This window comes from Psychromonas sp. 14N.309.X.WAT.B.A12, from assembly GCF_030397575.1.
GTDB lineage: Bacteria > Pseudomonadota > Gammaproteobacteria > Enterobacterales > Psychromonadaceae > Psychromonas.
Genome location: NZ_JAPNXS010000011.1, coordinates 1 through 114,072 on the forward strand (window position 1 = coordinate 1; position 114,072 = coordinate 114,072).

102 protein-coding genes and 1 pseudogene are annotated in these 114,072 nt (G+C 37.6%); 36 read left to right on the plus strand and 67 right to left on the minus strand.

Going from position 1 to position 114,072, the window contains the following annotated elements:
• The 3 genes from OW492_RS13755 to metA all read right to left on the minus strand — a co-directional run.
• A partial coding sequence (locus OW492_RS13755; RefSeq protein ID WP_290040769.1) for a hypothetical protein occupies positions 1–1,093 on the minus strand: 1,093 nt, incomplete at its 3' end.
• Between the two features lie 390 nt (positions 1,094–1,483).
• Entirely contained in the window at positions 1,484–5,167 is a 3,684-nt protein-coding gene (gene metH / locus OW492_RS13760) for a methionine synthase (RefSeq protein WP_290040771.1), read from the minus strand.
• Positions 5,168–6,142: 975 nt separating this feature from the next.
• Positions 6,143–7,060 carry a homoserine O-succinyltransferase gene (gene metA / locus OW492_RS13765; protein WP_290040773.1) on the minus strand — a complete coding sequence of 306 codons (918 nt, stop codon included), beginning with the start codon at positions 7,058–7,060 and terminating at the stop codon, positions 6,143–6,145.
• A 264-nt stretch (positions 7,061–7,324) separates the two neighbouring features.
• Here metA and OW492_RS13770 point away from each other — a divergent pair, with 264 nt between their 5' ends.
• Positions 7,325–7,810 carry a GNAT family N-acetyltransferase gene (locus tag OW492_RS13770; RefSeq protein ID WP_290040774.1) on the plus strand — a complete coding sequence of 162 codons (486 nt, stop codon included), beginning with the start codon at positions 7,325–7,327 and terminating at the stop codon, positions 7,808–7,810.
• A 52-nt stretch (positions 7,811–7,862) separates the two neighbouring features.
• Here OW492_RS13770 and OW492_RS13775 read toward each other — a convergent pair whose 3' ends face one another.
• The 14 genes from OW492_RS13775 to gspC all read right to left on the minus strand — a co-directional run bounded on the left by OW492_RS13775 (position 7,863) and on the right by gspC (position 20,570).
• Positions 7,863–8,543, minus strand: a complete 681-nt coding sequence (locus OW492_RS13775) for an SCO family protein (RefSeq protein ID WP_290040775.1) — start codon at positions 8,541–8,543, stop codon at positions 7,863–7,865.
• Between the two features lie 57 nt (positions 8,544–8,600).
• A complete protein-coding gene (lexA, locus tag OW492_RS13780) occupies positions 8,601–9,227 on the minus strand; it encodes a transcriptional repressor LexA (protein WP_290040777.1) in 627 nt (208 codons plus the stop codon).
• A gap of 106 nt (positions 9,228–9,333) precedes the next feature.
• Complete coding sequence (locus OW492_RS13785; protein ID WP_290040779.1) at positions 9,334–10,083, minus strand: type II secretion system protein N; 750 nt, start codon at positions 10,081–10,083, stop codon at positions 9,334–9,336.
• A gap of 17 nt (positions 10,084–10,100) precedes the next feature.
• The gene (locus OW492_RS13790; RefSeq protein WP_290040780.1) at positions 10,101–10,580 is read right to left on the minus strand and encodes a type II secretion system protein M; all 480 of its coding nucleotides are present in this window, start codon (positions 10,578–10,580) and stop codon (positions 10,101–10,103) included.
• Positions 10,580–11,779 carry a type II secretion system protein GspL gene (gspL, locus tag OW492_RS13795; RefSeq protein ID WP_290040781.1) on the minus strand — a complete coding sequence of 400 codons (1,200 nt, stop codon included), beginning with the start codon at positions 11,777–11,779 and terminating at the stop codon, positions 10,580–10,582. Before gspL ends, OW492_RS13790 begins: the two co-directional genes overlap by 1 nt.
• Complete coding sequence (gene gspK / locus OW492_RS13800) at positions 11,776–12,786, minus strand: type II secretion system minor pseudopilin GspK (RefSeq protein WP_290040782.1); 1,011 nt, start codon at positions 12,784–12,786, stop codon at positions 11,776–11,778. Before gspK ends, gspL begins: the two co-directional genes overlap by 4 nt.
• On the minus strand, positions 12,786–13,424 hold the full coding sequence (gene gspJ / locus OW492_RS13805) for a type II secretion system minor pseudopilin GspJ (protein WP_290040783.1): 639 nt from the start codon (positions 13,422–13,424) through the stop codon (positions 12,786–12,788). Before gspJ ends, gspK begins: the two co-directional genes overlap by 1 nt.
• Positions 13,411–13,797 carry a type II secretion system minor pseudopilin GspI gene (gene gspI / locus OW492_RS13810; protein WP_290040784.1) on the minus strand — a complete coding sequence of 129 codons (387 nt, stop codon included), beginning with the start codon at positions 13,795–13,797 and terminating at the stop codon, positions 13,411–13,413. Before gspI ends, gspJ begins: the two co-directional genes overlap by 14 nt.
• Before the next feature lie 5 nt (positions 13,798–13,802).
• Complete coding sequence (gene gspH, locus OW492_RS13815) at positions 13,803–14,390, minus strand: type II secretion system minor pseudopilin GspH (protein WP_290040786.1); 588 nt, start codon at positions 14,388–14,390, stop codon at positions 13,803–13,805.
• A gap of 13 nt (positions 14,391–14,403) precedes the next feature.
• On the minus strand, positions 14,404–14,823 hold the full coding sequence (gene gspG / locus OW492_RS13820) for a type II secretion system major pseudopilin GspG (protein ID WP_290040933.1): 420 nt from the start codon (positions 14,821–14,823) through the stop codon (positions 14,404–14,406).
• A 51-nt stretch (positions 14,824–14,874) separates the two neighbouring features.
• Positions 14,875–16,089 carry a type II secretion system inner membrane protein GspF gene (gene gspF / locus OW492_RS13825; RefSeq protein WP_290040788.1) on the minus strand — a complete coding sequence of 405 codons (1,215 nt, stop codon included), beginning with the start codon at positions 16,087–16,089 and terminating at the stop codon, positions 14,875–14,877.
• 1 nt (position 16,090) lies between these two features.
• Positions 16,091–17,611: a type II secretion system ATPase GspE gene (gene gspE / locus OW492_RS13830; RefSeq protein ID WP_290040790.1), complete on the minus strand. Its 1,521-nt coding sequence runs from the start codon at positions 17,609–17,611 to the stop codon at positions 16,091–16,093.
• Complete coding sequence (gspD, locus tag OW492_RS13835) at positions 17,608–19,614, minus strand: type II secretion system secretin GspD (RefSeq protein ID WP_290040792.1); 2,007 nt, start codon at positions 19,612–19,614, stop codon at positions 17,608–17,610. Before gspD ends, gspE begins: the two co-directional genes overlap by 4 nt.
• A gap of 92 nt (positions 19,615–19,706) precedes the next feature.
• On the minus strand, positions 19,707–20,570 hold the full coding sequence (gene gspC, locus OW492_RS13840; RefSeq protein ID WP_290040794.1) for a type II secretion system protein GspC: 864 nt from the start codon (positions 20,568–20,570) through the stop codon (positions 19,707–19,709).
• A 492-nt stretch (positions 20,571–21,062) separates the two neighbouring features.
• On the opposite strand from gspC, the gene hslR reads away from it, so the two are divergent.
• The 4 genes from hslR to OW492_RS13860 all read left to right on the plus strand — a co-directional run bounded on the left by hslR (position 21,063) and on the right by OW492_RS13860 (position 24,931).
• Positions 21,063–21,467, plus strand: coding sequence for a ribosome-associated heat shock protein Hsp15 (gene hslR, locus OW492_RS13845; RefSeq protein ID WP_290040795.1), 405 nt, complete (start codon positions 21,063–21,065; stop codon positions 21,465–21,467).
• Between the two features lie 30 nt (positions 21,468–21,497).
• Positions 21,498–22,358 (plus strand): Hsp33 family molecular chaperone HslO, encoded by an 861-nt coding sequence (gene hslO / locus OW492_RS13850; RefSeq protein ID WP_290040797.1) that lies wholly within the window; start codon positions 21,498–21,500, stop codon positions 22,356–22,358.
• Between the two features lie 175 nt (positions 22,359–22,533).
• Complete coding sequence (gene pckA / locus OW492_RS13855) at positions 22,534–24,153, plus strand: phosphoenolpyruvate carboxykinase (ATP) (RefSeq protein ID WP_290040799.1); 1,620 nt, start codon at positions 22,534–22,536, stop codon at positions 24,151–24,153.
• A 160-nt stretch (positions 24,154–24,313) separates the two neighbouring features.
• On the plus strand, positions 24,314–24,931 hold the full coding sequence (locus OW492_RS13860) for a CAP domain-containing protein (RefSeq protein WP_290040800.1): 618 nt from the start codon (positions 24,314–24,316) through the stop codon (positions 24,929–24,931).
• A gap of 71 nt (positions 24,932–25,002) precedes the next feature.
• On the opposite strand, the gene OW492_RS13865 is transcribed toward OW492_RS13860, so the two are convergent.
• Positions 25,003–25,515: a protein disulfide oxidoreductase gene (locus OW492_RS13865; RefSeq protein ID WP_290040802.1), complete on the minus strand. Its 513-nt coding sequence runs from the start codon at positions 25,513–25,515 to the stop codon at positions 25,003–25,005.
• Between the two features lies 1 nt (position 25,516).
• On the minus strand, positions 25,517–27,625 hold the full coding sequence (locus OW492_RS13870; RefSeq protein ID WP_290040804.1) for a protein-disulfide reductase DsbD domain-containing protein: 2,109 nt from the start codon (positions 27,623–27,625) through the stop codon (positions 25,517–25,519).
• A gap of 309 nt (positions 27,626–27,934) precedes the next feature.
• On the opposite strand from OW492_RS13870, the gene OW492_RS13875 reads away from it, so the two are divergent.
• Complete coding sequence (locus OW492_RS13875) at positions 27,935–28,924, plus strand: 2-hydroxyacid dehydrogenase (RefSeq protein ID WP_290040806.1); 990 nt, start codon at positions 27,935–27,937, stop codon at positions 28,922–28,924.
• Positions 28,925–28,994: 70 nt separating this feature from the next.
• On the opposite strand, the gene OW492_RS13880 is transcribed toward OW492_RS13875, so the two are convergent.
• Positions 28,995–29,450 (minus strand): isoprenylcysteine carboxylmethyltransferase family protein, encoded by a 456-nt coding sequence (locus OW492_RS13880; RefSeq protein ID WP_290040808.1) that lies wholly within the window; start codon positions 29,448–29,450, stop codon positions 28,995–28,997.
• 212 nt (positions 29,451–29,662) lie between these two features.
• Between OW492_RS13880 and OW492_RS13885 the strand changes: the two genes are divergently transcribed.
• Positions 29,663–30,232 carry a phosphoribosyltransferase family protein gene (locus OW492_RS13885; protein ID WP_113820450.1) on the plus strand — a complete coding sequence of 190 codons (570 nt, stop codon included), beginning with the start codon at positions 29,663–29,665 and terminating at the stop codon, positions 30,230–30,232.
• 54 nt (positions 30,233–30,286) lie between these two features.
• Here the strand turns inward: OW492_RS13885 and OW492_RS13890 are convergent, their stop codons facing one another.
• The 5 genes from OW492_RS13890 to OW492_RS13910 all read right to left on the minus strand — a co-directional run bounded on the left by OW492_RS13890 (position 30,287) and on the right by OW492_RS13910 (position 33,904).
• Complete coding sequence (locus OW492_RS13890) at positions 30,287–30,880, minus strand: ACP phosphodiesterase (protein ID WP_290040809.1); 594 nt, start codon at positions 30,878–30,880, stop codon at positions 30,287–30,289.
• Between the two features lie 71 nt (positions 30,881–30,951).
• A complete protein-coding gene (locus OW492_RS13895; protein WP_290040812.1) occupies positions 30,952–31,839 on the minus strand; it encodes a DMT family transporter in 888 nt (295 codons plus the stop codon).
• Between the two features lie 81 nt (positions 31,840–31,920).
• The gene (locus OW492_RS13900; RefSeq protein WP_290040814.1) at positions 31,921–32,415 is read right to left on the minus strand and encodes a GNAT family N-acetyltransferase; all 495 of its coding nucleotides are present in this window, start codon (positions 32,413–32,415) and stop codon (positions 31,921–31,923) included.
• A gap of 27 nt (positions 32,416–32,442) precedes the next feature.
• Positions 32,443–33,225 (minus strand): hypothetical protein, encoded by a 783-nt coding sequence (locus OW492_RS13905; RefSeq protein ID WP_290040816.1) that lies wholly within the window; start codon positions 33,223–33,225, stop codon positions 32,443–32,445.
• 142 nt (positions 33,226–33,367) lie between these two features.
• Positions 33,368–33,904 (minus strand): XRE family transcriptional regulator, encoded by a 537-nt coding sequence (locus OW492_RS13910; protein ID WP_290040818.1) that lies wholly within the window; start codon positions 33,902–33,904, stop codon positions 33,368–33,370.
• Positions 33,905–33,975: 71 nt separating this feature from the next.
• Between OW492_RS13910 and OW492_RS13915 the strand changes: the two genes are divergently transcribed.
• A complete protein-coding gene (locus tag OW492_RS13915) occupies positions 33,976–35,166 on the plus strand; it encodes a benzoate/H(+) symporter BenE family transporter (protein ID WP_290040820.1) in 1,191 nt (396 codons plus the stop codon).
• Here the strand turns inward: OW492_RS13915 and OW492_RS13920 are convergent.
• Positions 35,163–36,365, minus strand: coding sequence for a methyltransferase (locus OW492_RS13920; RefSeq protein ID WP_290040822.1), 1,203 nt, complete (start codon positions 36,363–36,365; stop codon positions 35,163–35,165). The two genes, OW492_RS13915 and OW492_RS13920, sit on opposite strands and share 4 nt — an antisense overlap.
• Positions 36,366–36,847: 482 nt before the next feature.
• Between OW492_RS13920 and OW492_RS13925 the strand changes: the two genes are divergently transcribed.
• Complete coding sequence (locus OW492_RS13925) at positions 36,848–37,399, plus strand: hypothetical protein (protein WP_290040823.1); 552 nt, start codon at positions 36,848–36,850, stop codon at positions 37,397–37,399.
• Between the two features lie 94 nt (positions 37,400–37,493).
• Here the strand turns inward: OW492_RS13925 and OW492_RS13930 are convergent, their stop codons facing one another.
• Both OW492_RS13930 and OW492_RS13935 read right to left on the minus strand, forming a co-directional pair.
• Positions 37,494–37,676, minus strand: coding sequence for a hypothetical protein (locus OW492_RS13930; protein WP_290040824.1), 183 nt, complete (start codon positions 37,674–37,676; stop codon positions 37,494–37,496).
• Positions 37,677–37,780: 104 nt separating this feature from the next.
• Complete coding sequence (locus OW492_RS13935) at positions 37,781–38,434, minus strand: hypothetical protein (protein WP_290040825.1); 654 nt, start codon at positions 38,432–38,434, stop codon at positions 37,781–37,783.
• Positions 38,435–39,427: 993 nt separating this feature from the next.
• On the opposite strand from OW492_RS13935, the gene OW492_RS13940 reads away from it, so the two are divergent.
• From OW492_RS13940 to OW492_RS13965, 6 genes are all read left to right on the plus strand, one after another.
• Entirely contained in the window at positions 39,428–40,708 is a 1,281-nt protein-coding gene (locus tag OW492_RS13940) for a sodium:proton antiporter (RefSeq protein ID WP_290040826.1), read from the plus strand.
• A gap of 250 nt (positions 40,709–40,958) precedes the next feature.
• Entirely contained in the window at positions 40,959–43,295 is a 2,337-nt protein-coding gene (locus tag OW492_RS13945; RefSeq protein WP_290040828.1) for a hypothetical protein, read from the plus strand.
• A gap of 141 nt (positions 43,296–43,436) precedes the next feature.
• Entirely contained in the window at positions 43,437–43,910 is a 474-nt protein-coding gene (locus OW492_RS13950; RefSeq protein ID WP_290040829.1) for a transcription elongation factor, read from the plus strand.
• Between the two features lie 183 nt (positions 43,911–44,093).
• Positions 44,094–45,488 (plus strand): aminotransferase class V-fold PLP-dependent enzyme, encoded by a 1,395-nt coding sequence (locus tag OW492_RS13955; protein ID WP_290040830.1) that lies wholly within the window; start codon positions 44,094–44,096, stop codon positions 45,486–45,488.
• Between the two features lie 97 nt (positions 45,489–45,585).
• The gene (locus tag OW492_RS13960) at positions 45,586–46,506 is read left to right on the plus strand and encodes a transporter substrate-binding domain-containing protein (RefSeq protein ID WP_290040831.1); all 921 of its coding nucleotides are present in this window, start codon (positions 45,586–45,588) and stop codon (positions 46,504–46,506) included.
• A gap of 8 nt (positions 46,507–46,514) precedes the next feature.
• Positions 46,515–48,845, plus strand: a complete 2,331-nt coding sequence (locus tag OW492_RS13965; protein ID WP_290040832.1) for an EAL domain-containing protein — start codon at positions 46,515–46,517, stop codon at positions 48,843–48,845.
• A 49-nt stretch (positions 48,846–48,894) separates the two neighbouring features.
• Here OW492_RS13965 and OW492_RS13970 read toward each other — a convergent pair whose 3' ends face one another.
• Entirely contained in the window at positions 48,895–49,575 is a 681-nt protein-coding gene (locus OW492_RS13970; RefSeq protein WP_290040834.1) for a DsbA family oxidoreductase, read from the minus strand.
• A 494-nt stretch (positions 49,576–50,069) separates the two neighbouring features.
• Between OW492_RS13970 and OW492_RS13975 the strand changes: the two genes are divergently transcribed.
• Complete coding sequence (locus OW492_RS13975) at positions 50,070–51,443, plus strand: MATE family efflux transporter (protein WP_290040835.1); 1,374 nt, start codon at positions 50,070–50,072, stop codon at positions 51,441–51,443.
• Positions 51,444–51,801: 358 nt separating this feature from the next.
• Positions 51,802–52,848 carry a polysaccharide lyase family 7 protein gene (locus tag OW492_RS13980; RefSeq protein ID WP_290040836.1) on the plus strand — a complete coding sequence of 349 codons (1,047 nt, stop codon included), beginning with the start codon at positions 51,802–51,804 and terminating at the stop codon, positions 52,846–52,848.
• A gap of 97 nt (positions 52,849–52,945) precedes the next feature.
• Here the strand turns inward: OW492_RS13980 and OW492_RS13985 are convergent, their stop codons facing one another.
• The gene (locus OW492_RS13985; RefSeq protein WP_290040837.1) at positions 52,946–55,096 is read right to left on the minus strand and encodes an MFS transporter; all 2,151 of its coding nucleotides are present in this window, start codon (positions 55,094–55,096) and stop codon (positions 52,946–52,948) included.
• 463 nt (positions 55,097–55,559) lie between these two features.
• Between OW492_RS13985 and poxB the strand changes: the two genes are divergently transcribed.
• From poxB to OW492_RS14015, 6 genes are all read left to right on the plus strand, one after another.
• Entirely contained in the window at positions 55,560–57,284 is a 1,725-nt protein-coding gene (gene poxB / locus OW492_RS13990) for a ubiquinone-dependent pyruvate dehydrogenase (protein WP_290040838.1), read from the plus strand.
• A 361-nt stretch (positions 57,285–57,645) separates the two neighbouring features.
• Entirely contained in the window at positions 57,646–58,650 is a 1,005-nt protein-coding gene (locus OW492_RS13995) for a sulfotransferase (RefSeq protein ID WP_290040839.1), read from the plus strand.
• Positions 58,651–58,923: 273 nt separating this feature from the next.
• Positions 58,924–60,183 carry a cytosine permease gene (codB, locus tag OW492_RS14000; RefSeq protein ID WP_290040841.1) on the plus strand — a complete coding sequence of 420 codons (1,260 nt, stop codon included), beginning with the start codon at positions 58,924–58,926 and terminating at the stop codon, positions 60,181–60,183.
• Entirely contained in the window at positions 60,184–61,347 is a 1,164-nt protein-coding gene (locus OW492_RS14005; protein ID WP_290040843.1) for a PucR family transcriptional regulator, read from the plus strand.
• Positions 61,348–61,378: 31 nt separating this feature from the next.
• Complete coding sequence (codA, locus tag OW492_RS14010) at positions 61,379–62,626, plus strand: cytosine deaminase (protein ID WP_290040845.1); 1,248 nt, start codon at positions 61,379–61,381, stop codon at positions 62,624–62,626.
• A 175-nt stretch (positions 62,627–62,801) separates the two neighbouring features.
• A complete protein-coding gene (locus OW492_RS14015; RefSeq protein WP_290040846.1) occupies positions 62,802–63,800 on the plus strand; it encodes a LacI family DNA-binding transcriptional regulator in 999 nt (332 codons plus the stop codon).
• A gap of 66 nt (positions 63,801–63,866) precedes the next feature.
• On the opposite strand, the gene OW492_RS14020 is transcribed toward OW492_RS14015, so the two are convergent.
• From OW492_RS14020 to OW492_RS14040, 5 genes are all read right to left on the minus strand, one after another.
• A complete protein-coding gene (locus tag OW492_RS14020; RefSeq protein ID WP_290040847.1) occupies positions 63,867–65,276 on the minus strand; it encodes a glycoside hydrolase family 1 protein in 1,410 nt (469 codons plus the stop codon).
• Between the two features lie 178 nt (positions 65,277–65,454).
• A complete protein-coding gene (locus tag OW492_RS14025; protein ID WP_290040849.1) occupies positions 65,455–66,858 on the minus strand; it encodes a glycoside hydrolase family 1 protein in 1,404 nt (467 codons plus the stop codon).
• 68 nt (positions 66,859–66,926) lie between these two features.
• Entirely contained in the window at positions 66,927–67,235 is a 309-nt protein-coding gene (locus tag OW492_RS14030) for a PTS lactose/cellobiose transporter subunit IIA (protein ID WP_290040851.1), read from the minus strand.
• 76 nt (positions 67,236–67,311) lie between these two features.
• The gene (locus OW492_RS14035; protein WP_290040853.1) at positions 67,312–68,604 is read right to left on the minus strand and encodes a PTS sugar transporter subunit IIC; all 1,293 of its coding nucleotides are present in this window, start codon (positions 68,602–68,604) and stop codon (positions 67,312–67,314) included.
• A 13-nt stretch (positions 68,605–68,617) separates the two neighbouring features.
• Positions 68,618–68,923 (minus strand): PTS sugar transporter subunit IIB, encoded by a 306-nt coding sequence (locus tag OW492_RS14040; RefSeq protein ID WP_290040854.1) that lies wholly within the window; start codon positions 68,921–68,923, stop codon positions 68,618–68,620.
• Between the two features lie 401 nt (positions 68,924–69,324).
• Here OW492_RS14040 and OW492_RS17060 point away from each other — a divergent pair, with 401 nt between their 5' ends.
• On the plus strand, positions 69,325–69,486 hold the full coding sequence (locus OW492_RS17060) for a hypothetical protein (RefSeq protein WP_354669235.1): 162 nt from the start codon (positions 69,325–69,327) through the stop codon (positions 69,484–69,486).
• A 98-nt stretch (positions 69,487–69,584) separates the two neighbouring features.
• On the opposite strand, the gene OW492_RS14050 is transcribed toward OW492_RS17060, so the two are convergent.
• The 13 genes from OW492_RS14050 to OW492_RS14110 form a co-directional block, all read right to left on the minus strand.
• A complete protein-coding gene (locus tag OW492_RS14050) occupies positions 69,585–69,878 on the minus strand; it encodes a putative quinol monooxygenase (RefSeq protein WP_290040856.1) in 294 nt (97 codons plus the stop codon).
• 229 nt (positions 69,879–70,107) lie between these two features.
• Positions 70,108–71,457 carry an FAD-binding oxidoreductase gene (locus OW492_RS14055; RefSeq protein ID WP_290040858.1) on the minus strand — a complete coding sequence of 450 codons (1,350 nt, stop codon included), beginning with the start codon at positions 71,455–71,457 and terminating at the stop codon, positions 70,108–70,110.
• Positions 71,458–71,488: 31 nt separating this feature from the next.
• Positions 71,489–72,295, minus strand: coding sequence for an ABC transporter permease (locus OW492_RS14060; protein ID WP_290040860.1), 807 nt, complete (start codon positions 72,293–72,295; stop codon positions 71,489–71,491).
• The gene (locus OW492_RS14065) at positions 72,292–73,125 is read right to left on the minus strand and encodes an ABC transporter ATP-binding protein (protein ID WP_290040861.1); all 834 of its coding nucleotides are present in this window, start codon (positions 73,123–73,125) and stop codon (positions 72,292–72,294) included. Before OW492_RS14065 ends, OW492_RS14060 begins: the two co-directional genes overlap by 4 nt.
• Positions 73,122–74,126: an ABC transporter substrate-binding protein gene (locus OW492_RS14070; protein WP_290040863.1), complete on the minus strand. Its 1,005-nt coding sequence runs from the start codon at positions 74,124–74,126 to the stop codon at positions 73,122–73,124. The genes OW492_RS14065 and OW492_RS14070 overlap by 4 nt, the downstream gene beginning before the upstream one ends.
• 67 nt (positions 74,127–74,193) lie before the next feature.
• Positions 74,194–75,042 carry a creatininase family protein gene (locus tag OW492_RS14075; RefSeq protein ID WP_290040865.1) on the minus strand — a complete coding sequence of 283 codons (849 nt, stop codon included), beginning with the start codon at positions 75,040–75,042 and terminating at the stop codon, positions 74,194–74,196.
• Between the two features lie 10 nt (positions 75,043–75,052).
• Complete coding sequence (locus OW492_RS14080) at positions 75,053–75,532, minus strand: RidA family protein (RefSeq protein ID WP_290040867.1); 480 nt, start codon at positions 75,530–75,532, stop codon at positions 75,053–75,055.
• The gene (locus OW492_RS14085) at positions 75,529–76,824 is read right to left on the minus strand and encodes a hypothetical protein (RefSeq protein WP_290040869.1); all 1,296 of its coding nucleotides are present in this window, start codon (positions 76,822–76,824) and stop codon (positions 75,529–75,531) included. The genes OW492_RS14080 and OW492_RS14085 overlap by 4 nt, the downstream gene beginning before the upstream one ends.
• Before the next feature lie 2 nt (positions 76,825–76,826).
• Positions 76,827–77,783 carry a PDR/VanB family oxidoreductase gene (locus tag OW492_RS14090; RefSeq protein ID WP_290040871.1) on the minus strand — a complete coding sequence of 319 codons (957 nt, stop codon included), beginning with the start codon at positions 77,781–77,783 and terminating at the stop codon, positions 76,827–76,829.
• Between the two features lie 173 nt (positions 77,784–77,956).
• A complete protein-coding gene (locus OW492_RS14095) occupies positions 77,957–78,574 on the minus strand; it encodes a TetR family transcriptional regulator C-terminal domain-containing protein (protein WP_290040873.1) in 618 nt (205 codons plus the stop codon).
• 415 nt (positions 78,575–78,989) lie between these two features.
• Positions 78,990–79,853: a YicC/YloC family endoribonuclease gene (locus tag OW492_RS14100; RefSeq protein ID WP_290040875.1), complete on the minus strand. Its 864-nt coding sequence runs from the start codon at positions 79,851–79,853 to the stop codon at positions 78,990–78,992.
• Positions 79,854–80,341: 488 nt separating this feature from the next.
• The gene (locus OW492_RS14105) at positions 80,342–81,172 is read right to left on the minus strand and encodes an HDOD domain-containing protein (RefSeq protein WP_290040877.1); all 831 of its coding nucleotides are present in this window, start codon (positions 81,170–81,172) and stop codon (positions 80,342–80,344) included.
• A gap of 151 nt (positions 81,173–81,323) precedes the next feature.
• Positions 81,324–83,666: a fatty acid cis/trans isomerase gene (locus tag OW492_RS14110; RefSeq protein ID WP_290040879.1), complete on the minus strand. Its 2,343-nt coding sequence runs from the start codon at positions 83,664–83,666 to the stop codon at positions 81,324–81,326.
• Positions 83,667–83,865: 199 nt separating this feature from the next.
• Between OW492_RS14110 and OW492_RS14115 the strand changes: the two genes are divergently transcribed.
• From OW492_RS14115 to dapB, 3 genes are all read left to right on the plus strand, one after another.
• Positions 83,866–84,078 (plus strand): DUF1289 domain-containing protein, encoded by a 213-nt coding sequence (locus OW492_RS14115; RefSeq protein WP_290040881.1) that lies wholly within the window; start codon positions 83,866–83,868, stop codon positions 84,076–84,078.
• 142 nt (positions 84,079–84,220) lie between these two features.
• Positions 84,221–84,544, plus strand: coding sequence for a DUF2956 domain-containing protein (locus tag OW492_RS14120; protein WP_290040883.1), 324 nt, complete (start codon positions 84,221–84,223; stop codon positions 84,542–84,544).
• Between the two features lie 8 nt (positions 84,545–84,552).
• A complete protein-coding gene (dapB, locus tag OW492_RS14125) occupies positions 84,553–85,284 on the plus strand; it encodes a 4-hydroxy-tetrahydrodipicolinate reductase (RefSeq protein ID WP_290040885.1) in 732 nt (243 codons plus the stop codon).
• A 53-nt stretch (positions 85,285–85,337) separates the two neighbouring features.
• On the opposite strand, the gene OW492_RS14130 is transcribed toward dapB, so the two are convergent.
• From OW492_RS14130 to OW492_RS14170, 9 genes are all read right to left on the minus strand, one after another.
• Positions 85,338–86,447, minus strand: coding sequence for an MFS transporter (locus OW492_RS14130; protein WP_290040887.1), 1,110 nt, complete (start codon positions 86,445–86,447; stop codon positions 85,338–85,340).
• Between the two features lie 63 nt (positions 86,448–86,510).
• Positions 86,511–87,416, minus strand: a complete 906-nt coding sequence (locus OW492_RS14135) for a cyanophycin synthetase (RefSeq protein WP_290040889.1) — start codon at positions 87,414–87,416, stop codon at positions 86,511–86,513.
• Positions 87,416–88,264, minus strand: a complete 849-nt coding sequence (locus tag OW492_RS14140; protein ID WP_290040891.1) for a hypothetical protein — start codon at positions 88,262–88,264, stop codon at positions 87,416–87,418. The genes OW492_RS14135 and OW492_RS14140 overlap by 1 nt, the downstream gene beginning before the upstream one ends.
• A 9-nt stretch (positions 88,265–88,273) precedes the next feature.
• Complete coding sequence (locus OW492_RS14145) at positions 88,274–88,774, minus strand: hypothetical protein (RefSeq protein WP_290040892.1); 501 nt, start codon at positions 88,772–88,774, stop codon at positions 88,274–88,276.
• A gap of 1 nt (position 88,775) precedes the next feature.
• Positions 88,776–89,231 (minus strand): YHS domain-containing (seleno)protein, encoded by a 456-nt coding sequence (locus OW492_RS14150; RefSeq protein WP_290040894.1) that lies wholly within the window; start codon positions 89,229–89,231, stop codon positions 88,776–88,778.
• A 247-nt stretch (positions 89,232–89,478) separates the two neighbouring features.
• Positions 89,479–90,972, minus strand: coding sequence for a sodium/proline symporter PutP (gene putP / locus OW492_RS14155; RefSeq protein ID WP_290040895.1), 1,494 nt, complete (start codon positions 90,970–90,972; stop codon positions 89,479–89,481).
• A 245-nt stretch (positions 90,973–91,217) separates the two neighbouring features.
• Positions 91,218–92,213, minus strand: a complete 996-nt coding sequence (locus tag OW492_RS14160; RefSeq protein ID WP_290040897.1) for a DUF2860 domain-containing protein — start codon at positions 92,211–92,213, stop codon at positions 91,218–91,220.
• Positions 92,214–92,243: 30 nt separating this feature from the next.
• Complete coding sequence (locus OW492_RS14165) at positions 92,244–92,459, minus strand: DUF3820 family protein (protein WP_290040899.1); 216 nt, start codon at positions 92,457–92,459, stop codon at positions 92,244–92,246.
• A 2-nt stretch (positions 92,460–92,461) separates the two neighbouring features.
• Positions 92,462–93,862, minus strand: coding sequence for a PLP-dependent aminotransferase family protein (locus OW492_RS14170; RefSeq protein ID WP_290040902.1), 1,401 nt, complete (start codon positions 93,860–93,862; stop codon positions 92,462–92,464).
• 113 nt (positions 93,863–93,975) lie between these two features.
• Between OW492_RS14170 and OW492_RS14175 the strand changes: the two genes are divergently transcribed.
• Both OW492_RS14175 and OW492_RS14180 read left to right on the plus strand, forming a co-directional pair.
• Positions 93,976–94,848 (plus strand): EamA family transporter, encoded by an 873-nt coding sequence (locus OW492_RS14175; RefSeq protein ID WP_290040904.1) that lies wholly within the window; start codon positions 93,976–93,978, stop codon positions 94,846–94,848.
• 76 nt (positions 94,849–94,924) lie between these two features.
• Complete coding sequence (locus tag OW492_RS14180) at positions 94,925–95,581, plus strand: HAD family phosphatase (protein ID WP_290040906.1); 657 nt, start codon at positions 94,925–94,927, stop codon at positions 95,579–95,581.
• A 5-nt stretch (positions 95,582–95,586) separates the two neighbouring features.
• On the opposite strand, the gene OW492_RS14185 is transcribed toward OW492_RS14180, so the two are convergent.
• Positions 95,587–96,111, minus strand: a complete 525-nt coding sequence (locus OW492_RS14185; protein ID WP_290040908.1) for a lipocalin family protein — start codon at positions 96,109–96,111, stop codon at positions 95,587–95,589.
• A 140-nt stretch (positions 96,112–96,251) separates the two neighbouring features.
• Positions 96,252–97,265, minus strand: coding sequence for an AraC family transcriptional regulator (locus OW492_RS14190; RefSeq protein WP_290040910.1), 1,014 nt, complete (start codon positions 97,263–97,265; stop codon positions 96,252–96,254).
• Positions 97,266–97,598: 333 nt separating this feature from the next.
• Between OW492_RS14190 and OW492_RS14195 the strand changes: the two genes are divergently transcribed.
• The 6 genes from OW492_RS14195 (at position 97,599) to OW492_RS14220 (ending at position 105,795) form a co-directional block, all read left to right on the plus strand.
• Complete coding sequence (locus tag OW492_RS14195) at positions 97,599–98,579, plus strand: rhodanese-related sulfurtransferase (protein WP_290040912.1); 981 nt, start codon at positions 97,599–97,601, stop codon at positions 98,577–98,579.
• 515 nt (positions 98,580–99,094) lie between these two features.
• Positions 99,095–102,424, plus strand: coding sequence for an MHYT domain-containing protein (locus OW492_RS14200; protein ID WP_290040914.1), 3,330 nt, complete (start codon positions 99,095–99,097; stop codon positions 102,422–102,424).
• Positions 102,425–102,447: 23 nt separating this feature from the next.
• Positions 102,448–103,431: a two-component system response regulator gene (locus OW492_RS14205; RefSeq protein WP_290040915.1), complete on the plus strand. Its 984-nt coding sequence runs from the start codon at positions 102,448–102,450 to the stop codon at positions 103,429–103,431.
• Between the two features lie 162 nt (positions 103,432–103,593).
• The gene (gene gmk, locus OW492_RS14210; RefSeq protein ID WP_290040916.1) at positions 103,594–104,220 is read left to right on the plus strand and encodes a guanylate kinase; all 627 of its coding nucleotides are present in this window, start codon (positions 103,594–103,596) and stop codon (positions 104,218–104,220) included.
• 87 nt (positions 104,221–104,307) lie between these two features.
• On the plus strand, positions 104,308–104,583 hold the full coding sequence (rpoZ, locus tag OW492_RS14215) for a DNA-directed RNA polymerase subunit omega (protein WP_113819230.1): 276 nt from the start codon (positions 104,308–104,310) through the stop codon (positions 104,581–104,583).
• Between the two features lie 231 nt (positions 104,584–104,814).
• A complete protein-coding gene (locus OW492_RS14220) occupies positions 104,815–105,795 on the plus strand; it encodes a calcium/sodium antiporter (RefSeq protein ID WP_290040918.1) in 981 nt (326 codons plus the stop codon).
• Between the two features lie 51 nt (positions 105,796–105,846).
• Here OW492_RS14220 and OW492_RS14225 read toward each other — a convergent pair whose 3' ends face one another.
• The 4 genes and pseudogenes from OW492_RS14225 to OW492_RS14240 form a co-directional block, all read right to left on the minus strand.
• On the minus strand, positions 105,847–106,467 hold the full coding sequence (locus OW492_RS14225; RefSeq protein WP_354669236.1) for a formate/nitrite transporter family protein: 621 nt from the start codon (positions 106,465–106,467) through the stop codon (positions 105,847–105,849).
• Positions 106,406–107,431 (minus strand): annotated as a pseudogene (locus OW492_RS14230) (FAD-dependent oxidoreductase); the annotation flags it as partial. The gene OW492_RS14225 and the pseudogene OW492_RS14230, both read right to left, overlap by 62 nt.
• A gap of 200 nt (positions 107,432–107,631) precedes the next feature.
• Complete coding sequence (locus tag OW492_RS14235) at positions 107,632–108,414, minus strand: NAD(P)-binding domain-containing protein (protein WP_290040920.1); 783 nt, start codon at positions 108,412–108,414, stop codon at positions 107,632–107,634.
• A gap of 36 nt (positions 108,415–108,450) precedes the next feature.
• Entirely contained in the window at positions 108,451–108,630 is a 180-nt protein-coding gene (locus OW492_RS14240; protein ID WP_290040922.1) for a DUF1289 domain-containing protein, read from the minus strand.
• A 175-nt stretch (positions 108,631–108,805) separates the two neighbouring features.
• Between OW492_RS14240 and OW492_RS14245 the strand changes: the two genes are divergently transcribed.
• A complete protein-coding gene (locus tag OW492_RS14245) occupies positions 108,806–109,162 on the plus strand; it encodes a glutathione S-transferase N-terminal domain-containing protein (protein ID WP_290040924.1) in 357 nt (118 codons plus the stop codon).
• Between the two features lie 121 nt (positions 109,163–109,283).
• On the opposite strand, the gene OW492_RS14250 is transcribed toward OW492_RS14245, so the two are convergent.
• The 4 genes from OW492_RS14250 to hemC are packed head-to-tail and all read right to left on the minus strand — an operon-like array spanning position 109,284 to position 113,311.
• Positions 109,284–110,477, minus strand: a complete 1,194-nt coding sequence (locus OW492_RS14250; RefSeq protein WP_290040926.1) for a heme biosynthesis HemY N-terminal domain-containing protein — start codon at positions 110,475–110,477, stop codon at positions 109,284–109,286.
• A 5-nt stretch (positions 110,478–110,482) separates the two neighbouring features.
• Complete coding sequence (locus tag OW492_RS14255) at positions 110,483–111,610, minus strand: uroporphyrinogen-III C-methyltransferase (protein ID WP_290040927.1); 1,128 nt, start codon at positions 111,608–111,610, stop codon at positions 110,483–110,485.
• 40 nt (positions 111,611–111,650) lie between these two features.
• The gene (locus OW492_RS14260) at positions 111,651–112,388 is read right to left on the minus strand and encodes a uroporphyrinogen-III synthase (protein ID WP_290040929.1); all 738 of its coding nucleotides are present in this window, start codon (positions 112,386–112,388) and stop codon (positions 111,651–111,653) included.
• Positions 112,385–113,311: a hydroxymethylbilane synthase gene (gene hemC / locus OW492_RS14265; RefSeq protein ID WP_290040931.1), complete on the minus strand. Its 927-nt coding sequence runs from the start codon at positions 113,309–113,311 to the stop codon at positions 112,385–112,387. Before hemC ends, OW492_RS14260 begins: the two co-directional genes overlap by 4 nt.
• Positions 113,312–114,072: the final 761 nt, after the last annotated feature.

The following is a 114,072-nucleotide window of genomic DNA, read 5'->3' on the forward strand; positions in this document are numbered from 1 at the left end:
CCGCACTACCATCATCTTCGGTAAAGTCATTGCTGGTTAAGATGGTAATTTCTGGAGCATCATTCACGGTGGTCACACTTGGATCAACGCTTACTGCGTCGCCATCAACCGTGCCGTCGTTTGGCGTTAAGGTGAACGCTGGTAACTCTTGACCACTGTTGACTAAGTCAGCGCCGGCTTCAGTTAGGACAACCGTACCATCTACGATTTCGTAGTTAACGGTATCGCTTAAGGTTACCGTAACCTCATCGCCTTCTTCATCACTGGTTTCAAAAGTTGAAACCACAGCGCCTTCTACAGCACTACCGTCATCTTCAGTAAAATCATTTAAATTGGTAATTATTAAGCTAGGGGCATCGTTGACAGTGATTACGTTTGGAGCAACAGATACTGGATCACCATCGGTTAAACCATCACTTGGCGTTAAAGTGTAAGCAGGCAACTCTTCACCGCTGTTGACCAGTGCTGCACCAGCTTCAGTTAAAACAACGGTATTATCAACAATCTCATAATTAACCGTATCGCTTAATATAATTGTAACTTCGTCGCCATCATCATCTGCTGTATCAAAAGTTGAAACAACAGCACCTTCTACAGCACTACCGTCATCTTCAGTAAAATCATTAGTATTAGTTATTGTTAAAGTAGGAGGTGTATTGATCGTCTCTGCATTGGAGTTTTCATCGGTATAAATTGTTGATTCTATATCATCATCAAAGCCTGCAGTTTCAAAATCAGTTGTTGCAATAGTTTCTTCACCGTCTCGATCAAAATCCACCAATGTAAAACCACCATCAGACTCTTCACCAGCTGCCGTTTCAATATCTAAATCTAAGACTTCTTCACCAAGTGCAAGTATCGCCTCAAGGTCATTGATGTCAATTTCAGTTTGCTGATTAGACTCAAGCGTATTAGTATTTTCTACTTCAGCTTGTAATATCTCATTGCCGTCTAACTCAGGTAGTAACAGTTCAGATACATCTAATGGCTCCCCAGTCGAATTTAACTGCTCTTCAGTTTGAACTAGCTTCTCCTCAGTTAACGCAACTTCAGAGGCATTATTTATATTTTCTGGACTGTTTTGTTCGGCCATGATGATTTTCCCACTTTAAATTTAATAATTATGTACGGCATGCTGGGCAATAGGATCAATAATAAAACTAAAAATTTACACCTCAAAAGTAATAACAATAGTTAAATATTGGGAAATAGTAAATTTGATTATTAGTTAATCTTTAACTCGAACACAAAAATAGCGTCATTTAGGGTTCTGAGTTTGCTATAGCTATAAGTAGAGCTAATTGGCCTTTGTAAAGAAGCAAAGTAGATTGATATAAATTAGATGAATTACACAACAGTAAATAAGTAATACTTTTTACTGTTGTGTAAACTATTTTTGATTTGTAAGAAAATTTTAAGCCTAAGGCCTTAATTTAATAAAAAGCGATTGAAAAGAAGTTTATTAATATCAAATCACATACTTTTAAGCAATATTAGGACCTAACCAACGCTCTGCAGTTTGCATATCCCAGCCTTTACGTTGAGCATAATCTTCTACTTGATCTGCTTGAATACCCGCAATGGCAAAGTAACGACTTTCAGGGTGAGAGAAAATCCAACCCGATACAGCAGCACCTGGATACATGGCATAGCTTGATGTTAATTGCATGCCAATCTCTTGTTCTACATTCATCAAGTCCCAAATAACCGCTTTTTCACTATGTTCAGGACAAGCTGGATAGCCAGGAGCTGGACGAATTCCTTGATATTTCTCACGAATTAAATCGTCATTATCTAAGGTTTCATCTGCTGCAAAGCCCCAGTACTCTTTACGTGTTTTTTGATGTAAATACTCGGCAAAGGCTTCCGCTAAACGATCACATACTGCTTGTACTAAAATCGCATTATAATCATCATTCTCTGCTTTGTAACGATCCGCAACTTCTCGCTCACCAATTCCTCCCGTTACAGCAAAAGCAGCAATATAATCAGCTACCCCCGTTGATTTAGGTGCAACGTAATCCGCTAATGAATGGTTAACAAAAGGTGCTTTTTTCTCTGTTTGTTGGCGTAATTGATTACTAACTTGCAACACCTTTGAACGTGTTTCATCACTGTAGATTTCAATATCATCACCAACACTGTTAGCCGGAAAAATCCCTACTATGCCTGATGCACTGATCTCGCCAGCCGCTTCTACTGTATCTAACATTTTCAATGCATCAGCAAATAAACGAGTTGCCTCTTCACCAACAACTTCATCCTTAAGGATACGAGGATATTTACCTGCTAATCCCCAAGTCATAAAAAATGGTGTCCAATCTATATATTCACGTAACACATTAATCGACATATTTTTTATAACTTGTACACCTAACTGATTAGGTACTTTTGGTTGGTAATTATCCCAATCTAATTTCGCCGCATTAGCACGTGCTTGTGCCAATCCGATAGGCGCACTGCGCGGACGTTTATTAGCATGTTGCTCACGTACACGTTGATAGTCTTGATTCAATTTCTCAACGAACTCTGGTTTATGTTTTGGGTTTAATAATTTCTGGCAAACTCCCACTGCACGGGAAGCATTAGACACATAAACAACAGGCTCATCGTAGTTTTGTTCTATTTTTACAGCAGTGTGTGCTTTAGAAGTTGTTGCACCACCAATCAATAATGGTAATTTCAGGCCTTGACGTTGCATCTCTTTAGCAACATACACCATCTCATCTAATGAGGGAGTGATAAGGCCTGACAAACCAATTAGATCAGCCTTTTCAGCAATGGCGGTTTTAATGATTTTTTCTGTAGGCACCATTACACCGAGGTCAATGATTTCATAGTTATTACATTGTAAAATAACCCCTACAATATTTTTACCAATATCGTGAACATCGCCTTTTACCGTCGCCATCACCACCTTACCATTGGTCGCTCCAACAGCTTTAGTGGCTTCAATAAATGGATTCAAATAAGCAACAGCTTGTTTCATTACCCGTGCTGATTTAACCACTTGTGGTAAGAACATTTTACCTTCACCGAATAAATCACCTACGATATTCATGCCGTCCATTAACGGCCCTTCAATCACTTCAATGGGCATATCAAAGCCTTGACGAGCTAATTCGGTGTCTTCTTCAATAAATTCAGTAATACCTTTAACAAGAGCATGAGCAATACGTTCATTCACAGGTAGGTTACGCCACTCAAGAGCTTTACTATCATCAACTTTTGCTGCGCCATCACCACGGTATTTTTCAGCAATATCGAGTAGTGCATCAGTGGCATTAGGATTACGATTTAATACGACGTCCTCTACTGCATCTTTTAATTCTTTTGGAATATCATCATAAATTGCTAGTTGAGCTGCGTTAACAATCCCCATGTCCATACCATTTTGGAAACAGTAATATAAGAACACGGCATGAATCGCTTCACGTACTGGATTATTACCGCGGAACGAGAAAGATACATTAGAAACACCACCAGAGATCATCGCATGAGGCAGATTATCTTTAATGTCTTTTACCGCATCGATAAAATCAACTGCGTAATTGTTATGCTCTTCAATACCTGTTGCAACCGCAAAAATATTAGGGTCAAAGATGATATCTTCAGGTGGGAAGCCCACTTGATTAACAAGGATATCGTATGAACGTTTACATATTTCATACTTACGTTCACGCGTATCTGCTTGACCAACTTCGTCAAAAGCCATAACAATCACAGCAAAGCCGTAACGACGAATTAGTTTTGCTTGATGAATAAAGTTATCAACCCCTTCTTTCATACTGATAGAGTTAACAATACCTTTACCTTGTACACACTTAAGCCCCTCTTCTAAAATTTCCCATTTAGAAGAATCGACCATGATTGGTACACGCGAAATATCTGGTTCAGAGGCACATAAATTCAAGAAGCGTTTCATAGCAAATAGGGAATCAAGCATCGCTTCATCCATATTGATATCGATAATATCAGCACCAGCTTCAACTTGATGCAATGCTACCTCAAGGGCCTCATCGTATAATTCATCTTTAATTAAACGCTTAAAACGTGCCGAACCAGTAACGTTGGTTCGTTCACCAACATTTTGGAAAAGAGAGTCAGCGCGAATCGTTAAGGCTTCTAAACCGCTTAAACGACAAGCGACTTCTATCTCAGGTAACTCGCGTGGTTTAACACCGGCAACAGCATCAGCCATCGCTTTGATATGTGCAGGAGTAGTACCACAACAACCACCTACTAAATTAAGGAACCCACTTTCAGCCCACTCTTTTATGTGAGTAGCCATTTCATCCGCTTCTAAATCATATTCACCAAAAGCATTAGGTAAACCGGCATTAGGGTGGGCAGACACATACGTTTCTGATATGCGTGACATCTCTTGTACATATTGACGAAGTTCATCAGGACCTAATGCACAGTTCAAACCAAAAGTCAGTGGTTCTGCATGGCGTAATGAGTTGTAAAAAGCTTCTGTTGTCTGCCCTGATAAGGTACGACCTGATGCATCGGTAATTGTCCCTGAAATCATAACAGGGAGTTTATACCCCAATTCTTCAAATACCGTCTCCACCGCAAAAACCGCTGCTTTAGCATTTAACGTATCAAAGATAGTTTCAATCAAAATTAAGTCACTTCCACCCTTAATCAATGCTTTTGTTGACTCAATATAAGCAATGACTAACTCATCAAAGGTAACATTACGAAAAGCAGGATCATTTACATCAGGAGAGATAGAACAAGTACGATTAGTTGGGCCTAAAACACCTGCAACAAAACGAGGGCGATCAGGAGTCTCATCGGTTTTCTCATCGGCAACGCGACGAGCAATACGGGCAGCTTCATAGTTGATTTCAGCAGAGATAGATTCCATTTCATAATCGGCCATGGCGATGGTCGTTGCATTAAAGGTATTGGTTTCAAGAATATCCGCACCAGCATCTAAATATTCACGATGAATATTAGCAATCACTTCAGGCTGAGTAAGCACTAATAAATCATTATTACCTTTTAAATCGCAACTCCATTGTTTAAAGCGTTCGCCACGAAAATCAGACTCTTCAAATTTCTGATCCTGGATCATGGTGCCCATACCACCATCTATCAGAAGAATATGCTTTTCTAATTGCGCTTTTATTATCGCACTACGATCACTTACCGACATAAAGTTCCCTGCTGCTTAACTTAGAATAAAAAAATGAGAGCAAATAATAGCATAAAAGTTAAGCTCATAATCTTTCAAAGACATTTCTATCTTGAAATATTCTGTTATAAATTATGAATTTTTTGATAGTTGTTGACTGAAAAAAACAAAGAAAATCAATATTAATGAATATTTTTCATGTTGTGGCAGGTATTAATCGATAAATCATAACGAGTAATAAGTAAGGCACATTAATATCCCCCTCACTAATTAACTGAGCAATTTTACTTATCAAAATAACTTATTTAATACGATTGATATAGCTCAGCATCGAAGCAAGGCGGTAAACTTTCTGGAGAAAAATGAAATATAAAATGAATAAAAAAGCGAGCCATTAAGTAGCTCGCTTTTGTGTAATAAAGAACGGTTTAATTGTGACTGTTTAACAATTATGTAGTTAATTGTATTTAAACTAAAGCTCACAATCTATATGTTAAAAGCAAATATTAGTAACGCCCGTTGGCAATGCGCTTAAAAATTAATGAAGCGCCTAACACTGATACCCGCTTTTAAGTAAACTATAAAAACTAATAATAACCAAACCTCCAGTGTTAATGAGTACAACCGGCATCAATCAAGTCAAATCCAACTTAGTAGCTCTGCGAGCATGTGAGTATTTATATTAATAACTCAATAATAGTTGTCTGTTCATGCACCGGTACGAGTAATAAGAATAAATAGCTGTACCTCCATAATATCTTGATTAATTTATAAAACTTATTTACTAAAAACATTTAGAAAGCCCGTTGTAATAAACAAACCTTCTATATAAAACTATTTTTGCGAACTAATTTTGTAACAACCATTGTTGCTACAGAGTAATTTATCCCTTAATTACCTTACTCATAAATAAGTATAGGAAAGGTTTTCAATTTCGCTAGTTTTTAATAAAAAATTTAAAAAACTCTCTTTGATGTTAATTTTATAGCACTATCACTAGGTTAAATCAGTAAGATCATAAGGTGTTACCTGATAAACACAATAATTTAACCAATTGCTATATAACAAGTTACCATGACTGCGCCAAATAGCACGAGGAGCTAAACTCGCATCATCCTTAGGATAGTAATTAATTGGTAATTCAGGCTCTAAATCTTCTTCTAAGTCTCTCAAGTACTCGTTATGTAAAGTCGTCGCATCATATTCAGGGTGGCCTGTGATATAGACTTGACGGCAATCCGGACTAGCAGCTAAATACACCCCAGCTTCTTTTTCATCTGCAAATACGGTGAGATCGGTTTTCTCTTGAATTTCGACACTATCAAACTCAGCATAACGTGATAAAGGAGCCCAAAACTCATCATCAAAGCCGCGTACTAAAGGGTGTTGATGGTGATGTGTTTTATGCGGATAAATGCCTGATAACTTATCATCACGTGTTACTTTATCTAGACCATAAAATATTTTTAAAGCTGCTTGTGCTGCCCAACATAAAAACAATGTTGAAGTAACATGATGACGAGACCACTCGACGATTTCAGTGAATTTTTCCCAATAGTAAACATTTTCAAAAGGAATTGTGCCTAGCGGTGCACCAGTGATAATAAAGCCATCCCACTTTTGTTCTTTAATACGTTCAAAGTCACCATAGAACTTATCTAAATGTTTTTGTGGCGTATTACGGCTTGCTCGTGCATCCACACGTAATAACTCAATATCAACTTGCAAAGGAGTATTCGACAGTAAGCGCATCAACTGTGTTTCTGTTTCAATTTTTTTCGGCATTAAATTTAAAATTAATACACGTAGTGGACGGATATTTTGATGACTTGCGCGTGTCTCAGACATCGTAAAGATGTTCTCAGATTTTAAAATGCTCGATGCGGGCAAATCATCTGGAATACGAATTGGCATAATAGCTTCCTCTACAAATAAACGTTTAGATGTCTAGAAGTCTAACACTATAATAAAATTTAGACACCATTAATTCTAATTTCTACTAATCACGTAGAAAGTCTTTCCCTCTTTGGTCATAGAAAACAATAGGTTTAAATAAAAACCAATACCATGCTAAGCAAATCCAGTGAATCAACTCCCTTTATTGAGCGACTATTCTAGTATCTACTTAATGCTTTCGTTAGACTGCTCACATCAATCAATAATATGAAAGGAATGACTATGCTAGAAACTAAAACGCTTATTGCAGATTTAAACAACCCTCAACATGCTAAAGCATACCTTAGTTTGATGTCTCACTATGCTAGCGATCCTATGGGTGGCGGTAAAGATATTAGTGACTATGCTAAACAAAATTTAGTACCTAGCTTAATGAAGCGAACGGATGTGTATATTGTATTGATTTTTGATGGGGATACACCTGCTGCTTTATTAACAGCCATTGAAGGTTTTTCTACTTTTGCTTGTAAACCGTTGTTTAACATACATGATGTAGTAGTTCATTCTGACTACAGAGGCAATGGATTAACTAAGCACTTATTTGAAAGAATTGAAGAGTTAGCTAAATTTCGAGAGTGTTGTAAAATAACGCTAGAGGTATTGAGTGGCAATGAAGTCGCTTGTAAAGCCTATGAAGCATTAGGATTTTCGGATTATCAATTAGACCCAGAATTTGGCAGTGCTTTATTTTGGACAAAGACACTATAAATTTCGATCAGTAACCATTAGTGAATGTTAATGGTTACTGGCTATATAGCAGTTATTTAATCGTTTGATCTTGCTTATAGCTAGCTTGAATGTTTTTAATATCTTCAACCATTAAATCCATATTAACGTGATTAATACCTTGTTCATTACGGGATGCTTTGAAGGTTGCATGAAATTTACCATCTGGATTAATCAGTACTATAGAAGCACTGTGATCTACCAAGTAATATTCTTCTTTTTCACTCTTTTCAACAATACTATAAATCAACCCTAACTTCGTAACAAAAGGCCACAATTGCTTATGTGTACTGGTAACACCAATAAAGTTAGGATTAAAATAACTAACGTAATCAGCTAGTTGCTCTGCTTTATCACGATTAGGATCGACAGATACAAATACAACTTGAGTACGCGTATTTTGATCATTTTGTAAGTTTGGATACACACGATCTAAATCAGCTAAGGTCGAAGGGCAAACATCTGGGCAAAAGGTATAGCCCACAAAAAATAAAGTCCATTTCCCCTTTAAGGATGCATTAGTAAACGCGACTTTACCTGCTTTTTCAAAAGAGAAGTCTGGCAATGCACGGCTAGGTTGATGTATGACTAAAGCTTTATTATGAGTAATAAAAGGTAAACGACTACTGAAGTTTAATGCATTTGCTTGTAGGACACCAAACAACAAACAAAACCCCATCATGATGCACGTTAATACAATAATTAAAGGTTTCATTTATCTCTCTCTATGACTAGATTATATGGTCATTTTTAGTAAAAATGACTGTCCTAATTACATCCAATCTGCAGTTCTAATAACCCCTACAGCGATACCTTCGATATCAAATGATTGATACTCTAAGTCCACTTTAATCGGATCAAACAAGTTATTTTCTGCTTTTAAAGTCACTTGTTTTCCATCACGATAAAAACGTTTTACGGTGACATCTTCTTCAACACGAGCAACAACCACTTGGCCATTATTAATATTTTGCGTTTTATGCACCGCTAATAAATCGCCATCCATAATACCAATATCTTTCATGCTTTCGCCTTGCACGCGCAATAAAAAATCGGCGGCGGGGTGAAACAAAGTAGGGTCAACGTCGTAATGCGTTTCAACATGCTCTTGCGCCAAAATAGGCTCACCAGCTGCTACTTTACCAATTAATGGTAAACCTTCTACTGCGACTTCGTTATCTTTGTGTTCCGTCACAACTCGAATACCACGCGAAGTGCCTGATAGAATTTCTATTGCACCTTTACGTGCCAATGCTTTTAAATGCTCTTCAGCTGCATTCGCACTTTTAAAACCAAGAATCTTTGCCAGTTCCACGCGCGTTGGTGGCATACCTGTCTTCGCTATTTGATCTTTAATTACATCTAAAACTTCGCCTTGGCGTTTAGTTAGCTCTTTCATTAGGATCTCCACGCATTAATAAACTGTAAACATACACAGTGTATATTCATACATGGTTAAATACCAGTTAAGACGTTATTTTTATTCAATAACCTGTGTTAAGGCTTTATAGCTGACCACTGAAAGTCACTGTGGTTGCTCCGCTGGTATTTTTAGGCCCTATCCAATTTAATGATTTAGCCACTGAAGGTGCTAACTTATCAGTACCTTCAATCTCACCGTTTAGTTTATACACCCCGCCCTCACTTAAAGTGATATCTAGCGCGGTTGTTAACTCATCTGATTTTTGACTGACAAAGGCAGTAATGTCGCCATCATCACAACCCAATTCAACAGTTGGAGAGTCAAGATTTACTCTGCCTAACTGGCTATTCACAACAGCATTTTGCCACAAGACATTTCCTTGCAATTGCTGACAATAAGGCTGACCTTGCACAAACTCTTTGATCACGGCGGAAAATTGACCTTCAATTTTAACCGGTAGACGCATTGGAATAAACGTAAGTAATTCTCTAGAGCTTAAATCTAAAATAACATTTGTCGCTTTAATTCCTGCTGAACCATAACTGACAAAACCTTTACCAGACATCGCGTCAGATCCATTATAAAACGAGACATCGCCAGCTAGATTTAACGTGAATAAGTCCATTAAGCTAACGTCCCATTTTACGTTCTCAAAACTCAATTTGCGATTCACTTCTATTTGTTTTGCTTGCCCTTGCCAAATAGTTCCGCTGGCATTTTGGATTTTAATACCATTTAACGGTAACCAATCCACCACCACTGCCGCGGGTAATTTGACTATTAGGGTCATGAGATAAACCAAGACGACCAAGATTGCAATTTTAACTTTCATTGAATGCCTTTAATATATTAATAACTTAATGTTAAACGATTAACTTTCACCAAACCTTGCACTTTATCTTGGCTTAAATCTGCACTGTTAATTTTAACTTGGTGTTGATTTTGTAAGCTGGTTATCCAATCGATGAACTGGTTAAATTCAATTTGATTTATCCATACATCTACTGTGTCATTACGACTTTGAATACGCGTTATATTGATTTGATTACGCTTAGCACTACTATTAACAAGTTGTGACAGTGTTTGTCTTTTAGCAGTATCTTTATTTACAACACCCGCACTAATGACTTTATTCGCATTCACTTTTACCCATTCCAGGCTTTGTTGTGCGTTCTTAAGTTGCGTTTCACTGGCCGCTAAATTATTAGCTAAGGGTTGCCATACAATGAAGTAGATAAAAGCAATAAATAAAATAACCATAGAAACAAAGGTAAGTTGCTGTTCTCTTTGGCTAATGCTTTCCCACCAATCTTTAATTTGTTCCAACATTATTTAACCCTCACAGTCACGGTACCCGCAATACGATCGGCACTATTACCTAATGTGCCTTGTTCAAAAGCGTAGCGTGTTGGTACTTTTGCAGCGAATTGTTCAAAAGCTTCGAAACTGTCGGCACTGATAGTTAAACTCAGCTCTTGATTTCGACTCACGTATTTTAGATTGGAGATTTCAATACTAGGCACCGCTTTTAATGCAGGTAATAATTCATTTAAAATAATCAGTAGTCCAGTCTCTTCTTTATCTACATCCGTGCTAGCCAATAACGTTTTTAAACGTTTTTTAATACGACTATATCGAAGGCGACCTTGATCTGGAAAAGCCTCTTGATAGACATCTTCTACTTGTGATTTTACGATTGAAATCTGTTTTTCAGTCTGCTCTATTTTCACAAATAAATTAATCACTAACACTACAAACAAGATACCAGCAGCCATTGCCACACCTTTCCATTTATGTAGTTGTAAATGGCTTTCTTTTTGTATCGCAAACTCACCTGTTAATAAGTTGAGGCTATTATGGATAGAGCCTTCAGTTAATAACTGCATTGGTAAAACAGGTGTTGCAGCTATCCACTGTCCAACAGGAATATCAGGTAAGGGACTGTAGCTTTGAATCACTTGCTGAGTATTTTGCTGTAACCGTAACGCTAATACATCACCCAGCATTTCATCTTCACAACTCCAAGCTTGGAAATCGCCTTCACGAATCAACCATTGCTTACCCTGTTGCAAAGCTTGCCATTGTGTTTCGTCAGCTGTTGGTAAGGCTAATGCCTCAGGAATCATACGCTGACAAAATATTTCAGCTGCTTCTAACCAATCCAACCAAAGTTGTAATTTTGTTTTAAAACAGATTGCGACTTCTATTTGATCAACTTTTTTAGATAGCACAGAAAAATGCAATTTATCCACATCACTAGCCAGTTCATCTTCCAGCATATAAGGTAAAGCTTGCTGCATTTGTCGTGTAAAGCCACCTTTAATGGTTACAGACTTTAAGGTAATGTCCACACTAGGTGCTAAACAGATAACTTTACGTGTTTGTGCTTTTTCAGTTAATAGCGTTAAGGCTTCTGCATTATCTAATTCACCAGAAGCAATAATCTCTTGTTCTTTCTCAGACCATATTAACCAATGAATTGTCTGATTTGCTTCACTTGCTAGGCGAATAATTAATTGTTCACTCACTGAGCCTCTCCAGTACCTACCAGCTCATCCACTCCCGCATATTGGAAGCGAACTTCGGTGGCTTCTTCACTCTCTACATTAAATAATAGCTTCAATACTATTACACGTTGATCAAATTCAGCTGCACCATAAAATTGAAAATAATCACTTGTTACACTTAATTGTGCTTCTTCTTCATCGGAAATAGATTGCCCATCCAATAGGTCTTCCGATAAAAATTCTTCTACCGACTCCCATCCGCTAGTGGGTCTATCATCAATCAACTCTTCAAAATCTTCGACAGTAAAATCTAGGTCTTCTGAAAACAATGAATATAATAAAGCAGCTTTATCCATCCTAACTGTATTTACATTAATCAACTGTTCAGAAGTAGGTAAAGCACACAGATAATCTTTAATATTATCGTAAATCTCAGCCGTTACTCCTTGTACCGAACGCAACTCTGAAATATCCACCATGAGGTTGTTGGCTGTTAAATGAGGCACTTGTAAAGATTCATAATAACGATCTTCAGCCCCTTCAGATTCATCGGCAGTATCATCACTATCAACCCAATCTCGCGCTGACTCAACAATCGTATCAGCGGTGCCTTCTTCGACATCTAACTCTTCTAATAAGCGTTTTAATTGGCTAACCGCTAATGGTTCGTCGTCTTCATCATCGTCTTCTTGAGTCGCCAATGCATTGATATTAAAACAACTTCTAAAATCAACCATATTGCCAGTGATTTGACCCTCATCGACCGGAAACACTAAATCCGGTGTAGCCCATGTTTGATCTAAACTAACTATTTCACTGTCTTCAAAATCATCTTCTAAAATCATTCGGCTGAATTCAACCGTTGCTTGCCCGTACCAATAGATTTTTTCTGAGTAGTTAACTCCCTCAGTACGCAATAAGCTTGAGGTCATTCTTCCTGTCATTGTTGAGGCTACCGTGACCATAATAGCTAAAATCATCAAGACGGTAATTAATGCAATGCCCCGCTGCTTATGTGGCTTTAACATCAATCTCCTACCTCACTAGCCGCTAACACAAACACACGTCTTAATTCACCGTAGTGCTTGCTGTTAATAGTAATTTCAATACCGGTTGGTAATGCCGAAGTCGATGACCAAGAGGTAACCCAAGTGTCATCCCAAAATCTGAAGGATAACCCTTCTATATCGTGCAAAATTACTTGCTGTTCAGGCTCTGCTCCAGAAATAGTATCTGGATGTAAATAATATAAGCGCTGTAACTGACCATCTTGTACACGATAACCGACACGCAATACATTAGAGCGTGGTAATAGGTTAAGTGGATTAAACCAGCCTAAGCGATTAAATTCGATCCCTTCATATTCTGAATCTAAAACGTCATCACCAGCGTACAGCACTTGTAAGTCTTCATCATCAGTGCCTTCGATACGCGAGGTTCTTGCAACCATTTGTACAAAATCCCGCTCTATCAGTAACATACCTCGCTGGATCTCTTTTAAATTTTGATCATGCTCTCGACTAATTTCACCGCTGCGTAATACACCTTGTAAAATCTGATAAGCAGCAAAACTGAGCATGGCAAAAATGGCAATGGCGACTAGAATTTCAACTAATGTAAAACCTTGGCTCTTTGCGATACCGCGACCTTGTTTATTGCGCAACATAAGTCCTTATATATCCAAGAGCTTGACCATCTTTTGTATCACTAACTTCTACATCCAATGCTCTAAAACTGTTATTACTCGTTTTCACGCCTTTGTAACGTAAATACCATGTGACACCTGCAAATTCGATCTCTTCTTCTTCCCAGTTCAAACCTGGCCATTCTTCTTCTATTTTTAATTCAGCAAGGCGATTGCTGGCAACCCAAGTCGCAAAGGTCTTTTGTTGTAAATAATCTTGATTGCGCAATGACTCGGATGCTGCTTGCATGACCGCTAACCCTGCAGTAGCTAGAATAACTAACGCTAACATCACTTCCAGCAGTGTCATTCCAGCTTGACCTTGATTAGTTTTTTTAAGGTTAGACTTGATCACTGCCATTACTCTTTTATCACTTCAATAACGCCAGTCATGGACACTTTAACGGTAACATCATGACTATTATCACCAGTATTGAAGAAGGTATAACTAAAAGGCGTCACTTCTCCACTTGCCATGATGTAAATCACAGGTTGAAGTACACTTTGCTCTTCTTCACCAATATTTACTCGATCTGAGTCACTTAAAAATGAATCATCGGTTGCACTATTTTGTACCGCTTCCAATTCCCCCCAAACACTACCTGATAGATCATATTCAGCGAGCATATCATCAGGAAAAGTCACATCACCATGAATACGATCATCAACAATCGGTATCCATTGTTTATTCATGGCATCATAAGAAGTAAAGGTATAACCCTGTTCATTAAACTGAATCCCAAACTCTGTATTTAGAATTAATGCTTGATCTTGAGCGAGCTGCAATAATGTACTAAACCGCTGAGCATGCCACTCAGTACCTTCTGTAGTAGTTCCGCTACTTGGTAACGTCATGACCACGCCAACAGAAATCATGCCTAATAATAACAATACCAGCATGACCTCTAATAGCGTGAAGCCTCTATTAATATGTCGCAGCATGCGCATTTAACAGCTGATACTATTTATCAAGTAAATTCCAGTTACCGATATCATCATCAGTGCCTTCTTCGCCATCTAAACCAACAGATAAAATATCGATTTTACCGTTTTCACCAGGACTGTTTAGCACATAATCATTACCCCAAGGGTCTTGAGGGAGACGCTTAATATAGCCATCTTCACGATAATTACGTGGCGTTGGTGAAATACTTGGCTCAGAAACTAATGCTTCTAAACCTTGGTCAGTTGTTGGGTAAACACTATTATCTAACTTATACATATCTAAAGCGTTTTCCAAAGCAACAATATCCGATTTCACTTTTTGTATATCTGCTTTATCTTTATTGCCGATTAAATTTGGTACGACCATTGCTGCAAGTACACCTAAGATCACGATAACCACCATGATCTCTAATAGAGTAAAACCTTTTTGTTGCATAGTTGATTTTTTCACTTTTTCGTCCTTTTAATTTTCTAAGAAATGGCTCAGCTAACCTGATACCAAATTATTAAGTGCTAATATAGGCTGTAAAATTGCAGCAACAATAAAGAGCACTACACCCGCCATAGAAATAACCAGTGCAGGTTCAAACAAACCTAATGCTAATGCCACTTGTGCCGAGAATTGTTTATCTTGATTATCTGCTGAACGTTCTAACATATTACCTAACTCACCACTGCGCTCACCACTGGCAATCATATGTAACATCATAGGAGGAAAGAGTTTAGTACTCGCTAATGCACGCCCCAAACTTGTCCCTTCTCTTACTCGTTCAGCTGCCTCCCCTACTTTTAAACGAATATATTGATTAGTTAATACATTACCAGCAATGCTCATCGCTTCAAGTAATGGCACCGCACTACTATTTAAGATGCTTAATGTTCTGGCAAAACGTGCGGTATTAAGTTCATTTACCACTTTACCAACCACAGGGAAATTAAGTAAAGCATGATCAAATCGTAATTGATTTTTAGCTTTGCGTAAGTATTGTTTAAACAATAAGAAAACAATAATGCACGCTCCAACAAAATATAAGCCATAAGCACTTAACGCATCACTGGTAGCAATTAAAAATTTAGTCGAAGCCGGTAGGTCTGCCCCCATGTGCTGGAATTGCCCAACAACTTGTGGCACAACAGAGGTTAATAGGATAGCCACTACAGAAATAGCAACAAGCGTTAATACAATTGGATAAATCAACGCCTGCATCATTTTGCTTTTCATCTCTTGGCGTTGTTCCTCGTAGTCAGCTAATCTATCTAATACTTTTTCTAAGTGCCCAGATTTCTCACCTGCCGCAACCATTGCACAAAATAAGTTATCAAAGATCATTGGGTAATTACGCATGCTATCAGCTAAGCTATAACCTTCAATAACCCCACCTCGAACTGCCGAAATCATATCTTTGATTTTTGGTTTATCACACTGATCTGCTACTGCTTGTAGTGATTCTTCGATTGGGATAGAGGAAGCAACTAAAGTAGAAAGCTGTCGTGTAATCAATGCGAGGTCAGTGGTGTTTATTTTAGTTTGAATAAAACTTTTACCTGCTTTTTTACGCTTTGCTGCCACGGCTTCTACTTCAAGCGGCATCATGCCTGCATTGCGTAATTGCTGACGTAACATACGTGCAGAATCAGCTTCTTGCGTGCCTTTTTTCTGTTTACCTTTTGCGTCTATCGCTTTATAAGAAAAAGTAGCCACACTAGTCCTCTCTTGTTACACGTAAAATCTCTTCTAACGTGGTCAATCCAGCTAAAACTTTCTGGATACCATCATCACGAATACTGTCAGATGTTTTACGAATTTCACGTTCGATAGCTTGCTCTCCAGCTCCCGTATGGACTAATTCACGAACAACTTCATTAACTACTAATAATTCATGAATACCAGTACGTCCACGATATCCTGTGTGGTTACATTGCACACAACCGTCTGGGCGGTAAATAATTGCTTGTTCATCTTCAGCTTTACCTAAAATGACTTTTTCAGAGGCTGTCGCTGGATGAGCTATTTTACAATGAGGACATAAACGACGTACTAAACGCTGCGCAAGCACACCTAAAATACTTGATGATAAAAGGAAAGGTTCAACACCCATATCATGTAAACGTGTCACTGCACCTACCGCCGTATTAGTATGTAAAGTAGACAATACTAAGTGACCGGTTAAACTGGCTTGAACGGCTATTTCAGCGGTTTCTAAATCACGAATTTCACCAATCATCACCACATCAGGATCTTGACGTAAAATTGCACGTAAACCACGAGCAAAGGTCATATCTACTTTAGTGTTAACTTGAGTTTGGCCAATGCCGTCGATAGCATATTCGATAGGATCTTCTACCGTTAAGATATTTCTATCTCTCGAATTAATCTCCAACAACCCAGCATAAAGCGTAGTACTTTTACCAGAACCAGTCGGTCCTGTTACCAAAATAATACCATGTGGCTTGTGGATTAAGGCTTGTAATAATTTATGATTGGTAGGGGTCATCCCTAAGGTAGACAAATCCAGTTTCACTGCATTTTTATCTAATAAACGTAATACCACACGTTCACCATGACTGGCTGGCATGGTCGATACACGTACATCGACAGCACGACCACCGATACGCAATGAAATACGGCCATCTTGTGGAATTCGTTTTTCTGCAATATCCAATTTAGCCATCACTTTAATACGTGATACTAATAACGCCGCTAACTTGCGTTGTGGTTTAAGTATTTCACGTAAAACACCATCTATACGGAAACGGATAACCAATGTTTGCTCAAAAGTTTCAATATGAATATCCGATGCTTCTTCTTTAATCGCTTCACCTAACATGGCGTTAATCAACTTAATGATCGGCGCATCATCTTCGGCTTCTAATAAATCATCATCGGCAGGTAATTCTTCAGCGAGTGTGAAGAAATCGTCAGCACCGAGATCTTCCATCAATTGTTGCGCTTCCAATGAAGAAGATTGGTAAGCACGTGCAACTAACCTATCAAAGGTTTCATTATCCACTTGCAGCGTATTAAACGGATGTCCAATAACTCGTCTTGCTTCCACTAATAACTCAACTGAGGGCACCTGTTTAAAACACAAGGTACTCTTTGGGCCATCATGAGACATAACTAGTTCATGCTTCTTAGAGAAAGTAAACGGCAGCTGTCCCGAAGGGGTAAATTCTACAACCTCCGGTTCCAGTAAATTATCAACGTCACTTACATTGCTCATATTGCTTTGTCCGCTTTTTCTGAATCAATTTCGTAATTACTTTCACGATCTGACTTTAAAAAAGTTCTTGGATCAATTTCAACGGACTCACCCCAATGCGGTAATAGCGGCACATCAGTTTCAGGCATTAACGCAACGCCATCAACACCTTGACTCAACTGTATTTGACGCATTAGACCATATTTACGTTGGCTTAACTGCATCATGGTCTCATCGTCACGAATAATCGTTGCACGTAAGAACACCATTAGGTTACGTTTTTCAGTACTACTTTGGGTAGAACGGAACAACACACCTAGGTATGGAATATCACCTAACCACGGCACTTTATCGACAGTTTCATTAACTTCTTCATCGATTAAACCACCAATAACAATAGTTTCACCTGATTTAGCTAAAACCGTCGTTTTCACTGAACGCGTCGCAAAGACCACATCCACCGATGTTTGACCTTGAATACTTGAAACTTCTTGCTCAATCACCATTTGTACAGAGTCACCTTCATTAATTTGAGGCGTCACTTTCAACTTAATGCCAACCTCTTTACGCTCAATGGTTTGGAATGGATTGTCGTTATCACTACTTGATGTTGAGCCAGTTAATACCGGTACTTCGTCACCAACGATAAAGCTTGCTTCTTGATTATCAAGCGTTGTAATGCTCGGTGTTGCTAAAATATTAGAGGTACTTGTTGAACTTAATGCCTGAATAATTACAGCCCAATCACTATTAACATAACCGGCTACACCACCTGAAATTGAAGATAATGCAGAAGCTAAGTCTTCATAATCATCTTCATCATTATCGATAGCATAAACACCCGTAGCTAAGTCCGTTAATGATGCGCCATTATCGTTAAACTGCGTACCTAAACCGTTGGTGGTTCCCCACTGAACGTTTAAACGAACACCATCACCTTCAGATACTTCGACAATAATTGCCTCAACTAATACTTGCGCACGACGAATATCAAGTTGGTGAATGATGCTACTCAATGAGGACATCAAGGCAGGTTGTGCAGAGATGATGATCGAATTGGTTGGCTCATGAGCTTGAATATTTAAGTTAGAATCGTTATTACCACTACTAGATTTTTTACCAGACGTATCTTCAAGGCCTTTACTAACGCCCGTTAGAACTTGTGCGACCTCTTTTGCATCTGCGTATTTAAGGTAAAAAACACGTGTATTGCCGTTATTTTTAAGTTCGCTATCTAATGATTTAATCAGCTTAATTACACGGCTACGCGTACTTGGTTCACCACTGACAATCACTGAGTTAGTTCTTTCATCAGCGACTAAACGCGGTTTAAGTACACTGGTTGAACTACTTTTAGAGCTCGTTGATGTTTCTTGAATAGAGTTGATCATATTCACCATATCTAAAGCACTGGCAAATTGTAATTTAACAATATCAACTTCTTGGTCGCCGGCTTTATCCACACGATGAATAATTTTCACCAAACGATTTACGACAGCCGCACGGCCTGTAATCATAATGACATTTGATGGGTCATAATGCACAACGTTACCGCCACCAGCACTATCATTTAGCTGACGTAATAAAGGAGCAAGTTCTCTAACAGATACGTTAATCACAGGTACAACACGTGTCACCATCTCATCGCCTTTGTATTCCGTATCATCGTCGATAACAGGAATAGCAGCGACCTTTGCATCTTTAGATTTGATGACTTTAATGATGCCATTGTCCATTTCAACAATCGCAAATCCATACACTTCTAGTACATTTAAGAAGAACTGGTAATATTGACTTTCATTAAGTAGGTCGTAACTACGTACATTAATTTTTCCACGTACTGATGGGTCTAATATGATGGTTTTTTGTAAGTTTTTACCAACAATATTAATAAACTCATTCAAATCAGCGTTTTTAAAACTAGCAGAATACTCAGCAGCTTCTACTACAGCAGACTGTGAAAACAAAACAAAAACACTAGCCCCCAAAAAGCTAACCAGTCTTTTCTTTATTCCTAACATCATTACAACCTCATTGCTTGCTACTTCTGCTTATAATCTAACTATTAATATATTATGACAATTAATAGTTTAGCGACTAAAACTTTTATTTATTATTATGGGATACTAAAATACAATTCATTTAATTCACCATCACGGTCAATTGTTAAACTCATCTCAGTCATAGTTGGAAATTCTTTCATTAAACTCACTGCTTGAGTGATGTCGGTTAAATCGACTCCGTTTAACTCCACCGCTAAATCACCAGCTTTTAATCCTGCTTCTTCAAATAACTCTGGGTTTTTACCCGGGTTGACTCGATACCCTTTAATTTGGTCACCTTCTCGTACTGGAGAGATACGCACGTAATCTAGCAACTTACCAGGATCTTCCACAAGTTCATCTCTATCCAGTGGGATCTCTTTTCTTTTTGAAGAACGGCTACTACGCTTACTGGTATTAGTCGATTTTTTTTCTTTAACTTCTTCCCCTTTCTCCAATTTAGCTAAGCGCTCCTCTTCCTCTTCTAAACCATCTAGGATTAAAGTTTGCTCTTCGCCATTAACACTAATAATAATACGATCATGGTAAATTTCAGTGACAATTGCATCTGTTCCTGGGATTTCAGACTCTATAAAATAACTATCTTGGGAACGTTTATATTCGATGATAACACTGGAAAGTCTAGGGTCAGTGGCGGCAACTATACCAACGAGGGTGAGTTTTAAACGGGTTTTAGGCGCATCAATTTGTTCTTGTTGATAAGCGATTCTTTCGCCTTGATAACGACCAAATATTGCTTGATCTTGTAATTTTTGAGTGCTTAATCTATTTGTTTCATTAATCTTTCTTTCAGCTGTAGGAGTCCAATTGTGGCTACTTTCAGGCTCTGGATAAACAGATAGAGTCAATAAGGCAGATTGGTAAGCGATTGAACCACAGATCACTGCCAACAATATTTGGGGTAGTATGGAAATCATAGCCTATCTTCTCATCCTATTACTGAATCATTGAATATCAAAAAACATTGATATCATATTAATGCTAACGAAGCGCTTTATAAAATAACAATTAGCAGAAAATTTCAATATTCATGAGACTTAGGCTGTAAGTTTAAAGCTTAGCTGTCGATAAGATAACACTTTTATGACAATTTTTATGTCACAAGTTTATAACAAATATTATGTCATAGGTTGACCTTGACTTATCAAGTTTTGCCCCCACTTGTTAAGTGATATTAGTCACATTAATTAAGTGTTCTCTTTTAATGATTAAAATAACATCTTGGCTCGATGCAACTTATGCAAATAGAACAACTATTTAGCATAAAAAATATCAAATATGAGATGATTTTAAAACAGAATACAAACCAGTTACTTAATATAATGAGTATAACAGTGCATTATTAGATAATGATTTAGCATAACATCGACTTTTACTATACTAAAATACGCTTTTTGAGTTAAAAATTTATGACAACATTAACGGTTAGACTAGATAAGTGGTTATGGGCGGCACGTTTTTATAAAACCCGCAGCTTAGCGCGAGATATGGTGCAAGGTGGCAAGGTTCACTATAATGGACAACGATGCAAGGCCAGTAAAACGGTCGAGGTCGGGGCTACATTATCTATTCGCCAAGGCGAACAATTATTCGAAGTGACTGTGGAAGCATTATCTGAACACCGTCAAGGTGCTCCGATAGCACAAACGCTTTATCAAGAAACAGAAAAAAGTGTTGCCAAACGAGAACAACACCAGATGTTGCGCAAGTTAAGTTTACAAAATGCGCCGCACCCTGATCGAAAACCAAATAAAAAAGAACGCCGTGAATTAATACACGCAAAAACACAACGTAATACAGCTAATTTCGATTAATAGCTGAACAAATACATATTGAGAGAATTTATGACAGACCAACTACAACGCTTCCTATTTGATGACTTCGAAATTCGTGGTGAAATCGCACAGGCACATACCGCTTTTGAAGAATGCGTAAGTAATCACGATTACCCAGTAGAAGTAGCGAATACAATCGGAGAGTTGTTAATAGCAACTAGTCTGCTTACTGCAACATTAAAGTTTAAAGGTAAAATTGCAGTTCAAATTCAGGGCGATGGTCCATTAAGCATGGCAGTTATTAATGCTAACCAAAATTTAGAAGTACGTGGTACAGCACGTTATCAAGGTGATACTACTGGTTTATCTTTTTCTGAATTAATTGGTAAAGGCAACCTAATGATAACTATCACTCCTGATAATGGCGAACGTTACCAAGGCATTGTAGCTTTAGAAAAAGGGTCATTAGCTGCTTGTTTAGAAGACTACTTTGTCCAGTCTGAACAATTAGCAACTAAAATCAGCCTTTTTGCTGATAGCACTAGTACACCTGTACAAGCAGCCGGTTTATTAATCCAAACTTTACCTGCACACAGTGAAAGCCATGAAGAAGATTTTGCTCACGTATGTGCATTAGCAAACACGATTAAAGCTGAAGAGATCTACACACTACAAAATGATGACCTGTTATTCCGCTTATATCATCAGGAAAAAGTCCGCCTATTTGAAGTACAGCCAATTAGCTTTGTATGTGGTTGTTCAGAAGAGCGTTGTTTATCTTCGTTAGCATCGTTAGATGAAGAAGAGATCAAAGATATTTTAGAAGAACAAGAGAGTATTGATATGCGTTGTGAGTATTGTGCAACAACTTATTCATTCAAAGAGAAAGATTTACAAATTCTTTTCACTTCTACAAATCAAAAGCACTGATTTATCATACAAAAGTGCGAGCTCACAAAGTTGCCATGGAGATTTTTCTGTGGCATTTTTTTGCCTAATAATTAGACGCTGATCCCACTTATCTCTCAATAATTCCCTTACTCTCCAAATGGCTACATTACATTTTTTTAACAAAATTAATACTGGCTATAAAGGGGAAAAAACCATGGCCCAAGCACCACTATCGACTGCAAAACTGAAAGAATACGGCATCACAAATATCTCGGAAATATTTTACAATCCAAGTTATGAAACACTGTTTACGGAAGAAACTGCGGAGTCTTTAAGTGGCTATGAAAAAGGCATTATTACAAGCAATGGAACTGTGGCTGTTGATACGGGCATATTTACCGGACGTTCACCTAAAGACAAGTACATTGTCAAAGACGATACCACTCGTGACACAGTTTGGTGGAGTGACCAGGGGAAGAACGATAATAAAGCTATTGATCAAAGTACTTGGAATGCACTCAAGCAAGTTGTAACAGAGCAACTCTCTAATAAAAAGCTATTTGTGGTAGATGCTTACTGCGGCGCGAATGCTAATTCTCGTTTAAAAGTTCGCTTTATTATGGAAGTAGCGTGGCAAGCGCACTTTGTAAAAAACATGTTTATTCGCCCTACAGAGGAGGAGTTAGTGGATTTTGAACCTGACTTTGTAGTGATGAATGGATCTAAAACTAATAACCCAAATTGGCAACAACAAGGGCTTAACTCTGAAAATTTTGTTGCCTTTAATCTATCTGAGAAAGTGCAAATTATCGGTGGCACTTGGTACGGCGGTGAAATGAAAAAAGGGTTATTCTCAGTAATGAACTACCTTTTACCATTAAACGGTATGGCATCAATGCATTGCTCTGCCAATATTGGAAAAGCAGGAGACACCGCTATTTTCTTCGGCTTATCTGGTACTGGTAAAACGACATTATCAACTGACCCTAAACGCGCCTTAATTGGCGATGATGAACATGGATGGGACGATCAAGGTGTATTTAACTTTGAGGGTGGTTGCTACGCTAAAACGATTCGTTTGAGCGAAGAAGCTGAACCAGATATTTTTGGTGCGATTAAACGCAACGCCTTGTTAGAAAACGTCATGATCGATGCACAGGGTAAAGTGGATTATGATGATGCGAGTAAAACAGAGAATGGACGAGTCTCTTACCCTATTGATCATATAGAAAATATTGTAAAACCGGTTTCTAAAGGTGGTCATGCCCAGAAAGTAATCTTTCTAACCGCTGATGCCTTTGGTGTATTACCGCCAGTTTCTAAATTAACAAAAGCACAAACGCAATACCACTTTCTCTCAGGGTTTACTGCTAAGCTAGCAGGAACAGAGCGTGGTATTACTGAACCAACGCCTACATTCTCAGCTTGCTTTGGTGCGGCTTTTTTAAGTTTACATCCAACGCAATATGCGCAGCAGTTAGTGAAAAGAATGGAAGCTTGCGGCGCTGAGGCTTACTTAGTGAATACTGGGTGGAATGGCTCAGGAAAACGTATATCAATTCAAGATACACGTGGCATTATTGATGCTATTTTAGATGGATCCATTGAAAAAGCAGAAGTTAAAACGATTCCTTTATTTAACTTACAGGTACCTACTAACTTACCTAATGTAGACAGTAGTATCTTAGATCCACGAGATACTTATGCTGATACTGCACAATGGAACGATAAAGCTGAAAAACTAGCTCACCTATTTATCGATAACTTCGCACGTTACACGGATAAAGAGGAAGGTAAAATATTACTGTCAGCAGGGCCTAGATTTACCAACTAATCCACCTTAACTAATAACACACTTATAGTGCTTATTATGAGTGTGTTAACTAGCAGGTAATGCAATACTTCTCCTTTTGATTTGAATATCTCGGAACTATCAACCTACAGTTGCGGTCTACAGCTGCGTGATAAACAATTATATGAAAAGGGAAATTATCATGAAATTTTGGTTAGTATTGTTATGCGGTAGCTTATCGCTCACAGCGTGCGGCAGTAGTAGTAACTCTTCGTCAACAAATACAAATGTGGCCGATACCAGTATTGAGTCCGACTCAAGCATCAGTGATGAGCAAATAAGTTCGTCTGAAGTATCAGAAACAACAGACAGTACAGATTACAGTGCAATGAGCTGTGAAGATGATTTAATTGAAGCATTAACCCTCATTAATCAGCTTCGTGCGGAATCACAAACCTGTGGTTCAACTACCTATCCAGCCGTTGATGCCGTTACTTGGAGTTCAACATTAACTTTAGCTGCAGAAGCACATTCTTCAAACATGGCCAACTATAACTTTTTTAGCCATACCGGTTTAGATGACAGCACTGTAGGAAACCGTGTATCAGCGCAAGGATACGAGTGGAGTTATGTGTCAGAAAATATCGCTGCTGGACAAACCTCAGTACAAGCTGCTGTTGATGGCTGGATAGAAAGTGAAGGGCATTGTATTAATATTATGAGTGAAAATGCACAGGAAATGGGCTTAGCCTGCGCTGTAAACAACGATGCTGATTACCGGTACTATTGGACACAGGTATTAGCTAAACCATTACAATAAAATATGGAAAAGTAAGAAGGTAATTTTAATTGCTACCTCCTTACTTAACCTCAGTTATGGTTAGAAGTTAGTTAGCTTAATAACATTCTTGCCCACATTCCAAATGGGCTAGTGAACCCAGTGGTAACCGCGGTAATTTCACCTTTATCTACCACAATTAAAGTAGGTGTTAAGCTAATCCCCCAAGCTCTACTGATATGACCTTGAGGATCATTTAATACCGTGAAATCATATTCTTTTGCATTGAGGTATTGTTGAACACGCTTTTCACCTCCTGAACTCAAAGCAATACTCACCACTTGCATACCATCACTCACAAAATTAACTGAGGGTGATACAGTAGAGCAAACACTACACCAAGTCGCCCAGAAATAAACAAGTACAGGCTTTTCATGACTCATCGCAATCAAATCAATATTTTCGCCCTCTACACTGGTTGCAACTAATGCGGGCGCTTTGCCTGAGGCTATCGATTGAGCACGCCATAAATCAACACCCCAACCTAATGCTAAAGCTAACAACAGATAAATAGCTCCGGACTTAAGACGACTGCTCCAACCTTTTTTAACTTTTTTTTCAGTCATGTTATTGGCCTTTTGCTTGTTCAATCGCATTCATCACATCATCACTATTTAGAATAGTTGATAACTCGATACCGTTTGGCGCTGCTGGCCCATAAACAATATTAAATGGTACACCGTAACGACCAAAAGATTGTAGATAAGCTGTGACATCATCAGAGCGTACCGTCCAATCACCACTCATGGCTATCACATCCTGTTTTTGTAATTCGCTAGAAACAGGATCTTGTAGTAACACCCCTATTTTATTCGCCTTACAAGTGACACACCATTTGGCTGTTACATCAACAAACACTACATGCCCTTTGGCTACTTCTTGTTTAATCAATTGTGTATCCAAAGGAACCCACTGTGTTTCATCATGAAGCGGGTCAACCCAATGTTTAGTGGTTAAATGGTTTGTTACAAAAGCTAACGAAACCACAGCTAACAAACTTAATACGCTAATAAGAAAAACACGTTTCCCGTGCTTTTTCCAAATTAAAACAGCAAAGATAACTACCATCAATAAAGCAATAACCGCGGTATAAATTACTCCGATAAAGCTACTTAATAGGCTAATTAACCACAAACAGGTGAGTAAAATAAGCAGTGCAAATATCAATTTGACTGTGCCCATCCATTTACCTGGTTTAGGCATTAATGTAGCAATACTTGGGAATACAGCAATCAATAACCAAGGTAAAGCCATGCCTATACCTAAAGCTGTGAATACCGCAAATAACTGCCAAGCTGAAGCACCTAAAGCAAAAGCGACAGCGGTGCCTAAGAATGGTGCGCTACAGGGGGTTGCCAATAAGGTAGCAAACATTCCTTGTAGATAATGTCCTAGATAGCTATGTCCACCTTTCGTTGCTAGCCAAGTTTGCATGGACGATGGTAATTGAATTTCAAATAAGCCCAACATATTAGCAGTGAACAAAGCAGTCACAATCACCATAAATCCGATAAAATAAGGGTTTTGGAACTGAATTCCCCACCCTAGTGCTTCGCCAGAAAACTTTAATATTAAAAGGAATAAAGCCAGCAACCAAAATGAACTGATAATACCAATACTAGAAGCGATAAATTGCTTACGTACCTGAGCTCGTTGCGTACCATCAACGCCTAAGACAGAGCTCAACTTCATGCCTAAAACAGGTAAAACACAAGGCATGATATTTAGAATTAAACCACCTAGTAATGCAATAAAGAAGATTGACAGGAGAGACTCTCCTGCACTTGCAATAGGCTGATTACCTAATGTCGTTGCGATCTCCACCGCTACATCAGTATCAACGGCAGTGACATTTACTTGAGCATCACTTAAATCAACCTCGCCTCCCCAGCTAGTAGCTTCAAAAGTCGCTGTTAACTGTTTACCTGCCACTTCAATAACAGGTTTGGAGAAGAAGACATTTTCCAACGTCGCCTCACTACTATCGATAAATAAATCAGGCTGCTGCCAATCTAATTGATGTGATAATTTTACTACCACTTGTTGATTTTTCTGATCCCATGCACTTTTTATCTCAGTAATATTAGCGTTATTTTTTTGTGCTTCAATCGCCGACTGGTCAACTAAAATAGGTACGCTACTCACTGCCTGAGCGTAAGCAAAAGCGACATCATCATTAATTGAGAGTTGTTGTGGGTCGAAGGTTAAATTAATGTCGTAATCGGTTAATACGCAGATAGTCGTACAAGAAGCTAAGGTTAACGTACCTTTTAAACGACTGATTTGGGTAGGATCATCCACAAAAATCTGCATCGGAAAATGAATTTGATCTTTATAGCCAACGGTTTCAACACCTAATACAGGATAACGTTTAGGCGTTGGCCATGACCAATCAACATCTGAAATATTAGATGATTGAACAGACCAATCAAAAGTCGGAGCAACGCCGCCTTCACCAGGCGAGCGCCAATATGTTTTCCAACCAGATGCTAAACTCACATTCAAAATAGCATTCACTGTATTTTGTTCAGCTTGACCTGTTAATTGTAGATTCACTTTAACAGGTAAATGATTAAAGTTGGTGATCCACCCTGTTTCAGGTGCTTGTGCAAATGCACTATTGATCAACCCAAAGAGCAATAAAAATGATAAACCGAACTGTCTTAACGTGGACATGATGACTCCGAAAACAATACAAAATAAAGTGATGAATATGATAAACACAACACCGCAAGCATAGCTGTGACTCAATAAGATTCAAAAGGTTCTAATTACACTGAGTACTTGACCGTCAATCACCTTAATTTATTGCAGCTTATTTAAGTCATTATGAAACAAATTTATCCTGTAACAAAGTCATCCTTATAGTTAAGTTATAACGTATAAAGTGTACAATCGAGATAGAGTAAAAAAGCCAATTAACATTTTTGCCAAATCAACGATCAAATTACAGTATTTTTATCTTAAAACATGGAGTTACCTTTTATGAAAGTCGCTATGTTCAGTTCTCGTAGTTATGATATTCAACATTTTGAACCATTAATTTCAGCGCCCATGAGTATTAATTTTTTTGATACTCAACTTAATGTACAAACTGCTGCGTTAGCCTCTGGTTATGATGCAGTTTGCGCTTTCGTAAATGATGATTTAAGCGAACAAGTATTAATACAGCTGCATGAATTAGGGATCAAGTATATAGCGATGCGTTGTGCTGGTTTTAATAATATCGATCTCCCTTGTGCTAAAAAGCTAGGTTTGACCATTGTCCGAGTTCCCGCTTATTCACCTGAAGCTGTCGCAGAGCACACGATTGCGTTATTGATGACATTAAACCGTCGTACTCATAAAGCCTACCAACGTACGCGTGATGCTAACTTTTCATTAGAAGGTCTAGTAGGATTTAATCTGCACGGTAAAACCGTTGGGATTATTGGTACAGGTAAGATTGGTATTGCGACCATGGCTATCTTTAAAGGCTTTGGTTGTAACATTCTAGCCGCAGACCCATACCCTTCACCTCATGCGAAAGCATTAGGCGCAGAATATGTTGATTTCCCTACCCTATTCCAAAACAGTGATGTGATCAGTTTACATTGCCCATTAACTAGCGATAACAAACACCTATTAAATAAAAACACCTTCGACTTAATGAAAAAAGGTGTGGTTATTGTGAACACTAGTCGAGGTGGTTTATTAAATGCACATGATGCTATTGAAGCACTAAAATCAGGGCGAATTGGTGGATTAGGTCTAGATGTTTATGAAGAAGAAGAGCATCTGTTCTTTAATGATCATTCTAGTGAAATTATTACTGATGATACCTTCCGACGTTTATCAGCTTGTCACAACGTTATCTTTACTGGTCATCAAGCTTTCTTGACTAAAGAAGCATTAACCAGCATTGCTCAAACAACGCTAGATAATTTAAAACAGCTGAAAGATGGCAAGCAGTGTGATAACCAAGTTAGTGAATAATTATCTCACAAGAAAATAACACTCTACTAGAAGCGCTTGAAAAGATATTAAGCGTTTCTAGTGTATTGATTTATAACCACATCCTGACCTGTTTACTATAGGTAACAAATTGTTCGCCAAAGATTGTCTTCAAAGCTTTTTCTTCAGGCTTAATAAAGCGCATATTAATAGTGTAAATATAAAAAGGTATTACTATTAAACATAACGGATTCCCTAGCAAACTCGCTTCAGCAAGCAAAAAACCAAATAACCCCACATACATAGGGTTTCGTGAATATTGATAAATTCCCGTTGTCACTAGCTCGGTGGTTTTATATGGAGTAGTTGGATCGACGGTTGTTTTAGCTTTTTTAAACGCCCAACCGGCAGATAAAATGACCAGGATAGAGAGAATAAAAATAAGCACAGCAAGCCAATTGAAAATAGGTAGTTGAATACGAAGCATATTAAATACACAACTAATTAACAGCATCATCAACATAAATAACAGAGTAACAACCGGTGGATATCGTAAAATTCGTAACATAACTTGCCTCTTATCAAAGAATAGAACCAAAATATCTGTAGATTTAGATCTGCCTATTAGCCCAATATGATGGGGATCTCTTAAGGAGATCTTAAAATTATATAATTTACGCGATAAAAGACTTTTTTATATGTTTTTTAGCATACAAATTGTGCAGAACTATCTTTTTTAGTTTAAACTGCGCGACTAAATTAATTCCAGAGGAAAATGATATGTCTGATAAAGTCTTTATCACTGCACAACAATTACTTGAAGACTCATTTCGTCTTGCATCACAAGTTTACGATAGTGGCTTCCGCCCACAATTTATAGTTGGCATTTGGCGTGGCGGTGCACCAATCGGTATTGCAGTTCAAGAATTCTTTGACTACAAAAAAGTAGAAACAGATCATATCGCAGTACGTACATCTTCTTACTATGGTATTGGTAAGCAAAGTAAAACCATCAAAGTACATGGTTTACATTACATCATCGAAAATGCAAATGCAGACGATGGTTTACTGATTGTTGATGATGTATTTGACTCAGGCCGAAGTGTTGTTGCGTTAACTGAAAAGCTAACAGAAGTAATGCGTTTAAATATGCCACGTGACGTGCGTATTGCGACACCTTACTACAAGCCAAAAAACAAAGCAGTAGATATGGTACCTGATTACTACATCCATGAATCAGATGAGTGGTTAGTATTCCCACATGAGGCATCAGGTTTATCAGTAGAAGAGATTACTGAAGGAAAAAGTGACTTTAAAAACATCGCTCACTTATTCACTAAAGAAGACTAATTTCAATACTAAGTATTGTCATCAAAGGAGACCATTGTGTCTCCTTTTTGCTTTTTATTTAGCGCTAAACTGTTTACTAGCCACTAATACATCCGTATAGAGATCCGTAAAGATATTAGCAAACACTTGATAGTGCTCAATCAATACTTTTCCTGTATCAGCAAGCGGTGCCATTCTTGAACTACGTGATGACATCCTTTGTAATGCGTATTCAATATTACTGATTTTTTGATAAGACTCGATCCATTTATCGCGCCATACTAAACCATTAATACGCTCAAACCTTTCTGGTAAAAGTACACTATCTATTGCTGTTTCCTGAGCAATTTTTTGTTCAGCAAGATAACAAAAATCAACCAAACTTAAACGATGAAATTCAGACCAATTTGCGGCGAGACAATGATCCCAAAACATATCCAAAGCAATCGGTGCATAACGACGCAGGTGTATTGGGAAAAGCTGTTTGGCTGTTAATACTTGAGGATGTTTATCAGTAAAACTATCAACAAAGCGATGTAGACGGATCCCTTGTACTATTTGTTTTGGGAATTTAGTATCAGGATTACCTTTCACAAAATCCCCTAAAAAGTTGCCGCTGAAGCTTGTATTGGTAGTGTCTGCAATATGTAAATGAGCAAGATAATTCATAATACTTAATTAACCTCAACGTCGAATAAGGGGCATTTTATGCTACTAGGCTATCAACTTATGATGCGCTATCAAGCTCGATTTAAATCAGCTTCAACAACACTTTGCTCATGACGCTTACTGACCATGATCCCGATAAACACGACAAAAATACTCAGCCATTGCCAATATGTTAATACTTCATTGAGCAATATTGCCGATAATAATAGAGCAAAAACAGGCACTAAATTAGAATAAGCTGCAGCAGTTAATACCGATGAACGCTGTAATCCATAGTTATACATGCCATAGGCCCCTAGTGTCACCGCAGAGCCCAAGTAAACAATATTCATCAGCGCATAAAAATCATGTTGCTGTGGCCATTCCATAAATATAAGAAATGGGGCAAAAAATAATGTGCCAGATAACCCCTGTAAGGCGATTAATGATAAAGCAGAATAACGATTTAACAGATGCTTCATTGCCACTACATAAATAGCAGCACAAACCATTGCTAACGCCTCTAAACTATTCCCTAATAGAGGGTTTGGAGCATGGTCAGTATGAGGCGAAACAACACTCAATAAAATGCCGCCCGTAATACATAAAGAAAAGCCTATAACGATGTTTTTACTGAGCTTCTCTTGTAGTAAAAAGTATGCAAAGAATGCCACTAAAAGTGGTAAACAAGAGACAATCACACCAGCCTGAGAGGCCGATGTATATTGCATAGCATGCCCTTCAAAAAGGTAATATAGACAAGGCTCAGCGAAGGACATAATCAATAACCATTTCCAATCGCCCTGCTGATATTTAAAACGCTTCACCCATCGCCATAAACATAAGCAAATCAACAAAGTAATAAGCATGCGTAGGAAAATCACAAAATTAGGAGGATAAAAATCGATAGCAACTTTTAAGGTAATGAAAGAGCTTCCCCATAAAAAAGTAGCGATTAAAAAACACAATACTGCTGGCATATTTTTTACTCTAAAAATGTGAGTATCCTACCACCAGATTAAGTCTATTGTTATAATAAGTTGCTTAATAGATGAGACTTTTTATTTCTCTATTTCTTGATGATACAAGGTAAAACCGCGTGCTTGATAGTTCGCTAAAGCACTCGGATGGTCTAAGCTGCAAGTATGCACCCAAAGACGTTTAGCTTGACAAGTTTGCCAAGCTTGTTGAATTGCATAACTTAATAAGTAACCACCCAAACCTTTACCAATAAAGGCAGGACTTAAACCAAAGTACTTAATCTCTACTTCTTGTTGTTGGTCAACCTCTAATTCAAAATAACCAGCAATTGCACCTTCATAATAAGCCACCCAAGTTCTCAAATTATCGCGTTCGCTATACGCTTTCCAACTTTCATCTGTCTCTTTTAATTTATCACACCACTGCCATTGCTCTCCCACTAAGGAGTAAAGAAAACGGTTAAATCGATACTCTTTAATTTTAGCTTCGGTAATAGTTAACCCCGCTACGCTCGGTTTCGCATTTAATTCACTTTCTGCTAGCATCTGTAGATAATAAATGGTGGTATCAGTCATTGCTTTATTTATATTCCTTACCTGTTTTTAATTACCCGTGGCTTTTTCATATAATGTTTTAAAGTGTTTAGTACTAAACATAAAACCATCACCACCAGAGTAAGCTTTCACTTTCACTAATGAATGGTCTAAAAACTGCGTTAGTACAAAATCATTGCCAGACTCGGTATCGGCATAAAAAACCATTAATTCACCTTTGCACATCACTGAAAAGCGGACCAACTCTTGATTGACATACATAGGGGTGGATTCTGGTTGCTCACTTTGTCCTGCTGCACAGCCTTGTGGTTGCTTAGCTTGAAAGAAGATGCTTAACTTTTCATAACTGCCTCTGCCTAACAAGGCAACAATAGGTTTTTTATCCACCTCCTTAGTGATAATCACTTTCTGTGGATCATTTACATACCACCCAGGATGACTTTCTATTTTATCTTGTAAAGTCGTTTCATCTAAATACTTAGGCACATTATCAACATAAATATCTACCGAACGAGCAATATTTTTCCAGCGCCCATTAATCGGTAAATAATAATACGCAAGATCAATGGCTTCCCCATTAACCACCACTTCCCATAAGCCTTTATAGTGACTGTCCTGAATTTTACTTGTTTCAATCACTATATTTTCAGGTGTAGTAATACCGCAAGCTTCACAATATTTTTTAAGCACTTGGATATTTTCACTTTCTAATAACTGTAACGCTAATGTCGCTTCTTTTTTGCTCACTCGTTGCGCTTGATCCGCGACAGAAGATAAAGGATAAAACAGTAAACTAGCGATCAATAGTGAAAGTAATTTTCTGATGTTCATTATTTTTCCCTGTGAATAAACAAACTATTTAACTTAAATTCTAAATAATAAAAGCGTCTTTATATTAAAAATCATAAAGTTAAATTATTTATATTATACCGTACGTATCTTTTTGCTTATCAAAAACTGAAGTTATTTAATACTAAGGGTAATGGATAATATTGAAGAAACGTAATAACCCATTACCTACATTACGATATCGATGTGCTTGATCTGCATTAAATTTAGCACTTTCACCAGTCGCTAGTCTATGCCACTGCGATTCAGAAAAATATTCCATTTCACCACTCTTTACTACAATATGTTCAATAACACCTGTTTGATGGGCCTCTGAGTGCTGTTCATGACCAATAGAAAAACATAACTCAAACATTTCAATTCCAGTCTTTTTATCAAACTCAAAAACAGTATTAATGCTAATCTTTTTATTTTTAGAAAGATCATCGGCCTGGAAGGTTTCTTCATTTTTAGCCCCTAAAAAAGCGGATAAAGGTAAATTAAACCCCGTCGCTATTTTCCATAGTTTGGCGATAGTCGGGCTAGACTCACCACGTTCAATCTGTCCTAACATTGCTTTTGACACCCCACAATACTGGCTCGCGGTATCTAAACTCCAACCTTTTTCTGTGCGAATTTTTTTAAGTTGAATCGCTACTGTTTCATTGATTAAATCTGACATATTTACCTTGTGCGTTATAACAGTCAATGTTAGTTTATGTGCATTGTACGTTAAAACGCACGGAAGGTATTATGAAAACTGTTTGGCATCGGGTCAACTTTATTATTGCAGCAATGAGTGCTGGCTTAGTCGCTGTTATCGTTGGCTTTTCTAGCTCAGTCGCCCTAATCTATCAATTAGTGATTAATCTCGGTGGCGATAGTCAAATGGTGGCTAGTTGGTTTTTAGCACTTGGCATCAGCATGGGACTTTTAAGTATCCTACTATCATATTGTTACCGTATTCCTATTTTAATTGCTTGGTCAACACCGGGCGCAGCCTTAATGGTAGCTAATGTACAAGGTTTTACCCTTAACCAAGCTGCAGGTGGCTTTATTATTGCCGCATTTTTATTATTTATTTTCCCTCTCTTAATGCCCTTAGATAAACTGTTTAAATGGTTGCCCCAACAGTTAGCATCTGCAATGTTAGCAGGCATATTACTAAACTTTGGTTTCTCTGTTTTCACTCAAATGGATCTACAGCCAATTTTAATTATTAGTATGTTTATCAGTTACTTAATAGCTAAACGTTTCGCACCACAATGGGCTCTATTAATTGTCATCATTGTCTCTGTTATGCTGGCTTGGCATTTACAGCTGATTGAAAGTAAACATATTGATTGGCAATGGAGCGAACTCCATTTCATTCAACCAGATTTTTCATGGTCAGTTATTCTAGGGATCAGCTTACCACTATTTATCGTTACTACAGCGGCACAAAATATCCCAGGAATTGCCATGCTGCACAGCTTTGGCTATCAAATACCTATTAAAAAAGTCTTATCTATTACAGGGTTTACTAATTTATTTACCGCAGCATTTGGTGGTTATGCACTAAACCTTGCAGCGATTAGTGCCTCTATTTGTATGTCTGAAGATGTACACGAAAATCCGAAAAAGCGTTATTGGGCCAGTATTTGGGCTGGTATTTTCTACTTAATATTAGGGGTGTTGGCTGCTTATATCATGGCTTGGTTTGCACTTTTACCCTCCTCATTGATCTTAGCACTTGCAGGCATTGCACTATTTGGCACCATTACCCACAGCTTGCAGCAGAGTGTTAATAGTGAATCAAAACATATCAATGAAGCTGCAGTGATCACTTTATTGATCACCGCTTCACCTATTACATTATGGGGTCTCAGCTCAGTAATCTGGGGTGTCATTGGCGGTTTATTAGTTTTATTTATCAGCCAACTTAAAATAAAAGCAAAAGATTAACGACTTGCTTGAATCAACAGGTTACGTGGTGTGACCTGTGCTTGGCAAAAGGTCGAAACCTGCACTTGATAGCCCAGTTCCTGTAAACGCAATGCCCTGTCATAAACTAGCCATAATTCTAATGGCCGACGGAAATATTGCGAGACTAACTCACCACGACGTAACTTTTCAAAACGCTCTCTTCCTTGTATTAAAAACCCAGAAAGGTCTTCAGGCAAATGAAAAGATAAGTTTTTGCATAGCATCACCCATTTAACAAACTCAGCAAAATTTTGCGAAAGCAAAGTTTTAGGAAAGCTAGGTACATTCATATATTGTTGAGTATTACCCATAGTTTTTTGTAAACAGTCGAAACTTAATCGCCACCAAACCTCTTGGTCATTTAATTGTGTTTGTCGAGATCCGGACGTACTTTGTTGAGAAACGGCCAGTTTTAAGTCTTGCTTAGATAACTTAACCTCAGATAATAAGTGACTAGTGTGTAAAGCATGATGAGAATGAGCTTGATAATACTGATCTTCCATTAAATGATAACAGCAAGGACTAATAGTTAGCTTTGCTGTTCCGCATTGCCCTGCAACGTTAATTAAATGGCTATGTAAATCTCCACAGGCATGAAGTGCAACAACATGTTGAGCAGGTTTAAGCAACGAATCAGCTTCACCCAATAATACATTTGCATGATGGAATGTTTGTGGGATGGCATACTGTTTCGCAATATCTCTCCCCTGTATACAAAGGTCAATATTCCATTCCACGGCACTAATAGAGCTATGCTGTTTATAATGAATCAAACGCCCTAAATGCCCTTTACCTGCGCACCACTCCAATACTGGTAATTGATCATCTATGTGTTCAGAAAATTGATCTATTTGTGTCCATTTCCTACCTTTTATTCCCTTTTGAAACCAAAATGGAATATTACTGCTAAGCAATTTAGTCGTAATATCCTCAACTTGGAATAAAGGATCATTGATATCCAATAAGTCAGGAATAAACGCCTTTAAAAAAGGGTGTAATAAACCCGGATTGTTTTGGTATAGCAATAATTCTTCTTGGTTAATCGACTCCAAAAAATCAATGAGCTCGTTATTATCATTAAACGCAGGGTAGCCATCTAATGAGAAAGCACTGTAATGCCAGTAGCCCTTTAATTGTGCTAAATACTTATCTATTTTATCAAACCGATCGCTGAGCATTGCCTATTCCAGTATTTCTCTTTATTTATACCTGCGCATTTTATACTAATTACCGTCCGGTTTGATTAAATTGAGGCTATCACTACGAATAGCCAATCGATGCCATAGTAATAGTAACTTGTTCAATATATCTATAATGGGATATCGATAAAATTTACAATATATCTATATGGAAACAATTACTTACAAATTAGTAAGTAATTATAAAAGCCATACTTAGTTAAGAACGGTTCATGTAATAAAAACAATCACTTAAAAATAAAAAAGCAAACTATTTACATATAACAAAATTAAGTAACTTGGCACCTCAAATACTATTCGAAATACAAAATGTTGAAATACCTTACAAAACAAAAAATATAAATAAAATAAAGATCATTTAAATAATATAAATAATTGATTTTAAATGACATTTAATTTGTGGAATAAAATATGCTCTATCTTTATTCGTGGGATTATCCATCAATAAAAAGGAGAATAAAATGAATAAATTTTTAGCATTACTCACTAGCACAATACTGCTTATGTTAAGTATTGGCTCAGCAAATGCAACAACCATTGAAGGTACAATCAGCTTTGAAGGTAATGCAGCAGTAGATGGTTCATACCCTCTTATTACTGGCATCGTATTTTCGGGTGTAGAAGTAAGTGGACTTGATGAATTAGTGACAGGCAGTTTTGATGGTTTAGAAGATGCTGCAGCAACATTCTATGATTACTCAGCAACCAATAACACACTACCTTATACTTTATGGACCGCAGGAAGCTTTACATTCACAGTAACGGACTTTACGATTGACCTTTTACTAGATGTTAATAATATGTTGATAGGCGCAATTTCAGGAACAGGTTACATTGAAAGCAGTGACCCATCATTAGACCTAACTGCTGGCGCATGGAGTATTACAGGACAGTACATTAACGGTGGAGTTTCTTTCTCTTCAACAGCGGTACCAGCACCAGCTGGAGCAGCATTACTAGGTTTATGCTTATTAGGTTTTGGTTTCGCTCGTCGTAACAAAAAAACTAACTAGTATTTTTAAAAACTAGAATAATTAAAGCCTAATAATCATGCGATTATTAGGCTTTTTAATATTATTGCTCATCCATTTAAATAGTTTTATAGCGTTAATTATTATCTTGCTTGGCTTTATTAGTATCAGTAGAGCAAGACTTAAATTGTTTAGACTCATCATCGCTTGGCAACGGGTCACTACAGCAACTGCCAAAATGTACCGAATCTAACCATGCTTGCTTTTCTTCTTCAGTATTCTTTTTATCAGATTCTGATTTATCTTTTATTTCAGTCATTTACTTCCCTTAATTTCTAAAAACAAGCTTAACCTAATTATTTGATTACATAACAGAACTAAATGTTACGCAAAAAATAGATCTGTTACTTAACATGATGAATATTACAGCCCAATGCTATCTAGAATCTCTAAAAATACCTCTTCTCGGCTACTTGCTGTTAAGTTTGGATATAAACGACATAAACGTATCGCCTGACTAAATTTATTTTTCCCTAACACACTCAATACGCGGGTAAATAGTGCTTCATCTAAGAAAAAGGTTTTCACTACATGTGAGACAGCATCATCTAATGATACATAAATAACACCATCGAATTCAAAACTATCATTTTCACTATCTATAACCAACAATTCATTATTTATAACTAACGGCCAACCTTGATAGTTTATTCTGCCTTGCATCAATTCAAACATGGGCCAAGCACTGCGCTTAAAACCTTCAAAAGCACTGCCCTCTAATTCAGACTCTTCTAACTCTTTCTTGGTCCAATTAGAGCCAATACTTAAAACTTTTTGATGTTTTTTAGTTAATGCTTTTTTAATCGCATCTCGATAATGGTAAATAGAGGTAAAAGCGGATCGCTTAACAATACTTGAGCATTCTTTACAGCTAGGTAAAGTTAAAGGTAAATGATCTAAAATATTAGTTTCATATTCATAGGCTGGAAATTTTACTTTTTTATCACTAGGCTCACCACAAAACCAGCAAGTATGACGATAATTAAAAGGGATCTCGACAGCATAGAAAGTAGCCATAATACGCACCTATAAAAAATAATTCAGGGTACGTTTTGATAAGGTAATAATCAATGGCAGAGTTAGCAATTAAATAGCTTAATTAAAATGCTAGGAATTTAGCAAAATATTTTAGGTTCAGAAATAGGAAAGGGCAGCCGAAGCTGCCCTAATTTAGTCTCACTATCTAGTCCGTGATAGAAGTTGCTCCATGCAAAACATCCTTTTGACTATTGCCATACTAGGCATCCCCTTCCCAAATCCTTTGGGCGCCTTCCTTGTATTACATCCTTATACGATAAACATCCTGCTTATCAATCCAACATCCTGCTGGTTTCTTCCGTGACACATCCTTATTTAATAAACATCCTGCTTATTAACTGCTCCCTATCCTTGGAAGGTGTCCTTGTACATCCTGTAATTCGTCCTTGCTTTTCCTTAACGATAAACTTCCTGCTTATCTAACTTCAATCCTGAAGTGTCCTTTTGTCATCCTGACTAGATAAATATTCCTTATTTACCTAATAACAACATCCTGTTGTTTCCTGCTTTCCGTTTGCTGATTAACATCCTATTAATCGTCTACGTCCTTGTTTGCGGGAGAAATAGTACGACGCATCGAGCTAATAAGACCACTTAGAAAAAAAATAAATTACGAAAGCAATGAACAAAAAACAGGACAAACATTAAATATCAACAACTTAACTAAAAACAATATTGAAAAAACACCTAAAAATCTTTATTTAAAGTAAGGATCTAGCACATAAGCAATGGTCGATCTCTCACAAGCATAAAACAGTGAATACAGTGAGGTAGATAAAAGTTCACTAATTTTAGTGATCACAATCACAATTAATAAGTACAAAAAAAGATTAATGAGATCTCTGTCAGCAACATTTATCGTCCATTTTGTATAAAAAACAATCAAACAATCGCTGTAATAATCAACAAGCCATAGTATTTACTACTAATTAGCATTATATTTACATTTCCTTTACACCTCAGGTTATCACTATGTCCGTTTACGCCACTTTATGCTTCCTCGCTGCAGCAGCAATGCTGATCACTCTAATTAATAGTAAATTAGGAAAATGGCAAAGTACCATCGCCATAACAGCAGGATCCCTATTATTATCTCTTACTATTATCATCGCCGGTAAAAATGGCTTTACTCAATTAAGAGAAGTCGCTGTTACTCAATTAACCGAGATAGATTTCGAACACTTCCTATTAGATGGATTATTAGGCTTTCTCTTATTTGCAGGCGGCTTAGGTATTAAGTTAGAAAGTTTAAAAGATCAAAAGTGGGAAATTACAGTACTTGCATTAGGCGCGACTCTCTTTTCCACCTTCTTTGTAGGTTTTGTACTGTATTACATTTGTCAGTTAATTGGTCTCCCGCTTGACCTTATATACTGTTTATTATTTGGTGCGCTTATTTCTCCGACGGATCCAATCGCAGTTCTTGCCATTGTTAAAAAGTTAAATGCTCCAAAACGTATTTCTACTCAAATAGAAGGCGAGTCACTCTTTAATGATGGTTTTGGTTTAGTTATTTTTGTCACTATCTTCAATATCGCTTTCTCTGGAGAGCCATTAACGGTAAGTAATGTTTCTATGTTGTTCTTACATGAAGCGATTGGAGGTATTGTGTACGGCTTTGCATTAGGTTTATTGTTCCACTACTTAATTAGTGCAACCAATGACCATGCAATGGAACTGTTATTTACCATTGGCGTACCTACAGCTGGTTATGTATTCGGTGAATTAATTGGTGTTTCAGCACCTTTAGCAATGGTTGTTGCAGGTATCATGATTGGTAACTGGACAAGAAAAACTGGATTTTCAGAAGAGAGTAAAGCGCAACTAGACCATTTCTGGGAATTAGTTGATGAATTCTTAAATGGTCTTTTATTCCTGTTGATCGGTTTAAGTATGTTGCAATTTAGCTTCTACCAGGAAGACTGGATTATTATGCTAATTGCTATACCAGTGGTATTAGTGGCCCGCTACTTAAGCATTCGCCTATCCTATGTTGGCTTTAAACGTTTCCGCAACTATAACCCTTACTCTGTTCGCATTTTAACTTGGGGTGGATTACGAGGTGGTCTAGCACTTGCGATGGCAATGGCTGTTCCAGCAGGTATTTGGGTTGTTCCTGAAAAAAATATTGATGTACGCGAAATCATACTGGTAATGACTTATGGTGTCGTATTGTTCTCAATCTTAATACAAGGTTCTAGTATTGTGCCGCTCATTAATAAAGCAAAAGACTGGCAAAACAAGCATCAATAAACACCTATACTATCAGCACTATTACTTATTTGAGATAGCTAATAGTGCTTGATTTGACCTTCTATTTTTTTACTTCTTTAACCTTTTAGCTTCCCTTACCTTCAGCGTTTCCCGATAGCAAAAATTAATAAAATCAATGCGAACAAAAACAGATATTACTGGTCTGATAAAAGATTAAGCAAATAACCCGTCAAACCCGAGACACTCTATTAGTGTTATCGGTTTAACCGTTTTAAAATCAGGAAAAGTCATGTCTAAATCTGCTGAAAAAGCAACCTTGTCCATTGGTGTTCGATTGTTTAGTGCATTTCTATTTACCAGCTTATTAATTAGCACCATAGCGGCGTCTTTACATTATTATCATAGCCAAAAGCAGGCTAAAGATGCAGTACTACAAATTTATCAAACAGCTGCAGATCAAATTCGCTATCGCACAGAACAAAATAAACAACAAATATCGGATCAATTAACTGCCTTAACTAGCTCACAAGATCTTACTCGTCATAATAAGCTAACCACCTATAGTATTAATCGATTTGCGCAGATACTCAATCAGCATGAAAGTTACCAATCTATTTCAGTGGGCTTTAAAAACGGCAATTTACAAAAACTAGTTGCATTGGATAAGCCTGAAAGTGCTCAATACATCCAGCAAGTAAAAGGAGCAAAATGGTTACTTGTTTCAATTCAAAAAAACAATACAGATACAATTAGAGAAGAGTTTTATTTTGATGCTAATTTTCACTTTTTAAATAAATTTAAAGAAACAACCACTGGAGATATCACTACCAGTGCTTGGTATAAAGCGGCACTATCTGAAATAACAGCCATCACTTCACAAACAGAGAAAACCATCATTTATTCTAGGAAGCTCAATACAGACAGAGCGGTTATCGCGATCGAGAGTAGATTAAATGACTATACTGATATACTAAGTCATATCAACACCCCTTCCCTATTGAGGGAGATGTACCTCTTTACTAATAAAGGGCATTTATTAGCGACCTCTGATACAGATAAATGGAAGAGCCCTGAACGTTCTCCCTACCCTTTATTAATGGAACTCGTTGACTCACAAGTTACTAACGAATTACGCGAAATTGAAGCTGATACACAAACTTATTATGTTTATTTAACAAGCATGATAGGTGCAACAGGTGCCCCTAGCTATTTAGCCCTATTAGCTCCTAAGCAATCAGTCTTATTGCCTAGTATCAAAGCATCCATCGAAATATCATTAATCTGCTTAGTGTTATCAATCCTATTATCATGGAGATTCTCTTCACCTATCGGTAAAGCGTTGAGCAGATTAATTAATGCTCTAGCAATTGCAAAATCCGAAGAATATAAAAGATTCCAAACTCAACCAACACGATTTTCTGAGTTAAACCATATCAATGCTGCTTTGACAGATATGACAGATCTCATTGCGCAACAAAATATTAAGCATACGGAGCGAGCAGCATTGTTTGCATCACTTAATGCCCAAATAATCGATAATAAAGCGCTCTATAACAACAACCAAATCAGCCGCTCTCCAGCATTAACGGAGATGTTAGGTATTGCTGCCAGCGATTCCAATTTACCAGAGTTTTCCTGTTTAACACTTTCAGACCAAACAGAACTTAACTTACTTAAAACAAAAGCTTGGAAAAATTTATATCACGGTTTAACCACAGAAGAGATAGTCAATAAAGGCAGTAAGTTGGCGATACCTTACAATCGAATACACGAAATAAGAATGCGCTTTGAAGTATTGTGGCGAGATGCTGAAATTAACTATTACCAACAGAGTCGCGCAAACCCTGAGCTCAATAAGCCATTAAAAGAAAAGTTAATTAAAGAGCAGTTACAATTAATGCGAGATTTTGAGTTTATAGCGAAAGTGAATCAAGGTCACCATAAGTTAACTTATCAAGATCAGCTTCGCTTACAACAATTAAGTGAAAAAACATGGTTACGTTATTTTGATAAGAGCATGGGATTATCGGCTATTGAAATGCTGCACATTTCCCCGAAAAAACAAAGATTGCCTGCAACTGAAGTGTTATTAAGCCAAGTACCAACAGACTTGATGGGGGATATAGATATAGAAGGTACTCTAGCAAACGCAGATACAAATATAGCTGAATTGCATAACCTATCAATTGAACAAGGCACTGCAACTGAAGAACAACAGCAACAAGCACAACAACAACTAAACTCCATCAAAACCATGTTAAATGAACTATCAAATAAAAAATATAGCCACAATGTGATCGACTTGTCCATGTACCACAGCAGCTTACATGCGGTGCCTTATCCGAACGACGCCACACACACGGACTTATCAATCACTGAACATATTATGTTACTCAGCGATATATTTGTTGCTTTAACATCAATTAACAGCTCAATTAAATCTACATTATCCTTGAGTGAGGCGATTGATGTCTTGTATCAAATCACCATAGATAAACATCTAGAACCAGCAACTTTTAAGTTGTTTTTAACCAGTGGGATCTACCAACAATATGCACAACAATATTTGCATCCCTCGCAAATTGATACAGTAAATATTAATCAATATCTAGACTATTCATACTAGCGTTATTTCAATTATGTTTATTACCGACTTAGATTATGTGGCTAATTACGACTGGAAAATAAAATAATTAACCACCCTTTAGTCATCAGGCTAGGTATAATCCAAATATCGTAAACCTAGCTTATGTTGTAACCCAATAAAATGAATAAAATACAGCTGCATCAGCAACTAATGACACACTTACAAAAGCAATTAAACAACGCACAAGTCGCAGCTAAAAGTGCTCATGAAACAGCAACTAATGAAGAAAATATTGCCGAAAACAAATACGATACGCTGGCATTAGAAGCAGCCTACCTCGCCCATGGGCAGTCACAACGTGCTTTAAAATGCCAAGCAGATATCGATGCTTGTGTTAGTTTACCATTAAGAAGTTCACTGGAAGGTGCAATAGGTTCGTTAGTCGTATTAGTTGACCAACATGAGCAAGCTAAGTATTTATTTATTTGTCCCGTTGCTGGCGGAGTAAAATTACAATGGCAACAACATACTGTATTAGTAGTGACGCCAGAGTCGCCGATTGGCGCAATGTTACTAGGTCAAAAAATTGATGCAGAGGTCAGTATGACGATTAATAATAAAATTCATCACTACGATATTTTACAAATCCTGTAAATAGAATGTGCTTATTCCAACAGCACATCAAGTCACTTGTTACATGACAAAAGCAGACATACGCGGAGAACCGAAATTAACTATATATATTTCAGTGTTTTATAGTTAAATATTATAAAATCCCATCGCTTTTCATATTAATTCCTCTATGCTTATATTTTCATCTAACTGAAGGGATTTAACATGATTGAAGATAAAAGTACCTCACAAGACCGACGACATTTCTTAAAAGTTACATCTGGTTTAGCGGCAGCAGGAATAAGCGCTAGCTTGCTGCCCACCACTGCAAACGCTAAAAACACCCACCAATATCGCTCTTCTCGCAACAATAAATCCATTTGGAGTAAAGTTAAAAAGGAATTTATATTAGATAAAAACACTACTTATATGAATGTTGGAACAACCGGTTCGATGCCAAGCAGTGTTTTAAAAAATTACTATGCAAATAACCTGAGCGTTGCCGAAAACCCATGGGATATGCAGGAAAAGTTTGGCGAATGGCCTTATACCACTGAAATGAGTACAAGCATTGCTGCCGGCATGGGAGCAAACGCAGACGAGATAATTCTTAGCCGAAATACAACTGACGGCATGTGCTCGATTTTAAATGGTCTGCAATTTGAATCAGGCGATGTAATATTAACAACCCACCATGAACACGTTGCAGCAGAGTCTCCATTACATGTTGTTTCAGAGCGTTATGGAGTAGAAGTGATCTACTTAGATATTCCGGTAGATACTGGAGATGAAAGCATCACTGAGCAACAATTTGTTGATCTCTTTAGCAACGCTGTAAATGAATATTCAGGCCGAGTACGTTTAATTACTTTTTCGCACATCACTTACAAAACCGGTACTCGCCTGCCTGCGAAGCGTATCTGTCAAGAAGTGGCAATACCGAATGAAATTCCAACGTTAATTGATGGTGCTCATGCCATTGGTATGCTGGACCTTGATTTTCATGATATTGGTTGTGACTTTTATGCTGGCTCAGGACATAAATGGCAATGTGGAGCAGGTGCAACGGGTATATTATTTGTTTTAAATAGCGCGGAACGTCTAGATCAGTATTGGTCAGATAGAGATACCTCATTATGGTTTATCAATTCATCATTAGGCCACGCAGATTACCTTGGTACACAATTGCAACTACAATACATTGGTAATGATAACTACCCAGCTAAACAAGCACTTGCAGATGCCTGCGCAATGTGGGATGAAATAGGTAGAGATGTGATTGAAGAGCGCGTTTTAACACTTAGCAAACGTTGTAAACAACAACTTAAATTGGCATTCCCTGATGCAGCTATCTACTCTCCAGATATCGATGAGTTAGCAAGTGCCATTACCACTTTCAACCCTTTTACAGACGTTAGTGATTCAGATACCTTAACTGAATTCAGAGATACATTACGAGAACAAACAGGATTCATTATTCGCACCACTGATTTTAAAATTACACAAAATGATACGACGAATACTTACGCATTAAGAATATCGACCCATCTATTCCACGATGAAGATGACGTAGATAACTTAATAAAAGCGATGAAAAAAGTATTTAACGATATGCTTTAAAAAATTAAGCCACTTAATCGTGGCTTTTAGTACCTATACTTTAGAGGTATAATAAATAAACAGTATATATAATTATTTTACCTCTAAAGGTCTTTTTATGGCGAACATCAAGTTAAGATACCTTATCGTATCTCTTCTGCTACTATGCTTTTACAGTAGTTGGAGTTCTGCTCGTGATTTAGCTGAAATCAAAGCGGATGGTGTGTTACGCCATATCGGTATCCCCTATGCTAATTTCATTAATATTTATAAAGAGGGCGAGCATACCCTAGCTAGCGGGTTAGACGTTGAATTAATGCAGGGGTTTGCCAAGCACTTAGGTTTAAAGTATCAATTTATTGAAGCAACCTGGCATAACTCAATGACCTTGCTCACCGGTCGCAATGCAAACTATGTTAATGGTGTAGTGGTAAAAGGCCATATTCAGCATGAAATACAGGGAGATATTCTCGCCACTGGTGCGACTATCTTACCTTGGAGACAAGAAGTCGTTGATTTTTCTATACCTTATTTCCCTTCCGCTGTTTGGTTAATGGCGAGATCTGACTCAGCACTTTCACCAATAACCCCATCCGGCTCAGTCACTGAAGATATTAAAACAGTAAAGTCCTTATTCAAAGGCCATGAAGTATTAGCAATGAAACAGACCTGTTTAGATCCCGAACTTTATGACTTATACAATACAGAGGCTAAAATTATACTACCTGTCACAGAAAGAAAGCTAAATGAGATGATTCCCGCTATATTAAATAACGATGCTGAGCTAACATTACTAGACGTACCAGTTATATTAATCGCATTAGAAAAATGGCCAGGTAAGACTAAAGTTATTGGACCAATCTCTGAGAATCAAAAGATGGGTGTGGTTTTCCGAAAAGACTCACCAAATCTCCGAAAAGCATTTAATCTGTACTTTAAAGAGATACAAGACAGTGGCGAATATAATGTATTAGTTAAAAAATATTACCCTTCTGTTTTTCATTTTTACCCTGATTTTTTTAACGTTAAATCACAATAGGGACTTTTATGCCTCGTTGGTTTACTCAAAAAAATACCCTCTTTATTGCAAGTGTTATGCTTGCAGGATACCTTTTACTTATTTTAACAGTGACCAACCTAGGCCAAAATAAACTTGAAGAATCAAGAGATAATGAGTTGCACTTAAGAATCAGTCATTATGGGGAGTTATTAAGTAATTATTTTAAACTAGCCAAACATAATTCAATCCTTGCGGCTGAAGATAAAGTTCTCATGACATTCTTTGCTAATAAAAGCGCAGGTATGTCGATGACTTATGGATTAGGTGCAAGCCTTTTTAATCTTCGAGAGTTAATCGAAAAACAATTGATTTCCCCACAGGACAAACTAACTCCTATATTTTCTCGTGTTACCCTAATTGAGTTAAATAAAGATATTATTGCTGATAGTAATAGTACGACTGCATTTAACTATCAAGGGCTCAATATTTCCGAATTAAAAAAATCCAAACAATCGTTATTTGTGAATGAAATAAACGGTAATTTAGTCATACGCTTATCCACAACCGTTTATTTCCATAATAGTCCTATTGCTTTACTCATTGCTGAATTCAACAGAGAACAAGTCATTTCTTTACTCACTGCTTTAGAATATGAAGGCAGTGGAAGCCATATCACACTTCGTAGTACCCAAGGCAACCTATTTATATGGGACTCCTTAAAAGCAGCTTCTCATGCAGAGATAACACACTCTCATCAACATGAAAATTTAATGCATAGTTTCCATTTAAAAAAAGAAATAATAGGCGCACCTTTTGTTATTGAAGCTTGGTATGAAAATATTAATAACAATGATTTATTTACTTCTAAATGGTTTGTTGTGGTTATCTCTTTATTAGCCATTCCTGTCTTTTTAACGTTGTATTACTTGTTCTATATTGAGCACAAAAACGCTCAACTCCATCATCAAATTAATGATTCACAAAAACGCCGAAAAGAGCTCTCACAATACAATTCAGAACTAGAAAACGAGATAAAAAAACGCCAAGTATCAGAACAAAAACTCGCTTATCAAGCAACCCATGACTCATTAACGGGGCTCCCGAATAGAAGTTATAGTTTAGAAAAACTCAACCATGCGATTGATTATTCACAACGAACACATAAAAAAGTACTACTGATGTACATAGACCTCGATAATTTTAAGCAAATTAATGATACTTTAGGTCATGCTGCAGGTGATAAAATACTGATCGAAACAAGTCAACGCCTACGTTCGGCTTTGCGTAAAACAGACACAGTCGCACGATTAAGCGGTGATGAATTTATGGTGGTGATTAATGACTTAGAGGATCTTGAACAAGCCACTGAGATTGCATTTAAAATTCATCACCTATTTGAACAGCCCTTCCAAATCGATAAACACCTATTTCATACTTCAAGCAGTATCGGACTAGCCATATACCCAGACGATGCTGATGATGCAGAAACACTTTTGAAATGTGCCGATATGGCTCTTTATAAAGTAAAAGGAAATGGTCGTAAAAACTTTAGTTTCTTTGAGTCTAAGATGAATGATGAAGTGAACCGCAAAGTAGCTGTCAACTTACGATTACATGTGGCTATTAAAGAAAATAACTTAGAGATGTACTACCAGCCATTAATTAATCTGAAAACCCAAAAAATAGTCGGTGCAGAAGCATTAATGCGTTGGACTGATAGCGAATTAGGGTTTGTACCACCGGATGAATTTATCGCTATCGCTGAAAAAAATAACTTAATAGAGCAACTTGGCAGTTTTGCTTTAAATACAGCAGTACATCAAGCTGCAAAATGGCAAAGCATCGCGCCGATGCAAATTGCAGTCAACTTTTCCAGTGTACAATTTAGAAACTGTACAAAGTTATTTAATGAGATAAAAGATGTACTAGTTACTTCTCAACTGCCCCCAGAACGCTTAGATGTAGAAGTAACAGAAAGCCTCATTATTAATCAAGAAGGTGAGTTATTTGATATGTTACAAGCTCTGCGTGGCATGGGTGTTGAGCTAAGCATTGATGATTTTGGCACTGGCTATTCAGCCTTAAGTTACCTACAAAAATTTGCCTTTACCAAACTAAAAATAGATCGCGGGTTCATCATGAACCTATCAGAAAACGACTCTGATAAATCACTTGTGATGGCGATTGTTGCAATGGCTAAAGCGTTAAACTTAAAAGTCGTAGGCGAAGGGATCGAAACTGAACAACAAATGCAGTTTCTCAATAAAATAGATTGTGAGTTTGGCCAAGGTTACCTATTTAGCAAACCACTACCAGCCGAGCAGTTCGAAGCACTGCTAAAAGACCCAAGAGCAATACAAAAATTACTTAATGGATAACGATAGGCTACAAGCCGTTATTTTTGCCTACAGCCTATTTTATCTAAAATTAGCCTTCAGTTAGCAACTCTGTTATGACCTGTTTATATGCTTCTACAGGTTGCGCACCAGATAACGCACTTTGACGGTTAAATACAACGGTTGGTACAGCTGAAATACCTAAGCCTTGCCAATACCTCTCATGATCAACCACTTGATCTACGTAACCTTGTGTTGTTAAACGAGCAGATGCTTCCCCGCTATCTAAGCCTATTTTAGCTATTTCAGCTAATAATATTTCACGATTAGAGACATCTTTTTGATCGGTAAATGCAGCACTAAACAGCGCCAATTTAAGCTCTGTTTGCTTACCTTTTTCATAGGCATATTCCAATAAAATATGTGCATCACGTGTATTAACAATTTTCATATCTTCAAAAAAGTTAAAGGTAAAACCAACCTCTGCACCACGTTGAGCGATATTAATACGAGCTTGATTGCTTTCTTCTAATGACGAACCGTATTTTTCAGCAACGTGCTCACGTAAATTTTGTCCTTCTGCAGGCATGTTAGGATTTAGCTCAAAAGGTTGCCATTGCAACTCAATTTGCTTTTCAACACCTAATTCTTCAATGGCTTTTTGTAAATTTTTGTAGCCAATAATACACCACGGACAAACAACATCTGATACGACATCTAATTGAATCTTCTTACTCATCATTACCCCTTTTGCAGTCAATAAACTCAACATACAAGTACTTTACATTCTTTATATTACCACACTATAACCATATAAGAACGATCGTTCAAATTAATCTAAAAATAAATATTTAATCTCCACTCGGGATAGTGAAAGCGTGATCCAATGTTAAATCTATCACTTATTTTTATCTCATTATATGGTGCAGGTCGTTTTTCGTAGTTCAGCAACTCATAACAATAGTTAGTTATTGGTAGGTGATTTTACGCAGAAATCTGCAGAAATAGCGGTATTATTTCCTTTTGATCATTTAAGCTGAAGTTACTTAATAAGCTATAGCTTCACAATGTCAAAACAATCAAATTGAACAACTCGCATATAAAATAGTACAATACTACTTAACAAGCATAAGTTTTGATTGTCTCACTTTCTTTATCAACATAAAATCACCTTTGTAATAATCGAAATATATGCCATCAACCATCTATTTTCATCGATTACATTAGCTCATTATGACAACATAAGAGTTAAGTTAAGGTTTATAAGTGTCTTCCCAATCCTATGTAAAAAAGAATTTTTCACTTGCTTGGCCTCTCGCCCTAAACGGCCTATTAATGCAATCCATGTTAATGATAGATACCTTATTAGTATCCCCTCTAGGTGAGATCCCATTAGCAGCGATCGGTATTGCAACTACCATTGTAGCCGCAGTATTAGGTATTCAAATGGCATTAGCTAACGGTACACAATTGGTATTAAGTCGAGCGGTGGGAGCAAAAAACCAAAATTCACTCAGTAAAGCTTTATGGTCAGGTTTTTTCATCAATGCCGCTGTAGCAGTGTTATTTTGGATAATATTAACTATCTTTGATCGCCCTTTAATTGCGCTATTAACTGATAAAATTAATTTGCATCAAGAGATTGCAGATTACCTGAACATATCAAAATATATTATCCTATTTACCGCTGTCACTCAGGTAATGATTGCACTATTTAACGGCCTTGGTAAAACTAAAATCCCCTTTAAAGGCTACCTCATTGAACTCCCAGTGAATGCCATTTTATCTTATCTACTGATTCATGGTTACCATATTTCAGAGGGCCTAAGTTACCATGGTTTAGGGGTTCAGGGCGCGGCAATCGGCAGTGTAATTGCCATTACCATACGTATGGTATACCTAGGTTTATACATGCATCTTGAACCTGATTTTATTTTCTCTCCACCGAAGACCGGCAGTAATATGTTGGTTAATATGCGTGCACATTTTATCGAGATATTCCCTATTGCAGCCAATGTAACTATCTTACTAATTGGCGCAACTATTTATCAATTACTCTACTCACAATTAGCGATTAATGCCTATGTAGCAATTACTTTAGTGATGCCATGGATCCGTGCGGGAACACAATTTATAGCCGCTTGGTCTCATTCATCTGCCATCACCGTGAGCCAAGCTATAGGCTCGAAAAAGATGGATGATTTAGTCAAAAATGTTGATACCAGCATTGATATTGCAGTGATCATATCTATCTTGTGTGCCGCTTTATTTGGTGTAATGAGCCTGTTTATGAGTCAGATCTACCCAAACCTAGATGAAACGACCTATCAAGCTTTGGCAATTATCGCACCGCTTTATATCTTTTTGCCAATAGTACGTGGGTACAACACTGTACACGGCAACATTCTGCGTGCAGTAGGACAAACCACAGCAGTTTTTAAAATTAACTTTACAGGTCAATGGCTTATATCTATTCCTTTGTGTGCTTTTCTTATTTTAGGATTAGATGCTTCTATATTTTGGGCCTTTGCAATACAACCTTTTGAAGAGGTCGTAAAAGCATTACCCTTTAGACAACTAGCGAGAAAATCCCTGAAAGAATTTAATGCAGAAAAAGCACAAAAATTGATGTATGACTAATACCAATTATATTAAATAAGTGCTCTAAATTTTGCGTAGGAAAAATGATTGAGTTCAAAGTGTAATTTAAACCTTTCGACGATTAACTTCTTTAATAGTTATTCTATTTGTGAAAATTACAACGAAGAAATAAGTTACCTCAACAAGTAAAATAGATCAGTTAATTAGCATGATTGGCATAAGATTAGAGTGAGATCAAACTCTCAAAATATTAACGGCCCGAGTTAAAATATTTGATCTCATCATAAGATCTGCTTATTGCTATGTGATCAACTAAGCACATCCAAGCAATTGAGCTTTTGTTCATTTTTTAGCTCACTATTATGTGTGACAATATTACATAATGAGGTGATAAAAAATGAAAAACAAACTAATAATTGCTGGATCTATCTTACTGACTCTACCTACTATCGCGTTAGCTGATGTGGCAGGTAATGGTGTATCCTACCCGGTTCCAGCTGATAAATTTGATATGACTAACTGGAAAATAACAATTCCTGCAGATATCAATAAAGATGGTAAAGTTGATGAAATCGAAGGTGTAGCAATGATGAGCTACTCCCATGAAGATTTTTTCTTCTTGGATAAAGATGGCAACATGGTGTTTGAAGTACAAAATAAAGCCGTCACTACTAAAAACTCTAAAAATGCCCGTTCTGAATTACGCCAAATGCCACGTGGTGCAAAATTCGATATTGATACCGCCGCACCATTAAATAATTTTGCTCTTGAAAGTAATACTCACGCTGCAGATTACAGTAAAGTGGGTGGCACATTAGAAGCAACATTGAAAGTAAACCATGTATCAGAGCATGCTAAGTTCCCTGAAAGACCAGCAGCACATTCAGTGGTAGTTGGGCAAATCCATGCTAAAAAATATGATGATCAAATTAAAGCGAAAACAGGCTTTGGTCATGGTAACGAGCCCCTAAAAATCTTCTTCAAAAAATTTCCAGAACATGAATATGGTTCAGTATTTTGGAATTATGAACGTAACCTAGCGAAAAAAGATCCAAACCGTGCAGATATTGCTTACCCAGTATGGGGTAACACTTGGGAAAACCTAGAAGAGCCTGGTGAGTCAGGTATTAAAATGGGTGAAGAGTTTAGTTATGTAGTTGATGTTAAAGGCAACATAATGCATCTGACCTTTACAACAGCTCGCCATAAAGACGTCACTTACAGTATTGACCTAAGTAAGGGTGTAGATGAAAAAGATTCTCCAACAGGCTATGCACAAGATGCTTTCTACTTTAAAGCAGGAGCGTACGGTCAATGTAGTGTTAATGACACGCACCCAATTTGGGGGCCAGGATGTGCTGGTACAGGTGACTTTGCTGTTGATAAAAAGAATGGTGATTACAACAGTGTAACCTTCTCTGCACTTAAACTTAACGGTAAATAAATAAAAGTTAGTACTTACTATCTATTAACTAATCTTTATTATTCGATTGAAGCCAACTTAATATAAGTTGGCTTTTCTTTATTATTTAAGAATGGATCTATTTATCGTTGATAGGCTCTATTGTTTGCACTTGTACCGCATCCAATAACTGCTCTTCAATGGTGTTTTCTTCTGGTTTATCATCAATAGAAGCGGTTAACTCACCTTCATCTAACGAATCTGCCTCTTGTAATATTTCTACCATATCTGATGCAACATCAGGTACTGAATCGATAATTGTACTTGCTACATCTACCGCATACTCTGGTATGTTATCTACCACGTGAGATAAGTAATCACTTACTGCTTCTTCAATGTTATCCGTTGTTTCTGCATCGGACGCTTGCTCATTGTCGTTGTCCACAAGATTGCTGACATATGCCTCAGCAACCGCATTTGATGACTCAGGTAATGCTTCCGATACGGTTAAAGCAATTTCAGCAGAATGCTCAGGAGAAATATCACTTAAACGAGTGTATAAATCTGCAGCTGTTTGTTCCGATGCAGCCGCACTCCTATCCACAGGACGCATCTCATCCAATGAATCAGAAAATTCTGTCATATATTGCTCTGTCATTTCTAATAACACACTTGGATCTTCATCAAACATGTTTTCTGCGGCATGCTCCATGACGCTCAAACCGTTATCAGGCATCGCGTTAGCAATGGCAACAATGATGTCAGCTAACTGGTCAGGGTGATCATTAGTGATCCAATCCACCAGCTCATCGGCTTGTTCAGGTGAAGCCGTGGTCAATGCTTCAGCAATATGAATAGACATCTCGGGCGCAGCGTTGGTTATCGCAGCGTATAATTTAGCAATATTGATCTCTTCGATAGTACTTAATGCAGCAGCTAAATGAGTGGCGTTTTCTGGATCTTTAGCTGCAATAGCAATGGCCATATTAACCGCAATACCAGGATTTTTAGTCGCTAAACTCACTGCGACATCAACTTCAGCACTTTGCTCAAAGGCAGGCTCAACATAATCAGTTCGAGGATCAAGCTCAGACACTACACCAGAAGGCGTTTGCATAACAAAGTTTTCTTGTTCTTCTTGCGGCAACGCGGCACGTTGTTTCATGCGCAATAAAATAAAAGCTAACAAACTAGTTGCCATCACAATGATAAACATAAACAGTGCATCATTACCGAACCACTTCATCGCTTTAGCTGCCAAATAAGGCCCTGTAATACTGCCCAAAGCATAAATGAATAATAGTGATGCCATCGCAGCTAAAATTTGCTCTTTAACCACTTTATCAAAAGTTTCAGACATACTCATAGGATATAAACAAGCTACCACCCCAGTGATCACGGCAATCGCTAATAAACTAAAATAGAAGAGATTCAATGAAATTAAGAGAGGTATTAATATCGCAGCGGCAATAATCGTTAAGATCATACCTAACATAATTTTACGTCGGTCAAAGTTGTCAGAAAGATAAGCGACAGGGAACTGTAATAAAATGGCACCAATAATTGCTGAACCCATAAAAATAGATAAACTAAAACCTTTAATTCCATTAGCATTTGCCACAATAGGCAACATATTTAACAGCGCTGAATAAAACACCCCGCAATAAAAACAACTCACAACACCTAATGGGGACAATTTAATAATGGTCATTAATGACATCGACTCACTATCTTCGATCACTGGCCCTTGTTGTTTGCTAATTACAATTGGCGTGATTGCTAAACTTAATAAAATGCCGGAAATAACAAACAATGTCATGGTATCAATTGGTGCAACATTTAATAAAAATTGTCCTAAAAACTGTGCACTCATAATCACCATTTGATTGATAGAAAGAATACGTCCTCTATTTTTCTCCGTTGCACTAAAGCTTAACCAACTATCTAACGTGGCATTAGTACAAGCCATACAAAATCCGGTGACGACACGCATTACAGCGAGCATAATTGGATCAGGAAATAATCCAGATAACAAAATAGCAACGGAAGTTAGACTACCGCACATAGCGAAAATACGAATATGTCCAACGCGCTGCAGTAGTTTACGGCTGTAATAAGAGCCGATCAAAAACCCCACTGATAACATCGACAATACCAAACCAATATTATCAATACTGATGCCATCATTTTGCATACGTACAGGCAGTAAAATATTGCTTAGCCCATAACCTGTCATTAACAAAAAACAGCTCATTAGCAGTAAAAATAGGGGTTTAATCGTTGTTATCACTGAGTAACTCTCTATTGGTAGTAGTGTTAGATTTACCTAATAAGAATCGAGTCCAACTCATTTAGGGTAAGCAAAAGTCCACCAATTTTGTATTTCATTAGTGAAATAGTGAATATAAAGGAAAAATAATAAACATCAAATCATATTCAGCCTCACCAGAATCAGCATTAATGTAGATCGCCCTAACCACTCTAGTTTACTACTTCCAGCTAAAGTGAAGAACAGCGATAAAAATTATCACTTGAAAAAAACGACATTGAAGAGGATGATCATAAAATAGACAACTATATTAAAACGTTTTATCTATACCATCATCAATGTAATGGCATGTTCATTAATCTTTAATCGTTTCACCAAAATTAAACGACGACATCAAACAATCAATACACGCAATACACGGAGCAGTAGCAAACAATAACCATTGAAGGTCATATATCAACTTACTAGTAAGGAGAACCTTAATATGAGCCAAAGTATCGCAAGTTTTATCACTCAAACCCTAGACCAAGCAGGTGTACAACGAATATGGGGAGTAACTGGCGATTCACTCAATGGAATTAGTGACAGTTTACGAAAAATGGGCAATATCGAATGGCTGGGTACACGTCATGAAGAAGCTGCCGCTTTTGCCGCTGGAGCTGAAGCACATATCTCAGGAAAACTAGCGGTTTGCGCAGGGTCCTGTGGTCCGGGTAATCTACACTTAATTAACGGCTTATTTGATTGCCATCGTAATAAAGTGCCTGTGTTAGCGATTGCGGCACACATTCCTTCATCAGAAATTGGTAGTCAATACTTTCAAGAAACCCACCCGCAAGAGCTATTTAAAGAGTGCAGCGTATTCTGTGAAATGGTATCTAACCCAGAACAGATGCCTTACCTATTAGAAACAGCCATGCGCCAAGCTATTTTACATAATGATGTCAGCGTATTAGTGTTACCTGGTGATGTAGCATTAAAAGCAATGCCTGAAGGTACTTCTGCAAAATGGAATCATCCAAAACCAGCCACTTATATGCCAGATACATCAGATATTAATATAATGGCAGATCAACTCAACAACAGTAAAAATATAACATTATTATGTGGCGCAGGTTGTAAAGATGCACACGACGAAGTAGTTGCCCTAGCTGAAAAACTACAAGCCCCAATAGTACATGCTATGCGCGGTAAAGAGTTCCTTGAATATAATAACCCTTATGATGTTGGCATGACTGGTTTAATTGGTTTCTCATCGGGTTATCATGCGATGGGTGAAGCAGATACATTATTAATGATTGGTACTAGTTTCCCCTATAAAGCTTTTTATCCTAACAACAGCACCATCTTACAAATTGATAATCAGCCCGCTTCATTGGGTCGACATGTACAGGTTGATCACAGCGTATTAGGTGATGCCAAAACTACCGTCAGTGCGTTACTCACAAAGTTGAAAGGTGCTCGAAACAGCCAGCATCTTGAAAAATGCCTCAAACACTACAAATCGTCACGTGCCGATTTAGACTTACTAGCCAATGGTAAAACCTCCCATGGCTTGATTCATCCACAATATTTAACCCGTTTACTCGATGAACAAGCCAATGAAGATGCTATTTTTACCTGTGATGTGGGCACACCAACAGTATGGGCTGCGCGTTACCTCACCATGAACGGCAAACGCCGCATTATAGGATCATTCAATCATGGTTCGATGGCGAACGCATTGTCGCAAGCAATGGGCGCACAGTCACTAGACCGAAACCGTCAAATTATTGCAATGTGCGGAGATGGTGGTTTTTCCATGTTGATGGGTGACTTACTATCACTTAAACAACTGAATCTACCCATTAAAATCATCGTTTATAATAACCGCTCACTAGGCTTTGTGGCGATGGAGATGAAAGCCAGTGGCTACCTCTCTGATGATACTGACTTAGATAATCCAAGTTTTGCCAATATAGCCGAAGCTTGTGGTATCAAAGGTATTCATGTGGATACCCCTGAAAAACTACCACAAGCAATGTCCGATATGATGGCACATAAAGGCCCCGTGGTATTAGAAGTAGAAACCGCCAAGCAAGAACTTGCGATGCCGCCACAAATTAAATTAGAGCAAGCCAAAGGCTTTAGTTTATACATGATGAAAGCCTTAATTAATGGCAAAGGCAATGAAATCATAGAGCTTAGTAAAACCAACTGGACTCGTTAACCTTTGCTATTTCTACTCTAGATAACTAAAACACAAAACTTCTAATAAATAAGTCACCCAACTCATTTATTAGAAGTACTCACCTTATCGAGTTTGCTAATAAGAAAAATGACTTAGTTTAAGCCGTTACCTGGTGCCTTTCGAAGATTAACTTCGTTAATAATCTATCCATGGAACTTACAACGAAGAAATAAATTATTTTAATAAGTAAAATAGATCTGTTAATTAGTATGATTGGTATAAAGCTCCTAACTTGCATTAACGACTTATTATTTAATTACCAATTTTTAATCAGGTATGATGAGTAAAATTAATTTTATTTCGTGTAGCCATGGTGTAATCAAAGAGGTTTTATATTTATATGGAAAGTAAAAAGTCACCACTGTTTATTGTTGGCATTACTCGTTCAGGAACAACTATCTCACATGATATGGTGATGCAAGCTTGTCCTGATGCCGTGGATTTAACATCTGATGATGATTTTGAGTGCCGTAATTTTTGGCAAGCATTTGGCTTAACCATAGGTTCTCGAAGAACAGGGACACTTTGTGAATGCGCCACTGAAGAGGATATCGACTCGGTTTCAAAAGAAGCAATTCAACACTATGTTTCTTCACGTCATGCGCAAGGTGGGATTATTACAAAAAACCCTCATCTACTAAATAAAATTAGTTATGTAGCTAACGTTTTACCAGATGCAAAATTTATTTTAATCGTCCGTGATATTATGGGTGTCGTAGCCAGTGAAAAAGTAGGGTTTAATGATGCCTACCAAGGTGATGAAGACACCCCTCCTTATGTGCATTATTGGCCAGATACCAAGTTACCCTGTTGGAGTTATGTAAAATGTGATGACAAACAGCATCAACTTACTAAACCTAACTTTTTACTTACCGTCAAAGCAATGATTAAAAGAGTGATTGTTAATTTAAAAAACAAATCATTAAATGAGCCTGGAAAGGTGTTACCACACCAAAAATTAAGTGAATTCTTCCAATCTCATCCAGATAAAACACGTTATTACCCTGGTGATGGTTTCCATAGAATTCCAGAGTCTTGGATAACATTGAACCTTAATGCAATAAACCAACTTAAAGCATTAGATAACTCTCGCTGGATGACTATTGTCTATAATGACTTAGTCGATGATACCAAAGGAGTAGTGAGCAAAATGCTCACCTTTGCAGGATACGATGCCCCAGAGTTATGCTCTTTACCAACTCAACTTAATAAATCTTCAGCAGATAAGTGGCGTAAAAACTTATCAATCGAAGAGCAAAATACAGTAAGAGAAACTATCAAAAATAACCACGAAGATTTTGCAAAAATTTGCAACACTGTTGGTGCAAATATGCTTGCAGATTAACTTTATACTAGGTGGATTCAATCCCCTATTTCTTCTTTTCACACTTTCAATAATGCACAATAAAATTGCATTAAGCGCTTGCTTGGTGCAATTTCATTTAGTGCCCCTCTTGAGTAACAAGATCACAGATACCAAAAAAGTGCACTTGGTACAAAACAAAGGTTAATTTGTACACTTCATGCACAGTTAATTTATCCCCTCAATTCCTTTTTTAGATTGGCACAAATGTTGTAAACATCTCAAAGCATCAACCTCAACAAAAGGAAAAAGACTATGGATAGTAAAAATGATTTCCCACTAAGTGCTGTGCCAGCTGACCAACGTAAAGGGCTATGGTCAATGATGTCAGTATTACTTGGTTTCACCTTTTTTACCGCTACGATGTGGGCGGGAGGTAGCTTAGGAACAGCATTTAATTTTAGTGAAATTTTAGGGATTGTTTTCATCGGCAACCTTTTATTGGGCAGTTACGCAGCAGGCCTGGCATATGTTGCCTTTAAAACCGGTTTAAATACGGTTTTACTGGGACGATATAGCTTTGGACTTCAGGGCAGCAAATTATCTGATTTTGTGCTCGGCTTTACACAAATTGGTTGGTATGCATGGGGCACAGCAACCATTGCTATTATTTTAGTTAAACTACTGGATTTACCTAGTGCATGGTCGACGCCTTTAATGATCCTATTTGGATTTGGTTTCTGTATTAGCGCCTCAATTGGCTATAAAGCGCTAGAAATATTATCTAAAGTATCTGTTCCTCTCATGTTGTTCCTTATCGGACTATGCTTTTATAAAGGTTTAATTGATGTTGGAGGCATTGGTGAATTAATCGCTAAACAGCCCACCGAAAGTATGACAATAGGTGCAGCAATTACAGTAGTATTTGGTACTTTTGTTAGTGGCGGTACACAAGCAACAAACTGGAGTCGCTTTGCAAAATCAGGAAAAATAGCCGTTTTAGCAACTTTAGCAGCTTTCTTTATCGGTAATGGTTTAATGGTTTTTGTGGGTGCATTTGGCGCGCTAGTTTACCAACAATCAGATATCGTTGACGTACTAGTATCACAAGGCTTTATGATAGCGGCAGTTATCATGTTATTTACTAATATTTGGACGACTCAAGATAACACTATCTACAATTTTGCAGCGGCTGGTTGTAACTTACTACGTACAGAAAAACGTAAACTCATTACCATTATCGGTGCTGCAATAGGTACAGTGATGGCGATTATGGGAATGTATAACATGCTGATCCCATTTCTTATCTTACTAGGCACTTTTATCCCACCTATCGGCGCTATCATCATGACCGATTTTTGGGTTCGCTTTCGTGGAAATATGCCAGGGCTCTCAGAAATCAATCTACCACAATATAATATGCAGGGTATATTTGCCTATATTATCGGTTCGGCAGCAGCTTATTTTTCACCATGGATTGCACCATTAGTAGGTATCGTCGTTGCCTCATTGGCCTACTGTCTTTTATTGTATATAAATTCAACAAAATCAAAAACAGTACAAGGCGCCCACTAGATGATCAAAGCTCAGTCACTTTCACTTATACCAGGACTTGAAGAAATAACGTTACGAGCAGGCGAGCAAGGGGGGGAGAACGTAATTCGTTGGCCCTACGTTGCAGAAAATAACGATATTGGAGACTGGATAAGTGGCGGTGAACTGATTTTTGTTACTGGCTTAAATTGGCAATGGCAAACAGAAGATTTTATTCAGCTAATTAATCTCGGGAAACAAAAACAAGCTAGTGGATTAGTTATTTTAACCAATTCACCTTATATAAAAAGCATACCCGAACAAGTCCTAACATTAGCCAATCAACTCAGCTTCCCTGTCTTTGAACAACCTTACTCGTTACCCATGGTCAAAGTGACTGAACTACTCTCTAATTCCATTATTAAGTCAGACCTTGCACACCAGTCAACACGGGCCTTAATGGAACATTTATTAACAAGCTCTAGCCCAGCTGAAATGACACTTATAAAAGCTGTAGAGTTTGGTATCAATACTACTGGAGCTTTCTCTATTGCAATGGTCGTTCCTAAGCGCCTTCAAAAAGGCGACCTCAGCCACTGTCAATTTTTGTTAAATAAATTTTTATCCGATCATCAAAGTGAATTTCCATTATTAGAATATCATCAAGGTTGGTTATTATCACTTCCGTCACAGCTAGAACAGCAAGAACAAAGCCTCACGAAATGGAAGGCACTATACAAAATACTTAATCAACAAGGGGTTAGTTGTAACATTGGTGTTAGCGAGGGTCAGGGATTACAGCAATTACGCAGAGCAGCACTACAAGCAATACAGACAGCAGACTTTGCACTCTACCAGGAAACTAATCATGTATTCCATTACCAAGATCTAGGTATTCTTCAATTATTTTCTGGGATAGAAGACTATGCGCAATTAAACCTTTTTTGCCAAAACAACTTAGGGGATCTCTATAACCGTTTTGATAAACAATCAGACCTCTTAAAAAATACACTAAGCTGTTATTTTAAAAACCTTGGATCAGCAAGACAAACCGCGGCCGCCCTCAAAATTCATCGCAACACATTAACTCACCGTTTAAAACGCATTGAAATACTGACAGGCAACAACCTTAGTGATGTACAACAACGCCTATGCTTACAAAACGCATTAGCAATGGAAAGGTTAATTTTAACCAAGCCTATTTAAGTAGAATTAAAAATAGTAATTAGGAAAATATATGAAAATAGTTAATGCTCGCTTACGTGGAAAATCAGAACTGTTCACCCTTAGCTGCGAAAAAGGTAAATTCAAAAAAATTGTCCAACAAGCAGACACGGTAACAGATACACAAGCAGATATTGACGCTAAAGGTAACTTGTTATGTGCCCCCTTTGTTGAACCTCATATCCACTTAGATGCAGTATTAACTGCAGGCCAGCCGAATTGGAATATGAGTGGTACGTTATTTGAAGGAATTGAACGTTGGAGTGAACGTAAATCGATGTTGAGTCACGAAGATGTTCAAAAGCGCGTATTAAAATCCGTAGAATTATTACTCGCTAATGGCGTGCAATATATCCGAACTCATGTCGATGTCACAGATCCAGATTTAGTGGCTTTGAAAGCGATTCATGATTTACGAGAAAAATTATCACCTTACCTTGAACTACAAATTGTTGCTTTTCCACAAGAAGGCATAATGTCTTTCCCAAATGGCAAAGTATTAATGGAAAAGTCTTTGCAATACGTTGATGTTATTGGTGGTATTCCTCATTTTGAATACACACGAGAATACGGTGTAGAGTCTATGAAATGGGTTATCGAACTGGCACAAAAACACAACAAACTAGTCGATGTACACTGCGATGAAATTGATGATGGTGCATCACGATTTTTAGAAGTATTAGCTACAGAAGCTTTAGAGAAAGGCATTGGTTCAAGAGTTACTGCAAGCCATACTACAGCAATGCACTCTTATAATAATGCTTACTGTAGCAAGCTATTCCGTTTACTTAAAAAATCTAAAATCAACTTTGTATCTTGCCCTACGGAAAGCCTGCACCTTAATGGTAGATTTGACTCTTATCCGAAAATTCGAGGTATTACACGTGTAAAAGAAATTCGTGATGCTGGTATGAATATTTGTTTCGCCGAAGATTCTATACAAGATCCTTGGTACACATTAGGTAACGGTAAACTTTTACGGGTATTAGACTCAGGTATTCATGCGTGCCATATGATGGGTTACGAAGACTTATCAACAGCCTTAGACCTTATTACCGATAATGGAGCTAAAACACTTAATGTCACCGATCGCTATGGTATTGAAACAGATAAGCCAGCTAACTTTATCATTCTTGAAGGTTACGATGACGCTAATGTAATACAACGCCAAGGTGAGGTGTTATGGTCGATTCGAGAAGGTAAGGTATTAACTTGCCGCCAACCAAGTGTCCTTACCCAACAAGTAAAATTAGGCCTTTAAGTTTATTTCTGGAGTATGCATTAATCAACATGCTCCAATACCCTATCCTTGTTATATTCGATAAAACATAATTTCAAGCACTTAAGTAACCGGTTACATTGAAAATACTTATACTGTATTATTTCCTTTCCGGCATAAATAATGCCTATTTTTATTTGATGAAGTAGGACGGTAAATGAGTACGATTCTAGATGTATGTAAGCTCGCAGGTGTATCAAAAGCAACTGTTTCTCGCGTTGTAAATGGCACAGGACAAGTTAAAGAATCAACTCGAGAAAAAGTGTTTTCAGCAATGCAATCTTTAGGTTATAGACCAAACCGATTAGCACAAGCTCTAGCAACCAATAAAACCCATACCATTGGCTTAGTGGTCTCTGATTTTGATGGCATTCATTTCGGGTCATTACTCAAACAAGCCGCAGCCAGTGCTGAATTTGCTAAAAAGCAATTGATTGTTACCGATGGCCATAACGATCCTAATTATGAATATGAGATGATCATGCAATTAGAAGCGCAGTGCGATGCAGTAATACTTTATAGTCGCACCTTAACAGATGATCATATTCAGCGTTTACATCAACAATTAACCATTCCTATTGTTGTTATTAATCGAGACTTACCTGAGCAACTTTTCCATTCTGTTTCCTTTCAACAGGAAGATGCAGTTAAATTAATGATGGGGCATCTATTGGATAATGGACATCGTCAAATAGCTTGTATTACAGGTCATATGATGAACCCAACCGGCGTAGCTCGGCTTAATGGGTACAAACACTCTTTAGCAGAACTCGGTGTCGAGTTTAATGAAAAATTAGTAAGAAATGGTGATTACCATATGAAAAGTGGTTATCAAGCCTGTAAAGAGCTCATTCATGATGGTATTTCGTTTACGGCAATCATTGCTTTTAATGACTGTATGGCACTAGGTGCATTAAGAGCTCTGACTGAAGTAGGCATAAAAGTGCCAGAGCAAATATCTATTATTGGTATAGACGATGATCCTGTATCAGAGTTTTTCACCCCAAGATTGACGACAGTAAAATTACCTATCGCAGATATGACCAAACAAGCCGTAGAGTTAGCCATTACCCTGTGTGATGAAACTAAAGCAACGCATTCTTACCAATATAAGGGGCAGCTCATTGAAAGAGAATCGGTCATGCCTGTTAAGTAGATTTCAATAAATAAAAAAGCCTACTATCTTCACTGATAATAGGCTTAAGAACATAAAAGTCGCTGTTTAAATATCTTCTCCACGATGAGCAATCACACTTTTATACCAATAAAATGACGCTTTTTTCTCGCGTTTTAAATCGTTTTTATGATCCACATAAATAAAGCCATATTGTTTTTTATAGCCGTTTAACCAACTTAATAAATCAATAGCAGACCACGCATAATAACCTTTAATGTGTATGCCACGGCTTATTGCCGTTTTCACTGCGCTTAAGTGCTCTTCAATGTAACGGATACGTGGAATATCGCAGACTGCGCCTTCAATAATTGGATCTTCATCACCCAAACCATTTTCAGTAATGTACAATTTTATATCACCATACAGTGTTTTAATCATTGCTAAACCATCGATAAAACCTTCAGATGAGATTTCCCAATTCCATTTTGTATATTTTTTATCAGCCATTTTTACAGAGCGATAAACACCATCATAACTAGGGTTGCCCGGTGATCCTGTTGAGTTTTCACGTGTCATAACATGGTCTTTAACTTCACCTTGAATCTTTTCAATGCGCATTGGCTGATAGTAATTTAGGCCCATAAAGTCATTAAGAGGTGCTGCTTCGGCTATCACTGCTAATTCGACTTCCGTCCAATCAGGTAGGTTACCTTCTGTGGTTAATTGGTTCACAACATATTCAGGATACTTACCTAGTAAAATCGGATCATAGAACCAGTTTAAATTAAATTGGTTAGCATGCTCAGTAGCAGCGATATTTTCCTCACTGTCGTCCACACTAAAAGCAGGGCTGAACACATGGCTTAAACCAATCTCTCCATGCTGATTTAGCTTTTTATATTCAATCACGGTTTTTGCGTGGGTATAAAAGACGTTATGAATGGCTTGAAAGTACTTTTTAGGATCATTGTGAATACCCGGAGGATGCGCTCCCGCTAAATACCCTAAATTACAAAATACAAAGGTTTCATTAAAAGTGATAAAGTTTTTAACACGGTCACCAAACGCTTCGAAACAAATTTGAGCAAATTTAAGATAAGCTTCGCCAGTTTCTCTGTTTAACCATGCACCTTTTTTCTCTAGAGGTAAGGGTAAATCCCAGTGGTAAAGCGTCACAAAAGGCACAATGCCATATTTTAAACATTCATCAATAATATTATTATAAAAATCAATTCCTTTTTGATTAACTTCACCAGTACCTGTTGGTAAAATTCGCGCCCAAGAGATAGAAAAACGGTACGACTCTACCCCCATTTCAGCCATTAAAGCGATATCTTCTTGGTAGCGGTTATAATGGTCAATAGCTACGTCACCATTCGTGCCTTCAAAGGTTTTCCCTGGTATTTTGGTAAATTCATCCCAATTAGTTGGACCTTTACCATCTTGATCCCATGCCCCTTCAATTTGATAAGAAGCAGTGGCAGCGCCAAATAAAAAATCATGTGCAAACTTCATAATAGATTCCTAGTGATACCAATCACAACCAGCTATTACACTACTTTATTGCTTAAAAACTTACTTAACATAAAGTAGATGTAACAAACTGACTGCTATTGGTATTAAATATTCAGTAAACAGTGAGAAACAATGCAGTTATAAACGCTCACCGTGTCGATTAATCTGCATGACTTACTTATAAGCCATTCTTTTCAATCAATGATTGATACCAATAAAAGCTTTTTTTCTTGCTACGCTTTAAGGCTTTAAGATCAAACTCTTCGCGGTCAACATGAATAAAACCGTAACGTTTTGAACAACCTTGATGCGTACTGATTAAATCAATTGCTGACCAAGGGCTATAACCAAAGACTTCAACACCATCACTAATCGCTAACTGCACTTGCTCAATATGTTGCTGTAAATAGGTAATACGATAATCGTCATTGATCTCACCGCTTGCTTCTACTTTATCGAAAGCCCCTAAACCATTTTCAGTAATGATTAATGGCAATGCGTAACGTTCATAAATTTCACGCATGGTGGTACGAAAGCCCACTGGATCAATTTCCCATCCAAATTCATTTTTCGCTAGATGTTTATTTTCAACGCCTTTATATGCTCCAATCTCTCCAATAGTGATTTGTTGATCACCCGTAGAATTGATATCACTTTCATCACCTGCGCTTTTTGCAACGGTTTGCGAGTTGTAATAATTAAAAGCAATAAAGTCAGGTTTTGCCTTAGCCAGTATTTCCATATCACCAGATGCAATAGTTGGTGTCGCACCTCGATCTTCTAGAAAGCGCCATGCCGTTGAGTTATAACGACCATAAACAGCCATATCCAAATACAACCAATTACGTAAAGCAGAAAAAGTATTCGCTGCTAATATATCTTCAGGCTTACATGAAGCAGGATAGATAACTGAGATATTAGGCGCTGGACCAATTTTGGCTTGTGGCAATAATTGATGACAAAGCGACATAGCTTTTGCCTGAGCCACCAGCATATGATGGTTTTGTTGATACAGGTCTTTCATCGGATTACTCGCATCAACATGCTTAGTACCTAATGCATCGCCATGCAAAATCATCATGTTTTGTTCGTTAATTGTTAGCCAGTATTTAACACGGTCTCCAAAGGCTTCAAACAAAGTTCTACTGTAAGTTGCAAACGCTTCCACTGTCGTTCGATTCGACCATCCCCCTTTTTCTTGCAGTGCATAAGGCAAATCAAAATGATACATAGTGGCAATAGGCTCAATGCCATTCGCAATTAATTCATCAATTAAATTATTATAAAAATCAATACCTTTTGAGTTTACTTCACCTTCGCCGCTCGGAAATATTCTTGTCCAAGCGATAGAAAACCGATACGCTTTCAAGCCCAACTCTGCGAATAAAGCGATATCTTCTTTATAACGATGGTAATGATCACTGGCGACTTTGAAATCTGTCGTGCCCTCCACAACTCTACCCATATCGATCACAGATGGACCTTTGCCATCTTCGTCCCATGCGCCTTCAACCTGATATGCTGAAGTAGAACCACCCCAGAAAAAATCATTTGGAAAACCGTTAAGATGTTTACTTTGCATGTTCACTCCTCATCATTTAATACTTAACTCTTAATAAATAACTATGCTGTAACCAACGACGTAGACAATCATGTTAGTTTGCGATGAATATCTATAATTTCTTCAATTAATTCACGCGCTAACATCGCCGTCATAATATGGTCCTGTGCATGCACCATGATCAAATTCATTGGTACTTTGCCTTCGCCTTCATCTAAACCGATTAACTCTGTTTGCACTTTATGTGCACGCTTTGATGCCTCTGTAGACTGCGAAAGTAAACTATCAACTTCGTGCCATTCGCCCTTCTTTGCTGACACTAAAGCCTGCATTGCTAAACTTTTTGACTCACCAGCATTGATGATTAACTCCATTACCGTCATTTCTAAATCCATCATAAAACCCCGCGACTTACTAGGGAGCTACAGCAAGTAGCTCCTGACCAATGTAAAATTGAAAATATACGATTAACGCTTATGTGTTTCTTTGACTTTCTGTTGTTTCTTCAGCAATAAGCTGTTTCTCGTAAATTTTGAAGAATGGGTAGTAAAGCACCATATTGATACCGATAAGAATGAACACTAAGATGGCATTATTGATCTGCCAACCAGCTCCCCATGCAGCACCAATTGGCGCAGGTGCAGTCCAAGGTACTAATGAAATAGTTTTACCAATTAAATCCCAACTTGCCGCGCAATAAGCGATAGTCGCATTCACCATAGGGATACAAACAAAGGGAATAAACATAGTTGGATTCATAACAAATGGCGTACCAAATATAATCGGTTCATTAATGTTAAATATGGAAGGTACTAAGCTTAATTTACCAATCGCTTTTAGGTGAGCTGATTTACTACGTAAATACATCAAGACCAAAGCAAATGTTGCACCAGAGCCACCTAAGGTCACAAAGAAAGACCAGAATGATTCAATAAAAATATGTGGTAACTCCATACCAGCCGCTAATGCTTCTTGATTTGCACCTAAGTTAGAAAGGAAGAACGGAGCCATAATACCACCAACAATCGCTGCACCATGAATACCAGCGAACCAAAGAACATGTGCGACTAATACCGCTAATAAAATAGCTGGAAGCGTGTCAGATGCTGATATTAAAGGTTGGAACACAGCCATGATTGCGCCAGGGATAATTAAATTAAATTCATGCTGTACTAATAAGTTAATTGGATAAATGGTCAAAATAATAATTAACGCAGGAATTAATAAATTAAATGATTCACGAATCTTATCTGGCACTTGCTCTGGCATTTTAAAGCCAATGTTTTTTCGGTTAAGAAAATAAGCTAACTCTGTGACTAAAATAGAGATGATAATCGCTGTAAATATCCCAGTACCTCCCAAATATGAGGCTGGCAGTCCCCCCTCTTCCATTGGTGCAGAAATTAATAAAAACGTCATTAACGCTAACATACTTATAGATAAACCATCGAGTTTATAAGTTTTTGCTAAGTTGTAAGCGATACAAGTACAGATATAACAGGACATAATGCCCATCGTCATATGGAAAGGTGTCATGATCTCACCAAAGTACTGCTTAGATAACCCTAGCCACCATTGACCAAAACCAAAAGTGGTTTCAGGTGAAAATGGTGGGAAAGCAAATACGAGGAGAAATGAACCTACAATCATAAAAGGCATTGCGCCAATAAATCCATCACGAATAGCACAAATATGCCTTTGCGCAGCGAACTTACCTGCAATCGGCGTCAACGTATTTTCTAAAAACTCAAAAAATTTACTAGACATACTGCGACCCTCTTTAATTAATCAGCGCCAACGCATCAGCTAATATTTTCTCGCCTTTCATCATTCCGTAATCCATTTGATTAATGACCGTAATAGGCTTGCCTACTTGATCAGCCTTAACCTTAAAATCATTCAATTTATATTTGATTTGAGGGCCCAATAAAAAACAGTCATATTCTGCTAAATGTGAATCAAACTCTTCTAAACCAACAGCATCAATTTGTACCTCAATACCTTTATTAGAAGCAGATTCACGCATTTTTTTAACCACCATACTGGTCGACATACCAGCGGCACAGCAAAGTAGAATCTTAGTCATAATATTTCCCTTTTATTGCATTGATAATTTAAAATCCAACAGATCTTGTATTCGAATTTAATGTAACGCATAAATGTAACCGGTTACAGAAAGCGGTTACATTTATGTGATTTAACTCATTTTCCTATCAATAATTAGGCTATTTATTTTTATTTATAATTTTTTTGAAGATGGATCACAGATAAAAAATGAAAACAGAATTGAAAATAAAATGACTATATGAGGATACTGATCTTGGTATTTCTGCAGGTGATCATATTAATACTAACGTTAATAATCAGTTATCTGATGCTCTAGAGTTTAGTTGGGCTAGTAACTTTGTAACAACACACTTAACTAAAACGAATGACGATCTCTTAGACAAGCTTGGTTATGGTGTTCACGATCTTTACCTTCAATACTTGCCACTAAATGATGATGCGTTAAAACTCACCCTCTCTGTTAGTAACTTATTTGATAAAGAACACCGAGTTCAATCTACCTTTGGTGAAACCATATACGGTGATGCGGGCAATATGTCACCAGGTCGTGACTTTAGAATTATTCTAGTTTGGGTACTATAAGTTAAAATGACAAAGCCTCATAATATGAGACTTTGTTCAATGTTTGCATACAAGTATTACCCATTAATAGCAGATGAATAACGCCCGTGATTGTAAAATTAAGCAGTTAACAAATTCATTTCATTAACTGTAAAGCTATCAATTTTACCTTCAGCAGCTTGCACATAAGCAGTAAAATGATCAGCAGTACCATGTTTTTTCCATAACGCACGGTTTTGCCATTTTTCAAACATGATAAAATGGTTAGGGTTTTCTTTATCTTGATGAAGATCGTAATTAATACACCCCGTTTCCGTTTTTGTTATTTCAACTAATGTTAATAGTTCAGATCTAACAAATTCTAGGTGCTCAGGCTTTACAACGATATTGGCAATAATAGTTAATGCAGGCATGTTATGTTCCTAATAAAAGATGAATAAGTCATTTAATCAGGTCATAGTAATAGTCAACAAATGAAAGATAAACACGCTCTTCAATGAAATACTATCAAGAAAAAATAGATAATAATCCCACTGAAATATACTTATAATGCCGCAAAATACAGTCGCTCTTTAAGAGATAACATCACTGTAAAAATACCAATCTAAGCCAATAAATTGGTATTTTTCTATGAACAACTTATTAAAGGCTTCTTAACTTCCCAACATTTAAAAGATTTAATGGATCGTTCTTGCGCTTACTGTCTAAAATAGAATGACTGAAACAACCTTTATGCTTACCGTCTTCAAGTGTGTAAACATGTGGATCATTAATGCTCACTCCAAACTTTGTATGTATATCAACGATGTTTTGTAGTTGCTCTGCACTCTGAAAATGAATCAGTGGTAATCCCACAATCGCTAATTCACTATCAGCCATTCTAATCACCTCAAGATGCACTTGAGCTTGAGAGTTACTTGCCTCATCAATTTGAGTTAATTGTTCAACAACATTATCGACATCATAATTAGTTTGAAGATAAGTAAGCGCTTTATTATTTTTTAATGCGTGTAAAGTTGAATGATTCCAGCAGCATTCCATCAATGTAGACTTACTTTGTAACGCTTCTTGAAAGGTTTGGCTCCATTCAATCTTACCCTGCGCATTTTCCATTAATTTCAGCATAGGCCGTTTTGCATTAGATGCAATCACCGCTATTACAACATAATCCGATGCAGCTAACTCTTTTGGTGTTTGCTCAAAATGGCTAGCACTGTAAGCATCAAAAACCGCGATATTGCGTTTATCTATACCAGTACTGTTAGCAACTTGTTTAGAGAATTGAATGGCATCATCAAGCTGTTTAAAGGAAAGTAAATACTCATCCCATACTCTAGCGGGTGCTAATGCTAATTCAATATCTAAAATGATACCATTCGTCCCATAGGTATGATGGAAACTCGTTAACTCATCACCACCAACCTCAAAAATGTCAGGTGTTTCAGAAATGGTCATCACTCTGACAGATAAAATAGTTCCTTCAGCAGCAACCGGCCCATAGTTTATTGAACCAACGCCTCCAAAGCCGCCAGAGAATAACCCACCTATCGACGCCATTTTATAGGTAGAAGGCATACAACGAAGTTCCCAGCCTTGCTCTCTTGCAGCGTCTTCGAGAGCCCCTAACTTAATACCAGATTGCACAGAGACAATACCATCATCCGGAGATAACCAATTTATCTGGTTATAATGAGAAGTATCAATTGTCACTCCACCCTGTAAAGGTACTGACTGACCATAATTACCTGTTCCACCGCCTCTTACCGTCATGGGTAATTTCAGTGCAGCACATTGAGCAACAACCTCTTTTAATTCCTTCTCATTTTTAGGACGAACCACTATATCGGCTTTTTTGGTGTTTAATTGCGCAAATAAAATAGGGCTAAACCAATGAAAATCCTTTGATAGTCGCTTTACTTGAATGGGGGACGTTACCCAATCCAATAAAGGCAACCTTGTTTGTAATGTCTGTATTGCTTCACTAACTGCCATAACTTGTTCCTTATTACTGATTAAATTTTCGCTACACTTCGCTTTCATGCCAATGCCCTATCACTAGCTTAGATATCATGGACATTGCAGCAAACAACACCACTCCCGTTAGAGATATCAAGGTAAGAGCAGCAAACATACGAGGAATGTTCAACTGATAACCTGACTGCAGAATTTGATACGCCAAGCCAGTATTTGCACCACCAGTACCTGCCACAAATTCTGCGACAACCGCACCAACTAATGACAAACCACTGGCAATTTGCAGTGCCGCAAAGAAATAGGGCATCGCAGAAGGTACGCGTAAGCGAAATAGAATTTGTAAACGACTGGCACGACGTAGTTTAAAATAAGCTAATAAATTAGGAGAAACACTGCGTAAACCAAGCGTGGTATTGGAGATAATCGGAAATATTGCCACTAATGTAGAACACACGACTAAGGCTAACGTAGTATTTTGAATCCAAATAATAATCAAAGGTGCAATGGCGACAATAGGCGTCACTTGTAATAGTACGGCGTATGGAAATAGAGCCGTTTCAATGGCTCTATTTTGTACAAACACAAAGGCAACACTCACTCCTACAACAATCGCTAATAAAAAAGATAATAAAGTTACTTTTAACGTATAAAGTAGCGCAGGTCCTAATAACCCCCAATCAGCATATAACGTCTTAGCCGTCACAAAAGGAGACGGAAAGATATACTCAGGTATGTCTGCGGTCACCACGATAAATTGCCAAGTAAAAATAATCAGCATCGCAATCAAACTAGGAATAATGATCTTTTTGTACCTTGGATTAGCTAGCAAAGGCTGTTTTTCTGTTTTAGCATTCATGAGGTTGCCTCTTCAATGGATGCATTCTCTAAATACTGATGTAATTCCATCGCATATTGAGAAAACTTAGGCTGTAAACGGAACTGTTGAGTACGAGGAAAAGGTTCATCAATTTCAATATTTGCAATCACCCTGCCAGGGCGGGCAGCCATTACTATTACTCTTTGAGATAGGAACACTGCTTCATGAATTGAATGCGTTACAAAAATCACGGTTAGACCATTTTCCTGCCAAAGCCTTAATAGATCACTATCTAACTTAAAGCGAGTTATCTCATCTAGTGCCCCAAAGGGTTCATCCATCAGTAACAAGTCAGGTTTAATCACTAACCCTCGCGCAATGGAAACGCGCATTTGCATACCACCTGATAATTCTTTAGGTAATGAGTCGGCAAACTTTTCAAGCCCTACTAGCTTTAACGCTTGGTCTACTCGTTGCTCTGCTTCTTGCCCTTTAACTCCTTCTAACTCCAAGGCTAAGCTGATGTTTTTACGCACTGAGTGCCATACCATTAAAGAAGCTTCTTGAAATACGAAGGATAAAGTTCGGTCACTCTCATGCAATTTATCGATAGGTTTACGCCATAACAGTAAGCGCCCATCAGAAGGAGACTCCAATCCAGCGACCATTTTTAACAATGTACTTTTACCGCAGCCAGATGGGCCAAGTAAGGTGACAAATTCACCTTGCTTAATTTTCAAATCAACAGGTAACAAAGCTTGTGTACCGTTCGGATAGGTTTTCTCTGTTGAGAGTAACTCCACTGCAGCGGGTAAATTAGAAGATGATATTGGTTCACTATCATCACTCTTTATATTGATTTGACTCATAACACCACCTTCACAGCGTCGATAAACTGCGTCGTAAAGATACTCTCTAAACTAACTTCCGATGCTTTAAATAAACCATTATCAACACCCATTTGCCATGTTTTACGCATTCTATCTTCAGTAATAATACCAATACCCTTAGCCTTAGCATCACCGCCGGTAACGATCTCAGAGCGGTTTAACTCCTTCAACGAGTAACTAAGTTGCTCAGCACTCATATTAGGATTATTTTTAACAATTAATTTGTTACCTTCAGTTGGATCCGTTAGATATTGTTTCCAGCCTTCCATAGTTGCTGATAAGAATGCAGTAATTTGCTCACCATTGTTGGTAATGGCATCTGTACGACAAGCAATCGAGTTACCATAAGGAGGAAAGCCATCTTTACCAATCATAAACACTTTATGATCAGCGCCCGCCTGTTTCATTGCAAAGGGTTCAGAGGTTAAAAATCCTTGCTGTGCAATCTTATTATCCAGTACAAAAGGTTGAATGTTGAAGGTGTAAGGACGTGTCATGGCATCAGTAAAACCATATTGTTTTTTTGCCCAAGGCCACCAGCTTGAATAAGCACTACTCGATATCAATATAGTATTGTCTTTTAAATCAGATAATTTATTAATATTGCTATGGGTAATGATCACAGTAGGATCAAATTGGAAACTAGTCGCTACTATTTTAATCGGCACACCTTTTTTAACTGCGTTGATCGCCCCGATATCATCCACTAAGGCACACTGAGCTCGCCCTGCGGCCAATAACTGCACGGTATTAACCTGTGGTCCGCCCATTTTGATGCTGACATCTAATCCATTATCTTTATATAAATCAGCTCCTAATGCTTGATAGAAACCACCATGTTCGGCCTGTGCGTACCAATTGGTGACAAAGTTAAATGGAGTTTGCTCGGCCATTGCACTGGTTGATAAAGCCATTGACGCCGCTAATGCAGTTAGTCCAATAACACGAGTACGTACTGACTGTTGTTTACTTTGGTTCATATCGTTCCCTCTTTATTAACTAAAATAGTGTTTAAGTAATTTTTGAATAGCCGGTTCTCAATGAAAGCTATTTTTGACTATGGACGTAACCATTAAATTGGCTTTTACCCCAAGATTGATACTCTCGTTTTACCCATTGTGCATGATGAATTTCGCTTATAGCTGTAGCCCACTGAGTAGCAAGATCACTTAATAACTGTTCTCCTTGCTCTAAAGTTGCAGCACTAGGGTCACCAATAACACCAGATGGCCCAAAGTCGATACTTGCCCAAGCAGCCGCAGGGCGACCATTCGTTAATGTTGGGCAAGGAAAAGGCTCTGGGTAATGTGCTTCACTGCGTTCCATATGCACTGAATCAGGTAACAAGGCCATCATGATCGCTGTTTCACCATGTCCAGCATGCATTGATAATTGCTTTTCTTTCTCAGATATAAAGTCATCGTTATGCGGTAAGCTCCAAACATCACGAGCAATCACCATAAAGTCACCATGGCGCAGACGTAATTCACGTGCAGCCATCTCTAATGGTTGCGGTTGACCACCATGTGCATTCACCATCAACAATTTTCTAAACCCTGAACGATAAAGTGATTCACCGAGCTCTTGAACCGTATGTAATAACAACTCTCCAGTAAGCGTTAAGGTGCCAGGGAAGTGCAAATGTTCATCGGACTTGCCGTAAGTGATCGTGGGGATGCCATAAGCAGGAATATCTTGCGGTAATAACGCTAAAGCATGACCAACAACACCCGCTGAGACCGTTGCATCAACAGAGCAAGGAAGGTGAGGACCATGTTGTTCTATTGCCCCAACTGGCAATACGATAACGACATTTTCTTTATCTTCCATCTGATCAATTTCAGGCCAAGTCAAATAAGGAAGAAAACGTTCTGGTGGCGTATAAGCATGTAACATAATAATCTCTCTATAATGATGTTAAAGGTAAGTAAGCAGTTGCTTCCACTTCAATTAAAATATCCTCACTAGGCAGCATCGCACTAACTTCAACGATCGTTGAAATAGGTGGTTCGTCCGGGAAAAATTGATCTCTCACTTGACTAAAAAGTGGGAAATGATCTAAGTTTTTAAAGTATTGAACGAGCTTAAATACATCACTCATTTTTCCACCTTGTTGCTCAATATGCTGCCGAATACTATTCAGCACATACCAACTCTGAGACAAAATAGCTTGTTGCTTAAAGTCAGCAGAAAACTGGCCAGTTCGACCGATCGCATCAGCAACCTCAGCGGGAATATCATCAAAACCTTGTACAATGATTTTTTTCTTAGGGTTTACAGCGATCACACCAGAGAAGAAAATAAAATCCCCCACTCGCTTCGTCGCAGCGTAACGCGCTAATGGTGCACCTTGACCTGCATTTTTTTGATTTGTGTTTGGTTTCATGAGATCCCCTTTTGATCGTTAAACAGAGAAGTAGTCACTTGCTTACTCGCTTTAATAATGCCGCCATCTCGAATAAGTAAACGCATTTCACCACTTGGCCAACTCCAAACATCTTTGCTATCAAACACAATGAAGTCAGCTCTTTTACCTATTAAATTAAAGGTTGGAAGATCGCTGGATAAGTAGTTGGCATCACAAATAGATTGCGACCATCTATCAAAAACATGACTTAATTGCGCCCCATATGTTGCTAACCGTAACGCTTCAACTGGGTCATACTCGCCAAAGCTACAAAAGGCATCTTGCACATTGTCCGTTGCAATCATGGTTGGAATACCGCGGGTTTTCGCTTCCTTAAGAAGCGTTAAACCAAGTAACTTAGGCGTACGTTCAACCTCGGCATCTTGTAATAATAAATTGGTCGTTGGTAAGGAGATTAAGGTAATAGGTTGTTTGCTAAGACGATCCAATAATGAAGTTGCTAATGCCTCTTCACATGAGCTTAATGCGCAGACATGTCCGCACACAATACGCCCACTAAAAGGAACTGTTTCTAAACAATCTAACAAACACATAAGCCCTTGAGGCTGTTCGGCAAGCTCTTCATCAATGTGTAAGTCTAGATCTATGTTTAACTGCGCAGCTCGTTTAATTAAATATTCAAACGCATCGGCATTGAAGTTAACACTGTGTATAAAGCATCCCATTATCCCAAGATCTGTGGATATCACTTTTTGAAGTATGCTGTCAGTAAATGTTTTATCAGCAAGAAGTGTTAAAGGGACAAGTGCTACCTGTTCAAGATGAATTTTATGCTGCCAACTTTTAGCCAACGCTTGTAACACATTCCAAGCCGCTGGCGTTTGCTCGCTATCCCAATCAATATGTGTACGTATATGTGCGACACCATTTGAATAAGCTTGCTGTAAAGCCTTTTCTGCACGCAGCCAAAGGTCATTATGACTCCACTTAGATTTATCTTGGTGCATTGCTTCAATAGCACCTAACAATCCAGGCGTAACATTACCAATACGCTCACGTGTAAATGTTTTATCAAGATGTGCATGAGCTTCAACTAAACTCGGCAAGCATAAAGCTCCATCGATATCGATAAAATCAATCACATCACTCGGTAGTATTGGCGTTAATTTAGAAACAACTCCTGCACTCACTTCAACATGAGCTAGCTGCGGTAATCCATTTAACAATGGCCAATCTGTTGGTAATAGCCATTCAGGTAAACGTAAATTAGTTAACCATTGAGACACAGGTGTTGGTATAGAAGGACGCATAATTATAGCTCCAAGGTTAGGCTTTGAGAGTTGCAACCACCACAGCATAAGGCGATATACTCATCTCGTTCGGTATCTTCTAAGCATTGATCTCGATGAATAGGCTCCCCATCACTCCACGCTACTAAGCAACTTCCACAAATACCCTGCTCACATACGGTATCTACTTTTATTCCAGCTTTATGCAATGCTTCAACCATGCTTTCTCCCGTAGCAACAGAAATACGCTGTTCACTTTGACGTAGATATAATTCAAAACTATCGCTATTCGCAGACACACCTGTAGCTGTAAATCGTTCTTCATGCCATTGTTCGGTTGGTAGTGGTTCACTAGTTGAAGCAAGGCATTGTTCTTTTACGAGCTCCAGAAAACCATTTGGACCACAACAATACACATGAACCTGTTTTGGTAAATTAACTAGCAAGTCAGCAAAATGAAAACTAGCCCGGCCAGCTAACCAGAGTTGTGTAGACCAGGATCGAGATGATAACTGTGAAGAAAAAGGCAACCCTGCTAACCCACTAGCACAAGCGATAAATGTAAAATCTTTATGTTCAGCGGTTAATGTATGCGCCATCGCGATCATCGGTGTTAAACCGATACCCGCGCCAATCAATAGGTGATGTTCCGCTGTATCTGATAGAGAAAAGTAATTCTTCGGTGTACTAATGGAGAATACACCACCAACCTTAGCTACTTGATGAAATGCTTTTGAACCTCCACGTCCCAGCTCTTCTCTTTTAACAGCAATATCGTAATAGGTATGCGCATCGCTAGGGTCGCTACATAAGGAATAAGCTCGAGTGAAGTCATCATTAATATCAACTTCGATATGAGCACCTGCAGAGAAAGCAGGTAAAGACTCTTTATTCAGAGACTCAAAACGATAGCGACATATTGTTTCTGTTAACACTTCAATTTCTGAAATGCGAACTTGTATCTTTTTATCTTCAATCATACACCAACCAATTAATTTGTCCGATTGGACAAATTAATTGCATGTTTGATGCCAACAATTGAATAACACTGTATTAACAATAAAAAGACGAAAAGATAAACAGACAAACATAGGTAAGACTTGGCTTAACAAACAAGCCAATTAAGTAGGGATTTTAATTTATGAAAATAATGTTATTGAGGTGTTAAACCACAACCTAATAAAATAAGATCATTGAGCTCTTGTCGTACTTTTTCCTGCAAGGTAGGATCGTCTAAAGATCCTTCTAAAATGACTTCAGCTTGTAGCGCATAATCAGCGTAGTACTGGGTTAAAGCCCATATATTCATCATTAATAAACGACCATCTAAAGAACGAATTTTTCCTTCTTCTATCCACTCATTAATGACTTCTATATTACTCGACATACGGAGCATTGCATCAGGCCAAAATGTCGATAAGCTTTTACCGCCACTAATGACTTCCACGGTAAAAATACGAGATAATTCTTTATGCTCAAGTGCAAAACTGAGTTTCAAATCTATGTAATGAGAAATGATTTCAGCAGGTGTTGAAGTTTTTTGGGTATCAAACTCAAATAGATCTCCCCATGCTTCAAATAAAGTTCCTAGCACTCGTTGATAAAGCGCTTCTTTACTGCCTATATAATAATGTAATTGTGACTTGGCAAGTCCCGCACGGCGGGCAATAGCTTGAGTTGATGCTCCAATATACCCATGTTGACTAAACTCAGTTATCGCCGCATTAAGGATATTTTTATTTATCTCAATGCGGTTGATTTTGCTCTGCATAATGACTCTCTCAATAAAAAAACATGCACTTAATAAGTGCGTAACAAATAAATTTTGCACCATAACGAAACAATAATAATATCGTTATTTATATATACCCATACTACCTCAAGATGCTTTGTCAGGCGCAAGCTCGGATATCAGAGCAAGACGCATCATGAGGTAATGGTTATTTCCTTTTCGATTGATGCAACACAGCGCTGATTTCCGAGCTTACGCCTCGAAGGGCAAGACAACTTACGACAATCTGCTTTGTTATAAAATTTCACTGTAGAACAGTAGACTTCAATTTTATGAAGCGCATCTTGAAGTACCATGGGTATAAGTTAATATATAAACATTAAACTAGGTATAAAAACAACAAAGCCTCGAAATGCGAGGCTTTGTTTACTATTTTAAAGACAAAACATTGATATTACTCAATATTTTGTACTTGCTCACGCATTTGTTCTATTAACACTTTACATTCAACAGCTGCAGCGGTGATGTCAGTATTAATTGCTTTAGAGCCTAATGTATTTGCCTCACGGTTGAACTCTTGCATCATAAAGTCTAAACGACGACCTATAGCGCCACCTTTTTTTAGTACGTTACGTGCTTCAGACACATGTGAATCTAAACGGTCTAATTCTTCGGCAACGTCGGATTTTTGCGCCAAAAGTACTAATTCTTGCTCTACTCGTGTGCCATCTAAATCAACTTTAGCATCTTCAAATTTCTTCAAAATACGTGCTTTCTGCCAAGCATGTACGGCTGGCATAAAGTCACGAACTTTCGCTGCTTGTTCGCTGATATTAGTTAAGCGTTGTTCGATAAATACACCTAGATTTGCACCTTCAGCTGCACGAGAGTCGATAAAGTCATTTAGCGTACTTTCAAAACCAGCCATAAGCTCTGCGCTGACCACATCAATATCCTGCTCTGGCGCTTGCATTACGCCTGGCCATTTTAAGATATCAACAGGATTGATTTGGCCTGTCCCCATTTGTTCAGCAACCCATTGTGCATTATGTATTAGTTGAGTTGCTAATTCTTGGTTCATATTCAGACATGTGCTGCTTGTTGAGTTAGCTTCAAAACGTAAACTACATTCAACTTTACCGCGCTCCAAGCGCTTACGAAATGTATCTTTTAATTTTGTTTCTAAACCACGAAATTGCTCAGGCAAACGAAAATATGTTTCAAGATAACGTTGGTTCACAGAGCGGATCTCCCAAACTGCTGTCCCCCAATCACCTTTTAATTGCTTGCGTGCAAATGCCGTCATACTGTAAATCATACTTTCCCCTCTCAATTTGAATCACGAGTATAACTGACTATTCCCCAAACATGCTACGCCGAGCTGCAATTTGCGATTGATTTTATATAACAAAATCATAATGCGTCATTTAATGTCATATTTTTTAATAGGGACTTAACTTCAATTAAGAAAATAGCAAATTAATCATACCGATTACATTAAATACGCTGTCTAAATTTTGCGCTGGAAAAACAGTTCCATTCAGACGTAAATAACTGTTCCTTTTACGAAATTTACAACAAAGAAATGGGCTATTTTAACAAGTAAAATTGATAAGCAATTTATTGTGATTGCTATTAAAATGTTGTTTAGGAATAAAGGTTACAGTGAATGAACTCATTCAAGTTCAGTAGATTAGGAGGTATTTTTATGTTGATGGTAAAAAGGAGGTATTAATAATGGCTAGGTAATAAACCTAACCATAAATTTTAAATATATAAAAACTAAGGAAGATTATATATTTTCTCTTAACTTTTAATATCGCGAGCTAATGTTTGACCTTCTTCAATCATCTTAGTAAAGGTGTCTAACAGCCCTTCTGTTTTTAAATTGATTGCTTGAGTCAACGGCTCAGGGAAACGTTTAATAATAATTTCAGGCGGCAGGTTAAGTGACCAAGCAAAACGAGTAAAAACGGAAAGGCGGATCAATACCGCTGCTTGTGAAGTGTTTTCATACTCTAACGGATCTAATTGCTGTTCAATGGCATCGACAAATACTGAAGAAAAGCTCCAATGCTTAGCTAAAGCAGCACCAACTTGTGTGTTATCAAACCCCAGCACTTCTCGTTCAGCATATAAGCGAGGTTGTCCAGCATCAATGGCAATTTTAATCAAACCACACTCAGCAGGTTTTATGGTTTGCAATAAAAGCTCACCAATATTATGCATCATGGCACAAGTAAAAGCAGTATCACTGTTTATACTTGTATGTTTTGCTAAATGCTTAGCAATACTCGCTGTAATAAAGGTCTCTTCCCAAAATTTGTCTTTATCGAAACTAGGTGTATCAGGAAATACATTTGATAAGGTAGCCGCTACGACAATACTTCTGACTTGATTAAAGCCTAGTCGAATAACAGCTTCTTCAATGGACTCGACCTCTTTGCCTCTTCGGTAAACTGCAGAGTTAGCCATACGGATCACCTTCGCGCTAATCGACTGATCTTTTGCTACTTTTGCTGCAATATCTTCCACACGGGTATCTTCGTCAGAAAAAGAATCCATCAATTCCAAAAGAATTAGCGGTAAAACGGGTAGCTTTTTAACATCTTTAAAAAGATCAGCAGTGAGTTCCATCAGTGTATTTTGCCTATTGAATAATTAATTCAACAAAATAGTAGTTAATCTAAATAAAATCAAACAAAAAACACCTAATTAGAGATATTTTTATAAAGAGTTATGATAAATCAAAACATAAATTAATCATCATAACTCTGGAGGCAATAATCTAACGATTAATAAGGCGATTATAGTCAAATAAACCATACTCAATAGGGTCTTGTTGTAAATAGAGGTCATGTAAATGGTCACTCACCTCCCAAAATTTAGGATTACTTCGACGTATGCCGTAGGTTTCCATCAGAGTTGCGAATTTTTCTTTATCATTCGCCTGTGAAAATAAACGAACAAAATCCTCTTCATCTGTGGCATTCACTTTAAAGATTAATCCAGGATAAGTACCTAAAAAACCTTTAAATATTTCTGAGTTGTCTTTAGCGGTCAGGCGATTAGCGGCTTCATTTAATAAGCTTGAAACATTCTCATGTTCATTATGACGCAATATTGTATAACCGCGGTCTTCTCCATTATTATCTTCCACGACTACGAATGAGACTTGCGGTAATGACAGCACCACTGAGTTATCTAAATTATTCAAACGTTTCAATATTATATCTTCCTGTGGTACCCGATACTGCTCGCTTTTAGCGCGTAACATTTCAGGATCGTAGACATAATGTTTAAGTTTGTTTAATAACTCTACTTTAGGAAAATCTGTCTTGAATTGAATACCAGAAGGGCGAGCATTCATTAGATTTTTATCATTGAGATATTCACTTAACTCTTTTGTTGCATCAATATACCAACTTGTTAATACAGGTTTTCTATATTCGTTAGGAATGAAAGAAATAAAGTTTGCTTCTGATTCGATACGTAAAAAGTCCATGTATAAGCGCGTGGTGAGCTGATGTCCAACATTGCCATATACATCAAAGCCAGCCACCAATAAATAATGGATTCGCTCCAGTATAGGATAATCAATTAACCAAGCTGTTTTTGGTTGTTTACCTAACGCTCCTTTTACCACAGTGGCACTGTCAATATGACGAAAAACGGTTAAAGCAGCGTTATCGTTACCAGACCATATGTTATCTAGAGTTAAGCCCTCAATATTATCCATTTCACGTTTAATAAAGTCACTCTTTGCTTTAACGTATTGCCTGTTACCTTTGGCGTAAGACAACCATTCTGTTAACGATAAATTATCACTACTCGACTCTGCAGGTAATCTCAAATTATTTGCTTGCTGATAAACAAACTGGTCAACGTCTTTATTACCGCTAGACTCTGGGTCAACAAAGAATACCCAGAATTTATCGTTGATTACATTCACCGCCACTTGGCCTCGACAAACAGGACCTTTGATAAACCCACCAATAGTGAAATATGCTTCCTGTAACATAAACTGATAACGCGAATAGGTAGGGATATCTTTAAATACCAAGAACGGATTAAAGTCACTGTAATCCGGTAATGAGTTAACCTTGAAATCGGCATCATAAAAAAGCTCATCCCAAAGCTTTTCACGTTGCTCGTTGAATACGTAAGGTAAATTAGTTTTGGCTAACGTAATCGCTCTGTCTAAGACTAAGCGATAATAAACACGCTCTACTTTAGGGTCATCATAAGGGCGACGTGTAGCAATCACTTTCACTGGTTGACCGGGCGGAGTAGAAGATCGTATCAAGTGGAAAAAACGCGGAGGTGCCTCAGTGCTAATAGGTAGAGCATCAAAGTAAATATGGCCGATAAATAAATGTTCATAAATATAACGCGCAACTAACTGCTCTTTACGCGAGTCGCCGTTGAGCTTTTGCTCCCAATGATCAACCAGTTTTACTGTTTCATCGGATAACGCTAAAGGTTCGGACATAGGCGCACCACGGGAAATCCATTGCTCTAACGTTTTAAACTCATCATGACTTAAGTTAGGTAAGCCGTAGGGCATGCCAGACAAAGGAAAATCTTCTTCATACTCCCCTAGTTCATTAATATCTGGGCATTGATCTTCTCTGTTTAAGGAATAATTAAACTGTTCTGGTAATACACCTTGCGGTTGAGGGTGACGCTCTTTTTGCAGTAATAGTTTATACATCACACTGCCTTGTAAGTTAGCCAGCATGGTTTGATCACGTTCATTAATAACAGATTTAAAACCTTTATGGCGCCACTCTTCAGTGCTGTCCGCATCAATAAATAAACGTGAAGGTGCTGCACCTAGAATACGTTGGCCATTGTAAACAAGCTCTTTACTTGCACCGCGGTCAATCCCTTCAGGAGAGGATAGTTTTAACTGACAAGGCGCATCATAACAGCCATGACAAACCACACAGCGCTTTTCTAATAACGGCATGACTTGGTCACGAAACTCTTCGGCTAATGTATCATCAGTGCTTAATTGTCTTGGTCTTGGTTGCTCTTTGCCATAATCTTTATTAAGTTGATCTTCAACATCGGAACAAGCGGTAAGTAGTAAACTGCACAGTAATACAATTAAAACTTTAAAAGTCATGAATAGGCTCTCTAAAATTGCTAGAATATGGGATTAATTTATTAAAATGCATGTTAACTATATATCGAATTTGCTATACAACGGACTGTATAGGAATAGAAAGTAGATCATGATTATTTTTATAATCTATTTAAACACGAGTTAAACAAGACCGCCACCCAATGCGCAGTCTTATGATCAAAAATACAAGGTACATTAGATGAAATTTAGTCCGTGCACAGGTGATTGTACAAGTAACAAAAAAAGTTGCGGTGGATGCGGTAGAAGCCGAGACGAAATCACTGAAACGCAAGTCATTACTAAATTATTAGTAGAGCATTTGGTTAAATATAATTACGACGATCCAGAAAATTTTCTAGAGAATATTACCAAGAAGGCGACTAAGCGTTCTAAGAATGCACAAAAAAAGTAACTAACGCTTTACTCGGAGAGGATACCAAGAAAAGCGGTAAGCAAAAGTCCAAAAAGAAAACACTCAAGCAATTAAAAAAGTTGCAGAAGAAACAAAAAAAGAAACATAAAAAAGATAAAAAGTAACATAAAGAAGAGCATCAATGGCTAAATATACTAAACCAGCAATATCACAAGAAACACAAGATGAAGCACTGGCAATGGCTAAGAAAGTGCAAAAGCCAGGGCAAACTAAGGAGCAAACCAAACTGGTTGCCCAAGGTATTCAAAAAGGCATTGCTGAATATAAAAAATTAGCTAAAAGCAAACAGCGCGAAGCCAACAAGGCAAAAAAGAAAAAAGTGCCCATTGAAGATGCTCAATCCAATACAAATATCCCTCATAAACCTAGCACCTCTATTCTGCCTTGGGTCTTATTGGCCATAAGCTGGATTGGATTTGTCAGTTACCACTTTTTAAATCAATAGGAACAACCATGGTTAAAGTAATTGTAAACGGCGCAAAAGGCCGTATGGGCAGTGAAGCCGTAAAAGCAGTGAATAATGATAGTGAATTAGAACTCGTTGCAGAATGTGACTTTGGCGATGATCTAGCAGCATTAATCAAATCTACCGGGGCACAGGTCGTTGTTGATTTAACTGCGGCGTCTGCAGGTTTTAATAATACACAAACTATTCTTAATGCTGGTGCTTGCCCTGTGATCGGCACCAGTGGTTTCCTTGAGCAACAAGTAGCAGAGTTACAAGCGCTAGCGCAAGAAAAGAAACTAGGAGGCTTGATCGCACCTAACTTCTCTATTGGCGCAGTATTAATGATGAAATTTGCAGTTCAAGCTGCAAAATACTTGCCTGATGTTGAAGTCATTGAAGCGCATAGCCCACAAAAAGAAGAAAGCCCATCGGGTACGGGTATCCGCACAGCCGAGTTAATCTCAGCAGCGCGTACTAAAGCGGCGACACCTTGCAGCGATAAAGAGTTAATCGAAGGTGCACGTGGTGCAGAATTAAATAATGTGAAATTACACTCTATTCGTTTACCGGGCGTTGTAGCACAACAAACCGTGTTTTTTGGAGGGTTGAGTGAGACCTTAAAAATCGAACATAACTCTCAGCATCGTGAATCATTCATGCCAGGCATTTGTCTAGCATGTAAAGAAGTGGTTAAACGCACTGAACTAGTTTATGGCTTAGAGTATTTGATGGACTAAGGCTTTTTTCTATCTATCAAAACAAAACGCCAGCATCTCGCTGGCGTTTTAGGTTATACCACTGCTGGTTTGCTATGTTGCCCATATACAAAATAAACTAAAACTAATGGCGTACACAGGTAATAAATCACCTGTAACTGATGAAGCGCAGTATCAGTGGCCATGGTAAATACCGCTATAATGCTAAAAAAGACCACTAACATAAACTGAGAATAATAACTTTTACAGATAATGTAACGTGTTGGTTTGTCTTGACGAGCAATATCATAGAATCGTTTATTAAATGCCAGACGGAAAAAGTTACTTAAGAAGGCAGCAAGTAATAAGCCGCTATAAATCAAGATGCTATCCATTTCAATATCCAGCACTCCGCGAATGACCCACGAGGAAGCATAACCTAGTACTGCAATTCGATAGACTTTTTGAGTATCAACTCTATCAATATATTTTTTAATAACAAAAAAAATCAAAGCTAATAAAATACTTAAAGCAATTAAGATAAGCCCTAATTGCATCACGTTCTCTTGGGTTAACATGTAGATAGTTAACATCCAAAAATAACTTTCTAAGAATAAAAATAATCCATCAACCACAAAAATTAAGGATGAACGATGTTGATCCTGAAATTTAACCACTTGCTTTAGGGTAAAGGCAGGTACTTGTTTTAGTTTTTCAAGCTGTGTATTACTATTTAAGCTTTTGTGTACCAATAAAAATCCCAATATCGACAGCACAAAAGAGAGTAATAACAAGCCACTAAAGTATTCCATCCCCAACAGGTAACTACCAATTAACACACCGATTTTTAATGCAAACACCACTAGTATTTGGAAATTACCAAAGGTATTACCGGTGTTTTTATCTTCAGTGATTGCTTGAAATAACAGACGTTGAGTTGACCAATAGAAACACCCTGCCGCACCGTTTATTAAAGCGCCAGCAGTAGCTATCAGCTGCTCATTGCCGCAAATTAATAACATTACAAACAGACTTTGTAAGATAAAAGATAAACTTATTAACTTACCCCAATCATGCTGAGCCCGCAGACGATCCCAACAATACAAAGCGACGACAAAGCCAACGGCCGTTAAGGCTATAAACGAGGAAATATCACTGATGGTAAGGCCTTTATCCCACAGAATGACTGCAATAAATAAAGGCATTAACCCTAACAGGAAGGAGTGAAATCCTGTAAAAAGGTAAAAAGTGCGTGTTAAAGCTGACACTTAGAAGGTGTCAGACTGTTTAACTTCTAATGCATCTAACTCGTCAAAGTACTCACTGAGGTCTTCAGCTTCACCGTAACGAGGGTAAGCATGCATTTTCAAGTAGGGGCGTGAGTTTACTTCCAAGAAGATACATTTTTGTTCACGATAATCAAACTCAATCCCTTTTTCTAAGATCACATCAATACCTAAAATATTGGCATCAAACAAATTTAAAACATTTTTAAACAAAGTTTGATTTGCTTCTGGTAATAACTGCTTATCAATTACTTCTACCACGCCACCAGGCGCTAAAGAGATACGATAAAACAGCGTTGCTCGTTGTTCTGCTGGTAAAACAGAGTCAAAGTCTAACCCTTGCTTTGCTAAAAATGCACGTGATTGAGCCGTTTCTTTCAACGCTGAAATAACAGGGTACAGCTTCATTTTTTCGCGGATTGCATTTTCTTTACGCATTAACTCACGAATTGTAGCGACACCATCGCCTTTTACTGAAGGAGCATAACGTTGTAATACAGAAACAATTTTGCCATTAGCAACTACAACTCGATAGTTTTTACCTTCTAAAAACTGCTCAACAACCGTAAATGGCCACCATAGTTTCGCTAAGAAGATAGCTTTCCATAATTCTTTATAGTCTCGAATAGGGAAATGACTGCCGCGTGAAAAACCACTTACGTTAGGTTTAATCACTAAGGGAAAGCCATGTTGCTTAGCAAAACGAATTGCCGCAAATGGATTAAAAAAGATCAATCCTTGTGCATGTGGAATATTACCTTGCTTAAATCTATCTCTAGCTTGCTCTTTACTTCTGCAACTACGACGTACTTCTAAGCTATTGTAGTTGCTACAACCGCCCATGAATTTTTTACTGATCCAAGCATAAATTATTTTTTTTATATTCATTAGGAAAGCTCATTTTTTAATTTCGATTTTAATAATCGAGCAGATTGTAGTTTTTGAAAGAAAATTGACTTCACCGGTTGCGAAGCGGGAATATCTTTAGTTACTAAAGCTAATTGTTTCATACTCGCAAAGATAAACTTTAATTTAGACGTTAAAGTCATCTCTTGAATCAATAAAATTAATGGCATAGGCACATACACATTAATTTCAACGATAGAAAACTGCTCATTGAGCAAAGCTTCTAAAGAGTCTGCACGCGCACAGAAGCGGGCAATACGAAACGATCCAATTTGAGAGAATAACATTTCTATTTTTTGTATTTGTTGTGTATTTAGTTCAGGCATACAAGATTTATAATAAGTATCTTTATTATAAATACCGTTTACTGGCATCTCATCATCACTGTGATTACAGGTTTCTGTCACCGATATAATAGCCGATGACTGATCTGAGGTTGCGCCCGGAATAAAGAATATTTCAAACTCTCTTTTTCCCTTTGCAGCGGCTTGAATCAAATAACGAGGACCATGAACGGGACGATTAGCTCGATGCTGCTGTAACGCTTCAGGCGAGTCTATACGACATACACCTTGCGAGTTTTGTCCCCACTCAGGCTTCAAAAAAACTGGATAGGTATCCGGATTTTTCGCTGTTTGATCATCACCTTTATCTACAAACTGTAATAAACGCCATTGCTCAGGTATCAACAAATCCATATCTAACTTAGAAAATATATGTAAATCTTGATTAAAATAATTAGCGTTTAGTTGGAAGTACTTCCATGGTGCTACCAAAAATCGGCAACACCAGAGAATATAAGAAAGTACTAACGAAATACGAATTAACAAAAACGTTCCTTACTGGCTTACTTTACTTTTATAGTCACGATAATTAGCAACAAATAAGATTAAACCTAAAATGAGAATAGACACCGCAGCATAAAACAGACTTCCGCCATCACTTTTACCTTCATGTATCACTTCGATACCTAATGGCGTGAATAAATGGAAGAATGTAGCCCCAGCCATTACACCAGAAGCCATTAACCCACCAATGGCGTGTATCAACGAACGACTTGGCGCACACGATAATACACCGACTTTTTTAAGTATCCAAAATACAATAGGTGATAATAACACCAGCGATGTAATTAACTCTACGCTACCAACAGCATATGAACCGTAGTTAGCAAATAGGGAACCAATAGTGTCGCCTAAAAAACCTTGCATCCACGCGCCGATCGTACCGAAAATATGCTGTGTATCTGGGTGTAACGTAAACTTGTAAGGTAGCGATAGTAAAAATACCTTAGCGATCCACACTACAACTGCCCAACTAAAAATAGGTAATATTTTCATGTTATTCCTTGTTTAATTTATTCCAATTAAGATCAGCTTGCTCAATAAACTTATCTTTATCATTAACCCATGTTGCTTGAACAGATTCATCATAGTTCAAGTAAAGTTTGCCTTTATAAACACTCCAGAAAGCAGGCTTTCCAGGTGCTGTATTATCACTTGCCATTGCCCATGCACAGTAGCCGCCGTATTGAGGAGCATATTTCTCAGGATCACCTTTAAATAACGCTAAGTTATCTGCGCTTGAGAAGTACCAATCAGCACCTTGGTATTCTAAGGTATATTTACTGTCGCCTTCGACTGGTTTGTTTTCAGTGAAGTAAGCAACCACATCGTAACCACCAGCCGCTTTATTACTGAAATAGCTAGTGTAAATTGCGTCAGCTGCATTTGCACTTTGTAATAATGCAAATCCCATTAATAACGTCATTTGTAACATTGAAAATAGCTTTTTCATATTCGCCCTGCCCTTATATAAATAAATGTAAACAACTAGACCTTAGTGGTGCTATTTTTATTGCTTTTATTTATTAATATTTTAATAAAATCGCTATATTTCCAATATTGACCACCTAAAATAATACCCATTAAGAGCTATAAACTTCTGATAAGTAAAGACTAAAAATACAAATAGTCAAACGCCAGAAACAAAAAAGCCTCATTTAATTACTTAAATGAGGCTTAAATGAGAGATAAAAGTTCAGTTATAAAACAGAGAGTTTATCTTTCATCTCTTGATGTTTGGCTAACATAGTTTCACTTGGTTCATTGCTTAATAAGCTAGTAACAACAATCGCTACGGTTGCAAATACGATACCAGGGACAATTTCATATACGTCAAACCACCCGCCAGTTAACTGTTTCCATACCACTATTGTCACACCACCCACTAGGATACCTGCTAGTGCGCCAGCTCGGTTCATACGAGACCAAAATAGACTCAAAACAATAACTGGACCAAATGCAGCGCCAAACCCAGCCCATGCGTATGATACTAAGCCTAATACTGAGCTATCCGGGCTGAAGGCTAAGAATAAAGCGATTAATGACAAAGCAACAACACCTAAACGACCCGCAAGCACCACTTTTTCTGAACTAGCTTCTGGATTGATATGTTGCTTATAAAAATCTTCTGCTAATGCTGAAGAAGAAACTAACAACTGTGAATCAGCAGTACTCATAATCGCCGCTAAAATAGCCGCTAATAAAATACCTGCAACCACTGGGTGGAATACACTATTAACCAATAACATAAAGATAGTTTCACTGTCTTCTAACACTCCGCCTAAGTTGTTATCGACAAAGCCAATGCCGACTAAACCAACTAAAATAGCGCCTGCAATAGATAAAGCGGTCCAAACCACTGAAATACGACGAGCTGTCGTTAGGTCTTTATTGCTACTTGCAGCTTGGAAACGCGCTAAAATATGCGGTTGGCCAAAGTAACCTAATCCCCATGCCGCTAAAGAGATAATCCCAATGGCAGTCATCGGTGTACCATCAGTATTACTGAAAGCAGATAACAGCTCTGGATTTTTTAATGCTAAAGAAGATGTTAAATCGCCTAATGAACCATCCATAGCAATTAATGGCACAGCAATCAGTGCAGCAGACATCAACAAACCTTGTACTAAGTCCGTCCAAGATACCGCTAAGAATCCACCAAATAAAGTGTATGAAACTACACAGACAGTACCGATGATCACGGCAATCTTATAATCAAGGTCAAATACTGTTTGGAATAATTTACCGCCAGCCACTAAACCAGCACTGGTATAAAAAAGGAAGAATAGTAAAATGAAGAAAGCAGAAATAGTTTGTAGTAACTTGCTTTTATCTTCAAAACGACGTGCAAAATAGTCAGGTAATGTTAATGAATCATTAGTCACTATAGTGTAAGTACGTAAACGCTTTGAACATATAAGCCAATTTAACCAGCTACCAATAAGCAAACCACCAGCAAGCCAAAATGAACCGTAGCCTGCGACCAGTGCATAACCTGGTAAACCTAATAATAACCAACCACTCATATCCGAAGCACCGGCAGAAATAGCTGTTGGCCATGGACCTAATTGACGTCCTCCTAAAAAGTAATCAGATGAATTGACGGTTTTGCGATAAGCCCAGTATCCAATACCCATCATCATCGCTAAATAAAAAAGAAAAGTTGCGATCACTGCAACATTTTGATCCAACATAAGAAATAACCCTCCTAAACACTACCCTGTGATAAATTAGTATTAACGAGAACAACAATCATTCCTTAATTAGAGTTCTTAACAATACCCTAACAAAATAGTCATTAAATAGTCTGATTTATGGTTTTTTCGCTTATTATTAAAACAATTTGATTGATTTCAAGCCAATTAATGAGATCTAAGTCACACTTAGGAGAAGTGGCTTTTAAAGAAAACTGGATGAAATATAAGCACATTTCATCTATCTAAAATTGGTAAGCCATTCCTGTTGAGACAATAAAGCGATTACTATCATAAAACTCAATATTGGCATCTTCTCTGCTATATCCGAGCATCATAGTCCAATCCCAGCCCTTCCAATTAAAGGGACGTTGATAGCTATATAAAGAAAAAATACTGAAAGTATTAACCTGTTGTGTTGTATCAAAAATAGGATTTTCTTGTTGATGGAAACGCTTACCTGCGCTTAAGGTAGTAATTAATGTGTGTCTATCACTAAATAACATCAGCGCCACTTGAGCAACATATTGATCAAAGCTATTTGCATCACCTTCTGCATTACGATGAGTGTATTGCAAAGTTGGTTTCAGCAATAATCCACGATCAATAGGAAACAAAGTTTCTACTTCGAATTTTTGATATAAACTATCGCGTTGTAATGCCGCTATTTCCTGTGCATCCATTAACTGACTTTGTCCACTCTGTTCATCATCAATGCTACTGCTGGCCACCGCATATTTAAGTGTAAATGGAGAACCAAAGATTCGTTCCACTGCAACCCTTGCCCCACCAACACTAATATCCGTGGTATCGCGGTCACTATTTTCAACAAATGGATCTGACCATGTTTCATTTAAAAAGGACAATTTAGGAAAGAATGCAAAAGTGAACTTAGTATCATCAGAAAACTGATGTAGTACCCCGAGCTCATATTGAAATTTTGCTGTGGAGACTTGATCTCGACTATTGCCTAAAAAAAACTGGGTATGACGGCTATTTAAAGTGTACTGTATTCGACCTAATGGATAAGTCAGACTCGATCCTGAGAATTGACCACTATTACTTAAATTGTCAGTGACTTGGTTATCATCGTCAGTATCAAATTGTGATGTACCACCGCTGTATCCTACATTTACACTCAATGTAACATCCCAACCAGCTTCCTTACTTAGCGGCTCAGCAATCACAGCATGATTAGCCAATAAAACCGGTATAGATAACCACTTGATAATTTGCAACATACTCACTCCTTTGATACACATTACCCCATACTACTTAATTAATGGGACAAGCATTTTTTCTAAACCATTCAATTTTATTTCATAAATTAGTGCAAGTTGCTCACCTAACTTACCTTCAGGGAAACCTTTGCTATTAAACCAGACTAAGTAAGGCTCAGGTAAATGGATTAATTTACTTCCCGCGTACTTACCAAATGGCATAATTTGATTAATTGCATCACTTAATGCCTGTGGGTTATCTAACATATTCATTCCTTTAAGCAGATTTTAATCAATTTCATTAAACAGGATAACTGCAAAGCTACCTGCGTAGCTGTCATATTAAAACCGATATTTAACCGAAAGCAATGTGAATACAACCCTAGCGTACTAAACTCATCACCAATGCGAATATCGATTTTATTTTGTCTCGCTAATGGTTTTAATTGGTTAGTATTAAGCTTAGCAACCTCAATCCATAATACAAAACCGCCTGCAGGGTGACTTATTTTACTACCTTCGGGTAAATTTCCCTGTAGATAAGTCATATACAACAAAGTTTGTTGCTGTAAATGTAAACGCACCTTTTTGAGGTGGTTGATATAATCACCACGGGCTATGAAATCAGAAATAGCAAGTTGTAAAGGCGATGTAACCCCCTGATTCGCAAATAAACGTTGTCGTAAATAAGCATCTAAATACCGTCCAGGTAAACACCAGCCTAGTCGATAACCTGCGGCAATGGTTTTAGATATCGAACCGCACCACAGTACATAGCCTTCCCTATCCCAATGTTTTGCAGGTAAAGGGATGACTTGTTGAAAACCCAACTCAAGATAGACATCATCCTCGATAATCGGCACTTTATAACGCGTCGCTAATTCAACTAATTTTTGTTTTTGCAGAGCATTCATAGATGTGCCTTGCGGGTTCATATGAGAAGTACAAAATAAACCAGCTTTTATAGTACCTAATTGCATCTGTTTTTGCAGTTGCTCAAGATCTATCCCTTCTTTAACAGATGGAATTTCAACAACTCGTCGCCCCATTACACCTAATAGTTCCAATAAACCAGAAAAACAGGGAGAACTAATGGCAATGGCATCACCAATACCCGTGGTGATTTCAATAGCAGTGCGTATCGCATCTAAGCAACCATGGGTCACAACACAATCTTTTGCTGAAAAATGAAAGTCGACACTCTTGAAATGCATGCTTAGGTTTTCTCTAAAACTTATCTCTCCTTGGGGATGAGGGTAATGACTTAACAAATCCCCCTGTAGCTTCATCGCTCTTTTGAAGCTTTGCTGTAATTTAATCACAGGCATTAAGCTAGGGTCATAACGAGCAATCCCTAATGGACATGGATCTACAAATGGATTATTTAGCTTTGGTAATGATGGTTGAGTTGTTGCACTTTGAAAGGAGATTATCGTCGGAGCCTTTGGTTTCTTGTCTATCACTGATTGTTTAGCAACATAATAACCTGATTGTGGTTTTGCTAATAACCAGCCTAGTGACTCTAAATGCTGATAACAATTTAATGCGGTTGTCATACTGACATTATGTAACAATTTAAAGTTACGTAAAGAAGGCATCTTAGTATTAACTGCCAATTGCCCAGATTCAATTTGTTGTATACATTGTGCTGCTAATTCTTTATACCTCATATTCGCTTCCTTAATAAATTGTACCGCTTTAATTTACAATTATTGTATCTGTTCTCTTTTTTAGTTTGTTTGATAATAGACACAAGAGCAAGTAAATCAATAGAGAGCAAATAATGAAAAGAAACGATTTAATATTAGGTGTATTAGTGATGGTAGTCTGGGGGCTAAACTTCTCTGTTATTAAACTAGGTGTTAACGAGATTGATCCCTTATTACTAACTGCATTACGCTTCAGCTTAGCGACTTTACCCGCTATCTTCTTTGTTAAAAAACCAAATGTGTCATGGTTATATTTAATCGTTTATGGATGGTTATTTGCTATTGGTATTTGGGGAATGGCAACCTGGTCAATTCAAGCAGGGTTAAGTGCGGGTATGGCATCGGTTTTATTACAAATGAACGTCGTATTTGGTTTATTCTTAGGCTATTTCCTATTAAAAGAGACACTCTCTATCAATAAAATAATAGGAAGTGCTCTGGCCATAATAGGTTTATTACTCTGCTTAACGGTTACCAATGGTTCGATTACTCAATCAGGATTAATATTGATCTTATGTGCCGCACTTGCTTGGAGTTTGGCGAGTATCACCGTAAAGAAAGCGGCACCCAAACAGGTATTTGCTTTCAGTTTATGGGCCATGGCATGCGCACCTATTCCATTATTTTTAATGGTTTACTGGCAGTCAGGTAGTTTACCTTTCAACACCTTATCAACTCAGCTTAATGGACGTGTTATTTTTTCGGTTTTATTTCAAGCCTATCCAGTCACCTTGTTAGGATACTGGATTTGGAATCGTTTATTGATCTCTTACCCATTAACTATGGTGGCGCCTTTAACCCTATTGGTGCCTATCTTTGGTTTACTAGGAGGCGCACTGTTTTATCAAGAACAAATTAGTGCAGTCACACTCGTTGCCAGCCTTTGTGTCATTAGCGGTGTGTTTGTTGGATTTATCTCCTTTAAACCTTTTAAAAAATGGGTATAGGATTTTTCACTACTTTATAGATTGTAAAAAGCAGGTACACTAGCCAACAATTATTGATTGATTGATTGAGTGTGTTATGACTTACCAAGCTGCTATTTTTGATATGGATGGTTTGCTACTGGATACTGAACGTGTCTGTATGCAAGCGTTTGAACAAGCCTGTCAGCAACTATCTTTACCTTTTGTTAAAAGTGCTTACCTCAAAATTATAGGTCGCAATGCAAAAGGCATTGAAGAAGCGATAATGAATCATTACGCACAATATACCGAATATGCTCCATTGCGCAAAGCCTGGATGGATGGTTATTGGCCAATTGTTGAAACACAAGCGATTCCAGTAAAAGAGGGAGTTATTGCTTTACTAGAATGGTTTAAATCTCAGTCTATTCCAGTAGCAGTGGCAACCTCTACACATCAGAAACTCGCCGCAACAAAACTTCGATTAGCCGGTATTGAGCATTATTTTGAACATATTAGTAGTGGGTGTGAAGTCACCAATGGTAAACCACATCCTGAGATATTTCTGTTAGCTGCGCAGCGATTAAAAGTAGCGCCACAAGCTTGCTTAGCTTTTGAAGACTCAAGTAACGGGGTTATTTCTGCTTTAGCCGCAGAGATGAAAGTCTATCAGGTACCAGACTTAGTAGTACCTGATGCCGACATCATTGCATTGGGACATAATATCAAGACATCGCTTAATGATGTACTAGATGATCTCCAAAAAGTCAGTTAAAAGCATTATGAAGCTGGCAGTTGATTAACGAAAATAAGCTGCTCAGTTTCGAAGCCGTATTCTTTAGCTGTCTTAATAAAGTCTTGTTTTACCGCTTCACTTACCTCTGGTGTACGCGATAAAAGCCACAAATATTCATGGTTATAACTACTTATAAAAGCATATTGATAATCAACCTGATCCATTTTAAATACAATATATGAGCCATAAAATGGTCCAAAAAAAGAGACCTTCAAATGTCCAATATTCTCATCGTTTACAAAATAGGCTTTACCAACCGCCTCTTTCCATTGTTGATTATCAGTTGAATAACCTCTATTAACCACTTTTATACCACCATCATCACGCATTGAATAGGTGGCTGTAACTTGTTCTAATCCCTCTTCAAAAGAGTGATTTAAACGTGCGATTTCATACCATGTACCTAAGTATCGTTCACTATCAAAATTTTTAACGGCTTTCATGCCTTCGGGTATACCTGTGCAACTGGTTTGTAATAAAACGGCAACCATCAACAATAAAAATCTCATTTATCTTCCCCTAATCGTCATGATGTAACTTAATACGTATGCTTAAATATATAAGACCACCATTAACTATGGTTGATACTTATTTTTTGATGCTCATGTATTAACGGTTTCTGAATCAATTGCTTAAGTTGATAATAAACTCACCAAAATCCATTCTTATTCAATAACTGTTGATCGCGTAAACGCATATACTCTCTAGGTGTAATGCCACTCCAACGTTTAAAAGCGCGTACAAAATTATTCACATGGGTATAAGATAATTTTTCTGCCAATTCTTGATAATCATAAATATCTTGATTAATAAGGTCACACGCTTGTTGAAATCTCACTTCATCGAAAACTTTACGAAGAGATGTGCCTTGTTCATGAAGCTTCCTTTTTAATGTACGAACACTGGTTCCTAATGAACTCGCAATATTTTCAGCTAGCCAACCTTGACCAAAATAATTCTGCTTTAACAACAGCTTAAAGCTTTGTAAAAAACAATCTGGAATACAATCCAACTTAGATGAATTAGAAAACGTTTTAGATAGATGACGATCTTCTAATAGGTCATGCTCAATAGCAATTGCAGAATAACGCTGTCCTAGCTCTACTTCAGCATCATTAAAGAAGCGAGACTGATCAAGGCCCAACCCTACAGTATCTTGTAATTTTATCTTTTTAGGTTGCCAACCATCACCTGCATAATTTTCGATGACTTTACACAGCAAACTCAACACATGCTGCTCGGCTTGCCACAGTTTATCTTTAACATAAGGATATTGTGGTCGACAAATCCAAACGCATTGCTCACTTTCTTTAAGCCAAAACAGGCTATTATTATTATGCAAACCAATTTTATGAATTAAAAAATGCAAAGCTTGGTACAAGTTATCAGCCTCTAATAATTGCTTAGTAAACTCACCATACTCCGATAAATGACTGTCTTCTGCTAACAAACCACCTAGATGTGACATTCCCTTCATTTCCGCAGCAAGCTCTAAAAAGCGCCAAACTTTAGTTTCTAAAATCAACTGATTTGAATTATCCAATTCTATATGATCTAAGTCCGCTTGCTCTAGTAAGGCTTCCACAGGCAAAGATAATGTACGTACATACTGAACAATAACGCTCAAATGACTTGCTCTAATTAAATGTAAACGTATCGGCATACATATACCTCGCTCTAAACTTTTGTTTTTAATATAAATTGATTAGTTTCAGTATAGACATTAAACACTAACTAACCAGATTTTCTACCCACAAAAGAACATTAATTCATTTTTATTTGATCTTGGAGAAATATTATCAATCTATTTTTAACTTTTATGGATAAGATAAAAGCTTGGTTAGCGAGTTTTGAGAAACTTGTTAAGTTTCAATTATTAATATTTTCTTTAGTTAATTAGATTAAAATAGAGGCAATATAAAAATTGCTTATGCCATTTCTATTCGTATAATGCGTGGCTAATTTACGTTTCGGTCCGTAGAAGGAGGGAAAATACATGTCAAATACAGTTGTTTGTGCTTTATATAGGTTTGTTGAACTAGCAAATTACGAAGAGATTCAAACCCCATTACTCAATATATTGAATGCAAACCAAGTTAAAGGCACTTTATTGTTAGCTAGCGAAGGTATCAACGGTACTATTGCAGGAGAACAAGAAGGTATTGATAACGTCCTAAATTGGTTAAAAGCGGATCCGCGTTTAGCTTCATTGACTGTTAAGTTTTCATTTGACGATGAAAACCCATTTTACCGTACCAAGGTGAAACTGAAAAAAGAGATCGTAACCATGGGTGTAGAAGGGATAGACCCAAACCGCACTGTGGGCACCTATGTAAAGCCGAAAGATTGGAACGCATTAATCAGCGATCCTGAAGTATTATTGGTTGATACACGAAACGATTACGAAATTAGCATCGGTACCTTCGAGAATGCAGTGGATCCAAAAACCACTAACTTCCGTGAATTTCCAGAGTATGTTAAGGAAAACCTAGATCCAGAAAAACATAAAAAAGTCGCTATGTTTTGTACTGGTGGTATCCGTTGTGAAAAATCAACAGCTTACTTAAAAGAGCAAGGTTTTGATGAAGTCTATCACTTAGAAGGTGGTGTACTGAAATACCTGGAAGAAGTGCCAGAAGAAGAAACAATGTGGAAAGGTGAATGCTTTGTCTTTGACAATCGCGTATCAGTTAACCACCAGCTAGAAAAAGGTCAGTACGACCAATGTCATGGCTGTCGTTTGCCTATCACTGAAGAAGATAAGAAATCAGAGAAATACATGCAAGGCGTGAGCTGTCACCAATGTCACGACTCCCTTTCTGAAGAGCAAAAGCAACGTTTCCTTGAGCGTGAGAAACAAATTCGTTTATCTAAACAGCGTGGTCAAAACCATATCGGTTCAGAAGCGGTATCTCAACTAGAAGAAAACAGAGCAATCAAACAAGCTCAAAAAATGAAACAACGTGAAAAAGCTTAACTTGGCATACCCGATATCAACAACACAAACGTGTTGTTGATAGATAAACGATACTAACCATAGCCTAAGGCTTAATATCTCATTTATCCGTGCACCATCCCGAGAATCACTAAAAACAGCTATATTTACCCTTTCCTCCTAAAAAAAGTATAAATATCGAACAATTTTGTTGAAGTAAGATAATTTAGCCACTACAGTCTAAGTTCAATTGCGCAGTAACAGCATAATTTTAAATAAATAATGAAAAAAAACTTCATTTTTTTATAAATCTGCCGATAACTATCAAGTATGCCTAGTAAGGCTTAATAACAATAATAACAATTGAGCAGAACAATTTATCTCATAGGATGAGGCTAGCAATAAGGAACTAAGGTCGAAAAGCACTAGTATTTTTTCACTTCCCTTCTTAAGCAATGTGATTTATTCCTCATACAACATGATTGTTCAATTAAAAAGAATCAATTTACTTTGATGCTGTAACAGCATATTTTTTATTTAAAATCGGTGCTAATAATATGCCAGAACAGATTACAAACATTTTTCAATATAGTGAATACAACCTATTTGCGCTTTCAACTTATAATCCCTGGTTGATTATTATCTCATTGTGTATTGCGATATTGTCTTCTTACATGGGTTTTCAAATCGCCCATCAAGCATATAATGCAACGCCAGCACGCAAACGAATTTCCATATTAATCGGTAGTATCGCATTAGGAGGTGGCGTTTGGTCAATGCACTTCATCGGCATGATTGCCTTAGAGTTATGCACTGATATTTCATACAATTTAAATATAACTCTATTGTCATTTATCCCATCATTAGCGGCCTCTTGGGTTGCGTTAACCCTGATCACCAATGACCAGATAAGACTAAAGCAATTAATTATTGGTGGTATATTAGTTGGATCTGGCATTGGGGCAATGCATTATATCGGCATGGCAGCGATGGAAATGGCACCACTACTGAGATATAACTTAGGTATTTTTGTGCTATCTATTGTGGTCGCAGTATTACTCGCAATTATCGCTTTATGGGTGAGTTTTGGCTTAGAAAAAAGTAAAAAGTTGCAATATAACAGAAATACTAAAATGGCTATTTCTAGTGTTGTTATGGGGTTTGCTATTGCAGGAATGCATTATACGGGGATGGCCGCAGCACGATTTGTTCTTCCTCCAGGCATCGAACTATCAGGGCAAAGTAGCGATATATCCCTAATACTCGCATTCGGTATTACCACTGTCACTGTAGTGCTCATAATAATTGTATTAGGTACAAACTTACTGTTTCGTTATAAAGATATCTCCACCAGCGCCACTAATAACGAACGCCGCTTGCTAGCAACCATGAATACCGCATTAGATGGCATTATCACCATCGATGCAAAAGGCACCATCATTAGCATCAATAAAGCCGTATCAAGTTTATTATGTTGGTCTGAAGATGAATTAATTGGTCAAAATGTAAAGATGGTAGTACCAGGTTCAGATCAACAACACCATGACCAATATATTTCAAATTACCTCACCTCTCGACAAGCTAAAATCATTGGAAAAGGACGAGAGGTTTCAGTACTCACCAAGCATGGCGAAAAAATTCCTGTCCATTTAGGGATTGGTCATATTGAATTAGATGACCAGAGCATGTTTGTTGCCTTTATTTCTGACTTACGCCAACGTAAAGCGTTAGAGATGACGCTACGAGAAAAAGAAACCAAAATCCGCTCGTTAATCTCTAATATTCCGGGTATTGCTTACCGTTGTTACGACCAAGCGCCTTGGTCAAATTTATTTATCAGTGATGAAGTGGTTAATATGTTAGGGCACCCTGCTGAAGACTTTTTAGGTGATGCTCCTAAATATCATCTCAGTGAATTTATACACCCAGAAGATAAAGAACGAGTTATCAACACTGACCTTCATAATCCAGATGGATATCTATTAGAATTTAGAATGATAGATAAGCACAATAAAGTGAAATGGGTACTTTCCCATGGCCGAGCGCTAAAAATAGAACACAGTGATGGATATTATCTCGATGGCTTTATTATGGATATCAGCGATCGAAAAGTAATGGAATCAGCTTTAATAACAGCAAAAGAGACAGCTGAGCAAGCTGCGGCTACCAGAGCAGCATTTTTAGCTAATATGAGTCATGAAATACGCACTCCAATGAATGCAATTATTGGTTTTAGTGATATTTTACTCGATGAAGCATTAAGCAGTCATCAAAGAAAACAAATCTCAACAATCAACCAATCCGCCCGTTCATTATTACATATTTTAAATGATGTACTTGATAGTGCTAAACTAGATAAAGGTAAGTTCCAATTAGAATATCGTGATTTCTATTTAGTAGAAGAGGTCGATTCAGTTGTTTCTACACTTTGGTTACAAGCACAACGTAAAGGGTTACTCCTAGAATTACAAATTGATGAGCAAGTACAACAATACTTCCACGGCGTACCTGACCGTATAAGACAAGTGCTCACCAACATTATCGGTAATGCGATCAAGTTTACCGAGCAAGGTGGAGTAACTATCAAAATCAATAGTCCACAACCAGATACCTTACACTTCGCTGTCATAGATACCGGTATGGGTATGACAGACACTCAGTTACAAGCAGTCTTTGAAGCCTTCTCTCAAGCAGACGCATCGATGAGTCGCCGCTTTGGTGGAACAGGGTTAGGTACGACTATTAGTAAGCAATTAGTAGAATTAATGGGTGGAACGATCACAGCAAAAAGTGAGCTTAATAAAGGTTCTACTTTTGAATTTACAGTGCCCATTAAAAAAGCTAAGCAATCCAATGCGAGCAAAAAACAAGAACTACACATCGACCTACCGCAATTAAGTGTATTGATTGTCGATGATATAGAGCAGAATATTGATCTATTAAAACTAGTATTAAAACGTAATAAACACGTTGTATCAGTCGCTATCAATGGTGAACAAGCGCTATTGAAGATGAAGAGTGAGCAATTTGATCTGGTACTAATGGATGTGCAAATGCCCGTAATGGATGGATTAACGGCTGCTAAACTGAGACGTCAATACGAGCAAGAAAATGGTCTACCACGATTACCTATTATTGCCCTTACTGCTGGAGTATTACCGCAAGATAAGAGATCAGCATTAGATTCAGGCATGGATGGCTTTACCAATAAACCAATTAATGTGCCGCAATTGTTGAAAGAGATCACACGAGTATTAACCGGTGGAAAAACTCAACTTGTTGAAAGCACACCAATATCCGAGAAACATTTACGCGTAGACCTAGATAAAGGAGTTCAACTATGGGGGTCAAAAACATCCTTATTTAATGAAGTTACGCGCTTTTTAGAACAATCTAAAGAGACTATCGATACCCTACCTGAGTTAGTCAAATCACATCAATGGACTGCATTAGAAGAAGCCGCTCATAAATATAAAGGTGTAACAGGTAACCTAGCATTGAATAGGTTAATGGAAGCGTTCAAAGGCTTGGAAGAAGTAAGTCATAAACAAGTAGAAGAAAAAGCCCTACACTTTTTAGATCAAATAATAGAAGAATTAGAGGCTATCACTGTATGTGCTGATAGAATGTCTTCAGTAACTCATAAAGCGATTGAAATAAGCCCCAAAACCCCCTCTTACGCTGCATTAATAGACCTATTATTAAAGCTTAAAATCAGTGTGGAAAATAATGAGTTTGATGACCAACTACTTGATTCATTAGAAGAATTACAATCAAATCGGGAAAATGAGATCAATGCTATTATAACAGCCTGTAATGACTTCGAGTTTGAAGTCGCATTAAATCATATAGAAGATTTAATTAAATCAATACAGTCACTTAACTAACTTGTTTGACAGAGTAAAATTAAATGCCAAATAGTAAACCTAAATTATTAGTCGTAGATGATGAGCCTATCAACTTAAAGGTATTAAACAACATACTTAAAGACTTATATAAGCTGATTTTTGCAAAAAGTGGGGCAGAAGCACTACGTTTAATTGAAAAAGAAACACCAGACTTAATTCTACTTGACGTCATGATGCCAGAAATGACTGGGTATGATGTTTGTGAACACTTAAAAAAGCAACCCGCTTATAAGTCTATCCCTATTATTTTTGTCACCGCTTTAAACGATGCGATCGATGAAGCCAAGGGGTTAAACTTAGGTGCGGTGGATTACATATTCAAACCAGTCACTCCCGCTGTTGTTAAAGCCAGAGTGAAAACGCATTTATCATTAGTAGACGTCGAAGAACTGAAGAGAACACGCTTACAAGTTATCCAACGTTTAGGCAAAGCGTCAGAATATAAAGATAATGAAACTGGCATGCATATTCTACGAATGAGCCATTACTCAAAAGTGATTTCACTCGCTTATGGACATTCGATGAAAGAAGCTGATGACCTACTGCATGCAGCACCGATGCATGATATCGGTAAAATAGGCATCCCTGATAGGATTATGTTAAAACCAGGCAAACTAACCGATGAAGAGTTTGAAGAGATGAAAAAGCACCCTGAAATTGGTGCAGAAATTCTTGGGGAATCAGATTCAGATTTAATTGATCTAGCCAAAGTGGTTGCCATGACTCACCATGAAAAATGGGATGGCAGTGGTTACCCCAAACAACTCAAGGGAGAGGAAATTCCTATTGTAGGTCGTATTGTGGCACTCGCAGATGTATTTGATGCGTTAACCAGCAAGCGTCCTTACAAGCATGCCTGGCCTGTGGAAGAGGCTGTTGATTTTATAAAATCGCAAAAAGGTATACATTTTGATCCAGACCTTGTTGATCTTTTTGTACAGGAGCTAGATAAAATACTGGAAATCAAAAATAACTGGCAAGATTAAAGGTTTCCAGTTCCTAAAACACGAGATAAATAGTCATAAAAAGTTTACCAATATAAAAGACATTGACCATAAAATAAGCCATAATTCGCCCCCACTAATCGGGTCGTTCAAAAAAACAACCAACACAGCATTCAATTTAAAAATAGCTTCAGGAAATTAATTATGTCCCATGTCGGCACTCTTTATATCGTCTCAGCGCCAAGCGGAGCAGGAAAGTCTAGTTTAATTCAGGCGTTATTAAGCGATCCATCAAACCAACCTTCTCAGGTGTCGATTTCCCATACTACACGCTCACCTCGTCCAGGTGAGGTCAATGGCGAACATTATCATTTCGTTAGTGAAATAGAATTTAAACAGTTAATCGAAGAAAATGCGTTCTTTGAATGGGCTGAAGTATTTGGTAATTACTACGGTACATCACGTGTTGCTATTGAAGAGTCATTAGCACAAGGTATCGATGTCATGTTAGATATTGACTGGCAAGGTGCTCGACAAGTGCGAGAAGTAATGCCAAATGCAAAAGGTATTTTCATCTTACCACCCAGTCGTGAAGAGCTAGAATTACGTCTTAATAAACGTGGACAGGATAGCCAAGAAATCATCGCTAAACGTATGCAAGAAGCACAATCTGAAATGTCTCACTATAATGAATATGATTATTTAATCGTCAATGACGATTTTGATACCGCGATACAAGAGTTTTCTGCTATTGTACGGGCATTGCGCAGTGAGCAAGAAAAACAAGCAATAAAGCACGTTAAAACAATCAACGCGTTATTAGAAGTATAATCTCTATACTAAGATGCTGGATCAATTGCTATTTAGCACATATAATAACCGCCCCTTTTTTATGTAATTAACTTTTGGAGTTAACCAATGGCACGAGTAACCGTTGAAGATGCAGTAAATGTAGTAGGCAACCGTTTTGATCTAATCTTAATGGCTTCTCGCCGAGCTCGCCAGCTTGCGACACAAGGTAAAACACCTTTAGTTGAACCAGAGAATGATAAGCCAACAGTAATTGCATTACGTGAAATTGAAGAAAACTTAATCACTAATGAATTAATGGATATTCAAGATCGCCAAGAAAAGCATGAGAAGCAAGCTGCTGAATTAGCTGCTGTTGCTGCAATTGCGGAAGGCCGTGGCTAAACCCCACTTGCCTTATGAATATGGAAGAACGCTGAGCATGAGAATGCTCGGCGTTTTTTTTGTACTGCATTAGTTAATCTGTCATGTGATAATAATCCCCCGTTATAATCACTGATTTACGCTTTACCTTATCAGGCCACCGCGTAGATAATCTTGTTATGATCAGATATACACCGTTCACCTTAAACAATTGAATGGTATTAGGATAACTTAACTTCTCAGGAGAATGTTTTGATCACTTTATTAGCGCCAACGGTCGCAATTCTTGTTGGTTTCGTACTGCTTATTTGGAGTGCCGATAAATTTGTATTAGGCGCCTCTAATACAGCCCGTAGTTTTTCGATATCGCCTTTAATTGTGGGCATAGTCATTGTTGGTTTAGGCACGTCAGCACCAGAAATGTTAGTATCATCGATGGCCGCATTTGAAGGAAATACTGGTTTATCAATTGGTAATGCAATTGGCTCTAACATTACTAATATCGGTTTAATGTTGGGGATTACAGCCCTCTTCTATCCGCTACATATCCACTCTAAACTACTAAAACGTGAAATGCCTGTCCTACTAGCAATCATGCTACTCAGTTATTATCTGCTATTTGATCAACAGCTAAGTTTTATTGACGGTGTGATATTGCTAGGCTTAATGATTGCAATGCTAGGTTTTACTATATGGGAAGCAAAAAGTAATGGTAAAGACAGCCTACCTCAAGAAATTTTAGATGAGTTACCAGAAGAAATCAGCAAGACTGAAGCTTTAAAATGGTTGGTTGTTGGTATTATTGTATTAATTGCATCGTCTCGTCTCCTTGTTTGGGGCTCAATCGAAGTAGCAGAGTACTTCCAAGTCAGCGATTTAATCATTGGTTTAACCATTGTTGCAATTGGTACTAGCTTGCCTGAGTTAGCAACCACTATTGCTGCGGCACGTAAGAAAGAATTTGACCTAGCTGTTGGCAATATCATTGGCTCTAATATGTTTAATATTTTAGGTGTAATGGCATTACCAGGTTTAATTAGACCTGGTGGTTTTGACTCTGTTGTTATCAGTCGAGATTACCCTGTTATGTTAGGCCTGACGATCGCACTATTGATATTTTCTATTGCATGGCATAAAGGTAAGCAAAGTATTTTAGGGCGTGTAGAAGGCGGTTTATTATTATTAGGTTACATCGCATATATGGTTTGGTTATATATGGATTTAGCTGGATAAATAATAAATGAGGGTAATTAATTCTCTATTAACTACCCTCAATATTATCGCTTAAGCTTGTTTTGCCGGTAATGTTTTAGCATGCGTTACGTACAATGCCATCCCAGTAAAGATTAAACCACCAACAATATTACCTAATGTAACTGGTAATTGATTCCACGTTAACCAATCCATAATAGTAAATTCAGCGCCTAGCATCATACCTAATGGGAATAAGTACATATTCACCACTGCATGCTCAAACACTAAAGCAAAGAAGATAAAGATAGGGAACCACATCGCTAAGGTTTTACCACCTACAGACTTAGGTGTCATTGAACCAACCACACCTAAACACACCATCCAATTACATAAAATGCCTTTCACAAACACAGTGATCCAACCATCGACCCCATGCTCTGCAAAACCTAATGAGCGAGCAGTAGACGCTTTAATAAATGCCTGACCAACGGCGCCAGGTTCAACACTAAAGTTCATGATAAAAGTTAATGCCACTAAATAAGCAACGGCGACCGCACCAATCAAATTACCTAAAGCAACTAATAACCAGTTACGTAAAATAACGCTTTTAGTAATGTTTGCACGCTTATCAAATAACGCTAACGGAGCCAATGCAAACATAACTATTACAATTTTCAGTGCGGCCATTAGCATCACCAATACTGCCCACATCAACACCTAACAATTTTAATTTGGCACTCATATCAGCACCGGTAAATGCATTGTCAGTGCCGAGCAATGTATCTACTGCGACTTTTGCCATGCTATAACCTGGTGCAACTAAACCAAAGAACTGACTATTCCAAGAAGCACATTCACCAATGGCAAAGATATTTGGATCAGAGGTAACGCACTGGTCATTAATACTAATACCACCGCGAGGCGCTGTTTCTAAGTCAGTTTGCTTGGCGAGTTTATCCTGTGGTCTGACACCAGTAGAAAAGACAATAAAGTCCACTTCTAACTCAGTGCCATCAGCAAATTTCATGGTATTACGTGCATTTGTACCACTAGCAACAATTCCTTGGGTATTCTTAACGGTATGAACATTTACACCAATACTTTCGATTTTACTACGCAAAATTTGTCCACCTTGCGCATCTAATTGCTCGGCCATTAAGACGGGAGCAAACTCAATAACATGTGTTTCTACACCTAATGCTTTTAGAGCGCCAGCAGCTTCCAAACCTAATAAACCACCGCCAACTACCGCTCCTTTCTTGCTGTTGCGTGCTACTTTTTCAATGGCGTTTAAATCTTCAATGGTACGGTAAACAAAACAATCTTTACTTTCATTGCCTTTAATAGGTGGTGGCCATGACTAGCTTGTCGTAAAAGACTGCACGACCAGTTTGAGAGTGAATAACTTTTTCATCTCTATTAATCGTTAATGCACGTTCACCAACCAACATTTCAATATTATTTTTTTCATAATATCCTGTTTTAACCAGTGATAACTCGTCGGCAGTATGATGAGAGAAATATGAAGAAAGATGTACTCGATCGTATGCAACTCGAGGTTCTTCACAGAAAGCAACAATATCAAAGTTAGCTAACCCTCCCTTATCGATAAGCTCTTCGATAAAACGGTGGCCAACCTACCATTGCCAATGGTGACTAATTTTTGTTTGCTCATAATGTTTCTCTCACCTAATTAATTTAGGTGAAAGATAAGGTAATAGTGACTTTTAAAATTGACGAATATCAAGGTAGGTTTAAATAACGGGTATAACGCTTACATTTAATTTAAAAACGCGATTAACTACAATTTAATTATGGTTAACTTATGATAAGGAGAATCATTACATAGACAAAAAATCTTTTAATATTAATAAATTAGCAAGAAACATCTAAAATATTAGGATAAATGAATTGATAGCCTAATGTGCGTTTAACTTTTTCATTACTAATTACTTTAGTCGCACTATTTTCAGCAATGATATAGTCAGGTTTAGGCAACCCAAGCGACAAGGCCATCTCAGTATAATAGTCTTTCTTTGTTGGGTGATTGTCTGCACAGCCGTTAAAGATCTCTCCCCAAGCCTGTTGCGTTAGTATCGTTTCAATCAATTTAATACAATCCGCTTGATGAATAAGGTTTACTTTTCCGAAGCCATCTTTAATACTTTTCCCAGAAGCAAAGAATCGACCTGGATGGCGTTTTCGGCCAATCAAACCTGCTAAACGAAGTACTGTACACTCAAAGCCAATGTTATCAGTGAAGCATTTTTCTATCTTTCGTAGGTTTGTTTCAGAGGTTAGTTGATCGCTTTCGCTGCATAAACCAGCATCATTGGGGTAAACAGAAGTAGAGCTAATAAATAACACCTGCTGAATTGGGCTTTTTGCAATCTCTTCAGCAAGTTTTTCAAAGGCAGGTAAAGCTTTACAGGTGATATTAATAATTAGTGTTTGAGCTTGTAGAAAGTCTTTTACATTGCCTTGTAGCGCTTCAATATCAATTATATGAGGCGTAACTCTCGTTTTTTTTAATGTACTAACTTTTGTAGGAGTACGTGTTGATAAACCCACCTCATAACAAGCTTGAGCAAGATGATTTGCCAATGGTTCACCTAACCAACCACTGCCTAAAATACTAACTGTTTTATTATTTATCATGTTTTTTACCTTAGCCATTAGCGATTTCTCTAGCGTTTACTCTTGATGGCTGCTTTGCTGGCGACGCGAGCTAATATTGTTAATGATAATCTGTTTTTCACTATCTGATGCCTGTGACCACTCAGTGATCTCAGTTAGACTACGATAACAAGCGGTGCAAATATCTTGGTTATTTAAACAACAACGTCCAACGCAAGGTGAAGCAAGAGCATTCATCTAATATATTTCCTTTATTATAATCATAAGACCTCTGTAAAATGCTTTATAAGCGTTTAATACACATTAAACAGCAAAGTATACTAATGCAATGGTGCCTACCTCTTTGAACGCTTTTATGCCATCCACAGATCAGTTACAATTTTACCTTGTTCATTAACATAAAGAGATAAAAATGAAAATTATTCGTTGGATATTAGGCCGTATCATTTTACTGCTGAACTTTATATTTTCGCCTAAAAAACTGCAAAGAGATGCAGCATCACAACAGAAAGTGGATCAACAAACTAAAAGCTTACAACTATATCAATTCGCTGCTTGCCCTTTCTGTGTCAAAGTCAGAAGAGTAATGCGTAAAAATGCATTAAACATCGAATTAGTGGATGCACAACAACCAGCCAATAGAGCCCTACTGATTGAACAAGGTGGCAAAGGCACAGTACCTTGTTTACGTATTGAAGAAGATAATAAGATCACTTGGATGTATGAGTCGTCAGATATCGTCGCTTACTTAGAAAAAAGGTTTGCTTAATCCCAGTCGACCTATTGTTATATTTAACGATTATAAAGAGTGGAGATTGATATAAGAACAAGTACATTCAAACAACTGCTTTCTTGAGCGCTATTTGAATGTACTTAAATCAAGCTAAACGTTATGTATTAGCTGAAGTTGAAGCAAAAGCCAAACCTTCACGGTAATACTGATTAGCTTGCTCTTGCATCTCTTGCTCTTCCATTAAAGAAGCAATCAACTGATAATCCGTCACATTAGGTAATGTTTTCAAACTTTCACTAAGATGATCTATCGCCGCTTTAGGGTGACTCTCTTTAAGTTTTAAGTGCGCCAATGCTTGATGAACATAATCCGCATGTGCAGATTTCTTTAACTGCTTTTCAAGAAAAGTAATGATTGGATAATGATCCGTTACTTTTATCTTCTGTAAGTAAGGTAATAATGGCAAAGAAAACTGACGTTGTAGTTTATCTAATAGAAACTCTTGCGCCAATTTACCATGGTCATTATCAATAAAAGCTTCTAATACTGCTTTTTGATAAGACAACTCTTTACGCATCCAACGCGCCACATCTTTATGCCAATAATCATTAAGTAATTGACCACTTTCCGCCGCAAGCTGTTGAAACAATTGTTGATGAGCATGTAGCTCTAACTCTGCCACTTGTTCTGCATTCAACGTCAATAATTTACGTTGGCTATTTAACAGGGTAATTAACTTCTGCCATTCATTCATTGCAGGGTACAAGGTAATGTAATGTTCCAGGATTTGCTTATTCTTAGGAAACTGTTGATTTAAGTTAGTTAGAGTCACTAATGCATTTTCGTATTGCTGCGCATCTAGTTGTAATTCGGCCCAAACTAAACCAACAGCAAGTTTAGATTTAGGGTATTCGCTCGCTAACTGTAAATAATCATCACGTTGGTTAAACTCGCCATTTTTATGTGACGCACGTGCAGCCGCAATATAGGTAAGCGCAGGAGACTCACTTCGAACAGCAGATTTGGAAAGCAGCTTTTGCGCATGCTTAGTATTACCTTCTAATAGTGCCAGCATACCTAACAAACTATTTTTTTGTGCTTTACGTGTTTTACGCTGCCCAAACCAACCACGTGTCACACTGCTCATTGAGAGAATTTTTCTTAATAGCCACTCTAGCGCCAATAGTAAGAAGTAAAAAATAATGGCAATAAAAACAGCATTAATAATAGTCGTTTCATAGGTTGTATAACTATCAAATGAAACTAATATATAGCCTTTATGAGCACTCAATTCAGGTGCAAAGATTAATCCTGTGAGTAAGATAATGACAATTGCTATTAATCCAATCATATCAGCTACTCCGCACTTTCAATGGTAAATGATTTGCTAATACGCTGCTTTAAAATATGTGAAAGTAAAGGTGCGCTCTTGAATTGATCAGGATAATCAATGGAGATAGTTTCTTTGCTGAGTTTTTGAATTGCATTGTAAAATTGCTGCGTGCTTTTATCACCCATATCGTAATAAACGGACACCAATTTTAATGCGCCTTGTAACGCTATGTCGTAAATTTCTTGCTGCTCTCGATACACCGCAAATTCAGCTTTCGATAAGTGATTTCTTAAATTCTCACTTAAATACCAAGCTTGTTCTGGGGATAACAAAGCTTCAACAGGCTTGTCACGGTGAGAAATAACGATAAAGCTTTCAATGAAAGAGTCCCAAGAACGATCTAAATTCGCTTCCCAGTCAGAAATATCGGTAGATACTTCTTGTGTATCGGTTTCTTCTGCTTCAGACATGGTCAGGCCAGCAATCATCAGTGTATCGATACGACGCTCTAAGCTTGATAAAGATAAGATAATGCCATCCACATCACGTGAAGGTAATGCTTCTAACATATTAATATCTTCTAATAATGCACGGCGCAACGGATTAAGACTAGGATCACCCATTTCAACAATACGTTGATCTGCAGTGCTTAATAACGCAATAGTGGCATTTAAATCATGCTCTAACCACAACTTACGGCCTGATAAGTTAATTAGATATTCCACTTCTGCTAAAATCCAATCACTTGGATGACGGATATTCGTTTCAGCTACCGCACGGCGTAAAGATTGAATGTCATCATGATATAGTTTACTTTTATTTTGGCTATCTAAAAGCTGAATATTAAGCTGTTCTACTTGAGTCTTAACACTATCGTTCGATGATTTGGTTTGCTGAAGCTGACTATTTAATCGCGCAGTTTGAGAGTCTAATTTATTACTTAATACTTCAATCTGTTCTTGATAAGCAGTGTTTGCGCCTACATTATTTTTATAAAAGTAGTAACCAAACCCTAAAACAAAAAACAATATAATGAACAGAATGAGAATAACAGCTACTAATAGCTTAGAAGATTTTTTGCGCTTTTTTTTCTCAACTTGCACTTCTGGCTCAGTTGGAATTTCTGGAGTTTCAGTATTAGTATCAGTCATAATTTTCCTATTTTAAAACTAATGGGCTATACAGAGGAGATCAGTTATCATGAAAAAAATCTACTATCTGATTTGTATGTAAACTTGGTAATAATATAATATTTTCCACGCCTAACAATCTAGCTTGATCAGCAACACGTTGACTTGGAACATAAAAAGTTAACTTACATAACCAACTTGTATATTCCTTTGGCACAAGTACAAATAATTGATTTAAAATTTCCACACTGCTGATAATAGCACCATTTATAGATGCTTGTTGCCAATAATTAACTAAATCTATGCCATCTAGATCGAGTTTTACACGTTTATATGTCTGAAAGAAATCGACCTTAGCACCTCGTTTAATTAAAGTGTTTTCGAGTAAATCTCTTCCGCCTTCACCACGAAGGATTAAAATTCGCTTCCCATCTACATTTTGTAATGTATCTAGCGCTAATAAACCTTCACTGTCAAACCGAGATAAAGGGCAAATAACCTGTTGTTTACATGCCATTTTCAATCTATTTTTCGTTGATTTACCTACTGCAAAATATTGAGTTTTAGGCCAATCACGGTGAATGCTCTGTTCAGCATATTTAACTGCGTTACCACTTACCGCAATCACTGCATCATATTGTGCAGATAAAAAGGCATCTAATCTATGTGGATCATCTAAACCGACTACAGTCAATAACGGTTGGGCAATAGAGAAACAACCAATCTCAGCTAAAGCATCAACAAGTTGTTGAGCATGAGGAGCAAAACGCGTTATCAGCAATCGGTCAGAACAAATCACTTATATACTTCACTTAAAATTTCTTTAGCACCTGCATCTAATAATTGTTGAGCAAGTGCTTCACCTAATTCATGTGCTTTATCTGCATGACCTGTTATCTCTTTACGTATGATGTTTTTACCATCAATACTACCTACTAAACCACGCAAAAATACTTGCTCACCATCTAATAGAGCGAAGCTACCAATTGGCACTTGGCAGCCACCTTCCAATGCTAAATTCATAGCACGTTCAGCAGTTACTCTGATACGAGTCTGTTGATGATTTAATGGTGCTAATAATGCGATTGTTTCTTGGTCATCTAAGCGGCACTCAATACCAACAGCACCTTGACCAACTGCAGGAAGGCTAATCTCAGGCTCAATAAAGCAGGCGATACGATCGTGCATTTCTAAACGCATTAAACCTGAAGCCGCAAGAATAATTGCATCGTATTCACCATCATCTAATTTGCGTAAACGCGTATTCACATTACCACGTAAGTCTTTAATCACTAAATCAGGGCGTAATGATTTAATTTGGCATTGACGACGTAAACTACATGTCCCGACTACAGCACCTTGAGGTAAGTCAGCAATCTTTTTAAACTGATTAGAAACAAGTGCATCGCGAGGATCTTCGCGTTCACAAATAACACTTAACCCTAAACCTTCAGGAAAATCTACAGGCACATCTTTCATAGAGTGCACTGCAATGTCAGCTCTGTTTTCTAACATAGCTACTTCCAATTCTTTAACAAATAGACCCTTACCACCTACTTTCGCTAAAGGTGTGTCAAGAATGATGTCACCTTTAGTTTTCATCGGTAACAATTCAACGGTTAAATCAGCATGATGTTTAAGTAATTCAGCTTTAACAAAGTTAGCTTGCCACATAGCTAAAGGGCTATGACGTGTTGCAATACGAATAATTTTTTTAGACATAAGCGTCTCTCTAATAACAGGATAATTTATGCTATCAAATACAAACTAATGATCCATATAAATATGACTGAAAAGGGAAAAGAGAAGAAAATATTGATAAAGACACAGCATCGATAAGGTCATGCATAATAATTTAGCGGACTAATATCACAAGTAGACAGCTATTTGTAAGTAGAAATAATCATTTAGATAATAAATGCAAATAGTAGCAACATTAATTAAACAAAGCTTAATATCAGGGCGAAGGGATAATTAACTGACAGGTTAGTGTTACGAGCGAAAAAACTCTGATATTCCTTTTTTAGCCTGCTTGTTTTAGGTTTTGATATTGATGCATTCAATGTCATATAGATTCGCTTTGTTCATAGCTGTTAATCGATGTCTGCGATAACTGTCAGCCTAAAAAAAGGAGTGCAGAGCTTACCCGCTCGTGAGCCCTGCCTATCGGTAAACTCACCCTACTTTCAGCGTAGCTCATCATAAATCAACAGACATGAAAAAAACCCTGTCGATGTTAATCAACAGGGTTCGTTTAATGAAGCGCTTGGCGATGGAAAGTCCTCGCAGCGCTCGTGGACCATCGCTGTCGCGGATCCACCAGGGCACGCGGAGCTTAGCCCGCTCATAAACCGATACTGGCGTATCATTCGCCCCTAGCTATCACACATAAGGTTGGCCACTACGTGGCACTTTATTTACCCCATGTTCAAGTCGCTATAAAACCAACAGCCAATAACGAAAAAATCCCTGCTGACATAGTC

Excerpts from the sequence above, each read along its gene's own strand:
- OW492_RS14235 (WP_290040920.1), bottom strand. The coding sequence starts at position 108,414 with ATGATAAATAATAAAACAGTTAGTATTTTAGGCAGTGGTTGGTTAGGT.
- hemC (WP_290040931.1), bottom strand. The coding sequence starts at position 113,311 with ATGTCTAAAAAAATTATTCGTATTGCAACACGTCATAGCCCTTTAGCT.
- OW492_RS13955 (WP_290040830.1), top strand. The coding sequence starts at position 44,094 with ATGATTGAAGATAAAAGTACCTCACAAGACCGACGACATTTCTTAAAA.
- OW492_RS14225 (WP_354669236.1), bottom strand. The coding sequence starts at position 106,467 with ATGTGGGCAGTATTGGTGATGCTAATGGCCGCACTGAAAATTGTAATA.
- OW492_RS14030 (WP_290040851.1), bottom strand. The coding sequence starts at position 67,235 with ATGATGGATTTAGAAATGACGGTAATGGAGTTAATCATCAATGCTGGT.
- OW492_RS13915 (WP_290040820.1), top strand. The coding sequence starts at position 33,976 with ATGAAAACTGTTTGGCATCGGGTCAACTTTATTATTGCAGCAATGAGT.
- OW492_RS14195 (WP_290040912.1), top strand. The coding sequence starts at position 97,599 with ATGTCAAATACAGTTGTTTGTGCTTTATATAGGTTTGTTGAACTAGCA.
- OW492_RS14015 (WP_290040846.1), top strand. The coding sequence starts at position 62,802 with ATGAGTACGATTCTAGATGTATGTAAGCTCGCAGGTGTATCAAAAGCA.
- OW492_RS13950 (WP_290040829.1), top strand. The coding sequence starts at position 43,437 with ATGAATAAAATACAGCTGCATCAGCAACTAATGACACACTTACAAAAG.
- OW492_RS14250 (WP_290040926.1), bottom strand. The coding sequence starts at position 110,477 with ATGATTGGATTAATAGCAATTGTCATTATCTTACTCACAGGATTAATC.
- OW492_RS14055 (WP_290040858.1), bottom strand. The coding sequence starts at position 71,457 with ATGGCAGTTAGTGAAGCAATACAGACATTACAAACAAGGTTGCCTTTA.
- OW492_RS14090 (WP_290040871.1), bottom strand. The coding sequence starts at position 77,783 with ATGATTGAAGATAAAAAGATACAAGTTCGCATTTCAGAAATTGAAGTG.
- gspJ (WP_290040783.1), bottom strand. The coding sequence starts at position 13,424 with ATGTTGCGCAATAAACAAGGTCGCGGTATCGCAAAGAGCCAAGGTTTT.
- OW492_RS13900 (WP_290040814.1), bottom strand. The coding sequence starts at position 32,415 with ATGACTGATACCACCATTTATTATCTACAGATGCTAGCAGAAAGTGAA.
- OW492_RS13790 (WP_290040780.1), bottom strand. The coding sequence starts at position 10,580 with ATGTTGGAACAAATTAAAGATTGGTGGGAAAGCATTAGCCAAAGAGAA.
- gmk (WP_290040916.1), top strand. The coding sequence starts at position 103,594 with ATGTCCCATGTCGGCACTCTTTATATCGTCTCAGCGCCAAGCGGAGCA.
- metA (WP_290040773.1), bottom strand. The coding sequence starts at position 7,060 with ATGCCAATTCGTATTCCAGATGATTTGCCCGCATCGAGCATTTTAAAA.
- codA (WP_290040845.1), top strand. The coding sequence starts at position 61,379 with ATGAAAATAGTTAATGCTCGCTTACGTGGAAAATCAGAACTGTTCACC.
- OW492_RS14130 (WP_290040887.1), bottom strand. The coding sequence starts at position 86,447 with ATGCCTTTATTTATTGCAGTCATTCTGTGGGATAAAGGCCTTACCATC.
- OW492_RS13945 (WP_290040828.1), top strand. The coding sequence starts at position 40,959 with ATGTCTAAATCTGCTGAAAAAGCAACCTTGTCCATTGGTGTTCGATTG.
- OW492_RS14170 (WP_290040902.1), bottom strand. The coding sequence starts at position 93,862 with ATGAGGTATAAAGAATTAGCAGCACAATGTATACAACAAATTGAATCT.
- OW492_RS14105 (WP_290040877.1), bottom strand. The coding sequence starts at position 81,172 with ATGGAACTCACTGCTGATCTTTTTAAAGATGTTAAAAAGCTACCCGTT.
- metH (WP_290040771.1), bottom strand. The coding sequence starts at position 5,167 with ATGTCGGTAAGTGATCGTAGTGCGATAATAAAAGCGCAATTAGAAAAG.
- OW492_RS14185 (WP_290040908.1), bottom strand. The coding sequence starts at position 96,111 with ATGAGATTTTTATTGTTGATGGTTGCCGTTTTATTACAAACCAGTTGC.
- pckA (WP_290040799.1), top strand. The coding sequence starts at position 22,534 with ATGGCCCAAGCACCACTATCGACTGCAAAACTGAAAGAATACGGCATC.
- OW492_RS14060 (WP_290040860.1), bottom strand. The coding sequence starts at position 72,295 with ATGAATGCTAAAACAGAAAAACAGCCTTTGCTAGCTAATCCAAGGTAC.
- gspH (WP_290040786.1), bottom strand. The coding sequence starts at position 14,390 with ATGCGCATGCTGCGACATATTAATAGAGGCTTCACGCTATTAGAGGTC.
- OW492_RS13965 (WP_290040832.1), top strand. The coding sequence starts at position 46,515 with ATGCCTCGTTGGTTTACTCAAAAAAATACCCTCTTTATTGCAAGTGTT.
- OW492_RS13925 (WP_290040823.1), top strand. The coding sequence starts at position 36,848 with ATGAATAAATTTTTAGCATTACTCACTAGCACAATACTGCTTATGTTA.
- gspE (WP_290040790.1), bottom strand. The coding sequence starts at position 17,611 with ATGAGCAATGTAAGTGACGTTGATAATTTACTGGAACCGGAGGTTGTA.
- OW492_RS14175 (WP_290040904.1), top strand. The coding sequence starts at position 93,976 with ATGAAAAGAAACGATTTAATATTAGGTGTATTAGTGATGGTAGTCTGG.
- lexA (WP_290040777.1), bottom strand. The coding sequence starts at position 9,227 with ATGAAAGAGCTAACTAAACGCCAAGGCGAAGTTTTAGATGTAATTAAA.
- OW492_RS13880 (WP_290040808.1), bottom strand. The coding sequence starts at position 29,450 with ATGTTACGAATTTTACGATATCCACCGGTTGTTACTCTGTTATTTATG.
- OW492_RS14020 (WP_290040847.1), bottom strand. The coding sequence starts at position 65,276 with ATGAAGTTTGCACATGATTTTTTATTTGGCGCTGCCACTGCTTCTTAT.
- hslO (WP_290040797.1), top strand. The coding sequence starts at position 21,498 with ATGACAGACCAACTACAACGCTTCCTATTTGATGACTTCGAAATTCGT.
- OW492_RS14120 (WP_290040883.1), top strand. The coding sequence starts at position 84,221 with ATGGCTAAATATACTAAACCAGCAATATCACAAGAAACACAAGATGAA.
- OW492_RS14205 (WP_290040915.1), top strand. The coding sequence starts at position 102,448 with ATGCCAAATAGTAAACCTAAATTATTAGTCGTAGATGATGAGCCTATC.
- OW492_RS13890 (WP_290040809.1), bottom strand. The coding sequence starts at position 30,880 with ATGAATTATCTTGCTCATTTACATATTGCAGACACTACCAATACAAGC.
- OW492_RS13935 (WP_290040825.1), bottom strand. The coding sequence starts at position 38,434 with ATGGCTACTTTCTATGCTGTCGAGATCCCTTTTAATTATCGTCATACT.
- OW492_RS14160 (WP_290040897.1), bottom strand. The coding sequence starts at position 92,213 with ATGTTGCAAATTATCAAGTGGTTATCTATACCGGTTTTATTGGCTAAT.
- gspK (WP_290040782.1), bottom strand. The coding sequence starts at position 12,786 with ATGTTAAAGCCACATAAGCAGCGGGGCATTGCATTAATTACCGTCTTG.
- OW492_RS14150 (WP_290040894.1), bottom strand. The coding sequence starts at position 89,231 with ATGAAAAAGCTATTTTCAATGTTACAAATGACGTTATTAATGGGATTT.
- OW492_RS13865 (WP_290040802.1), bottom strand. The coding sequence starts at position 25,515 with ATGACTGAAAAAAAAGTTAAAAAAGGTTGGAGCAGTCGTCTTAAGTCC.
- OW492_RS14115 (WP_290040881.1), top strand. The coding sequence starts at position 83,866 with ATGAAATTTAGTCCGTGCACAGGTGATTGTACAAGTAACAAAAAAAGT.
- OW492_RS14070 (WP_290040863.1), bottom strand. The coding sequence starts at position 74,126 with ATGAACCAAAGTAAACAACAGTCAGTACGTACTCGTGTTATTGGACTA.
- OW492_RS14190 (WP_290040910.1), bottom strand. The coding sequence starts at position 97,265 with ATGCCGATACGTTTACATTTAATTAGAGCAAGTCATTTGAGCGTTATT.
- OW492_RS14240 (WP_290040922.1), bottom strand. The coding sequence starts at position 108,630 with ATGAATGCTCTTGCTTCACCTTGCGTTGGACGTTGTTGTTTAAATAAC.
- OW492_RS14110 (WP_290040879.1), bottom strand. The coding sequence starts at position 83,666 with ATGACTTTTAAAGTTTTAATTGTATTACTGTGCAGTTTACTACTTACC.
- OW492_RS14075 (WP_290040865.1), bottom strand. The coding sequence starts at position 75,042 with ATGTTACATGCTTATACGCCACCAGAACGTTTTCTTCCTTATTTGACT.
- OW492_RS13970 (WP_290040834.1), bottom strand. The coding sequence starts at position 49,575 with ATGTTGAGTTTATTGACTGCAAAAGGGGTAATGATGAGTAAGAAGATT.
- putP (WP_290040895.1), bottom strand. The coding sequence starts at position 90,972 with ATGTTGGATCAAAATGTTGCAGTGATCGCAACTTTTCTTTTTTATTTA.
- rpoZ (WP_113819230.1), top strand. The coding sequence starts at position 104,308 with ATGGCACGAGTAACCGTTGAAGATGCAGTAAATGTAGTAGGCAACCGT.
- OW492_RS13860 (WP_290040800.1), top strand. The coding sequence starts at position 24,314 with ATGAAATTTTGGTTAGTATTGTTATGCGGTAGCTTATCGCTCACAGCG.
- OW492_RS13785 (WP_290040779.1), bottom strand. The coding sequence starts at position 10,083 with ATGAAAGTTAAAATTGCAATCTTGGTCGTCTTGGTTTATCTCATGACC.
- OW492_RS13910 (WP_290040818.1), bottom strand. The coding sequence starts at position 33,904 with ATGTCAGATTTAATCAATGAAACAGTAGCGATTCAACTTAAAAAAATT.
- OW492_RS13940 (WP_290040826.1), top strand. The coding sequence starts at position 39,428 with ATGTCCGTTTACGCCACTTTATGCTTCCTCGCTGCAGCAGCAATGCTG.
- gspD (WP_290040792.1), bottom strand. The coding sequence starts at position 19,614 with ATGATGTTAGGAATAAAGAAAAGACTGGTTAGCTTTTTGGGGGCTAGT.
- OW492_RS14245 (WP_290040924.1), top strand. The coding sequence starts at position 108,806 with ATGAAAATTATTCGTTGGATATTAGGCCGTATCATTTTACTGCTGAAC.
- OW492_RS14040 (WP_290040854.1), bottom strand. The coding sequence starts at position 68,923 with ATGACTAAGATTCTACTTTGCTGTGCCGCTGGTATGTCGACCAGTATG.
- OW492_RS13995 (WP_290040839.1), top strand. The coding sequence starts at position 57,646 with ATGGAAAGTAAAAAGTCACCACTGTTTATTGTTGGCATTACTCGTTCA.
- OW492_RS13960 (WP_290040831.1), top strand. The coding sequence starts at position 45,586 with ATGGCGAACATCAAGTTAAGATACCTTATCGTATCTCTTCTGCTACTA.
- OW492_RS13770 (WP_290040774.1), top strand. The coding sequence starts at position 7,325 with ATGCTAGAAACTAAAACGCTTATTGCAGATTTAAACAACCCTCAACAT.
- OW492_RS14145 (WP_290040892.1), bottom strand. The coding sequence starts at position 88,774 with ATGAAAATATTACCTATTTTTAGTTGGGCAGTTGTAGTGTGGATCGCT.
- OW492_RS13885 (WP_113820450.1), top strand. The coding sequence starts at position 29,663 with ATGTCTGATAAAGTCTTTATCACTGCACAACAATTACTTGAAGACTCA.
- OW492_RS14135 (WP_290040889.1), bottom strand. The coding sequence starts at position 87,416 with ATGAATATAAAAAAAATAATTTATGCTTGGATCAGTAAAAAATTCATG.
- OW492_RS14035 (WP_290040853.1), bottom strand. The coding sequence starts at position 68,604 with ATGTCTAGTAAATTTTTTGAGTTTTTAGAAAATACGTTGACGCCGATT.
- OW492_RS14200 (WP_290040914.1), top strand. The coding sequence starts at position 99,095 with ATGCCAGAACAGATTACAAACATTTTTCAATATAGTGAATACAACCTA.
- OW492_RS13870 (WP_290040804.1), bottom strand. The coding sequence starts at position 27,625 with ATGTCCACGTTAAGACAGTTCGGTTTATCATTTTTATTGCTCTTTGGG.
- OW492_RS13920 (WP_290040822.1), bottom strand. The coding sequence starts at position 36,365 with ATGCTCAGCGATCGGTTTGATAAAATAGATAAGTATTTAGCACAATTA.
- OW492_RS14080 (WP_290040867.1), bottom strand. The coding sequence starts at position 75,532 with ATGAAACCAAACACAAATCAAAAAAATGCAGGTCAAGGTGCACCATTA.
- OW492_RS14005 (WP_290040843.1), top strand. The coding sequence starts at position 60,184 with ATGATCAAAGCTCAGTCACTTTCACTTATACCAGGACTTGAAGAAATA.
- OW492_RS13775 (WP_290040775.1), bottom strand. The coding sequence starts at position 8,543 with ATGAAACCTTTAATTATTGTATTAACGTGCATCATGATGGGGTTTTGT.
- OW492_RS14100 (WP_290040875.1), bottom strand. The coding sequence starts at position 79,853 with ATGATTTACAGTATGACGGCATTTGCACGCAAGCAATTAAAAGGTGAT.
- OW492_RS14165 (WP_290040899.1), bottom strand. The coding sequence starts at position 92,459 with ATGTTAGATAACCCACAGGCATTAAGTGATGCAATTAATCAAATTATG.
- OW492_RS14255 (WP_290040927.1), bottom strand. The coding sequence starts at position 111,610 with ATGACTGATACTAATACTGAAACTCCAGAAATTCCAACTGAGCCAGAA.
- codB (WP_290040841.1), top strand. The coding sequence starts at position 58,924 with ATGGATAGTAAAAATGATTTCCCACTAAGTGCTGTGCCAGCTGACCAA.
- dapB (WP_290040885.1), top strand. The coding sequence starts at position 84,553 with ATGGTTAAAGTAATTGTAAACGGCGCAAAAGGCCGTATGGGCAGTGAA.
- OW492_RS14180 (WP_290040906.1), top strand. The coding sequence starts at position 94,925 with ATGACTTACCAAGCTGCTATTTTTGATATGGATGGTTTGCTACTGGAT.
- OW492_RS13895 (WP_290040812.1), bottom strand. The coding sequence starts at position 31,839 with ATGCCAGCAGTATTGTGTTTTTTAATCGCTACTTTTTTATGGGGAAGC.
- OW492_RS13875 (WP_290040806.1), top strand. The coding sequence starts at position 27,935 with ATGAAAGTCGCTATGTTCAGTTCTCGTAGTTATGATATTCAACATTTT.
- OW492_RS13930 (WP_290040824.1), bottom strand. The coding sequence starts at position 37,676 with ATGACTGAAATAAAAGATAAATCAGAATCTGATAAAAAGAATACTGAA.
- OW492_RS14095 (WP_290040873.1), bottom strand. The coding sequence starts at position 78,574 with ATGCAGAGCAAAATCAACCGCATTGAGATAAATAAAAATATCCTTAAT.
- OW492_RS14050 (WP_290040856.1), bottom strand. The coding sequence starts at position 69,878 with ATGCCTGCATTAACTATTATTGCCAATATCGTTGTAAAGCCTGAGCAC.
- poxB (WP_290040838.1), top strand. The coding sequence starts at position 55,560 with ATGAGCCAAAGTATCGCAAGTTTTATCACTCAAACCCTAGACCAAGCA.
- gspC (WP_290040794.1), bottom strand. The coding sequence starts at position 20,570 with ATGATTTCCATACTACCCCAAATATTGTTGGCAGTGATCTGTGGTTCA.
- OW492_RS13905 (WP_290040816.1), bottom strand. The coding sequence starts at position 33,225 with ATGAACATCAGAAAATTACTTTCACTATTGATCGCTAGTTTACTGTTT.
- OW492_RS13980 (WP_290040836.1), top strand. The coding sequence starts at position 51,802 with ATGAAAAACAAACTAATAATTGCTGGATCTATCTTACTGACTCTACCT.
- OW492_RS14065 (WP_290040861.1), bottom strand. The coding sequence starts at position 73,125 with ATGAGTCAAATCAATATAAAGAGTGATGATAGTGAACCAATATCATCT.
- OW492_RS14085 (WP_290040869.1), bottom strand. The coding sequence starts at position 76,824 with ATGCGTCCTTCTATACCAACACCTGTGTCTCAATGGTTAACTAATTTA.
- hslR (WP_290040795.1), top strand. The coding sequence starts at position 21,063 with ATGACAACATTAACGGTTAGACTAGATAAGTGGTTATGGGCGGCACGT.
- gspG (WP_290040933.1), bottom strand. The coding sequence starts at position 14,823 with ATGCAACAAAAAGGTTTTACTCTATTAGAGATCATGGTGGTTATCGTG.
- OW492_RS14025 (WP_290040849.1), bottom strand. The coding sequence starts at position 66,858 with ATGCAAAGTAAACATCTTAACGGTTTTCCAAATGATTTTTTCTGGGGT.